The 115,343-nt window shown below is 67.5% G+C and carries 103 protein-coding genes and 1 pseudogene (1 of these 104 only partly in view); 45 read left to right on the top strand and 59 right to left on the bottom strand.

Translation table 11 applies throughout. From position 1 onward, the window contains the following. Positions 1-51: 51 nt before the first annotated feature. The 5 genes from ACL03I_RS20810 to ACL03I_RS20790 all read right to left on the bottom strand — a co-directional run bounded on the left by ACL03I_RS20810 (position 52) and on the right by ACL03I_RS20790 (position 5,493). Positions 52-1,278: an MFS transporter gene (locus tag ACL03I_RS20810; protein ID WP_412806759.1), complete on the bottom strand. Its 1,227-nt coding sequence runs from the start codon at positions 1,276-1,278 to the stop codon at positions 52-54. Positions 1,279-1,417: 139 nt separating this feature from the next. Next, on the bottom strand, positions 1,418-2,779 hold the full coding sequence (locus ACL03I_RS20805; RefSeq protein ID WP_412806758.1) for a SidA/IucD/PvdA family monooxygenase: 1,362 nt from the start codon (positions 2,777-2,779) through the stop codon (positions 1,418-1,420). Continuing rightward, complete coding sequence (locus tag ACL03I_RS20800) at positions 2,725-3,564, bottom strand: hypothetical protein (RefSeq protein ID WP_412806757.1); 840 nt, start codon at positions 3,562-3,564, stop codon at positions 2,725-2,727. Before ACL03I_RS20800 ends, ACL03I_RS20805 begins: the two co-directional genes overlap by 55 nt. Next, the gene (locus tag ACL03I_RS20795; RefSeq protein ID WP_412806756.1) at positions 3,561-5,009 is read right to left on the bottom strand and encodes an aspartate aminotransferase family protein; all 1,449 of its coding nucleotides are present in this window, start codon (positions 5,007-5,009) and stop codon (positions 3,561-3,563) included. Before ACL03I_RS20795 ends, ACL03I_RS20800 begins: the two co-directional genes overlap by 4 nt. A gap of 10 nt (positions 5,010-5,019) precedes the next feature. Further along, positions 5,020-5,493, bottom strand: a complete 474-nt coding sequence (locus ACL03I_RS20790) for a 2OG-Fe(II) oxygenase (RefSeq protein ID WP_412806755.1) — start codon at positions 5,491-5,493, stop codon at positions 5,020-5,022. Between the two features lie 467 nt (positions 5,494-5,960). Here ACL03I_RS20790 and ACL03I_RS20785 point away from each other — a divergent pair, with 467 nt between their 5' ends. From ACL03I_RS20785 to ACL03I_RS20725, 13 genes are read left to right on the top strand one after another with little or no spacing between them, the layout of a single operon-like run. After that, positions 5,961-6,587 carry a 2OG-Fe(II) oxygenase gene (locus ACL03I_RS20785; RefSeq protein WP_412806754.1) on the top strand — a complete coding sequence of 209 codons (627 nt, stop codon included), beginning with the start codon at positions 5,961-5,963 and terminating at the stop codon, positions 6,585-6,587. An 11-nt stretch (positions 6,588-6,598) separates the two neighbouring features. Continuing rightward, a complete protein-coding gene (locus tag ACL03I_RS20780; RefSeq protein ID WP_412806753.1) occupies positions 6,599-7,897 on the top strand; it encodes an ATP-grasp domain-containing protein in 1,299 nt (432 codons plus the stop codon). Beyond that, positions 7,888-8,475 (top strand): P-loop NTPase family protein, encoded by a 588-nt coding sequence (locus ACL03I_RS20775; protein WP_412806752.1) that lies wholly within the window; start codon positions 7,888-7,890, stop codon positions 8,473-8,475. Before ACL03I_RS20780 ends, ACL03I_RS20775 begins: the two co-directional genes overlap by 10 nt. Continuing rightward, complete coding sequence (locus ACL03I_RS20770; RefSeq protein WP_412806751.1) at positions 8,472-9,404, top strand: Gfo/Idh/MocA family protein; 933 nt, start codon at positions 8,472-8,474, stop codon at positions 9,402-9,404. The genes ACL03I_RS20775 and ACL03I_RS20770 overlap by 4 nt, the downstream gene beginning before the upstream one ends. Next, entirely contained in the window at positions 9,401-9,802 is a 402-nt protein-coding gene (locus tag ACL03I_RS20765) for a DUF6917 domain-containing protein (protein WP_412806750.1), read from the top strand. The genes ACL03I_RS20770 and ACL03I_RS20765 overlap by 4 nt, the downstream gene beginning before the upstream one ends. Beyond that, complete coding sequence (locus tag ACL03I_RS20760) at positions 9,799-10,830, top strand: Gfo/Idh/MocA family protein (RefSeq protein WP_412806749.1); 1,032 nt, start codon at positions 9,799-9,801, stop codon at positions 10,828-10,830. The genes ACL03I_RS20765 and ACL03I_RS20760 overlap by 4 nt, the downstream gene beginning before the upstream one ends. Before the next feature lie 17 nt (positions 10,831-10,847). Beyond that, a complete protein-coding gene (locus tag ACL03I_RS20755) occupies positions 10,848-11,993 on the top strand; it encodes a DegT/DnrJ/EryC1/StrS family aminotransferase (RefSeq protein ID WP_412806748.1) in 1,146 nt (381 codons plus the stop codon). Continuing rightward, positions 11,990-13,102 carry a DegT/DnrJ/EryC1/StrS family aminotransferase gene (locus ACL03I_RS20750; protein WP_412806747.1) on the top strand — a complete coding sequence of 371 codons (1,113 nt, stop codon included), beginning with the start codon at positions 11,990-11,992 and terminating at the stop codon, positions 13,100-13,102. Before ACL03I_RS20755 ends, ACL03I_RS20750 begins: the two co-directional genes overlap by 4 nt. After that, a complete protein-coding gene (locus tag ACL03I_RS20745; protein WP_412806746.1) occupies positions 13,099-13,956 on the top strand; it encodes a sugar phosphate isomerase/epimerase family protein in 858 nt (285 codons plus the stop codon). The genes ACL03I_RS20750 and ACL03I_RS20745 overlap by 4 nt, the downstream gene beginning before the upstream one ends. Then, positions 13,956-15,224 carry a M20/M25/M40 family metallo-hydrolase gene (locus tag ACL03I_RS20740; RefSeq protein WP_412806745.1) on the top strand — a complete coding sequence of 423 codons (1,269 nt, stop codon included), beginning with the start codon at positions 13,956-13,958 and terminating at the stop codon, positions 15,222-15,224. The genes ACL03I_RS20745 and ACL03I_RS20740 overlap by 1 nt, the downstream gene beginning before the upstream one ends. Before the next feature lie 12 nt (positions 15,225-15,236). Beyond that, positions 15,237-16,316, top strand: coding sequence for an Ldh family oxidoreductase (locus tag ACL03I_RS20735; protein WP_412806744.1), 1,080 nt, complete (start codon positions 15,237-15,239; stop codon positions 16,314-16,316). Further along, a complete protein-coding gene (locus ACL03I_RS20730) occupies positions 16,313-17,605 on the top strand; it encodes a nucleotide sugar dehydrogenase (RefSeq protein WP_412806743.1) in 1,293 nt (430 codons plus the stop codon). Before ACL03I_RS20735 ends, ACL03I_RS20730 begins: the two co-directional genes overlap by 4 nt. Further along, on the top strand, positions 17,602-18,276 hold the full coding sequence (locus ACL03I_RS20725; RefSeq protein WP_412806742.1) for a tyrosine-protein phosphatase: 675 nt from the start codon (positions 17,602-17,604) through the stop codon (positions 18,274-18,276). The genes ACL03I_RS20730 and ACL03I_RS20725 overlap by 4 nt, the downstream gene beginning before the upstream one ends. On the opposite strand, the gene ACL03I_RS20720 is transcribed toward ACL03I_RS20725, so the two are convergent. Further along, complete coding sequence (locus ACL03I_RS20720) at positions 18,266-19,591, bottom strand: hypothetical protein (protein WP_412806741.1); 1,326 nt, start codon at positions 19,589-19,591, stop codon at positions 18,266-18,268. The two genes, ACL03I_RS20725 and ACL03I_RS20720, sit on opposite strands and share 11 nt — an antisense overlap. A 101-nt stretch (positions 19,592-19,692) precedes the next feature. On the opposite strand from ACL03I_RS20720, the gene ACL03I_RS20715 reads away from it, so the two are divergent. The 3 genes from ACL03I_RS20715 to ACL03I_RS20705 are packed head-to-tail and all read left to right on the top strand — an operon-like array spanning position 19,693 to position 22,270. Then, a complete protein-coding gene (locus tag ACL03I_RS20715) occupies positions 19,693-20,670 on the top strand; it encodes a phosphoribosylaminoimidazolesuccinocarboxamide synthase (RefSeq protein WP_412806740.1) in 978 nt (325 codons plus the stop codon). A 23-nt stretch (positions 20,671-20,693) separates the two neighbouring features. Next, positions 20,694-21,695: a beta-ribofuranosylaminobenzene 5'-phosphate synthase family protein gene (locus ACL03I_RS20710; RefSeq protein WP_412806739.1), complete on the top strand. Its 1,002-nt coding sequence runs from the start codon at positions 20,694-20,696 to the stop codon at positions 21,693-21,695. Next, the gene (locus ACL03I_RS20705; RefSeq protein ID WP_412806738.1) at positions 21,695-22,270 is read left to right on the top strand and encodes a hypothetical protein; all 576 of its coding nucleotides are present in this window, start codon (positions 21,695-21,697) and stop codon (positions 22,268-22,270) included. The genes ACL03I_RS20710 and ACL03I_RS20705 overlap by 1 nt, the downstream gene beginning before the upstream one ends. On the opposite strand, the gene ACL03I_RS20700 is transcribed toward ACL03I_RS20705, so the two are convergent. The 6 genes from ACL03I_RS20700 to ACL03I_RS20675 form a co-directional block, all read right to left on the bottom strand. Then, on the bottom strand, positions 22,248-24,221 hold the full coding sequence (locus ACL03I_RS20700; RefSeq protein WP_412806737.1) for a carbamoyltransferase C-terminal domain-containing protein: 1,974 nt from the start codon (positions 24,219-24,221) through the stop codon (positions 22,248-22,250). The two genes, ACL03I_RS20705 and ACL03I_RS20700, sit on opposite strands and share 23 nt — an antisense overlap. Before the next feature lie 10 nt (positions 24,222-24,231). Further along, positions 24,232-24,870 carry a 2OG-Fe(II) oxygenase gene (locus tag ACL03I_RS20695; RefSeq protein ID WP_412806736.1) on the bottom strand — a complete coding sequence of 213 codons (639 nt, stop codon included), beginning with the start codon at positions 24,868-24,870 and terminating at the stop codon, positions 24,232-24,234. 6 nt (positions 24,871-24,876) lie between these two features. Further along, a complete protein-coding gene (locus tag ACL03I_RS20690) occupies positions 24,877-25,959 on the bottom strand; it encodes an aminotransferase class I/II-fold pyridoxal phosphate-dependent enzyme (protein WP_412806735.1) in 1,083 nt (360 codons plus the stop codon). Positions 25,960-25,964: 5 nt separating this feature from the next. Then, on the bottom strand, positions 25,965-27,284 hold the full coding sequence (locus tag ACL03I_RS20685; protein WP_412806734.1) for a B12-binding domain-containing radical SAM protein: 1,320 nt from the start codon (positions 27,282-27,284) through the stop codon (positions 25,965-25,967). An 87-nt stretch (positions 27,285-27,371) separates the two neighbouring features. Continuing rightward, a complete protein-coding gene (locus tag ACL03I_RS20680) occupies positions 27,372-28,034 on the bottom strand; it encodes a helix-turn-helix domain-containing protein (protein WP_412806733.1) in 663 nt (220 codons plus the stop codon). Next, positions 28,031-29,386 (bottom strand): hypothetical protein, encoded by a 1,356-nt coding sequence (locus ACL03I_RS20675; RefSeq protein ID WP_412806732.1) that lies wholly within the window; start codon positions 29,384-29,386, stop codon positions 28,031-28,033. Before ACL03I_RS20675 ends, ACL03I_RS20680 begins: the two co-directional genes overlap by 4 nt. A 766-nt stretch (positions 29,387-30,152) precedes the next feature. Here ACL03I_RS20675 and yczE point away from each other — a divergent pair. The 3 genes from yczE (at position 30,153) to ACL03I_RS20660 (ending at position 34,094) form a co-directional block, all read left to right on the top strand. Continuing rightward, a complete protein-coding gene (gene yczE, locus ACL03I_RS20670; protein ID WP_412806731.1) occupies positions 30,153-30,794 on the top strand; it encodes a membrane protein YczE in 642 nt (213 codons plus the stop codon). A gap of 127 nt (positions 30,795-30,921) precedes the next feature. Further along, positions 30,922-33,135 carry a molybdopterin oxidoreductase family protein gene (locus ACL03I_RS20665; protein ID WP_412806730.1) on the top strand — a complete coding sequence of 738 codons (2,214 nt, stop codon included), beginning with the start codon at positions 30,922-30,924 and terminating at the stop codon, positions 33,133-33,135. Between the two features lie 374 nt (positions 33,136-33,509). Next, entirely contained in the window at positions 33,510-34,094 is a 585-nt protein-coding gene (locus tag ACL03I_RS20660; protein WP_364435028.1) for an SMI1/KNR4 family protein, read from the top strand. 92 nt (positions 34,095-34,186) lie between these two features. Here ACL03I_RS20660 and ACL03I_RS20655 read toward each other — a convergent pair whose 3' ends face one another. Next, positions 34,187-35,158 (bottom strand): enoyl-CoA hydratase/isomerase family protein, encoded by a 972-nt coding sequence (locus tag ACL03I_RS20655; RefSeq protein ID WP_355078016.1) that lies wholly within the window; start codon positions 35,156-35,158, stop codon positions 34,187-34,189. A gap of 137 nt (positions 35,159-35,295) precedes the next feature. Then, the gene (locus ACL03I_RS20650; RefSeq protein ID WP_412806729.1) at positions 35,296-36,198 is read right to left on the bottom strand and encodes an alpha/beta fold hydrolase; all 903 of its coding nucleotides are present in this window, start codon (positions 36,196-36,198) and stop codon (positions 35,296-35,298) included. 127 nt (positions 36,199-36,325) lie between these two features. Here ACL03I_RS20650 and ACL03I_RS20645 point away from each other — a divergent pair, with 127 nt between their 5' ends. Further along, a complete protein-coding gene (locus tag ACL03I_RS20645) occupies positions 36,326-38,182 on the top strand; it encodes a Na+/H+ antiporter (RefSeq protein WP_412806728.1) in 1,857 nt (618 codons plus the stop codon). Between the two features lie 10 nt (positions 38,183-38,192). Here ACL03I_RS20645 and ACL03I_RS20640 read toward each other — a convergent pair whose 3' ends face one another. Then, complete coding sequence (locus tag ACL03I_RS20640; RefSeq protein ID WP_355078013.1) at positions 38,193-38,741, bottom strand: TetR/AcrR family transcriptional regulator; 549 nt, start codon at positions 38,739-38,741, stop codon at positions 38,193-38,195. 145 nt (positions 38,742-38,886) lie between these two features. Between ACL03I_RS20640 and ACL03I_RS20635 the strand changes: the two genes are divergently transcribed. Next, positions 38,887-39,378, top strand: coding sequence for a hypothetical protein (locus ACL03I_RS20635; protein ID WP_412806727.1), 492 nt, complete (start codon positions 38,887-38,889; stop codon positions 39,376-39,378). Between the two features lie 638 nt (positions 39,379-40,016). Then, a complete protein-coding gene (fadD11, locus tag ACL03I_RS20630) occupies positions 40,017-41,858 on the top strand; it encodes a fatty acid--CoA ligase FadD11 (protein WP_412806726.1) in 1,842 nt (613 codons plus the stop codon). On the opposite strand, the gene ACL03I_RS20625 is transcribed toward fadD11, so the two are convergent. The 7 genes from ACL03I_RS20625 to ACL03I_RS20595 form a co-directional block, all read right to left on the bottom strand. Next, positions 41,842-42,921, bottom strand: a complete 1,080-nt coding sequence (locus ACL03I_RS20625) for an MBL fold metallo-hydrolase (RefSeq protein WP_412806725.1) — start codon at positions 42,919-42,921, stop codon at positions 41,842-41,844. The genes fadD11 and ACL03I_RS20625 overlap by 17 nt on opposite strands. A 43-nt stretch (positions 42,922-42,964) precedes the next feature. Then, a complete protein-coding gene (mshC, locus tag ACL03I_RS20620; RefSeq protein WP_355078010.1) occupies positions 42,965-44,203 on the bottom strand; it encodes a cysteine--1-D-myo-inosityl 2-amino-2-deoxy-alpha-D-glucopyranoside ligase in 1,239 nt (412 codons plus the stop codon). A gap of 137 nt (positions 44,204-44,340) precedes the next feature. Further along, a complete protein-coding gene (locus ACL03I_RS20615) occupies positions 44,341-44,763 on the bottom strand; it encodes a hypothetical protein (RefSeq protein ID WP_412806724.1) in 423 nt (140 codons plus the stop codon). 78 nt (positions 44,764-44,841) lie between these two features. Then, a complete protein-coding gene (locus tag ACL03I_RS20610; RefSeq protein ID WP_356966099.1) occupies positions 44,842-45,651 on the bottom strand; it encodes an SCO1664 family protein in 810 nt (269 codons plus the stop codon). 4 nt (positions 45,652-45,655) lie between these two features. Next, the gene (locus ACL03I_RS20605) at positions 45,656-46,240 is read right to left on the bottom strand and encodes a DUF3090 domain-containing protein (RefSeq protein ID WP_355078007.1); all 585 of its coding nucleotides are present in this window, start codon (positions 46,238-46,240) and stop codon (positions 45,656-45,658) included. 71 nt (positions 46,241-46,311) lie between these two features. After that, positions 46,312-47,070 (bottom strand): histidine phosphatase family protein, encoded by a 759-nt coding sequence (locus ACL03I_RS20600; RefSeq protein ID WP_355078006.1) that lies wholly within the window; start codon positions 47,068-47,070, stop codon positions 46,312-46,314. A 16-nt stretch (positions 47,071-47,086) separates the two neighbouring features. Next, positions 47,087-48,016 carry an undecaprenyl-diphosphate phosphatase gene (locus ACL03I_RS20595; protein ID WP_355078058.1) on the bottom strand — a complete coding sequence of 310 codons (930 nt, stop codon included), beginning with the start codon at positions 48,014-48,016 and terminating at the stop codon, positions 47,087-47,089. Positions 48,017-48,297: 281 nt separating this feature from the next. Between ACL03I_RS20595 and ACL03I_RS20590 the strand changes: the two genes are divergently transcribed. The 4 genes from ACL03I_RS20590 to ACL03I_RS20575 all read left to right on the top strand — a co-directional run bounded on the left by ACL03I_RS20590 (position 48,298) and on the right by ACL03I_RS20575 (position 52,334). Further along, on the top strand, positions 48,298-49,257 hold the full coding sequence (locus ACL03I_RS20590) for an aldo/keto reductase (RefSeq protein ID WP_355078005.1): 960 nt from the start codon (positions 48,298-48,300) through the stop codon (positions 49,255-49,257). 83 nt (positions 49,258-49,340) lie between these two features. Beyond that, positions 49,341-50,330 carry a heme/hemin ABC transporter substrate-binding protein gene (locus ACL03I_RS20585; RefSeq protein WP_355078057.1) on the top strand — a complete coding sequence of 330 codons (990 nt, stop codon included), beginning with the start codon at positions 49,341-49,343 and terminating at the stop codon, positions 50,328-50,330. Further along, positions 50,327-51,421, top strand: coding sequence for a FecCD family ABC transporter permease (locus ACL03I_RS20580; protein ID WP_355078004.1), 1,095 nt, complete (start codon positions 50,327-50,329; stop codon positions 51,419-51,421). Before ACL03I_RS20585 ends, ACL03I_RS20580 begins: the two co-directional genes overlap by 4 nt. A gap of 82 nt (positions 51,422-51,503) precedes the next feature. Further along, on the top strand, positions 51,504-52,334 hold the full coding sequence (locus ACL03I_RS20575) for a heme ABC transporter ATP-binding protein (RefSeq protein WP_412806723.1): 831 nt from the start codon (positions 51,504-51,506) through the stop codon (positions 52,332-52,334). Positions 52,335-52,422: 88 nt separating this feature from the next. Here ACL03I_RS20575 and ACL03I_RS20570 read toward each other — a convergent pair whose 3' ends face one another. The 6 genes from ACL03I_RS20570 to ACL03I_RS20545 all read right to left on the bottom strand — a co-directional run bounded on the left by ACL03I_RS20570 (position 52,423) and on the right by ACL03I_RS20545 (position 56,727). Continuing rightward, positions 52,423-52,659: a hypothetical protein gene (locus ACL03I_RS20570; protein ID WP_412806722.1), complete on the bottom strand. Its 237-nt coding sequence runs from the start codon at positions 52,657-52,659 to the stop codon at positions 52,423-52,425. A 20-nt stretch (positions 52,660-52,679) separates the two neighbouring features. Beyond that, positions 52,680-53,210 (bottom strand): hypothetical protein, encoded by a 531-nt coding sequence (locus ACL03I_RS20565; protein ID WP_412806721.1) that lies wholly within the window; start codon positions 53,208-53,210, stop codon positions 52,680-52,682. A 186-nt stretch (positions 53,211-53,396) separates the two neighbouring features. Then, positions 53,397-53,696 (bottom strand): recombinase family protein, encoded by a 300-nt coding sequence (locus ACL03I_RS20560; protein WP_412806720.1) that lies wholly within the window; start codon positions 53,694-53,696, stop codon positions 53,397-53,399. A 29-nt stretch (positions 53,697-53,725) separates the two neighbouring features. Next, entirely contained in the window at positions 53,726-55,819 is a 2,094-nt protein-coding gene (locus ACL03I_RS20555; RefSeq protein ID WP_355078056.1) for an MMPL family transporter, read from the bottom strand. Positions 55,820-55,830: 11 nt separating this feature from the next. Beyond that, positions 55,831-56,364, bottom strand: coding sequence for a WKL family lipoprotein (locus ACL03I_RS20550; protein ID WP_356966108.1), 534 nt, complete (start codon positions 56,362-56,364; stop codon positions 55,831-55,833). Positions 56,365-56,370: 6 nt separating this feature from the next. Beyond that, on the bottom strand, positions 56,371-56,727 hold the full coding sequence (locus ACL03I_RS20545) for a hypothetical protein (protein ID WP_355077999.1): 357 nt from the start codon (positions 56,725-56,727) through the stop codon (positions 56,371-56,373). Between the two features lie 153 nt (positions 56,728-56,880). Here ACL03I_RS20545 and ACL03I_RS20540 point away from each other — a divergent pair, with 153 nt between their 5' ends. Genes ACL03I_RS20540 through ACL03I_RS20530 form a run of 3 tightly spaced genes read left to right on the top strand, consistent with a single transcriptional unit; the run spans position 56,881 to position 59,274 of the window. Next, the gene (locus ACL03I_RS20540) at positions 56,881-57,894 is read left to right on the top strand and encodes a YncE family protein (protein ID WP_355077998.1); all 1,014 of its coding nucleotides are present in this window, start codon (positions 56,881-56,883) and stop codon (positions 57,892-57,894) included. Further along, the gene (locus ACL03I_RS20535; RefSeq protein ID WP_355077997.1) at positions 57,894-58,193 is read left to right on the top strand and encodes a DUF5703 family protein; all 300 of its coding nucleotides are present in this window, start codon (positions 57,894-57,896) and stop codon (positions 58,191-58,193) included. The genes ACL03I_RS20540 and ACL03I_RS20535 overlap by 1 nt, the downstream gene beginning before the upstream one ends. Before the next feature lie 4 nt (positions 58,194-58,197). Further along, positions 58,198-59,274 (top strand): quinone-dependent dihydroorotate dehydrogenase, encoded by a 1,077-nt coding sequence (locus ACL03I_RS20530; RefSeq protein ID WP_355077996.1) that lies wholly within the window; start codon positions 58,198-58,200, stop codon positions 59,272-59,274. 10 nt (positions 59,275-59,284) lie between these two features. On the opposite strand, the gene ACL03I_RS20525 is transcribed toward ACL03I_RS20530, so the two are convergent. Continuing rightward, positions 59,285-59,674, bottom strand: coding sequence for a hypothetical protein (locus ACL03I_RS20525; RefSeq protein ID WP_412806719.1), 390 nt, complete (start codon positions 59,672-59,674; stop codon positions 59,285-59,287). A gap of 760 nt (positions 59,675-60,434) precedes the next feature. On the opposite strand from ACL03I_RS20525, the gene ACL03I_RS20520 reads away from it, so the two are divergent. The 3 genes from ACL03I_RS20520 (at position 60,435) to ACL03I_RS20510 (ending at position 64,675) form a co-directional block, all read left to right on the top strand. Then, positions 60,435-61,916 (top strand): PfkB family carbohydrate kinase, encoded by a 1,482-nt coding sequence (locus ACL03I_RS20520; protein ID WP_364435072.1) that lies wholly within the window; start codon positions 60,435-60,437, stop codon positions 61,914-61,916. Continuing rightward, a complete protein-coding gene (gene ribA, locus ACL03I_RS20515; protein WP_412806718.1) occupies positions 61,913-62,653 on the top strand; it encodes a GTP cyclohydrolase II RibA in 741 nt (246 codons plus the stop codon). Before ACL03I_RS20520 ends, ribA begins: the two co-directional genes overlap by 4 nt. A 189-nt stretch (positions 62,654-62,842) precedes the next feature. Then, positions 62,843-64,675: an AMP-dependent synthetase/ligase gene (locus ACL03I_RS20510; protein WP_355077992.1), complete on the top strand. Its 1,833-nt coding sequence runs from the start codon at positions 62,843-62,845 to the stop codon at positions 64,673-64,675. 446 nt (positions 64,676-65,121) lie between these two features. Here ACL03I_RS20510 and ACL03I_RS20505 read toward each other — a convergent pair whose 3' ends face one another. The 4 genes from ACL03I_RS20505 to ACL03I_RS20490 form a co-directional block, all read right to left on the bottom strand. Beyond that, on the bottom strand, positions 65,122-65,391 hold the full coding sequence (locus tag ACL03I_RS20505; protein WP_412806717.1) for a hypothetical protein: 270 nt from the start codon (positions 65,389-65,391) through the stop codon (positions 65,122-65,124). Between the two features lie 159 nt (positions 65,392-65,550). Continuing rightward, positions 65,551-65,829 (bottom strand): hypothetical protein, encoded by a 279-nt coding sequence (locus tag ACL03I_RS20500; protein ID WP_412806716.1) that lies wholly within the window; start codon positions 65,827-65,829, stop codon positions 65,551-65,553. 1,933 nt (positions 65,830-67,762) lie between these two features. Continuing rightward, positions 67,763-68,293 (bottom strand): class IV adenylate cyclase, encoded by a 531-nt coding sequence (locus tag ACL03I_RS20495; protein ID WP_412806715.1) that lies wholly within the window; start codon positions 68,291-68,293, stop codon positions 67,763-67,765. A gap of 73 nt (positions 68,294-68,366) precedes the next feature. After that, positions 68,367-68,819 (bottom strand): winged helix-turn-helix transcriptional regulator, encoded by a 453-nt coding sequence (locus tag ACL03I_RS20490; protein ID WP_355077990.1) that lies wholly within the window; start codon positions 68,817-68,819, stop codon positions 68,367-68,369. Positions 68,820-68,903: 84 nt separating this feature from the next. Between ACL03I_RS20490 and ACL03I_RS20485 the strand changes: the two genes are divergently transcribed. Next, on the top strand, positions 68,904-70,214 hold the full coding sequence (locus ACL03I_RS20485; RefSeq protein WP_412806714.1) for an MFS transporter: 1,311 nt from the start codon (positions 68,904-68,906) through the stop codon (positions 70,212-70,214). A gap of 235 nt (positions 70,215-70,449) precedes the next feature. After that, positions 70,450-71,580 carry an FAD-dependent oxidoreductase gene (locus tag ACL03I_RS20480; protein ID WP_412806713.1) on the top strand — a complete coding sequence of 377 codons (1,131 nt, stop codon included), beginning with the start codon at positions 70,450-70,452 and terminating at the stop codon, positions 71,578-71,580. Positions 71,581-71,803: 223 nt separating this feature from the next. Here the strand turns inward: ACL03I_RS20480 and ACL03I_RS20475 are convergent, their stop codons facing one another. Continuing rightward, positions 71,804-72,031 carry a hypothetical protein gene (locus ACL03I_RS20475; protein WP_355077987.1) on the bottom strand — a complete coding sequence of 76 codons (228 nt, stop codon included), beginning with the start codon at positions 72,029-72,031 and terminating at the stop codon, positions 71,804-71,806. Between the two features lie 96 nt (positions 72,032-72,127). After that, positions 72,128-72,616, bottom strand: a complete 489-nt coding sequence (locus tag ACL03I_RS20470; RefSeq protein WP_412806712.1) for a DNA-directed RNA polymerase subunit beta — start codon at positions 72,614-72,616, stop codon at positions 72,128-72,130. 251 nt (positions 72,617-72,867) lie between these two features. On the opposite strand from ACL03I_RS20470, the gene ACL03I_RS20465 reads away from it, so the two are divergent. Together ACL03I_RS20465 and ACL03I_RS20460 are read left to right on the top strand one after the other, a co-directional pair. Continuing rightward, a complete protein-coding gene (locus ACL03I_RS20465) occupies positions 72,868-73,746 on the top strand; it encodes a helix-turn-helix domain-containing protein (RefSeq protein WP_397077906.1) in 879 nt (292 codons plus the stop codon). After that, complete coding sequence (locus ACL03I_RS20460; RefSeq protein WP_412806711.1) at positions 73,743-73,949, top strand: DUF397 domain-containing protein; 207 nt, start codon at positions 73,743-73,745, stop codon at positions 73,947-73,949. Before ACL03I_RS20465 ends, ACL03I_RS20460 begins: the two co-directional genes overlap by 4 nt. A 177-nt stretch (positions 73,950-74,126) precedes the next feature. On the opposite strand, the gene ACL03I_RS20455 is transcribed toward ACL03I_RS20460, so the two are convergent. The 5 genes from ACL03I_RS20455 to ACL03I_RS20435 form a co-directional block, all read right to left on the bottom strand. Further along, entirely contained in the window at positions 74,127-74,546 is a 420-nt protein-coding gene (locus tag ACL03I_RS20455; RefSeq protein WP_412806775.1) for a hypothetical protein, read from the bottom strand. A 142-nt stretch (positions 74,547-74,688) separates the two neighbouring features. Beyond that, entirely contained in the window at positions 74,689-74,928 is a 240-nt protein-coding gene (locus ACL03I_RS20450) for a hypothetical protein (protein WP_355077983.1), read from the bottom strand. 128 nt (positions 74,929-75,056) lie between these two features. Next, complete coding sequence (locus ACL03I_RS20445) at positions 75,057-75,590, bottom strand: YbhB/YbcL family Raf kinase inhibitor-like protein (RefSeq protein WP_364425695.1); 534 nt, start codon at positions 75,588-75,590, stop codon at positions 75,057-75,059. A gap of 22 nt (positions 75,591-75,612) precedes the next feature. Continuing rightward, positions 75,613-76,974, bottom strand: a complete 1,362-nt coding sequence (locus ACL03I_RS20440) for a M20/M25/M40 family metallo-hydrolase (protein ID WP_356966143.1) — start codon at positions 76,972-76,974, stop codon at positions 75,613-75,615. Positions 76,975-77,094: 120 nt separating this feature from the next. Next, complete coding sequence (locus ACL03I_RS20435; RefSeq protein WP_355077980.1) at positions 77,095-77,598, bottom strand: GtrA family protein; 504 nt, start codon at positions 77,596-77,598, stop codon at positions 77,095-77,097. A 107-nt stretch (positions 77,599-77,705) separates the two neighbouring features. On the opposite strand from ACL03I_RS20435, the gene ACL03I_RS20430 reads away from it, so the two are divergent. Continuing rightward, positions 77,706-80,072: a beta-ketoacyl synthase N-terminal-like domain-containing protein gene (locus ACL03I_RS20430; RefSeq protein WP_412806710.1), complete on the top strand. Its 2,367-nt coding sequence runs from the start codon at positions 77,706-77,708 to the stop codon at positions 80,070-80,072. A gap of 298 nt (positions 80,073-80,370) precedes the next feature. On the opposite strand, the gene sigJ is transcribed toward ACL03I_RS20430, so the two are convergent. Then, on the bottom strand, positions 80,371-81,291 hold the full coding sequence (gene sigJ, locus ACL03I_RS20425; RefSeq protein WP_412806709.1) for an RNA polymerase sigma factor SigJ: 921 nt from the start codon (positions 81,289-81,291) through the stop codon (positions 80,371-80,373). Further along, positions 81,288-82,481, bottom strand: coding sequence for an NAD(P)/FAD-dependent oxidoreductase (locus ACL03I_RS20420; protein WP_412806708.1), 1,194 nt, complete (start codon positions 82,479-82,481; stop codon positions 81,288-81,290). Before ACL03I_RS20420 ends, sigJ begins: the two co-directional genes overlap by 4 nt. 721 nt (positions 82,482-83,202) lie before the next feature. Here ACL03I_RS20420 and ACL03I_RS20415 point away from each other — a divergent pair. After that, positions 83,203-84,657 carry a serine/threonine-protein kinase gene (locus ACL03I_RS20415; protein ID WP_412806707.1) on the top strand — a complete coding sequence of 485 codons (1,455 nt, stop codon included), beginning with the start codon at positions 83,203-83,205 and terminating at the stop codon, positions 84,655-84,657. Positions 84,658-84,670: 13 nt separating this feature from the next. Here the strand turns inward: ACL03I_RS20415 and ACL03I_RS20410 are convergent, their stop codons facing one another. Further along, positions 84,671-85,648 carry a zinc-binding dehydrogenase gene (locus tag ACL03I_RS20410; RefSeq protein WP_412806706.1) on the bottom strand — a complete coding sequence of 326 codons (978 nt, stop codon included), beginning with the start codon at positions 85,646-85,648 and terminating at the stop codon, positions 84,671-84,673. A gap of 48 nt (positions 85,649-85,696) precedes the next feature. Here ACL03I_RS20410 and ACL03I_RS20405 point away from each other — a divergent pair. After that, positions 85,697-86,011 (top strand): annotated as a pseudogene (locus ACL03I_RS20405) (cupin domain-containing protein); the annotation flags it as partial. Positions 86,012-86,032: 21 nt separating this feature from the next. Here ACL03I_RS20405 and ACL03I_RS20400 read toward each other — a convergent pair. Further along, positions 86,033-86,206: a hypothetical protein gene (locus ACL03I_RS20400; RefSeq protein ID WP_412806776.1), complete on the bottom strand. Its 174-nt coding sequence runs from the start codon at positions 86,204-86,206 to the stop codon at positions 86,033-86,035. Positions 86,207-86,208: 2 nt separating this feature from the next. Here ACL03I_RS20400 and ACL03I_RS20395 point away from each other — a divergent pair, with 2 nt between their 5' ends. Beyond that, the gene (locus ACL03I_RS20395) at positions 86,209-86,538 is read left to right on the top strand and encodes a helix-turn-helix transcriptional regulator (protein WP_412806705.1); all 330 of its coding nucleotides are present in this window, start codon (positions 86,209-86,211) and stop codon (positions 86,536-86,538) included. Positions 86,539-86,551: 13 nt separating this feature from the next. On the opposite strand, the gene ACL03I_RS20390 is transcribed toward ACL03I_RS20395, so the two are convergent. Next, positions 86,552-87,553 (bottom strand): helix-turn-helix transcriptional regulator, encoded by a 1,002-nt coding sequence (locus ACL03I_RS20390; RefSeq protein WP_412806704.1) that lies wholly within the window; start codon positions 87,551-87,553, stop codon positions 86,552-86,554. A gap of 104 nt (positions 87,554-87,657) precedes the next feature. Here ACL03I_RS20390 and ACL03I_RS20385 point away from each other — a divergent pair, with 104 nt between their 5' ends. After that, the gene (locus tag ACL03I_RS20385; protein WP_412806703.1) at positions 87,658-88,779 is read left to right on the top strand and encodes an epoxide hydrolase family protein; all 1,122 of its coding nucleotides are present in this window, start codon (positions 87,658-87,660) and stop codon (positions 88,777-88,779) included. Positions 88,780-88,815: 36 nt separating this feature from the next. Here ACL03I_RS20385 and ACL03I_RS20380 read toward each other — a convergent pair whose 3' ends face one another. After that, complete coding sequence (locus ACL03I_RS20380; RefSeq protein ID WP_412806702.1) at positions 88,816-89,655, bottom strand: LysR family transcriptional regulator; 840 nt, start codon at positions 89,653-89,655, stop codon at positions 88,816-88,818. Positions 89,656-89,760: 105 nt separating this feature from the next. On the opposite strand from ACL03I_RS20380, the gene ACL03I_RS20375 reads away from it, so the two are divergent. After that, a complete protein-coding gene (locus ACL03I_RS20375) occupies positions 89,761-90,486 on the top strand; it encodes an SDR family oxidoreductase (RefSeq protein WP_379252447.1) in 726 nt (241 codons plus the stop codon). Between the two features lie 73 nt (positions 90,487-90,559). Then, positions 90,560-91,483, top strand: coding sequence for an NADP-dependent oxidoreductase (locus ACL03I_RS20370; RefSeq protein ID WP_412806701.1), 924 nt, complete (start codon positions 90,560-90,562; stop codon positions 91,481-91,483). Between the two features lie 241 nt (positions 91,484-91,724). Here ACL03I_RS20370 and ACL03I_RS20365 read toward each other — a convergent pair whose 3' ends face one another. Continuing rightward, positions 91,725-92,237 (bottom strand): winged helix-turn-helix transcriptional regulator, encoded by a 513-nt coding sequence (locus ACL03I_RS20365; protein WP_355077966.1) that lies wholly within the window; start codon positions 92,235-92,237, stop codon positions 91,725-91,727. A gap of 134 nt (positions 92,238-92,371) precedes the next feature. On the opposite strand from ACL03I_RS20365, the gene ACL03I_RS20360 reads away from it, so the two are divergent. Continuing rightward, positions 92,372-93,325, top strand: coding sequence for an NmrA family NAD(P)-binding protein (locus tag ACL03I_RS20360; RefSeq protein ID WP_412806700.1), 954 nt, complete (start codon positions 92,372-92,374; stop codon positions 93,323-93,325). 125 nt (positions 93,326-93,450) lie between these two features. Here the strand turns inward: ACL03I_RS20360 and ACL03I_RS20355 are convergent, their stop codons facing one another. Genes ACL03I_RS20355 through gmd form a run of 8 tightly spaced genes read right to left on the bottom strand, consistent with a single transcriptional unit; the run spans position 93,451 to position 103,300 of the window. Next, on the bottom strand, positions 93,451-94,800 hold the full coding sequence (locus tag ACL03I_RS20355; protein ID WP_356966192.1) for a cytochrome P450: 1,350 nt from the start codon (positions 94,798-94,800) through the stop codon (positions 93,451-93,453). Positions 94,801-94,811: 11 nt separating this feature from the next. Then, complete coding sequence (locus ACL03I_RS20350) at positions 94,812-96,089, bottom strand: flavin-containing monooxygenase (protein WP_412806699.1); 1,278 nt, start codon at positions 96,087-96,089, stop codon at positions 94,812-94,814. Then, the gene (locus tag ACL03I_RS20345) at positions 96,086-97,654 is read right to left on the bottom strand and encodes a glycosyltransferase family 87 protein (protein ID WP_355077962.1); all 1,569 of its coding nucleotides are present in this window, start codon (positions 97,652-97,654) and stop codon (positions 96,086-96,088) included. The genes ACL03I_RS20350 and ACL03I_RS20345 overlap by 4 nt, the downstream gene beginning before the upstream one ends. A 55-nt stretch (positions 97,655-97,709) precedes the next feature. Beyond that, a complete protein-coding gene (locus ACL03I_RS20340; protein ID WP_356966198.1) occupies positions 97,710-98,888 on the bottom strand; it encodes a nucleotide disphospho-sugar-binding domain-containing protein in 1,179 nt (392 codons plus the stop codon). Positions 98,889-98,892: 4 nt separating this feature from the next. Next, on the bottom strand, positions 98,893-100,077 hold the full coding sequence (locus ACL03I_RS20335; RefSeq protein WP_355077960.1) for a class I SAM-dependent methyltransferase: 1,185 nt from the start codon (positions 100,075-100,077) through the stop codon (positions 98,893-98,895). Between the two features lies 1 nt (position 100,078). After that, complete coding sequence (locus tag ACL03I_RS20330; protein ID WP_412806698.1) at positions 100,079-101,026, bottom strand: GDP-mannose 4,6-dehydratase; 948 nt, start codon at positions 101,024-101,026, stop codon at positions 100,079-100,081. 1 nt (position 101,027) lies between these two features. Then, positions 101,028-102,281 (bottom strand): class I SAM-dependent methyltransferase, encoded by a 1,254-nt coding sequence (locus ACL03I_RS20325; protein ID WP_412806697.1) that lies wholly within the window; start codon positions 102,279-102,281, stop codon positions 101,028-101,030. Further along, on the bottom strand, positions 102,278-103,300 hold the full coding sequence (gene gmd, locus ACL03I_RS20320; RefSeq protein WP_355077957.1) for a GDP-mannose 4,6-dehydratase: 1,023 nt from the start codon (positions 103,298-103,300) through the stop codon (positions 102,278-102,280). The genes ACL03I_RS20325 and gmd overlap by 4 nt, the downstream gene beginning before the upstream one ends. A 116-nt stretch (positions 103,301-103,416) precedes the next feature. Between gmd and ACL03I_RS20315 the strand changes: the two genes are divergently transcribed. Then, positions 103,417-104,145 (top strand): polyprenol monophosphomannose synthase, encoded by a 729-nt coding sequence (locus ACL03I_RS20315; protein WP_412806696.1) that lies wholly within the window; start codon positions 103,417-103,419, stop codon positions 104,143-104,145. On the opposite strand, the gene ACL03I_RS20310 is transcribed toward ACL03I_RS20315, so the two are convergent. The 4 genes in view from ACL03I_RS20310 to ACL03I_RS20295 are tightly spaced (at most 58 nt apart) and all read right to left on the bottom strand, a layout consistent with a single transcriptional unit that may run on beyond the window. Continuing rightward, the gene (locus ACL03I_RS20310; RefSeq protein WP_356966207.1) at positions 104,123-104,848 is read right to left on the bottom strand and encodes an NAD-dependent epimerase/dehydratase family protein; all 726 of its coding nucleotides are present in this window, start codon (positions 104,846-104,848) and stop codon (positions 104,123-104,125) included. The two genes, ACL03I_RS20315 and ACL03I_RS20310, sit on opposite strands and share 23 nt — an antisense overlap. A gap of 58 nt (positions 104,849-104,906) precedes the next feature. Continuing rightward, complete coding sequence (locus ACL03I_RS20305) at positions 104,907-105,320, bottom strand: cupin domain-containing protein (protein ID WP_355077954.1); 414 nt, start codon at positions 105,318-105,320, stop codon at positions 104,907-104,909. A 15-nt stretch (positions 105,321-105,335) separates the two neighbouring features. Then, positions 105,336-107,159, bottom strand: a complete 1,824-nt coding sequence (locus ACL03I_RS20300; RefSeq protein WP_412806695.1) for a thioesterase domain-containing protein — start codon at positions 107,157-107,159, stop codon at positions 105,336-105,338. After that, positions 107,156-115,343, bottom strand: the 3' portion of a protein-coding gene (locus ACL03I_RS20295) for a thioester reductase domain-containing protein (RefSeq protein WP_412806694.1). The gene runs 3,725 nt beyond the window's last position; the window shows 8,188 of its 11,913 coding nt (coding positions 3,726-11,913); its start codon lies off the right edge, out of view — the gene reads right to left on this strand; the stop codon is at positions 107,156-107,158. The genes ACL03I_RS20300 and ACL03I_RS20295 overlap by 4 nt, the downstream gene beginning before the upstream one ends.

Genomic DNA, 115,343 nt, shown 5'->3' with positions numbered 1-115,343 from the left:
GACACGACCACCATAAATGTCTCCAAGCCTCGGATTTCAGGTCGACGGGCCTTACGGCTCCGGGACGTCGGTGCGGTAGGCGCGGGATGAGATGACTACGGCAGCCAGGCCGACGGTCAGCAGCGCGGCGGCGACGAAGACGATGCCGAGTCCGGCACCCGCCGCGATGACTCCCGCCAGTGTCGAACCGACGGGCCGCAGAGCCATCGAGGCGAACTGCGAGAGACCTTGCACGCGTCCCTGCAGTTCCAGGGAAATGTCGGTTTGCAGACGGCTGTCACAGAGGATCGAGCTGGTCATTATTCCCACGCCGGCGAGAAACCCGCTTGCGAGCAGCGTGGGTACGGATCGTGCCAGTGCGCCCATCGATTGGCCGGCGGCTAAGCAGATCAGTGCCAGGACGATGACGCCGGTCGACGCGCTGACGCGGCTGCCGACCCTGCTCGAGGTGACGATTCCGACTGCCACCATGCCTGCCTGGAAGGCCGATTGCGCCCCGGCATAAGCCCACACGCCACCGCTCGCGCGCCCGATGTGTTCGGCTGTGATCGGAACCGCGAGGGTGTACATGGACAGCGCTGCGTTGGCGATCGCGACCACTGCGACGCTGGTTCGTGCCGATGGTGAGTTCATCAGCACTGCGAGTCCTGCCCGCAGTGTCGTCGGTTGATCGGGGGTTCTCTTCGCCGATGCGGGCATTGTTCTGCGCAGGGCGACGACGATTGCCCCGGAGACGACGAACGACAGGATCTCGGCGATCAGCACGCCTTCCAGGCCGAAGGCCGCGACAATGAGGCCGCCGATCGACGGTCCGCCGAGCAACGCCACCTTTCTGACAGTGCCGAATGCGCCGTTGGCCCGCACCAAGTCGCCTCGATCGACCAATCTGGGAATCAGTGACAGGCCGGCCGGCCTTGCCAGGCCCGAGCCGAGTGCTGCCAGGAAACTCGCAAGTGCCAGCATCAGGATGTCCACCGAGCCGACGATCCACATGGTCGCCAGCGGCACACACAGGACGACGGCACGCCAGATGTCCGCGCCGGCGAGCAATTTCAGTACATCGCCGCGGTCGATGAGCACGCCTGCCCATGGCAGTGTGAGGAGCGTGCCGAGCGGCGCGGCCATCAGCACGAGCCCCAGGGCTGTCGGCGAATGGCTTCGCTCGACCACCCACCACGTCACCCCGACGAACAGGACGCCGTCGCCGACGGACGACAAGCCGTATCCGACGAGGAAGGGGACGAACCCTCCCGCCCACACGCCGGCGCGACGACTCATCACGGCCCATCCTTTCCGCGCTCGCGGACGCTGCCGCGATGGTCGGTCCCCTGTTCGCGGCGCACTCGACACCGGTAGGTTCTGCCACACCGAACGCCGTGCTGGTCATGGGCTGCACCCGTGGGTCGATGCGGCCCTCTCATCCTTGGTCAGGGCATGGGATGTCGACGGCGCTCTTCAGCAGGCCGTCTCGGATCCGTTTTGCGCGCAATGACAGCAGGCTGAACGATCCGGCGTCGCCGATGCCGTGTGTCGACTCACACAAACCGTTGAGGAAGATCGGCGGCGTTTCGGGGCGGATCGCGCGCAGGCTGTAGTCGTCGTCGACCTCGAGGTAGCCGTCCGAGTCGAAGCGGAAGTTCTCGATGACGTGGGCCAGCAACGGCGGGTACGGTTCCTGATGTTCTCCGGGGCCCAGGTCACGGAATCCGGTGGCGAGCACGACGAGATCGACCTCGTCGTGGCGTGTCGTTCCACGGTGACGATCGCGGATACTCAGCCGCACCCCCTCCCCTGTGGCCTTGACCGCGTAGATCTCGCTGTCCCCTTCGACGAACACACGCTGAGTTCCATCGAGACGCTGCTCGTAGATCAGGTTGTAGAGGTCGTGCAGAATGTCCGCGTCACTGGATGAGTAGTTGGTTGGACGCATGTACGCGTCGAGGATCCGCTTGCCGTCGCGGCTTGCCCGATAGTAGTAGTCGGTGAACTCGGGGAAGTACCCCTCCTCGCTGAAGGGGCTGGTGTCTTTGAGTCTCAGCGAATGCGCGCGGGCATATTGCGAGACGCGGGCGGCGGGGAACCTGCGTGCGAGGTCCAACACGATTTCCACGCCGCTCTGGCTTCCACCCACCACGGCGATGCGGGTCGGCGGCGAGTCCAATTCCGCGATTCGGTAGAGGTACTCGGTCAGGTGAAGGATGGTTTTCGTGGTCGGGCCGTCGAAGACGGATGGCACGTAGGGGGTTCTGCCAGTGGCCAGGACCAGTGTTCGTGCGGCGTATTCTGTGCCATCGGATGTGGCTGTGACATAGACGGGCGCGCCGCGGTGTCGGTCCAGTTCGATAGCGGTGGCGTCGGCGCCGAAGGTCACGCAGTCGCTGAATTGTCTTGTCGCCCAGCCGATGTAGTGGGAGTACTCCTTACGCAGCGGGTATTCTGCGGGAAGGTTGAGATGCTCGACCAGTCGGTTGCTCTCGAACAGGTAGTTGAGGAAGCTGTATCTGCTTCTCGGGTTGCGGAGAGTGACGAGGTCTCTGGAGGGGTGATTCTGAATGTTGGATCCATCCAGCAGCATTCCGCCCTGCCACGTCGGATCGTTGCGTGCTTCGATGAAGTGAGCGCGAAGGGGTGAGGAGTCCTCCCTTATCGCGATCGCCAGCGACAGGTTCGCTGGTCCGAAGCCGACACCGAGTACGTCGTAGCCGCTCGCGTCCATCTTTCTCCTCACTTCTCGGGTTGCAGGCGTTGGCTCTGGAGCAAGCCGTACACGTCGTTCCATCGCGTGACGTGCTCGATCAAACCGGCATCGGTGACCAGCTGTTGCTGGGCCTCCCAGTCGGGCGTATCCGGTGGCTGCACCCCGACACTGGCCAGTACCCGCCGATAGAACGGGTCGTCGGAGGTTCTCTTTTCGCTCATGAGTGCGCCGACCTCCGGTGTGCACAGTTGCAGGCCCGGCTGCGCCCGCCAGCGGTGCAATCCCGGTACTTGCGGCAGGTCGAGGGCACTGAGCAGAGTCGATGCGACCATGACGGGATCAGTTCGCAGGTCGTCGGAATCGAGAACGACGTAGGGTATGCCCTCGCATCCGCAGATTTCGACCTGCCGGGCGAGCGCATCCCACCCGCTTTCCCATGGCTCGAACGTGTTGCGCCCGTATAGTTCGTGCACGATGCGCAGTCGTGACGTCGTCGTGAGGAGGGGGTTGCGGATGACGAACAACACTGGCGAGGTGGCGAGCCGGGCGAGGAAAAGGAACTGATCCTCGTCGAGCTGGAAACTCATCTCCTTCGCCAGCAGTCCACCTCCGCCGTCGGGCAGCGCGGCGCGTTCACCGGTGGCCACGATCATGGGTGATCGGAAATTTCGCTCGACGCTGTCGACGTCGGCCGTTCCCCAATAGAAGGCCTCGAACGGCTCGTGGCTATGGTGCGTGACGGCCGGATGCTCCCATAGCAGCCGCGCCACCGGTGTCGAGCCGACCCGCGGCGGGGACACCAGCGTGATGCGGCGGTCATACGCCTTCGCCAGTGCGTCGTGCAGATCGGTGAGTGGCGTGTTCATGGGCGCCACGCTGTGGGCTGGCGCGGATCGGCTGTCGTGTGTATCGCCGCGTCGAGGGCGGCATCGAAGATCGCCAGCGCGGTAGCCATGGTGTCGGAGGAGATGTTGAGCGGTGGCAGCATGCGCACCACGCTGCTGCGGCGGCCACCGATCTCGAGGATCAGACCGCGGCGCAGTGCCTCGGCCTGAACCGCGGCGGTGATCTCCGGCCAGGGTGTGCGGTTGGCGCGCCGAGCGAACTCGATCCCGATCATGAGGCCGGCTGCCCGCACGTCGGCGACGAATTCCGCACGGCCGGAGCAGACGCGTTCCAGGTGCTCGCGGGCTTGACGCCCGCGTGCGCGCACGTTGTCGAGCACATTGTCGCGTTGCATGACTTCGATGAAGGTGGTCGCGGCCGCGAAGGCGAGTTGGTTGCCGCGAAAGGTCCCGGTGTGCCCGCCCGGCTCCAGCTGATCAAGGCGTTCGTCGTAGAGCACCACCGATATCGGGATTCCGATGCCGGACAACATCTTCGACAGGACGACCACGTCGGGACGGATGTCGTAGTGCTCGAAACCGAACCACTGTCCGGTCCTGCCGCACCCGGTCTGTATCTCGTCGACGATCAGTGGGATGTCGAGGTCGCTCGTCACCTTGCGAACGCGACGCACGAAGTCGACGGTGGCGGGTATCGTGCCGCCCTCCCCCTGGATCAGCTCGAGCAGCACGGCAGCGGGCTTGGTCGTCCCGCGGTGGGTGTCCGACAGTGTCTGTTCGAGGTAGCGGACGCAGTTCGTCTCGCACGTGTCGGGGCTCAGCCCGAGCGGACAGCGGTAGCAATACGAGAAGGGGAAGAAGTGGACACCGGGCATCGTGTTGGCGATCTCGGCGCGTGGACTCGGATCGGCGGAGACCGCCATTCCCGCGTGTGACATGCCGTGGAAACCGCCGTGGAAGGCCAGTATCTCGCCGCGTCCGGTTGCCTTCTTGCAGAGCTTGATCGCCGCTTCCACCGCGTTGACCCCGGTCGGTCCGCAGCACAGGATTCGGGTGGTCTCGGCCAGTCCAGCGGGCAGGATGCCGAACAGTGCGGAGATGAACTCGTCTTTGGCGCGCGTCGGGAAGTCCAGCGCGTGTGTCAGCTGGGTAGCCTGATGCCACACCGTCTCGACGAGCTCGGGGTGAGCGTGCCCGAGCGCTATCGCGCCCGCGCCGGTGAGGAAATCGATGAAGACGTTGCCGTCCTCGTCCTCCACGAGACTGCCCTCGCCACGTCGGATGGCGATCGGCAGGCGGCGCGGATAGGACCGGGCGCGGGATTCCCGGGTCGCTTGCCGGCTCAGCAGCGCCCTGCTGCCCGGACCTGGAGGTGGGATCCGGACGAGGGGTCCCTGCAGACTTGTGTGGCCGATTGCGCTGTCGGCGGCCACCGTTTCCGCGCCATCGTGGAAGTACTGCTGCATCGCCGAACCCTCAGTGCCTGCGATCGACGTTGGTCAGCCAGAACTCCAGCTGCACCGTCAGTCGGGTGATCTTCCCGCCGGTGGAGACCGGCGAGACCGAGTGCCAGGACTTGTCCGTGGGCGGGAAGGCGAGCAGACAACCACCTTTCGGTGCGATACGGCGGACCGGATCGATCCGGGGATCGGGTGACACCCTGACCTCGTAGTGACCGCCCGCCTGGGACGGCCAGCTCGAGTTCAGATAAAGGATGGCGGTCAGCGCCTTGTTCGGCTTGTCCTTGTGGACGGAGATGTAGTCGTTGTCGTCATGGGTGTAGATGCCGATGTCCGTCGACAGGTCGCGAAGCTGCAGTGCGGTGCCGTGTTCCAGCCAGCGGATGAACTCCTCGCTGCGCAGGTCGTCGAGGAGTTCACGCCATGCCGGCGCCAGGTCGTCGACGGTCCCGTACGGGTTGTCGTCGCGGAAGAGGTACCGGAGGTTCATCGTGTACTGCTTCTCGTGGTTTCGATCGTGCACCTCGATTCGCTTGAACCCGTCTCTCGGGGCCGTCGACTCTAACAAATGCACATCATGTCGCGACAGCGCATTTTCCACCAGATGAAACTCGAATGGCTCGTTGGTCGTGGAAAAATCCTGGCTGGTATCGATGAGCATGGCAACCTCTCGCATTCGTTCGACAACGCCGACCCTGGCCCGGGGCTCGGGGGTAGAGCTGAATTCATCGAAGATGCGATCACCGTATGCCCCCCAGGCGGATCAAGGTCCGTGCCAACATGCTAATCGAGCGGATTTCACAGTCAATGGCTTGACTCGCGGTGCACGGGTAGGGCTATAGTTGCTCTCGGAGTCGGGATCTCGAACTCCCGGGGGCTGCCGAGTGGTTCGCATTGGGTGTGTCTGGGTTGGCTCGGCTCGGCGGACGCATAGGTTTGAAGGAGGGGAACCCTAGCGTGATTCGGACAGACATTGAACTGTCTCGCTACGACTCGCCTTTCGTTCACTATTCGGGGGACGGGCTGCTGTCGCGGGAGGACTTGGCCGTGCTCAACGCGGAACTGCCGGACAGATCCGTGTTCAGCAGGGAGATCAAGAGCGGCGAGCAGTGGCGTAAAGAATATCGAATGTGGCGATGCGAGCCCGCGAACGAGGGTGCGCGCACCGCAGTCGCCGACCGATTGCCGCGGCCGTGGTCCGACCTCGTGAACAGCGTATTGTCGCGACCGTTTCGAGAATGGTTGTCCGAGCAGACGCAGGTCGCCCTGCAGTCTTGTCCGCTGAGTGTCGGGCTGTACATTTTCGAGGACGGCGATTTCACGACAATCGATACCGGAAAGCTCGAAAAGGCGCTTACCTTCGGGCTCTATTTGAACGAAACCTGGCTGCCCGAGTTCGGAGGCGAATTCCAGGCTTTCGACCGCAAATCGCCCGACGTCGCACCGGTTCGCGAGACGGTGCCGGTGGGCGGTCGGTGTATAACCTTCACACCAACCGAATCCAGTTGGCACCGTATCGCAGGCGTCGATACCGGCGGGCGTTTCGAGCGATTGCTCATGATGTTGGAATTCTGGCGGAAGTAAGGACATCGGCGGTGGAGCACATCCTCTTCGTCGACATGACTCAGGCGGGCATCCATGTGCTGCGCCGTGCCGTCGAGCGCGGACACGCAGTGACCTTCATTCGGGGTGCGGCAGCGAACTACTACCACCCTGACGCGGCGTTCTTCGAGTTGCTGTCACGGTTGGACGAGGTCGTCGACATCCCTGATACGGCCGACGTGGACATGCTCACCGCGGCGATGGAGCGGGTGCACTCGAGGCGGTATGTGGACGCGGTTATCGGCCACTACGATCCCACTTTCGAGGCGCTCGCTGTCGCATGCTCGCGTCTCGGTCTGCCGTTCGCCTCGCCCCAAGGGATCATCAACGTCCGCGACAAGTCGCGCACCCGTGCGCTCATCGCGCAGGCGGGCTTGGCGTCGGCGAGATACGCCATTGTCGATGACCGGTCCAGGGTGCGCGAGCTCGCCGCCGGTGTCGGCTACCCTGCGGTGGTCAAACCCGTGGGCGGTATCGACAGCGTGTTCGCCCGGCGAGTCGCCGGCCCGGCTGAAGCCCAAGACGCCGTCGACGAAATCCTGCGCGCTGCCGCAGCGCCGGAGACGCCGGAGAAGATCCGGCGTTTGATCGCTCGGAAGATCCTGATCGAGGAATACATCGCCGGCGAGCTCGTTTCCGCTGAGATCGCCCTCGCCGGGGACCGATCTTGGGCTTTCCTCATCTGTGGCCGATCGCGCGGCAAGATCGATGATTGTGTCGAGGTGGGCGCAGTGCTTCCCGCCCCGATGTCGGCCGAGCGGGCCCGGGCGTGTTTCGACTATGCCGAAGCGGTATGCCGGGCAGTCGATCTCACTTTCGGCGTCTTCCATGTGGAAATGCTGGTCACTCCACTAGGTCCGGTACTGGTCGAGATCAATCCGCGGGCAATGGGTGGGGTGATGACCCCCATGTACAAGCTCCTCACCGGAACGGACTTCTGCGACTATGTTCTCGATCTGCACTTGGGACGCCCGTTGCAGCCCGCGCCTCTCGGCGGCACCCGCACCATCACCTCCCGTCGGCTCATGTCGGCGGGCCCCGCCGTCATTCCGCCGGAGGTAGATGTGGCGTGGGCCGCCGGCGGCGCCAGCGGAGTGGCCCACTTCGAAAGTTTCTTGCTCGAGCCGGGAACGGTGGTGGGTGAACGGGACTTACTGGGCCGATTCGTCGTCGAAGGCGAGACCTGGAGGGATGCCATGCATACGGCCAACGACCTGATGAAACGCCTGGAGAAGGACATCGGAGTGCCATTGATCGAGCCACAGCCGGTCGAGGGGGCGTCGTGCAGGTGATGGGTCCCACCGATCGACTGCGGTCGCAACCGTCGCGGATCACTGTCGCGGGATCATCGGGCTCGGGGAAGACCCAGCTGGCGCGCGCTCTCGGAAAGCTACTGGACCTACCGTACGTCGAACTGGACTCGCTGTACCACGGGCCCGGTTGGACGGTGCGCGACTCCTGGGTGCGCGACGTCATCGAGTTCACCTCCGGGCCGAAATGGGTGATCGAGTGGCAGGGCGATCCGGTACGGGAGCATCTGGCCCGTAACGCAGACGTGCTGATCTGGCTGGATCACTCGCGCGCTCTGTGCACCTACCGCGTCGTCAAACGGACGGTGCTCGGACGGATCTCCGGCCGGGAACTGTGGAACGGCAACACCGAGCGTCCGCTTCGCGAGGTGTTCACCGATCCTGAGCACATCATCCGGTTCGCGTGGCGTATCCACCCGGCCGTCCGACGCAAGGTAACAGCTTTGATCGCCGAACTGTCCTACCCGGACCTGCAGATCGTGCGTCTGCGTGGTCAGCGCCAGGTGGACGTGTGGCTGGACGGGCCGTTGCGACGGGCCATGGACAGGGGAGGACAGTGAACTCGGCAAGTGAGGAGTCCGGCGGGGAGCCGGCAGTCGGCGTCGGCGTGATCGGGCTCGGCGTGATCTCTCGATTCTATTCGACCGCGCTGGCGGACAGGCCGGACGTGCGGTTGGTCGGTGTGTGCGACCGTGACGCCACGCGCGCGGCAGCGAACGTGACATGGTACGCCGACTATCGGAAGCTGCTGGCGGTCCCCGATCTCGACGCCGTCGTCATCACCCTGCCAAACCAGCTGCATGCCCCTGTGGCCGAGGCTGCGCTGCGTGCGGGCAAGCATGTGTGCTGCGAGAAACCCCTGGCGACCGGCCCGGACGAGGCCGCCGCGCTGGAACGGTTGAGTGCCGAGGTCGACCGTGTGCTGTTCACGGCATTCCATCGCCACTACAACCGGAACATACTCGAGCTTCGTGACCGGCTGCGTGATCGACCGGCTCCGCGCAGGCTGACGCTGAACTACCGCGAGCGAATCGAAGAGCACTGTGGCCGGGACTCGTGGTACCTGGACCCTGGGCAGTGCGCTGGGTGCCTGGCCGACAACGGACCGAACGCGTTCGACACGGCTGTGCAACTGGTGGGCCCGATGCGGGTCGAGGAGACCGAACTACGCTGCGACGGCCGCGGTGTCGACCGGTGGGCGCGAGTACAGCTGCGTGCAGCTGCGGGAACCCGGGTGGAGGTGGCCTTGGACTGGAATTATCCGCACGGCGAAGACAAATCTGTCGAGGTGGAGTGGGACCCGGGCGTTGTCGAACGGGCCGACATGCTCGCGGGTTTTCCGGAGTTCAAATCTTCGCTGTTTCATGAATATCGGGGCGTCCTCGACGAGTTCCTGCGCACGGTGCGTGGTCGGTACACCAGGACCGACATGGGACATCCGGTCGCGATGTTGGTCGCCGCAGCCTACCGTGCGGGTTCGAGCCGATGACCTGGGTCAAGCTCGACGTGCAGGGCACCCTGGTCAAGTTGCTGTTCCACCGCCGCGAAGACCGCGGCATGGAGTTGATCCCGGAGACGAGTCGGTGTGTCCGGGAAGGAGAAGTGCACGAGCTGGTCACCACGGACCACGAGGACCTCTCCGGCGGCGCCCGGGTGGATCGGGTGGGCTTTCTCGGGTTCGTGCGGATCGACAACGCGGGCGTTATCGATGTCGGTGACCTGGCGCTGATCGGCGAGCGCTCGATAGGCGCCGTGGCAGGCTTCGACGCCTGCCACTTCCCGAATCACTACAACATCATCATCGAATCCGACCGAGTGCACACCGCGACAGATCTCGAGCTGATGGTGGGGCAGCAGATTCGATTCGTCGCCCGGGACCGCGGATGAGCCCGTTGGACACCGTAGTCGTCGGGTGCGGGCACGCGGCCACGTCGTTTCACCTTCCTGTGATAGCCGACCTGGTCGGGACCGGAATGGCTTCCGGCAGCATCACTGTCGTCGACCCCGCTGATATAGACGTGGCCGGTCTGCGCGGCAACCCGGTGCTTCGCCGCGAACTCGCCGCGGCCTCCGATCCCGATCGGACCGTCGTTCACGTGTGCACCCCGCCCTCCGCCCACGTCGAGACCGTGCTGGCTGCGCACAGGATGGGCTATCGGAAATTCGTGGTGGAGAAGCCGATGGCCACCACCGTCCCCGACGCTGAATGCCTGATTCGGCTGTGCCGCGACAGCGACTGCGAACTTCTCGTGGTGGCCAACTGGACGGCCAGCCTCCTGACCGACCGCATCCGTCAGGAGCTCGGTCGACGTGGCGACATGGGCCTGCGCGCGATCGCTGTCACACAGTTCAAGCCACGACTGGAACGAACTTTCGTCAACCGCGCGCACTCCTCGGCGCTGGATGTCGAAATGCCCCACATGGTCGCACTGGCTCTGTCGCTGATCGACGGCCCGTTGGTCACGGTCGGAGCCGCGACATCGGACTTGGTCGTCGGCCAGGCCCGTCATCGCGGCATGGGCTCGGCGACGATTGCTTTGCGCAGCGAGGACGGCGTGCCGGTGTGGCTGCATTCCGACCTCACCGCGCCCTGGCGGGAGCGCTCGATTCGGATCGACTGGGCCGATGGTCACCGTCTGATCGGTTTCTATCCCTGTGGCAGCGACGACCGTTACGCGCAGTTGCTGCTCGGGTCCGTCGACGGCCCGATGGCGGCGCCTCTGCTGTTCTACGACGACACCGTTCGACGTTTTCTTCACAACGCCTACTCGTACTTCGCCGGTGTCGGTCCGAAGGTGGGGTGCGACGTTCACTTCGGCGCCGCCGTCGTCGACATCATCGACACGGCACGGCGGCTCGAGCGGCCGATGGCCGTGCCGGTCGATTACACGCGGGGAAACCGGAGGCTGCAGTGACCGACCACGCTGAAACGATGACGGTTCCCTTCTTCGATGGGCGCCGATCCTTCACCGACGAATGGCCCGATATCGAAAGCCATCTGGTCGAGATGTTCGAGTACGGCAAGTTCTCCCACGGCCGCAAGACCGAGCAGCTCGAGCGTGCCGTGCGACTGTTCACCGGCGCGCGTTACGCCATCGGGATGAACAGCGGGTCCGACGCGTTGCTTCTATTGCTGCGCGCAGCGGGCATCGGACCGGGCGACGAAGTGATCGTTCCCTGCTACACATTCTTCGCCTCGGCATCGGCGATCTGCCACGCGGGCGCGACCCCGGTCTTCGTCGACATCGACCCGGAGACCTACGCCGTGGACCCGGCGGCTGTCGCGGCGGCGATCACCGAGCGAACCAAGGCCGTCATGCCGGTGCACCTGTTCAATCGTATGGCCGACATGAGCGCGGTCAGCGCGGTGGCTGCACGGCACGGCCTCTCGGTGATCGAAGACAGCGCGGAGGCCATCGGCATGTTCTACGACGGCGTCCACGCCGGCTTGTGCGGGGCGGGCGGTGTGCTGTCGTTCTTTCCGACCAAGACACTGGGTGCGCTGGGTGACGCGGGGATGGTGATCACCGACGATCCCCTGATCGCGGATCGCTGCGCGGTGCTGCGCCACCACGGGCGGATGGGGCAAACCATCGGGCGCATCTCCGGGATATCCAACGCCGCCTCGGTGTCCGGGACCAACAGCAAGATGGACGAGGTGCAAGCGTCGGTGCTGCTGGCCAGGATTCCTCGGCTCGATCGCGCGATCGCGCGACGGGCATTGTGGGCACGATTCTACGATCGACGGCTCGCCGACCTTCCCGGAGTCCGAATACCGGCCCGGCATACTCAGCGGCAGAGCAACCAGGTCTGGTACGTGTATCTCATCGAGGCCGAGGATCGCGACGGCCTCGCGGAACATCTCCGCCGACGCGGAATCGACACGGAAATCTACTATCCGCAACCCCTGCATCTGCAGCCCTGTTTCGCAGATTTGGGCTATCGGGAAGGCGACTTCCCGATAGCCGAACGAGCCGCACGGCGCGCGCTGGCGCTGCCGCTCTATCCGGACCTCACCGAGGAGGCAGCGGACTGGGTATGCCGAGCCGTCGCCGAGTTTGCTTGGAGTGTGCGATGACAACCTCGGTGCCGTTCTTCCCGCCGGACCTGTTCGGTGACGACAAAGCGGTCGCGATCGACATCATCCGTGCGGCGGGCACGGGTTCGAAACAGCGATTCATCCTCGGCGACGCCGTGCTGCGGCTGGAGCAGCGAATCGCGCAGGACACCGGGGCGCAGCACGCGATCGCCGTCGGCAGTGGCACCGGCGCGCTCATCGTCGCGGTGCATGCGCTGGGAATAGGCCCGGGAGACGAGGTCGTCGTCCCCGCCTTCTCATGTCAGCCGGTGGCGAGTGTTGTGGCCAATCGAGGGGGAATCCCGGTCTTCGCCGATATCGATCCGAGAACGCTGGTCTTGGACCCCGAACGTACCGAGCAGGCCGTGACCGAACGCACCGTTGCCGCCATGCCGGCGCACGTGTTCTCGATGATGGCCGATATGCCGGCCTTCCGTGAGATCGCCGCGCGCAACGACATTCGACTGATCGAGGATGCGGCCGTCGCGCAGGGCGCGCGTCTCGGCGGGCGGGCCGCGGGCCGGTGGGGTGACCTCGGCGCGTTCTCGTTCTTCCAGGTGAAGGCGTTGGGTGCCATCGGTGAAGGCGGCATCATCCTCACCGATGACGAGGAACTCGCCGATCGGTGCCGTGCGCTGCGCAATCACGGTCAGCGTCGACGCTTCGTGCACGAGGAGATCGGCTACAACAACCGGATGGACGAGGTGCTCGCGGATTTTCTCGTGCACCGGATATCCCAGCTGCAGCGGCGTCTGGACCGGCGCGCCGACATCGCGGCGTTCTATACGGAGCGGTTCGAGCCGTTGAGCGAACGCGGCCTGATTCCGCCACCGTCGGGGCGCGACGGCCGCTGCTACTACGTCTATGCGGTCCTGACCGACCAGCGCGACGATCTGCGACGTCACCTGTCCGACCACGGGATCGAGACTCATGTCTACTATCCGCTTCCACTGCCCAGCCAACCTGCGTTCGCCCGTTTCGGGCGGGGCCGGCGCTTCCCGAACGCCGAGGCGGCCGGCAGACGCAATCTCGCCTTGCCGATCTGGCCGGAGTTGACCGACGGCGACGTGGAGCACGTCGTCGATGCTGTGCTGGAGTTCTTCCGTTGACGGCGAGCTCGCGCCTCGGCGGAATCGGCGACGAGGCAGCTGTTCGTGTGGAAGACCAGGTGAAGGTGCACCGCGAGCTGGGCTGGCGCTGGCTGGAGTTGCGCACCGTCGATGGCGTCGCGGTCGGGGATCTGGACCTGGCCCGCGTCGAGCGGATAGCCGAACTCATCTCCGCCGCCGGGCTGTCGGTGCCCTGTGTCGACTCACGCATCGGCAACTGGTCGAGGCCGATTGATACGCCGTTGGCCCTCGAGCTGGTCGAACTCGACGCGGTGGCCGCACGCGCTCACCTGCTGGGCAGCCGCTACGTACGGATCATGTCCTTTCCCAACGCATCCATGTCCGACTCGGAGTGGGCCGCCGCTGTGTTGGACCGGATGCGGGCACTGGTGCGCCGAGCGGAGGACCTCGACGTCGTACTCCTGCACGAGAATTGTTCGGGTTGGGCGGCGTCGTCACCGGAACGTGCGCTTCGGTTGTTGGCAGAGGCTGACAGCTCCCACCTGCGGCTGCTGTTCGATGTCGGCAACCCGGTGGCGCACGGCTACAACGGGTCCAGCTACCTGGCGCGCACCATCGACTGGGTTCACCATGTCCACCTCAAGGACGCGCTGCCTCCGTCGGGCGATGGAGAGCCAGTGTTCACCATGCCCGGTGAGGGCGCTGCGGGCGTTGCCGACCGTGTGGCACAGTTGCTTCGCGCGGGATACGACGGTGTCTTCTGCATCGAGCCGCACCTGGCGGTGCTCCCCCACCTCCGCGGCGGTAGCGTCGATCCCGGATTGATGCGCGAGTCCTATCTCGAGTACGGCCGCCGCCTGCAGGCGCTGCTGTCCAGCCCAGGCGCCGCCTGATGATCTGGACAACCGAGGACCGGGCGTTGCTGCTGGATCTGCTCCGTTTCGACACGACCACCCCGATGGAATCCGGAACGGCCGGGGAACTGGCTGCGGCGCAGCGGCGTTACGCCGACGCGGCTCGCCTGCTCGGGTTCGGCGTCCTACACCACGCGTCCGCGTCGCCCCGGGCATTGTCCGATGTGGCCGTGCCGAAGGCGGTGTCCGACGTGGCTTCCGCGATGGGCGCTCAGTTCCTGGCCGCGCAGCCGAATCTCGTTCTGTCACTGGGCGACGCGTCGCGCGAGCGCACGATCGTCTTCAACTTCCACATGGACACGGTCAGTCCCTACCTGCCGGTGCAGGAGGAATCGGACATCGTGTTCGGCCGCGGAGCGGTCGACGACAAAGGACCGGGGGTCGCGTTGTTGGCGGGGATCCGGGCTGCGCTGCGGCGCGACGACAGCCTCGCCGGCCGTGTCCGGATCATCATCCACGTCGTCGGCGGCGAGGAGGGCGGCGCGATGGGCGTATACGGCACCCGCGCACTGGCCGCGATGGGATCGGTAGGCAGACTCAACGTCGTTGTCGAGCCGACGAGGGATCGGTATTTCGACCGTGCGACCGCGACCATGACGCTGCGGTTGACCGCTGCCGGGCGTGGCGGTACCGACGACGAGCCGAACACGGCCCAGAACGCTACGCTACTTCTCGGCTACCTTGCCGCTTGGTTCGGCAAGCGGGTGCTGCCCGTGGTCGATGACGCAGGCGGGCGTGGCTGTCTGGCGGGCTTGCACACCGGAACCACCCACAATCGTGTCTACGGGCATGGATCGCTGCTGCTCAACTTCGCGTACCCGGACGAGGAGACGGCGTCGATCGTCGAGCGGACCGTCGACCGGGAGCTCCCAGCTGCGCTGGAGGCGTTCACTACCGCATATGGTGGCCATCCGACCACCGCGGCGACGGCGCGCGCGGCCACCACCATGGTGCGGGGCGAGTGGCTCAAGCGAGGGCTGCCGACGCTGGACAACCGTGACTCGGCGATGGAACGACTGCTGCGCGAGGCGGGTTTCGCCCGCCACGACGACGCCACCCGACCGATCACCTGCGACGCCATCTGGTTGACGGTCCCGGACGGCTACACGATCGTGTGCGGGCCCGGGGATCTGGCGGCCAACAACGCTCATGGTGACGGCGAACATGTCGCGGTGGCCGATCTGGATGCTTTCGCCGGACGTGTCGCCGCCCTGGTGACGCAGTTCGCCGGAAAAGTCGATGAATGAAAGCAGGGTTATGTGAATGACGTTGTGGTTGTAGCGGAGTCGCTGCACGCCTGCTACCGGGCGGCCTTCGAGGCGATGGGAGTCCCGTCGCAGCACAGTTTCGTGTGCGCGGACGGACTGCACTATGCGGATCTGCACGGGATCAAGACCCATGGAGCGCAGGCGCTCAACCGGCTGTATCTGCGGATGCTGAGAGATCGCGAGGTGGATCCCGCGGCGGTGCCGACAGTGGTGAGCGAGCACGGGGGGACGTGCGTTGTCGACGGCGGTAACGGCGTCGGCTTCGTCGCCGCCGAGTTCGCGCTGCGACAGGCGATGTTTCGCGCCGGCGAATACGGTGTCGCCGCCGTCGCGGTGCGCAACAGTTCCCATTGCGGATGTATGGGGTGGTACACTGCGACGGCGGCGGAGCAGGGCATGATTGCCCTCGCGTCGACGAATTGCGGTACCCAGGGACTGATCCCACCACCCGGTGGCCGTGACCGATTGCTGGGGACGAACGTGGTGGCAGCGGGCGCCCCGGCGGCGTCCATGGCAGCGTTCAACCTGGACATGAGTGCCGCCGTCGTCGCCGCAGGCCGGGTACGGATGGCGCGCGACGAGGGAAGAGCGGTGCCCGCGGGCTGGCTTGCCGACGACGACGGAGACGCCGTGACCGACCCTTCCGCGTACTTCGATGGTCGAGCCCGACTGCAGTTTCTCGGCGGATCGCCCGTCACCGGCGGCTACAAGGGATACGGGCTGGCGATCCTCGCCGATACGCTCAGCGGCGTGCTCGGCGGGGCGGGTGTGGGGCCGGTGCCCCACCACGATCCGACTGCCCGCGCCGACGCGGACATCGGCCACTTCTTCTTGGCCATCGACGTTACGCGCTTCCGCGCGGACTTTCACGACGGCATGGACACCATGCTGCGTGCACTCGTCGACAGCACGCCGGTCGAGCGGGACCGGCCCGTGACCTATCCGGGACTGCCGGAAAGCCGGTACCGGGCCGGGTTGTCCGGCACGATATCCCTTCCCTCCGCGGTCGCGGTCGAGCTGTCGAAAGTGGCCGAGGAACTGGGAGTGCCGGGGCCGGAGGTGGTCCCATGACCGGGGGTGTCGCGGCGAGGCGCAGCACTGAGAAGGTCGCGGTGCTCGGCCTCGGCTATGTCGGTCTTCCCGTCGCGTTGGCGGCGGCCGACGCGGGACACGACGTGCTCGGGTACGACATCGACAGCGGTCATCTGGCCGACATTCGGTCGGGACGAACCGATTTGGTCGATCTCGATCATGCCCGAGTCGCCGTTCATCTCGAGTCGGGCTCATTGACGCTGTCGGCGAATCCGATGGACCTCGCCGCCGCACATGTGTACCTGATCTGTGTGCCGACGCCACTTACGGCCGGTAGCCCCGACCTGAGCATGGTGCTGGCGGCGGTCGACACGGTCGCGGACGCGGTTGGACCGGGCGACCTCGTGATACTCGAGTCCACGACGTGGCCGGGCACCACCGTCGACGTGCTTGCGCCCCGGCTGGCCGAGCGGAGCGGGCTCGCGCCCGGGGCCGATATCCACTTGGTGTTCTCGCCGGAGCGAATCGACCCGGGCAACGGCGATTACCCGTTGGCGCGTATTCCGAAGTTGGTCGGAGGCGTCACCCGCCGCGACGGGGAGCGCGCTGCGGCCTTTTACGAAACGTTCGTGGATAGTGTGCACATTGTGTCAGGTCCGTCCGAGGCGGAGATGGCCAAGATACTGGAGAACACTTTCCGGCATGTGAATTTGGCGCTGGTCAACGAACTCGCGATGCTGTGCAGTGCGGGCTCGATCAATCTCCGCGAGGCCATTTCCGCCGCCGCGACGAAACCGTTCGGGTTCATGCCCTTCTACCCCGGTCCAGGAGTCGGCGGACACTGCATTCCAGTCGATCCGATCTACCTCAATTGGAACGCCAAACGCACCGGATTCAGCCTACGGTTGATCGATGCGGCCGAACAGGTGAACCGCGCCATGCCCACCCATGTGGTCAACCGGGTAACCATGCTGCTCAACGACGTCGCGAAACCGGTGCACGGAAGTGAGGTACTGCTGCTGGGGATCAGCTATAAGCCCGGCGTCGCCGACGTCCGCGAATCACCGGCGTTCCCCATCGCCGAAAAGCTCGTCCGACTCGGCGCCCGGGTCCGATGGCATGACCCGCTTGTGCGCGACTCGCAGGATCTGCACGGCCTGCCCCGGATCGCGGAGCTGTCCGCTGCCGAAGTAGGCAAGCACGATCTCGCGGTGCTGCACACACCGCACCCCTTCTATACGGGTGCACTGCTGGAGGCCGCGCCGCTGCTTCTCGACCCGCACGGCGTGCTGGCGGCGGCCGCTCTGCCCAACGTCTTCGATCTATGACACATTTCGCTGGGCACTTCCAGGACGTCGCGGACGGTGGTGTCTGCTCGGGTGTGCTCTACCGGACCGGCTGGACCTTGGTGGCCTTGTGCCCGTCTGGCAGGTCACCTACCGAACTCTTCGGCAACCACATCGATCTGCGTAGCGACGCCGAGGCGGCGTCGCTACGACTGGGTCATCCCGCTACCAGGATTCCGATCGACCTGCCCGGCGCGGCACTGCGCATCCGCGCCGCAGCCACCGGCGAGCGTGAGTTGGCCGAGGTGTACCGGGATACGTTACGCCACTGCGGGTCTGCCTTCGCCGATGTCGCCGCTATGGTGGCAGAACGGGTGCCGGAGCCCACCGTCATCGGTTGTTCACTCGGCAAGGACCGCACCGGGTTGGCGGTGGCGCTGATCCTGACCTCCGTCGGTTTCCCGCTCGACAGCGTCGTCGAGCGCGACATGCGTGCGCGAGCCGCGATTCCGGCGTGTCGGCACGGTCTCAGCGCATACGCCCGGGCGCACAACACCACCCGCGTGGAGCTGACCCAGCGGTGCCGTACAGGCGGTCGAGCCCTACACCACGCCCTCACCGACATCGGTGCCCCGGACACTTTTCTGCTCGACCACGGTCTCACGCGTGGCCACCTCACGACCCTGCGCACGGCACTGGCCCCTAGATGGTGACCTGCTCGACCTCAGCTCCCAGCGAGCGCAGGCGCGCGACCAGGTTCCCATAACCGCGGTCGAGATGGTTCACGCCGCCGACGAGCGTACATCCCGGCAGGCTCATGGCTGCCGCGACGCAGACCGCCGTGCTTCTGGTGTCCTCCGGCATCAACCTCTGCGCGGTCGGCCGCAGCGGCACAGGATCGACGTGGAGCCGGCCATCGTGCACGGTCATCCGGGCGCCGAGCCGATTCAACTGCTCGGCGTAGTCGAAGCGGTGGCCCCAGATCAAGTCGCGAACCGTCGAGCGGCTGGTGGCGCCGTTCAGCAGGAGCGCGAGCAGCGGAGTGATGTCGGTGGAGATACCCGTCGACGCGGCGACCAGGGACCTGCCCGCGTAGGGGCCGCTCGGGGGTGCCAGCGTGACGCTGGTCTCCGACACCGACGGCCGGATACCCAGACCATCCAGAAACTCCAGTTCGCGATGCACGGCCGAGAACAGCCTCGCCGTCTCCGCGCATCGGGCAACGATCGTGCTGTTCGTGACCGCGGCGATGACCTGCCAGGTCGCGAATTCGACGGGGCAGGTCATCAACCGATGGGTCGCCGTACTCCGTGCCGTCGCGCCGGTCACCACCCAGCAGGCGTCCCGCTGTTCGATCTCGATCCCCAGCTTGCGAAGGATGCTGATGAGTTCGTGCTGAGCCTCCCGGCTGTGCGGATGCAGGATGATGCTGGTGCCGCGGGCCGCCGCGGCCATCAACAGGGCGGTTTTCGACGCGCCGGAGACATGCGGCCCCTCGGGTACTGCCGGATCGGTCGACCAGCGCCGCAGATCCACGGTGGCGGGTACGAGTCGGGGGGCCCGGACACGCACAACGCCGTCGTTCGTCCACTCCGCCTGCGCGCCGAATGCCTCCATCACTTCGAGCATGTGCCGCATCGGCCGGGCGAGACCGCGCTCGAATCGGCCGAACCTGTCGCCACCCGCCCCGGGGAAGGTCACCGATCCTCGGTTGGCTACCACCGCTGGCAACATATAGAGCGACCCGTGGATGCGGCGGGCGTACTCGGCCGGTACTCGATCGGTCGTGATCGCGCCGTCGACGACGATGCCCGCGTCGCTGGTTGTCACGGACCCGCCGAGGGCGCCGACGATCTCGGCCAGGGCGAAACGATCGGTGATCGCCGGAGCGTCGAGCAAACTGAGCGTTGCCCCGGTGGCGATGGCGGCGGCGAAGCCGAGGACCGTGCCGTGTTTGGTGCCGGGCAGATCAACGGTTCCCCGCAATCGATTCCCACCAACGATTCGCAGAGCCTGATCGTTCGTCACACCGCCAGAGGTTATGACCACCACGGCCGCCACGGCCATGTCGGTTCCACCTGACAAAACCGTGCGCGCGGAACCAGCCTGAACGGGCGCACACTGATCAGGTGCCCAAGCGCTTTTCCACGAAGACGTTGACCATTGTCGAGGAGCCCAGCCGGACACGCTCCGGTGTAGGGATTTTCGAGTACACCGACGACTACTCCGTTTTCCACTACGGCAAGATGCCCGACCGAATTCCCGGCAAGGGCGAAGCCATCGCGCGGATGGTCGCGTTCAACGCGGAGCTTTTGAAAGAGGCTGGGGTACCGACACATTTCCGTCGGTTCCACCCACCCAACCACATCGAGGTGGAACTGGTTCGGGTGCTCGACCCCGCCGTCGCGCCGATAGCGGCCGCCGAGCGCAACTATCTTGTGCCACTACAGGTGATCTTCCGAAATGAACTGCCCGCGGGGAATTCGCTGCGGCGACGTCTTGCCGCGGGCACCGTGAGCCTGTCGGACCTGGGTCTGGATTCGGTGCCCGCCGAGGACGCGCGATTCGATCCACCTCTCATCGAATTCACCACCAAGCTGGAGGAGATCGACCGCTTCGTCACCACCGATGAGGCGTGCCGTATCGCCGCGTTGGATGAGCGGCGGCTGGCGCGCGTGCAGGAGCTGACCCAGTCGGTGGACCGGGTGATCACCGCACACGCTCGGGCGGTCGGCTTGGAACATGCCGACGGCAAAGTGGAGTACGGCATCGACGGCGATGGCGACGTCATGCTGGTGGATCAGGCTGGAACTCCGGACGAGAACCGGTTGACGTTGCGCGGATTGCCCATCGGCAAGCAGGTCATGCGCGATTTCTATCTGGCCCGCGGGTTGGAGGCGCAGGTACAGCAGTGGGCCGCCGAGGGCGTACCGCGCAGTAGGTGGGCAGTTCCCGAGCCGCTCTCGGTCGGGTTCGTCGCCCCTGTCGCAGATATGTACCGGTCGCTGTGCGAGGCGTGGACCGGTACGCGTATCTGGGGTGCGCCTCCGCTCGACGACGTCATGGCGACTGTCGGGCTGCTCAACACCGGATCGGTGAACTGGTGATCATCGGTGGCGGCGGATGGGGCATGCGCGTGCGATCGGCGGCACGGCTGAGTTTCACTCTCATCGATCTCAACGGACAGACCGGGCGCCGCAACGGGATGGCATCGCTGTCCCTGCGCGAACCGGCGTTCGTGGCGACCCTGCGACCCGCGGCACGCATCGAGGTGGCCGGCGAGGATACCGGGCACACAGCGGAGATCATCAGACTCCTCGACGGCCTGCGGGAGCGCTGCGACGGGCCGCCGGTGCGGTGCGAGATCGACGCCGCGCTTCCGGCCCACCACGGATTCGGCTCGAAGACGACCACGTTGCTGTCGATCGGCAAGGCGTACGCGGCACTGTGTGACGCAACTATGCCGACCGAGGAACTGGCGCGGTTGTGTGGGCGCGGTGGCACATCGGGTGCGAGCGTCAATCTCATCGATCGGGGCGGATTCCTCGTCGACGGCGGCCACGCCAATCCACCGGACTTCGCAGAAGACCCCCACCGGTATCTGCTTCCGAGCCGGTTTGCCGGTGCGGCGGTTCTCAAGCCGCCGCCGCTGGTAAGCCTCCCGTTTCCACCATGGCCGATTCTGGTGATCCTCGCAGAGGGCACCGAACTGCACGGCAAGCCCGAATTGGACTGGTTCCGACGCACCCTGCCGATACCGTTCGAGGAGGCGGCGATTACGGCGCACCTGGTCTTGATGAACCTGGCCCCCGCGATCGCCGAGGGCGACTACCCGGCATTCTGTCGCGCGCTGAACCGGCTGACCTTCGAAACCCACTACAAGCAGCAGCAAGTGCGAATCCAGTCGGATGGCATCAAACGACTGCTGCAGGAGGCTCGGCAGTCCCGAAGCGTCGACGCGATCGGGATGAGCGTGACCGGGCCGATGTGCTTCGCGTTCACCCGCACGCCGGCGTCTGCTGTCGAGTGGGTCTCCGGTCTTCGCGATGCCGGCGTCGTCAAAGACTTCTACTTCACCACTGCGCAGAATCACGCGGCGGTGTTGGCAGCGACACCGATTCTGGAGAACTGATGCGTGCCTTGTTGAGCGTGACGGACAAACGCGGCATCGTTTCCCTGGCCGCCGACCTGACCGCGATGGGATGGGAAGTGGTGGCGACCGATGGCACTGCGGCGGCACTCGCGGAGGCCGGCATCGCTACGACTCGGGTCGAGGATTGGACCGGGACCGGGCCGCTGTTCGACGGGCGGGTGAAGACGCTACATCATCAAGTGTTCGCGGCGCTGCTGTGCAAGCGCGACTCCACCTCGCATGCGACTCAGGCCGCCGCACACGGTGTCGTTCCCGTCGATCTGATCGCCGGAAACTTCTATGCCTTCCATACCGAGTCCGCCGACCTGGCCGACTCCATAGATATCGGCGGCCCGGCGATGATGCGCGCAGCGGCAAAGAACCATCGGTGGGTTATTCCGCTGATAGACGCTGCCGACTATCCGCGCGTAGTCGAGCTGCTCCGTGCCGGATGCGGATCCCCCGCCGCTGTGGGGCAACCGGTGCGGCGCGATTTGGCAGCCAAAGCGTTCCGCGCGCTCGCCGAGCTGGATGCCCGAATCTCCGACGCGCTCAGTTGCTGCGGTGCGGAATGAGCGGATGCCATCCGTAAGCGGAAAAATGCACGGCGTTACGCTCCATCGTCCGTTCCGCCGACTTCCGGAGCGTGGGGTTGGCCGCGAGACGGGCATCCAGTTCACGCCGTACGGCTTCGGCGCCCTCTGCCGTGCGGATGTCGATCCGATCACTCAAATCGAGGTCGTATTGGTAGAGGAACAAATGCAAGTCCGTGAGCCCGTGGGGATTGGCCTGCCAGCGAATCTCCGCGGCCACGGAGTCGGGCACGTGGGCGAAAGGCCGGGAGTTGCGCGGCCACGGATCACCTTCGGGGAAGGTCTCGAAGTTTCGCAGGGCGACCCGTTTGCCGTTGAGATAGGCCACAGGCACTCGCCTGCGCAGACAGAAGGCTAGTGTCTCCGCCATAGTGTCGATGATGGGCTCACCTTTGTCGTTGAGCGAAGTGTTGCAGAGCATCGGTACGCCGGTTTGCCGGTGAAAGGCGGCGATGAGCCGGTGCAGCGCAGGGTTCTGTGATGCGCTGACCGACTGGATACGCGCGGAGTAGTCCAGATGTGCGACAGCAGGAATGCGTGCCCGGACCTGCGGGCGGATCAGGAAGGTCTCCAGCATGTAGGGGGACGGACGGGCATCGATGAACCACTCAGCGAGCTGTTCTTCCAGGACCGTCGGTGCCACCGGTCGCCACCACTCGCGTCGTTTGATCTCGTTGAGTCGGTCTTTTGTTTCCTCCGATGTCGGGTCGGCCAGCAGACTACGGTTGCCGAGCGCCCGCGGGCCTACCTCCGACGCACCGTGGAACCAGGCGATCGGCCCCGACCGCAGATCCTGTACCGCGAGTTCGTCGTCGTAATCATCGACGGCGTCGATATGGCCGTCGAACTGCGCCAGGGCGGCGTCGAGATCGTTGTCGACGCGACCGAGATAGGGTCCTGGGTAACGGAAGTGGAAGCGTTCACCGAGCTTCTTGTGGAACGCGGCCAGGCCGATGCCGACTGCCTGACCATCGTCGCCGACGCTGGGTGGGGCGAGCAGACTGCGGAAACCATACTCGGCCATCAGCAGACTGTTGGTAGGGCAATTGAGTGCGTATCCGCCGGCGAGCGCCAGGTGGGCCCGAGTCGGGTCTATCTCGTGTCGGCGCAGGATAGTGTCGATGTTGCGACGCATCACCATGACCGAGATCGCCTGCACCTCCTTCATCACGGCGCTGGCCAAGGCTTCGGCATCGGTGAAATTCGGATCTGTGGTGAGAGTCTGCCGCACCTGATCACAAACTTTGTCGAACGCACGCCGTGACTGGTCGATCACGTCCCTTCCGTCGAACCGGAACTCCGCCATGATGGCGTCTCGGTCGCATTCACCGGATGCCTTGGAGGCGGTGGCCAACGCCATGAGACTGCCCTCGCGCATGCCGAAGTAGTCGCGTCCTTCGCAGTAGAGCGACCCCGGCGACTCCACAGGGAAGAATTCGACGCCGCCTTCGCGCACAACGCATCCAGCGAACCAGAGGTCCCGCATCCGCCGGTCGAGCAAGATATCCGGCCCCCGGTCGACGGCGAGGCCGACGATCGTACCGTCGAAGAACACCTCGCTGTCCAGCAGGACCGCGCTGTAGAGATGCGCAACGCTGTGGAACGCGATGTCCGGTACCTCGCGCACGAGGTGATAGTCGTCGGTCGTGTCGATATCTGGGGTGCCCCATATCTCGACAAGATCGGACATGCCGATACCCACCGGGGCGAGCAGGTCGTCGATGAGGGTCCGCTCGTCATCGAGCGTGGTGAACGGTGTGCGGTGCATCTTCTGCCCGCTCAGCCGCTCCAACTCCCAGTGCCGCACCAGCTCGACCTGTGTGCCGGACTTGCGCCACAGCGCGATGTTGTGGTCATGGCGCATGCGGACATTGAGTACGCGGTGGATCCCCGCGGGATTGAGATACGTGGAGAGGTAGAAGCCGTCACGCATTTCGGGCCTTTCACATTGTCGATCGGTAGCCGTGGAGCAGCAGAGCGCGTCGAGGCGCCGCTGCGGTGTCCGAAACCGCGGCCACCTCGTGCCAGGAGCGGTCGCTGCGCATGAACGCGACCGAGGTGCCCGCGCCAGGTCGATAAGTGGCTTGGGGATGTGCCGCGGTCTCGTGGTGGTAGAGCCGCAGTTCGCCACCCCACGTCGGCTGCCACTCGGGACACAGGTAGATGTTCTGCGAGAACACCTTGTCCGGCCGGTCGGTGTGCCGCGACATCCAGCCGCCGCGCGGATACTCGCTGAGTCGAACCTCCAGTTCCACCCGGTCATGGGTGCCGCAGAGTCTGCTCACGAGCCAGTCACGGTAGGAGGACTCGACCAAACCTGACAGTAGGTTGCTCCAGCAGTCCGGCAACTGCTCGAGCCGCACCAGCCACCGGCCCCGGTCGTGCAGCAGTAGAGTGTTCATCGAGTAGGATTTGTCGCTGCCCTGCGTTCGCGTCGAGCTCGTCAACGCCGACCAGTGTGGGAACGTCGCGGTGAGCTGGTCGGCCTCGGCTCGCGTCAGCAGCGTGTCCTCGGCGAACACAAGATGCGGGAACGGCTTGTCGACAGTTGTACCTGTCGCGGTGATGTCGAGTTCGGACATGGTTGCTCAGATTCGGTCCCGCATCACGTCGGCGACCCGGATCATGTCGTGTCGGTCTGCCATCGAGATACGCAAGCATCCGGCCATACCCGGGACGCCATCCAAGCCGCGCACGCGAATGCCGTGTTCCCACAGAATTTTTTCGGCACGCAGACCCTCCCCTGGTCCGCCGATCCACAGAGTTGCGAAGTTCGCGACCGAGCCGACATCGATCCATCGGGGATGATCGGTAAGAACACGTTCAGTGAACTCGTTCCGTATCGCCGCGACGTCGGTCCAAATCATCCGCAATCTTTCCAATCGAGTCGACAGCCCGTGCGCCAGTGCGACTGCTGTCGCCGACACTGCGCTGTCGGTCCGAAACCGCCTCAGATAGTCGATTGTGGCGGGCGCGCCGAACACTGCGGCCAGTCGAGCACCAGCGAGGGCCCATGCTTTGGACAGTGATTGCAGCACAATGATGTTCGGGTAACTCGCGATCAGTGACGTATGGCTGAGACCGCTGAACGCCGCATAGCACTCGTCGATAACCAATATGTGTCCGTGCTGCCGGGCGAGGTCGGCGAGATCGGCGATCTCGCCGAGTGGAATGACGAGACCGCTGGGATTCCCTGGATTCGTCAAGGCCACCACGGCGGGCGGTGACGCGGACATCGCGACCCGCAGCGCACGGGTATCCAGGGTGGGAGGGCAGCCGACGAGCCCCGCAGTGCGCGACACGGGAACTCCGCGCAAGGCCGCATAGTAGGTCCAGCTGTCGAAAACAGGTTCTTGGGCGATGAGTAATCCTGCGGGCTCGGCGAGTCCATCCACCGTCATCGCGATCGCGCTACACGAGCCAGCCGTGAGCACCACGGAATCAGTGTCGACCCCATTGAGTTCGGCAAGCAACCGCATCAGGTCGACGTGGTACGGATACGAGCGGATGTCACGTACTTGCACTTCGGCTAGTACATCGTCCAGCAGCTCATCGGCCCACGGATGTTGCATTTCGCAGCTTTTCAAGTTCAGCACAGCGCGGTAGTCGCCGCGGGCTTGCCACCGCGCGTCGAGCACGCTGCGACGAAAAGCGAATCGTTGCGCGGCCATGTTCGTCAGGCCCGCTGCGGGATCTGGTCGTAGACGGTGGTCAGCCGATCGTCCGCGCCGAAGATGAACCCGTATAATTCCGCGACGTCGACGCCGTGTCCCGTCGATTCGGGATGGATCATCTGCCGGTTGAAACGCGAAACCTCCTCGATCGACATCGTCGGCGACATCAGGTGAAAAGGTGTGTACATCGTCGGCCGGAACCGGGCACCGGCTGCCCGGACGATCTCGTGGGTGTGCCGGACTCCGGCTGCCGTTGTACCCGGCAGGCCGACGATGACGAAAGCGTTGAGTTCGACGCCGGCGTTCACGCACCATTCGCCGAGGCGTAGAAACTGCTCCTCGTGAATGCGTTTGGCGCGCGGAAGTCCACCATGTGCCGCGGGTTCGAGCGTCTCCAAGCCCACCGAGATGCGGACGCACCCGGAGCGCCCCATCAGCCTCACCAGGTCCTCATCGAGGTGGTGGACGGTGGTGGAGCATTTCCAGGGCAATGGATCCTCGGCATCCAGTAGCGCGGACGCGAGCTCCCGCACCCACGGCTTGTGCAGGGTGAACGTAGGTGCATAGAAGGCGACGTAGTCGAAGGACATGACGCTTCGAGCCCACTCGATGTACTCGAGCACTGCGGGAACCGTCAGGCGCCGCTCCGTCAAACCCGCCAATTGGTGCACGTCGCAGTAGTCGCAGCCGATGGGGCAACCGCGGGCCACGGGAACGACCAACTCTCGCCGCAGGGGAATGCCGCAGAACTTGTTCGCGTCTTGTAGATACAGTTCGTGGTACCGGTCGTAGGGGATTTCACGGACGTCGGGAAGCACCCAATCGGCAGCGGGGAGGAATCGACCGGGTTCCGACTCCGGTTGCCAACTGTCGCCGACCCGGACCGCCACTCCGGGCAATGCACCGACCGGACCGCCGGCGGCGAGTGCGTTCACATACGCCGCCACGCCCGCTTCGCTGTCGCCGCTGGTGACCACGGCGTCGAAACCGAGGTCGGCGAACATACCGGGAAGCATGCTGCTGAGTCTGCCGAAGCTGACAAGCTTGCTCGTCGGGCTCAACTGCCTCGCATAGTGGAGAAATCGGGTCAGGCAATCGACAGTGTCGAAGTCGTTCACGACTGCGATGACGTCGTATTTTTCCTGGAAAAGCAGATCGCCCAGGGCTTTCCAGTTGATGTTCAGCAGGCCTGCTTCGCGCGTGTCGACGCGGTCTACCGCGGACAGCGTCCGCAAGTACCCTGCTGTCTGGAAAAGAACGGTATGGTGCCCGGCGTTGAAGTAGCTGGGCACGTGTGGCGGCCAGAGGACCAGTATCCGCATCAGACTCCCCATTGCAGCTCGACTGAAAATCCATCATGGGCGGTTGTCGCGCGCTCTGGAAGCGCAGGTTTCTCCTGCCGGAACCGGTCAGCTCGCGATCGTGTTCTTGCCGAACACATCGGTCAACGAGAGCCTGCGGGAAATGCCGCCTGCCGCGGTCCGCAGCGGCGCGTCGTAGGCCGGGGCATTGAACAGATCCGCGTAGCCGACTATCGAGAGGGCCGCGACTGTGAAACCATGTACCCGTACCGGCACGGCAGCGCTGGCCAAGTGGGGTCCGTCCACCTTCACCACCGTGGGATCACCCTCGGCGCCGGGAACGCGCAGAACGTTCACCGCGGCGAGGCTGACCGCCTGCGTTCTCACATCGGCGGCGACGTGTCGCCAGACCGGCGGTCCCGCCCACGCCGCGTCAACGGTCCGCTCGCCGCACAGCACCGCCAAACTCGCGTACTGCCTGGTCAATCCATGGAGTCGGTCCAGGTGCGGCTGGCCGACCGCGCGCAGCAATCTGATGTTCGGTACGTGCTGACCTAGTCGATACAGCCACGGTCCCAGTCGAACTCCGTTGCCCGTCCTTTCCAGCGCCCCCCAACTCACCAGCTCGGCCACCAGTCGGTGAACCGTCGGTTTGGGCAGTCCGGTGCGACGGCACAGCTCGACCTGCGACAGATCGCGATCTTCGGGCTCGAACGCCGACAGCAACGCCAGACCACGGGACAGCATGGATCCTCCGGACTTGGCGCTCATCGGGCTGCTCCGATCGAGAAGACGCCCGCCATACGAACATCGGGATTGATGGAGTAGCCGATGACGGGCGACGACGACGCCGGCGCCACCCGCGCAAAAGCTCCGGCATCCCCTTCGGGGGTGAGGAACACACTCCACGCCGCCACCCAGTCCTGCACCGTTGCCGTGAACGGATCCACCACGGTTTCGACGCGGGGGACGATCCGCCGTTGCACGACCCACCGATCCGCTACATCGAGCTCGTTCGGGACAGATGCGGCCGAGGCGTCCCTCAGCGCTGCCGTCCACCTGCGCTCGTCGCAAGCCCAGCCCGCCGTGACGCCGACACCGGCGGCACCGTGCAACGGCTTGAGAACCAATTCCTCCCGATGTCGGCGGCAGTAGTCGATGAGGTCGTCGTCAAGGATCCTCGTCCACGGAACCAGCCGGTCGATGACCGCCCGCTCATCGGTCGACAGCAGCGCGGAATCCGCCGCCGCCGAAACCAGCGCGAGTGTGCCCTTATTGGACACCAGTGCGTAGTTCATCGGCGTCCACAGGACCGCCACGCCGTCGTGATGGGCTCGGAACAACAGTTCCGCCTGCTTCATCGCCTCCGGGTGCATCAGTACATCGCCCATGCTGAAGAAGCGGAATGCCACATCTATCGGAGCATCGTTGAGGCGGAGTGTCCCATGCGATGACGACAGCCGGCCGAGCTCCCCGATCGTGATCTCTACTCCGACTCGCCGCATCGTCCCAGCGAAGGAGGCCACCATCCGCTCATGGACCGCCATTTCGCCGGGTGCACATACGACTCCCACCCTCGGCGTCCTGCCGTCGGTAATCGACGCGGACGCGACCCGGAGAGCGTGTGCGATTCGTTCGCCCGTATGCGTATATCGCAGTTCGTATCGGGAGGCGAAAGTGGCGAAGTCCGGGTTTCGCAACAGCGAACTCTGGAACTCGCACATGTCCATTCCGCCGAGCTTGCTCGACAGGTTGAACTCCAGGATCTTGAATCCCGTCTCATCGTTGTACAAGTCGGCTCGACCGAAAAGGAGCGGCGGACCCGAGCTGAATTTCTCTATCATCGCGAGCCGTTTTTCGCCGATGCCGATTGCCGCGCAATAGGCCGCTGTATCGCCATTGAACAGCCGCTCGGGAAGCGCAGCCAGCAGCCCGAACAAGTCGCCGAGATCGCTCGATGTCTGTTGCAGCTCGGAAGTTCGCGTAAATAGCGGTCGATTGAGCATTCTCGGCCCCCAACACCGTTCCAGCTCGGCTGGGAACCGGGTTAGCTCGACGGCCTGGGCGAGCTTCTCGTTCCGGATGTAGGCGTCGGTGACGCAGGCAGCGGTGATTGTCATCAAGCATTCCCCCGAATGAAACTATTTGCCCAGAAACTCTGACTATCAGTGCTTTCCGGGTCGCTGAAGCCTAGGCCAGGACCGGACGTACGTCAATGAAATGCTGTGAAGCTGAATTCGTCTTTCGACGGGTCGAATAGTGTCGTGCGCATCGTTGTTCGATGGGCGGGAGCGGAAGCATGATCGGTTCCCTTGCCCGACCGCGCAGTCGGTTCACAGATTTCACTCGGAAGCCCCCTTCTGTTACCAGCTCTCTGGTTTTGATGTGAGGGGCGCCTGCCCCCTCTCCCCTTGGGCAAGCTAACACAGCGGTCCAGCCGAGAGCTGCGGTGGAGCGCTGTGTGAATAGGGCAGCCAGCCTGGGGTTTCAGGAGTGGACCAGCGAATAATAGACACTTGAATAGTGACTGAGATCACATTCTCGGCAGCCGGCGATGGGCGCTGAGTGTCCACGCGGTCGCATGTGCCGCTGATGTGCCGGCCCGGCGTTTGCCTCGGAGGCGCATCTGCCACGAAGGGGTGCAGTTGCCGGTGAATGGCGGTCTGCGCGCAGCGCGCGCTCGGCCTCGGGGAATGGTCGATGATCTTCGCGATGCTCGTGGAGTATTGCGATTTCGCTAGATTTCCACATCCCCGTCCCGGCTACAGGAAAGCGTCATAGTGACGAATTGGGGGGCGTTAGCCGAGGCGTAAATTGGCCCGTTACTTGCAGGCCAGTTTGTGGTAGGCGGCTCTGGCTGACATGGCCAGATAACGGCACGCTGAGGCGATGCTGGTTCGTCGGTTGGTCGCGTTGTATGTCGGATTGTGGTTGTACGGGTTCTCGATGGCGGTGATGGTGCGGGCGGAGCTGGGGCTGGATCCGTGGGATGTGTTCCATCAGGGTGTGGCGAAGCATGTGCCGCTCAGTTACGGTACTGTGACGGCGATCACCGGCGTCGTGGCGTTGGCGGCGTGGGTTCCGTTGCGGCAGAGGCCCGGTCTGGGCACGGTGAGCAATGTCGTGGTGATCGCGTTGTCGGTCGATGCCGGGCTGGCGTGGTTGCCGTCGTGGGATTCGCCGGCGGTGCGGATCGGCGCGATGGTTGCCGCTGTCGTGTCGAACGCGGTGGCGAGTGTGCTGTACATCGGTGCGGGTATGGGTCCGGGTCCGCGGGATGGACTGATGACTGGACTGGTTCGGCGCACCGGCAAGTCGGTGTGGGTGGTGCGTACGGCGATCGAGGTGTCGGTGTTGACGACCGGGTTCGTCCTCGGTGGCAGCATCGGTATCGGCACGCTGGTGTATGCCTTCGGTATCGGTCCGCTGATCCACTTGATGATTCCCGCGGTGAACCGCGTGCTGCCCTGGTTCGCGCCGCCGAAGCAGCAGCCTGTGGCCGGTGACGTCACCGGGGTTCCGGCCGGGTGACCGCCGGAGCGCTCCCCTGCTCCGACCGGCATGTGCGCACCAGAATCTTGCCTAACATACAGACCTGTACGGAAGGTGGGCGTCCCGGTTAGCCTGAGGGGAACGATCCGGCAGAAGGTGAAATTTCATGAGTGCTACCACCATTGCCCGGCAGTGCACCCTGTGCGAGGCGCACTGCGGAATTCTCGTCACGGTGGACGACGACCGGGTGACGCGGATCGAGGGCAATCCGCAGGACGTGCTGTCGAAGGGGTACATCTGCCCGAAGGCGACGGCGATGGGCGGGTTGCACCATGACCCGGATCGGTTGCGGACGCCGGTGCGGCGGGTGGGTTCGTCGTTCGAGCCGATCGGCTGGGACGAGGCATTCGACGAGATCGGTCGGCGGTTGCGCGAGGTGCGTCGCGAGCACGGCAACAGCGCGATCGGCATGTATCTGGGGAATCCGGCCGCGCACAGCTCGTCGGTTCTGTACGCGGTGTTGCTGCGGTCGGTGCTGCTGACGCGGAACTTCTTCTCGGCGTCGTCGATCGATCAGTTCCCGCAGGAGTTCGTCGCGTGGCGGATGTTCGGCTCGAATGTGCTGATGCCGGTGACCGATATCGATCGGACCGACCGCCTGGTGATCCTGGGGGCGAATCCGGCGGTGTCGAACGGGTCGGTGACGACCATGCCGAATGCGAAGCAGCGGATCCGGGACGTGCGGCGGCGTGGTGGGAAGGTCGTGGTGATCGACCCTCGGCGGACCGAGACGGCGCGGCTGGCCGATCAGCATGTCGCGGTGGCTGCGGGCGGTGATGTGTATCTGCTGCTGGCGATGTTGCATGTGCTGGTCGCCGAGGATCTGTGCGACGAGAAGGCGATTCGCGCGTCGAGCACCGGTTGGGAGCGGTTGCGTGCGCTGGTGGCCGAGGCGTCGCCGGAGCAGATGGCGCAGTACGCGGGAGTGGACGCGCAGACGATTCGCGGGCTGGCTCGGGAGCACGCGGCGGCGCGCTCGGCGGTGCTGTACGCGCGGATCGGGGTGTGCCAGCAGGTGACCGGCACGTTGACGCATTGGCTGGTGAACACGATCAACGCGGTGACGGGCAACTTGGATCGGGCGGGTGGGCAGATGTTCGCGACGCCGCCGATCGATGCGCCGCGGTATGCGAAGTACCTGCCGATGGGGTATGGGGCGTGGACCGACAGCTCCGGGACCTACAAGTCGTTCCGCTCGGAGTTGCCGGTGGCGGCGCTGGCGCAGGAGATGTCGGCCGAGGGGCCGGGCCGGATCCGCGCGATGATCACGTATGCGGGCAATCCGGTGTTGTCCACGCCGCAGCGCGGCCGGTTGGGGGCGGCGCTGGACGGGCTGGATTTCTATGTGGCCGTGGACATGTACGTCACGGAGACGACGCGGCACGCGGACATCATCCTGCCGCCGATCTCGCCGTTGGAGCGCGAGGATGTCAACATCCTGTTCCCGGTGTTCAGTGTGCGCAACAATCTGCGTTTCGACGCGCGTGTGTTCGAGCCGCCCGCCGATGGGCTGGAGGATTGGCAGATCATGGCGCGGTTGGTCACCGAGATGGTGCCGTTGCCTGCGCGGCGGTTCACCGCGCGGGTGCTCAACGCGGTGTTCGATCGGGTCAGCCCCGTGCGGATCGCCACGCTGGGGGTGGCGGCGGGGCCGTATGGGGTGTTGCGGCGGGGTCGCAAGGGTTTGACGGTGGGTAAGGCGCGTGCGGCGGCGGGCGGTATCGATCTGGGTCCGTTGCGGCCGAGGTTGCGGTCGCTGCTGGGGACGAAGGATCGGAAGGTGCATGTGGCGCCGGAGGATTTCGTGGCGGCCGCGCGTGAAGTTCTCGCGGCCGCGCGGCGGGGTGAGGCGGCGACCGCGCCTGCCGGCGGCTACGACTTGAAGTTGATCGGTCGCCGTCATCTGCGCAGCAACAATTCGTGGTTGCACAATGTGCCGTCGATGGTGAAGGGGCGCGATCGTTGCACGGCGCTGATGCATCCGCAGGATGCGGCGGCGCGCGGGTTGCGCGACGGTGAGCCGGTGACGGTGCGTTCGCACACCGGGGCGATCGTGGTGCCGTTGGAGGTCAGCGACGATATCCGGGCCGGGACGGTGGCGATCCCGCACGGGTGGGGACATCAGGAGCCGGGTGTCGGGTGGACGGTGGCGGCGTCGCTGCCGGGCGCGAATGTGAACCTGCTGCACGATCCGGCGGTGACCGACACGTTCTCGGGGACGGCGGCGGTGAACAACACGTGGGTGACGGTGACGCGGGCGTCGGTCGATTCCGGGGAGCGTGTGGACCTCAGCGAGCGCGAACCCGCGACGACCGCTTGACGAGTGTGGACCGTCTGCTCGGCAGCGTGATCGCCGTTGGCTGGCGCCAAACGGCTTGACCAGCGGTTATGGCGGTGGCGGTTCGGCTGTCCGGAATGTCCCTCCGCCGGATGGGGTCGCTAGTTCAGGTCTCCCGCGGTTGCCGCATGCAAGGCGTGTTGCGGGCTACAGCCGTGACTGGGAACGGCTCGGGCCGACACGCGCGAATGTTGGCATGATGGGTGCGCCTCCGCCCGCCGGCACTGAACACCGATGTCTCGCAACGGGCTGTTGAACCGTGAAGCCAGGGCGGGTCACGAGACACGGCTGACCCGGACAATCGCATGAATCCGGCGAGTCCCGTTCCGACGGGTCCGACGGATTAGGGAGAACCGATGACAAGCGATGCGCTCGAACGTTTGCGGCGGATTCTGCCGCCGTCGCCGGCCAGCGCGGAGTGGGCGGCGCTGGACCTGCAGGGGGTGGCGGAGGCCGAGGCGGCGTTGGGGGTCCAACTGCCGCCGGACTACCTCGACTTCCTCGCGGTCTACGGCGCCGGGTTGCTTGACGACTCCCTGCTGATCGCGGCACCGGCGACGGCGCCCGGCCACCGGTACAGCACGAGTGTGGTGGAGATCACCGGGACGTTTCGGCGGGCTGCTGCCAAGCCGTACAGGGCCGAGATTCTGGGTGACGGTGACATGTATATCCACTGGGGTGTTGATGGCGGTGGCGACTTCTACTACCTGTGGCGCGTCGAGGGTGAGTCGAGCGCCGAGTGGCCGGTGTGCGTATACGACGACGAATTGACGGTGCTGCCGTACGGGATGGTGGAATTCCTGGCCAGAGCCTGTACCGGAGGCCTTCCCGGCGAGCTGCAGTGCAAGTTCCGCGGCAACGGCCACGAATTCCTGCACTGGCAGGACCAGTACCGCCGCGACGTCGAGCAGTACGGGTCCGGGTCATACATCCCCGGCTGAGCGACTCGCTTCCGCTCCGCCGACTTCACCGCACCTGACTATGAGCGTGGAACGCTGACGGCCCCCGTGGGTGTCGTCCCCCGCGAGGTGGGTCATTTGCTCACCTGGTCGACGCGGGTGCCGTCCAGCCAGGGTTGGGGGTCGGCCAGGAACGGGGTGTCGGCGAGGCGGTCGAGGTCTTCGAAGAAGGCTTTGGTGGTGCGGGCGGCCGCGGTGGTGGTGCCGACGGAGACGAATCCGGCTTGTTCGGCGTCGAGGCCGCGGGAGAGGGATTTGTCGGAGCCGAAGTAGACGGCGCGTTTGAGTTCGGCGACGACGACCGGGTTGCGGGCGGCCAGCCGGGCCGCGGTGGCCTGGGTTTCGGTGAGCAGGTCCTCGGCCGGCAGTACGCGGTTCACCAGGCCGAGACGCAGCGCTTCCTGGGCGGTGAACGGCGTGCCTTCGAGGGTGACCTCGATGGCTTTGGCGGCGCCGAGCAGGCGGGTGAGGCGTTGGGTCGCGCCGCCGCCGGGAATGAGGTTGGCCAGCGTCTCGATCTGGCCCAAGCGCACGTGGTCGGCGTCGGCGGCGTAGCGCAGATCGCAGGCCAGCGCGATCTCGTGCCCGCCGCCGAGTGCGGGTCCGTTGATGGCGGCGAGGTAGGCGACGCCGGAGCGGTTCATCCGCAAGGTGGTGCGTTTCCAGCGGTAACCCCAGACCAGGCCCGCACCGAGACCGCCGCCGTGGCGTTCGACCAGGTCGGTGGCGCCGGGAACGTGCAGGACGGCAGCGGCGGCGCGCAGGAACGGTGCGGCGGCGCGAGCGGGGACGAAGGGGCGTGGTTTCTCGATCATGCCGCCGAGGGCGGCGGGGTCGGCATGGGTGAGGAAGCGGCCGGGCAGTCCTCCGGTGAGCACGACCGCGCCCACGGTGTCGTCGATATCGACCGCGGCGGTGAGAAGGTCGAGGTCGCGGACGACCGCGGTGGTGACGAAGTTCCACGGGGGCGCGACCACACGCGCGGTGAGTACCCGCCCGGACTGGTCGAGTTCGATGGTTTCCAGGGGCAGGTCGGCGGCGGACATCGGCGGCTCCTTCGGTGCGCATGTCGGCGGTCGGGACGCGAGAACGGTTCCACGCGAACGCGTTTCGGAAGCGGTCCAGCGCGGTCGTGGACTACACCCTAATGCTGCGGACCGGCCGGGCCGGTCCGAAACATCGGTCAGGCCGTGGGCTTGTGGACGCGGGTGTCGTGGAATTCCAAGAATGCCGCGAGGGTCTGCTCGGGTGCCTCCAGTTGCGGGTAGTGGCCGATTCGCGACAGTTCCACGACATCGGGGTCGGGGATCAGTTCGCGGTAGCGGTGCACCATGTGGCCGCCGGAGACGGGATCGGACAGGCCGTCGACGAGCCGGACCGGGACCTGGGCCTGCTGCAGTGCGCCCACCCAGCGCTTGCGCTGCTTGCGGCGTTCGGCCATGTAGCGGATGAGTTTGTGGCCGTTGCTCTTGCCGTGCCTGCTGCACCACAGCAGCCAGAACTGGTGCAGTTCGATGTCGGTGGGTTTGGTGTCGGGCCCGAATACCGCGGCCAAGCTGTGGTGGAAGGTGCGTTCGCTGCCCAGGACGCCGACCAGCGGGCCGAGCGGGCTCGCCAGCAGCCGCTGCACCGGGCGGGGGCGGTGTGTTTCGGGGAACAAGCCGCCGTTGAGCAGGCACACCGACTCGATCACCAGGGATTCGTCGCCGGCGGCGCGGCGTTCGGCGTCGCGGGCCACAAGCTCCTGGGCGACGGTGTCGCCGTAGTCGTGGGCGAGGATGTGGTACCGGCTGATGCCCTGTTCCCGCAGCAGGTTCTCGTGGATGTCGGCTTGGTCGGTGATGCGGTAGTCGTAGTGGCGGGGTTTGGCCGACCAGCCGAAGCCGATCATGTCGGGGGCGATGACCCTGGCGAATCGTTCGCACAGGCCCGGCCAGATCCGATGCCAGTCCCAGGACGCGGTGGGAAATCCGTGGATGCACACCAGCGTCCCGTGGGTGCCTGCGCCTCCGTCGCGCCAGAAGATCTGGTGGCCGCGATGAGTGTGGCGTCGTCCGTTCGCCCGCCAGGACGCGAACTCCTCCATGTCTACCTCCTTGTCGTCGACAAGCATGGCGCGTGTGTGCGCCCGGGCACAGTAGTTCGGTCGGCCGTGCACGTGTCATCTACCGCGCCGGCCGATAGCCGATCGTGCGCTCTGCGAGAATTTCACCGTGCATGTCGCGATCGGCCTGGTTGTTCTCGTCGCGTCGGCGGCCGCGTTGGCGGCGCTGGCGCGACGGTTCGGGATCTCCGAACCGCTGGTACTGACGGTGGGCGGGGTGGCGGCGTCATATCTGCCGTTCGTGCCGGAGATCCATTTGGAGCCGGAGATCATTCTGCTCGGTTTCCTGCCTCCTTTGCTGTATACCGCCGCGATCCGCACGTCGCTGGTGGATTTCCGGGCGAATGCGCGCACGATCGGGTTGTTGTCGGTGGGGTTGGTGTTGTTCACGACCTTCGCCGTGGCGGTGGTGGTGTGGTGGCTGCTGCCGGTGCCGTTCGCGGTCGCTGTCGCGCTGGGTGCGGTGGTGGCTCCGCCGGATGCGGTGGCCGCCACGGCGGTGGCGCGGCGGATCGGGATGCCGCGGCGGATCGTGACGATCCTGGAGGACGAGTCGCTGTTCAACGACGCGACCGCGCTGGTGGCGTTGCGGACGGCGCTGGCGGCGATGGTGGGCACGGTGTCGGTGTGGGCGGCCGGCGCCGATTTCGCGCTGGCGGCCGGTGGCGGCGCGGCGGTGGGAGTGGTGGTGGCCTATCTGCTGGCGATGTTGCGGCGGCGGATCACCGACCCGGTGATGGACACGACGTTGTCGTTCCTGGCGCCGTTCGCGGCGTATCTGCCCGCCGAGGGCATCCACGCCTCGGGGGTGATCGCGGTGGTCGTGTGCGGGATGATCCTCGGACACAACGCGCCGGTGTGGCAGAGCGCCGCGTCGCGGATCGCCGAGCGCATCAATTGGCGCACGATCCAGTTCATCCTGGAGAGCGCGGTGTTCGTGCTGATCGGGTTGCAGGTGCGCGGCATCGTGGAGGGTGCTTGGCACAGCGAGCTCGACCACGCCACCCTGCTGTGGTCGGCGGTGGCGGTGCTGGCCGCGACGATGCTGGCGCGTCCGGTCTGGGTGTTCGGGTCGTCGTTGTTGTCGCGCAGTCTCGGTGGTGGCGAGGCGGTGCCGGTGAGTCATCTGGTGGTGGTGTCGTGGGCGGGGATGCGGGGGGTGGTGACGTTGGCGGCGGTGCTGCTGCTGCCGCAGGACACTCCGTTGCTGGCCGTGCTGCGGCTGCTGGCGCTGGTGGTGGTGGCGGGAACGCTGCTGGTGCAAGGCACGTCGTTGCCGTGGCTGGTGCGGTGGCTGCGGTTGCGCGCGCCCAGTCGCGCCGAGGACGCGTTGCAGAAGGCCAACGTGTTGCAGCAGGCGACCGCGGCCGGTTTGGCCGCTCTCGAGCGGGAAGTCACGCCGGACACGCCGCCGGGGGTGGTGCAGACGTTGCGTGATCGCGTCCTGTGGAAGGCCAACGCCGCCTGGGAGCGGTTGGGGCGGGCGGAGTCGGAGCTGGTGACACCCACCGCGGAGTACCGGCGGCTGCGGTTGGCGATGTTGCAGGCCGAACGCGAAACCGTCTTGCGCGTACGGGATTCGGGCGCCGTCGACTACGAGATCCTGCAGCATGTGCTGGCGCAGTTGGATCTCGAGGAGTCGATCATCGATCGCTACGACGAGACCGAGGAAGAACGGGTCGAACCGCTGGCGGCGGCGGGGGCCGACGACGCTTGCGCGCATCTGCGGGACGCGCCGCTGGTGCGTGCGCACGGCGGGCCGGACGAATGCGGCGAATGTGTCGCGGAGGGACTGGCGTGGGTGCATCTGCGGATGTGCTTGTCGTGCGGGCACATCGCCTGCTGCGACTCTTCTCCGGGCAATCACGCGACCAAGCACTACGGCGCCAGCGGGCATCCGGTGATGCGCAGTGTGGAGCCGGGAGAGGCGTGGCGCTGGTGCTATGTCGACGAGCTGCTCGGTTAGCCGGAGTGGGTCAGCGCTGCGCGTGGGAGTAGATCAGGCGCGCGTATTCGGCCAGCAGCTGGTCCAGTGACAGGTTCTCCCCGCCCGCGGCGATCTGCTGGTAGCCGACGAGCATCGCCATGCCCAGTGAGGTGACCACGGCGGCGGTGTCGTCGTCGCCGACGACCCCCTTGATCGCCTTGTGCACGGTGCGCCTGCGGGATTCGTCGACGCGCTTGAGTGCGAGGTTGACCGATTCGTCGTTGGCCGCCCAGGCGCGGATGGCGGCTTCGGCGGAATGGTGCAGTCCGGCGGCGAGGTCGGACATGGCGCGGATGTCGTCATCGGGGTTGCCCTGGTTGAACGGCATGGTGCCCAGGATGCGCACTTGGCGGTTCTCCCAGTGTTCGAGCAGGGCGTCGACGAATCCTTGCCAACTGCCGAAGTGGTGGTAGAACGATCCGCTGGTGACGCCGAGCTGCCGGCACAGGACACCGATGTTGAGACCTTTGAAGCCGAGTTCGGCGAGCACTTCCAAGCCGGTGTCGAAGTACTGCTCCTTGGTGACCACTCGTGACATACGCGCGCCGTTCTCTTCGTTCGGTCAGGGGGAGGGACCGAACAGTACCCCATCGTAGCGTCGGCTGGACCGACCTCGGGAAGTACCGATGCGTACGCCGAGAAGACGCTTCGGTACCTGTTACCTGCTGAAATATTTAGCGCGCGTGGGTGGATCGCGCGCGGATCTGCTCAGCGAGGTGCCCGACGCCGCCGAGCTGGCCGCCACCGACGCGGTGCTTGTCGAGTTGCTGGTGCGGCTGTCGCGGCAGTTGTGGCAGCGCGGCGATCGCCAGGCCGTCGACGTCTTGACGCTGTGCCTGGTCGATCTGCCGGTCGCGGTGCTGCTGCGTCGCGACCGGCCGGCCGGTTCGCGCACGGGCATACCTGCGCAGCGGCGTGCGGGCCGTACTCGCCGTCGGTCCCCCCACCCCTTTGACCCCTGTTTTCACCATTCCCTTCACCTCGCGATGGCCGCGCTGATCCAGGTCGAGCTCACCCCGAAAAGCGCCGTCGCCTCGATGACCACCGGCCGCCGCTTCGGCGGCGTCGACGCCGCGGTAGCGCTGCCGGCCCCGCTGGGCGGCAAGGACCCCGGCACTCTCGGTGCGATCGAGAACACCATGTACGCCGCCGCCGTCACGGCACTGACCACCTAGCGCTCCGGCCACCGTGCGGGGCGCACTCGAAATTGCTGCGTCGCAAGAATTCTCCCTCATTCCGTGGGTTGGTAATTCCTGATGGATTGCTGTGTCACGCCTTTTCCTCGGCTTCACGGTGAAGTCGTCGACGGAATGCGGCACGGTGGGAGCGGGAATCTTGTCATCGGACCGGGTGATGGCCGAAGCCGGAGAGATGGCGATGAATCCCAGCTCAGCGCGTATCAGAGGTGGAACACCGGCGGTCACCCCGTCCGGTGCAGGCCGGTTTCTGTTTATTCATTCCTCGTTCACGAGAAAGACGATCGCGTCATACACGCTGCTGACTTCGTGTTTTCTACCGAAAGGGAGCGATCGTGGAATTGCTGACAGTTCTCGCCGACCTCATGACCGCCGTGTTCCAAGCCGGTAGCGGCAGCGCGGCCTGACCCGCCCCGCCGCGGCGGTCGGTCCGCGACCCCATCGCCCGGCGCGGCGGAATCCGCACGGCCGGAACCGCCGATCCCGTTGCCGGAGAAGTGGTTCGGTCGTGCGCGGACGAACCGGTCGTGGATCCGGAAACGGGCGAAAACGCCCCGCCGAGCACGGTCGGACACCTACGGTCTGGGAAAGCCGGGTGTACCGAACGGGGTTGTGCGATGACCGAACCGAACACGTCCTGCGCCGCATTCCAGCACAGCGCCGCGATCGATGCGGACGCGGTGGCCGTCCGGTCCATCGGCGGCGGACAAACGCTCACCTGGCGCGTGTACGCCGAAGAAGTGCGCGCGGTCGCGGCGGGCCTGGCCGCGCTGGGTGTCGGCCGCGGCGACACGGTGGCGTTGATGATGGGCAACCGGGTGGAGTTCTATCCCCTGGAAGTCGGCGCGCAGCACACCGGCGCGACCTCGTTCTCGGTGTACAACACCCTCTCGCCCGAACAACTGACCTACGTGTTCGCCAACGCGGGCAATCGGGTGGTGATCTGCGAGCAGCAGTACCTCGAGCGGATCCGTGCCTGCGGCACGCCGATCGAGACCATCGTCTGCATCGACGCCACGCCCGAGGGCGCCGTGGGGCTCGATGAACTGAAAGCCATGGGCCGCCCCGATTTCGACTTCGAGGCGACCTGGCGGGCCGTGCGGCCCGACGACGTGCTCACCCTCGTCTACACCTCCGGCACCACCGGCGACCCCAAGGGCGTGGAGATCACCCACGCCAATCTGCTGGCCGAAGCGCGAGCGTTCCACGCGGTGCTGCCGGTGGAGTTCGGCGACCGGCAGACCTCCTACCTGCCCTCGGCGCACATGGCCGACCGGTTCTGCTCGCTGTATCTGCAGCAGGTGTACGGCACGCAGATCACCGTGGTGCCCGACCGGTCGCTGCTGCCGGCCGCGTTGGCCGACGTGCACCCCACCATCTGGGGCGCGGTGCCGCGGGTGTGGGAGAAACTGAAGGCCGCCATCGAGTTCTCCGTCGCCGCCGAACCCGACGACGCTCGGCGCGGTGCGCTGCGGTGGGCGCTGGACGTGGCGGCGCGCAAGGCCGACGCCCAGCTGCGTGGCGAACCGATCGATGACCAGCTGGCGGCCGAATGGGCGCGGGCCGACGAGCAGGTGCTGTCGGCGTTGCGCGCCGGAATCGGCCTGGACCGACTGAAGTGGGCGATGTCGGGCGCCGCGCCGATTCCACCGCAGACGCTCGGGTTCTTCTTCGGCATCGGCATCCCGATCTCGGAGATCTGGGGCATGTCCGAACTGACCTGCGTGGCCAGCGCCTGCTCGCCGGAGCAGGCGCGGCTGGGTTCGGTGGGCCGGATGCTGCCGGGAATGCAGTGGCGGATCGCCGAGGACGGGGAATTCCTGGTGCGCGGGCCACTGGTGATGAAGGGCTACCGCAAACAGCCGCGGCAGACCGCCGAAGCGCTCGACCCGGACGGGTGGCTGCACACCGGCGACATCATGTCCGTCGACGCCGAGGGGTATCTGCGGGTGGTCGACCGCAAGAAAGAGCTGATCATCAACTCGGCGGGCAAGAACATGTCCCCGGCCAACATCGAGAACGCGATCAAGGCCGCGACGCCGCTGGTGGGCGCCATCGCCACCATCGGGGACGCGCGCCCGTACAACACGGCGCTGATCGTGATCGACGCCGAGACCGCGGCACTGTATGCCGCCGAGCACGCGCTGCCGGATGCCTCGGCGGCGGCGTTGGCGGCCGAGGACGGGGTGATCGCCGCGATCGCGCGCGGCGTGGCGGCGGGCAACGCCACGTTGTCGCGGGTCGAGCAGATCAAACGGTTCACCGTGCTGCCGGTGTTCTGGGAGCCCGGCGGCGACGAGGTCACCTTGACGATGAAGTTGCGGCGCAAGCCGATCGCCGACAAGTACGCCGAGCAGATCGCACAGCTCTACGCCGAAGACCTCGCCGCGACCGTGCACGAACCCGACGGGCAGCGATCCCGCGCCGGCGGCGCGGACACGCTCACAGCTGGAAGGTGAGCCGCTGCGGGCGCACGTAGTCGGCCGGATCATGCAGGGTGCGCAGTTCCGGTCGCCGTGGCGCGGAGATCCGTTCCAGTTCCGCGCGCAACGGTGCGTCGTAGGTCGCCGCGCTCGCGGTGAGTCCGGGCAGCCAGTTGTCGTGATGGCTCGGCACGAACAGCGCGGGGGTGAGGGCTTCGATGTAGGTGCGGGGATCGCGCAGCCCGTTGCTGATCTGGTTGTAGCCCTGCACCGCGCCGATCTGCACGTCGGTGGCCGGGAGCGCGGCGAGGGTGTCGAAGACCTGCGGGGCGCGTTCGGTGAGCGGTCCGGTCGAGTCGTGCCACACCAGGCACAAGCCCGGCACCCGGAACTGGTACAGCAGCACCCCTCCTTCGGGGTCGCGCAGCCGCGGCACACCTTGCAGCAGACCGCTCAGCGTCGGCGGGTGGGTCAGCACGATGCCCGGTTGCGGGCGGGGAAAGAAGCGCGGTGATCCGCCGACGGGATCGGACGGGGTGCGTGCGGAGTGCAGGTGCCGCACGACGGTCACCTCGACCGCGCCCACAGCGAAATCCTCCCGGGTGCCGATCGCGGTGCCCGCGTCACCGTGCACGGCGGTGGGGAACGCTGGATCGGTGACCTGTGCGGCGATGCTCGCGCAGTGCTCGGCGGTGCCGTGTACGACCGCGCCGCTGGCCTGGGCGATGCGTCCGGCGTCGGCGGCGTGGTCGAAGTGGCCGTGGCCGATGAAGATCGCCGCGGGTGCCAGGTCCACCAGGCCCTGCGGGGTGGCGGGGACGTAACCGGTGCTGGTCAGCCGGGGCACCCACGCGTCGAGCAGGAACACCGAACCGCCGATGGCCAGGGCGAAGGTGGTGCAGCCGACCCACGACAGCACGACCCGGTCGGTGCGCAGGGCGCCGGTCTGCGGGTCGACGGTGTCGGCGCCGAAGAAGCGGGCGCGCGCGGCGATCGTGCGCGGGTCGGCGGGATCGGCCGCCGGCCGCAAGACGCCTGCGCTGAGGGAGGTCAGTTTGCCGCCGGGGCCGAACAGGCCGAGGCCGGGAAGCTTGCACACCCCCGTACCCCATCACGTGCGGGGGATGCGGGCAAGAGACCGGCTACAGGCGTACGCCCAGCAGGGCGTCGACGGCGGTGGTGATCAGCGTGGGGGCGGCGGTGTCCTGGCCGCCGTAGTCCAGTGCCTGGCGGGCCCAGTTGTCGAGGGCGTCGAGCGCCTTGGGGGTGTCCAGATCGTCGGCCAGGTGCTGGCGCAGGCGGGCGACGGTGTCGGTGGCCGACGGGCCGGCGGGCAGCGCGGTGGCTTCGCGCCACAGCTCCAAGCGCTGCTGCGCCCGCTCGAGCAGGGCGTCGGTCCACATCCGGTCTTGCCGGTAGTGGCCGGCCAGCAGGCCGAGGCGGATGGCGGCCGGGTCGACGCCGCCGCGGCGCAGCGTGGACACCAGCACGAGGTTGCCGCGGGACTTCGACATCTTCTCCCCGTCCAGCCCGATCAGGCCGGCGTGCACGTAGTGGCGGGCGAAGCGGCGGCCGGCGATGAGCGACTCGGCGTGCGCGGCGGAGTATTCGTGGTGGGGGTAGATCAGGTCACTGCCGCCGCCCTGGATGTCGAATTCCGGGCCGATGCGGTTCAACGCGATCGCCGAACACTCGATGTGCCAGCCGGGTCGGCCCGGGCCGAACGGGGCGGGCCAGGACGGCTCGCCGGGCCGCGCCGAGCGCCACAGCAGCGCGTCGATGGTGTCGCGTTTACCGGGACGGTCCGGGTCGCCGCCGCGTTCGGCGAACAGCCGCTGCATGGTGGCGCGGTCGTAGCCGGATTCGTAACCGAACTGGTCGGTGGCGTCGGCACGGAAGTAGATGTCGGGGTACTCGGCGTCGTCGACGACGTAGGCGGCGCCGGAAGCCAGCAGTTTCTGCACGAATTCGACGACCTCGTCGACGGATTCGACGGCGCCGACGTAGTCGCGGGGCGGCACGATCCGCAGCGCGGCCATGTCCTCACGGAACAGGTCGGTCTCCGCCGCGCCGAGGTCGCGCCAGTCCACGCCGTCGCGGGCGGCGCGTTCGAACAGCGGGTCGTCGACGTCGGTGACGTTCTGCACGTAGTGCACGTCGTGGCCCGCGTCGCGCCACAGCCGGTTGACCAGGTCGAAGGTCAGGTAGGTGGCGGCGTGCCCGAGGTGGGTGGCGTCGTAGGGGGTGATGCCGCAGACGTACATGGTGGCGGTGGGCCCGGGGGTGACCGGGCGCACCAGACGGTCGGCGGTGTCGTACAACCGCAACGGCGGTCCTGCTCCAGGGACGGTGGGGAGGGCGGTATCGGACCAGGACTGCATGCTTACGAGGGTAAAGGTGTGGTGGAGATCATCGGGCCCCGGCCCGGTCGCCGCGCCCATGCGGCCGGTAGGGTCGCCTGCCGCGACCTGCGTCTTCCAGCAAATCGTGGGATGTCAATAATTACGGTTTCGCTGAATCAGCTGTCGGTGCCGCGGGTGGGATCGCTGACGGTGTTGGGGCCGATCGCGAACGTCCCGTCCAGTTCGGGGATGTCGGGATCGGTGTCGGCGAGCGCGAGCTGAGTGAATTCGCCGCGCGCGACGTCGAACTCGAGTTCGTGATAAGCGACCGTATCGCCCCAGTCCGCGGAAGGCAACGAGATGAACCGCATGGTGAACCGCCCGGAGTCCACCGAACCCTCGGTCATGACGTAGACGCCGAAGTGGTTCTCCCCCGCCGAGCTCAGCCAGTAGACGCCGTTGTCGTAGAGGTGCAGGTCGGTGTCGGGGTAGGGCTTCTTGTCGTAGAGGTGCACGTAGTGCAATGCGATGCGGTAGGTCGGCGCGCCGACGGCGACCCGCACCACCGGCGCCGCGCGATCGGGAGTGGAGTGGGGCATCGCGTCCTCCTCGTCGTCGCGCCGAGCGCTCGAAGCTTCAACTGTGCCAGGAAACCCCGCGCTCGGCAGCGGTCGCGATCAGAACGCCGGCCACGGAATGGGCCGGGAGGTGCGCGGCAGCGGCATCACCGGGTCGTCGAGCACCTGCTGGGTGCGTTCGATCAACGCGTCGATCTCGGCGTCGGTGATGTGCTCGCCGAGCGTGTCGGCGAACGCGCCCGGCAACTGCTTGGCGAAGGCGGTGATGTCGGCGATCAGCCCGTCGTCGATGGGCTGCCCGGCCCAGCCCCACAGCACCGTGCGCAGTTTGTGGTCGGTGTGCAAGCAGATGCCGTGGTCGACGCCGTAGACCTGCCCGTCCACCCCTTCCAGCGCGTGCCCGCCCTTGCGGTCGGCGTTGTTGAGCAGGACGTCCAGCACCGCCATGCGCTGCAACCGCGGATCGTCGGCGTGGATCAGCGACACTTCGTTGCCGACGTCGTCCACCGCGCGCAGCACCTCGCGGAAGCCGTCGGGCACCGCGCCCGCGGGGCACAGGTCGATCAGGTCGAGGCGGTCGCCGCGGTCGGTGTGGTTGTCGACGCCCACGACCCAGCGTTGCACCATGCCGAAGCCGAAAGGGCCGTCGCGCAAGATGGTTTCGGGGATCACGCCCCAGCCGATCGCCTCGGAGATCAGATACGAGGCCACCTCGCGTCCGGCCAGGGTGCCGTCGGGGAAATCCCACAGCGGTCGTTCGCCGCGGATCGGTTTGTAGACCACCCGCAGGGGTGTCTCGCCGGTGGCGGTGTCGTTCACGTCGCAGACCAGGGTGACGTTGCTGGCGGTGCTGACCCGCCCGATCACGGTCAGTTCACCGTTGTGGAATCCGTCCCCGGCCTCGGCCACCGAATCACTCCTCCATTTCGGCCGCGCCGAAGATCTCACCGCGTTTGTAGCCGTTGGTGCGCACGCACATGTGCCCGCGCGCCGACAGCGGCTCACCGCACAGCGGGCACGGCGGGCGGCCCGCCGCGATCACCCGGGTGGAGCGCAGCGCGAATTCGCGGGCTTGGATCGGGGTGAGGAACACCCGCACCGCGTCGGGCCCCTCTTCGGTGTCGTCGAGGACCACCGACTCGTCGACCTCGGTCTCGGTGATCGCCAGCAGTTCCACCACCACCGCGCCCGCGTCGGCGTCCCAGCCCAGGCCCATGGTGCCGACACGGAACTCGGCGTCGATGGGGGTGACCAGCGGTGCGTTGTCGGCGACGTCCTCGGCCTGCGGGGGCACTTCGGCGCCGAAGCGGCGCGCGACCTCGTCCAGCAGCAGACCCATCCGGTCGGCGAGCACCTTGACCTGCTGCTTTTCCAGCAGCACGCTGACCACGCGCGGTTCCTGCACGGCCTGCAGATAGAACGCGCGATCGCCCGGCTCACCGACGGTCCCGGCGACGAAACGATCGGGGGTGCGGAATACATGGATTGCGCGTGACACATGCACCTCCTGATATGACCCTGATCGACTACCCGCGGCGCGGGGATTCCATACAACGACCGCTCGGTTGTTTACAAGGAATCTCGACGCTCCGCATTCCCATTATCCGCACTTGCGCTATTGCCGAGCTCGCCACCGGGGACTGGTCCGGAGACCTCGGGTCCCGGCGTCGACGACGACGCCGCTTGCTGTTGAGCGCCGGAGGCGGCGAGGGCCGACAGGTCGGCGCCGGTGTCGTTGAGCCGCCACACGTACGGTGCGGTCGGGGTGTAGCGCACGACGCTGAGCGAGGCCGGTTCGACGAGGATCCGCTGGAAGCCGTCGAGGTGGATGCCCAGGGCGTCGGCGAGTACCGACTTGATCACGTCGCCGTGGGTGCACGCCACCCACAGCGCGTCGCGGCCGTGCTGGGTGGCCAGGGCGCGGTCGTGTTCGCGGATCGCGGCGACCGCGCGGGCTTGTACTTGCGCCAGCCCTTCTCCGCCGGGGAACACCGCGCCGGAGGCGTGCCGTTGCACGACCTTCCACAGCGGTTCCTCCAGGAGTTCGGCGATGGGCCGCCCGGTCCACTCGCCGTAGTCCACCTCGACCAGCCGGTCGTCGAATACCGGTTCCAGCCCGAACTTTTCCGCCAGCGGCGCGACCGTGCGCTGGCAGCGCAGCAGCGGGGAGTGCACGATTCGTTCGATCGGCAGCCCGGCCAGTCGTTCGGCCACGGCCCTCGCCTGCTCCTCGCCGCGCTCGGTGAGCTCGACGCCGGTGCTGCGACCGGCCAGGGTGCGGGCGGTGTTCGAGGTCGACACACCGTGCCGCAACAGGATCACCGTCATGCGGTCAGCCTAGCGATCATGTCGCCGAGACCACCCCGCCCGCCAGCAGACCCATGAGGATCGCGCCCAGCACGATGCGGTAGCCGACGAACCAGTACAGCGAGTGCCGTGCCACGAAACGCAGCAGCCACGCCACCGACGCGTAGCCGACCGCGAACGCCAGCACGGTGGCCACCAGCAGCTGCGGTCCGCTGGCGTTGAGGCCCTCACCAGCGGGTTCGAACGCGTCCGGCAGGCTGAACAGGCCCGAGGCGGTCACGGCCGGGATGGCCAGCAGGAACGAAAACCGTACGGCCGCTTCGCGCTCCAAGCCCAAAAACAGGCCCGCGGTGGAGGTGGCGCCCGAGCGCGAGACACCGGGGATCAGCGCCAGGCACTGCGCGAAACCCATGGCCAGCCCGTCACGGGTGGTCAGTTGCTCGATCGGGCGATCCTTGCGGCCGAAGTGTTCACCGGCGGCGATGACCAGGGCGAAGAAGATCAGCATGAACGACACCAACCATAGATTGCGGGCGCCGGTGCGGATCTCGTCTTTGAGCAAGAATCCCAGCACACCGATCGGGATGGTGGCGATGATCACATACCAGCCGATGCGGTAGTCGAGTTCGCGCTGGGCCTGTTCGTCGAAGACGCGCTTGTGGTCGGCGGTGATGACCGGAAGTCTCGTCGTGGGCTGATCGTGCAGCGGGATCTGCTGGCGGCCGCGCGTGGTCAGTTGCTCGCGCAGACCCGCGAACCAGGCCAACAGGATCCGCCAGATGTCCTTGGCGAAGTACACCAGCACCGCGGCCTCGGTGCCCAGCTGGGTGACCGCGGTGAACGAGGCGCCCGCGTCGTCGCCGAAGAAGACCGACGAGACGATGCGCAGATGCGCCGAGGAGGAGATCGGCAGGAACTCCGTCAGTCCCTGCACCAGACCGAGCACCAAGGCCTGCACCCAGGTCATCGACTCGCCGACCACGAACCATCCTCCACTTCCGCGCGGAATACGCGTTGCTACCTGGGCATTGGTGCGGCGATCGGTCGATTCTTCCTGACCACCGCGCCAATCACGCAGCGACAGTACAGTGTCGAGGCCGCGGCGGCGTGCCCGGCCGTGGCGCTGCCGCCGCCGCGCGGGTCGCGGGTGTGCTCGCCGCACCCGAGCGCGACCCACTGTGCTGGTGGCCGCCGAGTCGCGTATCCACACTCTAGGCTTGGCGCCGTGACGAATGCGCGGACACGGTGATGGAACAGCGGACGGTGGGCCGCAGCGGCCTGCGGGTGTCGCGGATGGGCCTGGCGACCCATACCTGGGGTGCGCACACCGACGCCGAGGACGCGGCGGGGCAACTGGTGGCGTTCGTCGAGGCGGGCGGCACACTGGTGGACACCTCCCCCGCCTACGCGGGCGGGGCCGCGCAGCGGATCCTGGCCGAATTGCTCGGTGACCTGGTCTCCCGCGACGAGCTGGTGCTCAGCGGTTGCGCCGGGATCGCGCCGTGGGGATTCGCCGCGGCGGGGATGCCGGAGGCGGCGCAGGTCACCGTGGACACCTCGCGGCGGGCGCTGCTGCGGCAGCTGGACCGCACGCTGCTGGAGTTCGGCACCGACCATCTCGACATCTGGAATGTCGCGGTGTGGGATCCGCGGACGCCGTTGGAGGAGGTCGCCTCGACGTTGGAGCAGGTGGTGCGCTCGGGCCGGGTGCGTTACGCGGGGGTGCGCGGGTTCGGGGCCTGGCAGCTGGCCAGTCTGGCCGCGGTGGCGCCGGTGACCGCGGCGCAGACGCCGTATTCACTGCTGGCGCGGGGGGCGGAGACCGATGTCGTGCCCGCCGCGCGGTTCCACGGTGTCGGGGTGATCGCCTCGGCGCCGTTGGCGGGCGGCATCCTCACCGGCAAGTATCGCGACGGTGTTCCCGCTGATTCGCGCGGCGCCGACGAGGCGACCGCGGCGGAGATCCGCAGTGGTCTCGACGACCGCGCCACCCGGGTGGTGGATGCGCTGGTGACCGCCGCGGACGGGTTGGGCACCTCGCCGCTGGCGGTGGCGCTGGCCTGGATCCGGGACCGGCCGGGTGTGGCGAGCATGATCGTCGGCGCCCGCGATATCGGGCAGCTCACCGGCGTGCTGGCCGCCGAGACCCTGGAGTTGCCGCGGGCGATCGCCGCGGCCCTGGACGACGTCAGTGCACGCGCGGAGTGACACAGATTAGCCTTGCCTGCATGAGCACTGCAGCGGCCAGGGGTGGGAGTCGGATCCGAACCGGATGGCGGCGCGCCCTGCCGATGTTGTTCGCGGTGAGCTTGCTGGCGGTGGTGGTCGCGTGTGGCACCGACGCCGGGTCCTCGCACGGCGGGCACGGGCCGACGACGGCGACGCTGACCGATCTGGATCCGGTGCCCATCGGGCCGGAGCCCACGCCCACGCTGCCGGTGACGGTGCGTTCGTTCGACGGCGCCGAGGTGACCGTCACCGACGCCTCCCGCATCATCGCCGTGGATCGCTACGGCACCCTCGCCCAGATCGTGTACGCGCTCGGGCTGGGGCCCAAGCTGGTGGGCCGCAGCACCTCGGCGGCGTTTCCCGCGGTGCGGGATGTGCCGAACGTGGCCGGGGGCAACGGGTCGCTGAATGTGGAGTCGGTGTTGGCGATGCGGCCGTCGGTGTTCTTGACCGACACCACCAGCGCGGCGCCCGCGGTGCGTGAGCAGTTGCGTGCGGCGGGGGTCACGGTCGTGTACTTCGATCCGGAGCGCACGATGGACGGGGTGGTGCCGCAGATCGAGGCGGTCGCGGGCGCGTTGGGGGTGGCGCAGCGGGGGCAGGCGCTGGCGCAGCGAACCCGCGACGAGATCGCCGCCGCGAGCGCCGCGGTGCCCGCGCAGGACCCGCAGCTGACCATCGCGTTCCTGTATCTGCGTTCCACCGCGATCACGATGCTCGCCGGCCCGGGGTCGGGTGCGGACGCGTTGATCGCGGCGTTGCGGGCGCGGGACGCGGGCGCGGTGGCCGGGGTGAAGGAGCCGTTCACGGCGATCACCAGTGAGGCCATGATCGGCGCGGCGCCGGATGTGCTGCTGGTGATGTCGGACGGGTTGAAGTCCGTCGGCGGTGTGGAGGGGCTGGAAAAGGTGCCGGGGATCGCGCAGACCCCGGCGGGCCGCGACCGGCGTGTGGTGGACATGTCGGATGCGGTGCTGCTGAGTTTCGGGCCGAACACCGGCCGGGTGATCGCGGCGTTGAGCGCGGCGGTGTACGGCACCGGGCACGCATGAGCGTCTCGGAGACGGACACCGCGCGGCCGCCGGTGCCGCCGCTGCCGAAGTCGCGGGGCCGTTCGCGGGTGCTGCTGGTGTTCGCGGTGGCGGTGGCCGGGCTGGTCGCGCTGGCGGTGGCGTCGGCGGCGATCGGTCAGGTGCCGACGACGCCCGCCGAGGTCGCGGGCAGCGTGTTGCACCGGATCGGGCTGGATGTGGGGCCGGTGCCCGCGCATCCTGCCGGTGAGGTGACGTTGTGGCAGGTGCGGTTCCCGCGGGTGGTGCTGGCGATGCTGGTCGGTGCGGCGCTGGCGACAGCGGGTGCGTTGTTGCAGGGTGTGTTCGCCAATCCGCTGGCCGAGCCGGGCGTGATCGGGGTGTCGGCGGGGGCCGCGGTCGGTGCGGGCACGGTCATCGTGGTGGGTGGGGCGTTCGTGGCGGCGTGGTCGGTGGCCGCGGCGGCGTTCGTGGCGGGGCTGGCGACCACGTTGCTGGTGTATCTGCTGGCGCGCTCGGGTGGCCGCACCGAGGTCGTCACGCTGGTGTTGACCGGTGTCGCGATCAACGCGTTCGCGGGCGGATTGATCGCGCTGCTGCTGTTCGTGGCCTCCCCCGCCGCGCGCGATCAGATCGTGTTCTGGCAACTGGGGTCGCTCAACGGGGCCACCTGGGAGTCGGTGGGTGTGGTCGCGCCGCTGGCCGCGGTCGGGGTGGCGGCGGCGGTGCTGCTGGCGCCGCGGCTGGATCTGCTGGCGCTCGGAGAGTCGGCGGCCCGCCATCTGGGTGTCGACGTGGAGCGGTTGCGGCGCAACGTGATCGTGGTGGTGGCGATCCTGGCCACCGCCGGTGTCGCGTTCACCGGCATCATCTTGTTCGTCGGTCTGATCGTGCCGCATCTGGTGCGGATGCTGGTCGGCCCTGCCCACCGGATCCTGATCCCGCTCAGCGCCGTGGTCGGCGCGGTGGTGTTGCTGGCCGCCGACGTCGCCGCCCGCTCCCTCGTCGACAACGCCGACCTGCCGCTGGGCATGCTCACCTCCCTCATCGGCGGCCCGGTCTTCTTCTACCTGCTGCGCCGCACCCGCGCCCGGGCCGGAGGCTGGGCATGAGCGGGCCGCGCCGAGTGGCGCATGGCTGCGGTGAACGCCGAGAAGACCTCTCGATGGTGTGCCACTCGACGGGAGATGTGGGGTGAAGGTGCGGGTTGTGCACGAGGTGCCGGGGTGGCCGCGGCGGGGAGATGTGACGGTGCGGGCGTCGGGGGTGAGTGTGGAGCGGCGCGGGGGCGGGCAGGTGCGGCGGGTGCTCGACGGTGTGGATTTCGAGGCGGTGGCGGGGCAGGTCGTCGCTCTCGTCGGGCCCAACGGGGCCGGTAAGTCGACGTTGCTGGCCGCGTTGGCCGGTGAGTTGGCGCCGAGTGCGGGGACGGTGGAGCTCGACGGGCAGCCGTTGGCGCACTGGACGACGTTGGACATGGCCCGGCGGCGGGCGGTGTTGCCGCAGACCCACACCGTCGGGTTTCCCTTCACCGCGCGGGAAGTGGTGGCGATGGGCCGCGCGCCGTGGGTGCGCACCGAACGCCGCGAACACGACGAGAAACAGATCGCCGCCGCGATGGCCGCCACCGATGTCGCTCATCTGGCCACGCGATCGTTCCCGACCCTGTCCGGTGGTGAACGCGCCCGGGTGGCGTTGGCGCGTGTGCTGGCGCAGGACACCGCCACCCTGCTGCTGGACGAGCCGACCGCCGCGCTGGACCTCGGCCATCAAGAGGCCGTGCTGCGTCTGGCCGCCGAGCGCGCCGACGACGGCGCCGCGGTGGTGGTCGTCTTGCACGATCTGGGTGTCGCGGCCGCCTACGCCGACCGCGTCGCGGTCCTGGACTCAGGTCGCATCGCCGCCGACGGTCCACCCCGTGACGTGCTCACCACCGAACTGCTCACGCGGGTCTACCAGCACCCGGTCGAAGTGCTCGACCACCCGGTCACCGGGGCACAACTGGTGCTGCCGGTGCGCCGCTGAGCGCAGCGGCGACACCGCCTGCCGGGGGTGCGGTCAGGGATCGTGTCCTCAGGTACATGACGAACCGTGACCACAGCTGTAGCAGTGCTCATGTCGCCAGGAAGGTTCTGATGGCTTCGTCGCTGGAGAGGTGGTTGGCACTGATGGTGACGTCGATCGTCGGGTAGTTTCTGCGTACGGCCTCGGCGATGCCGGTGAGTCGATCGGCGACTACCGCGGGGTCGCGCAACGAATCCTGCCCAAGGCCGTCGAAGCCGGGGAACCCGTCGGCGACCAGGGTTACCTCGGGGTTGTCGATGATGTGGTCGTAGGTTTGGAATTCCACGCTGACGATTTTGGATGTGTCTACGCGGCCTGGCGTGGTGAATACGCGGTCGCTGACGCCTTCGACGTAATCGGCCGCCGAATGCCTTCCGCGGCCATCGGATTCACCCGGATGCGGGTGGCGTCGATACCCAGTACCATCCCCGCGGGATGGAACCGCATCGTGCCGTCGCGGACATCGGTCCAGCTCGTGATCGTTCCGTACACACCGGCGATATCGGGGCCGTCGGTCAGGTAGACAACGTCTCCGGCGGTGCTGTGCGACGCTGTGCGGATATAGCCTTCCTCGGCTGTGGTTTTTGGTCCACGGAAAGCTCGGGGAAAAACTTGGTCGACCTGCCACAGGCGTGCTCCGTTGTAGAAACGATCCGGCGGCGCGGAACCGGGTTCCAGCAGCGGACGCGGGAACGACGGGTCGCCGGTATCGAAAGCATGGCGAAAACCTCTGTCGGCGTCGGAAAATATTCGGGCTGCCTCCGCGGCTCCACCAGCGACGGGCCTGAGGCCGTGTTCGGCATCAGCCCTGGCCAATCTCCTGATCTCGTTGCTCAAGTGCTGGGCGAATCGGGCATACGCCCGTGCGATCACCTCGGATCTGGTCAGCAAGTCAACGCCCTCGGCTCGATCACCGCAGCTTCCTCGTCTTCTCCCGGCACCGTCGGCGACGTCCGTGTGGGTCCTGTGTTCGCGACCGTCAGCCGTGCCGGGGATACAGCCGGGTCGAGCCCAAAGCTGCCGTCAGGGAGATCTGGTCGTCGCGTCTGGCAGGCCGCGGGCGGCGGGGTCGTCACCGACCGCTCGCGCGGTCGGGACCGAGCGGGCGAGCCGGTCGAGTCCCGGGACCACGAAAGCGTCCCCGGCGCGGGCCGCCGCGCGCGTCTGGTCGGGTCCGGGACGCTGACGGTTGGTGCCTGTCGATCCGTGGACGGGACAGCTGCGTTGCCCGCTGCTGCCGAGCTCACACAACCGGTCGCGCTGAGCGATGAGATCCTTTGTGCCCGTGCAACAGCGGGCATAGCCGATCAACGTGCCGGACATGCCCGAAAGCGTAAACGATTGCCGGTGTCCTACCGCCAGATCAGTTTCAGCACCGCGGGTGTCAGCAGCATGCGGATGACGGTGGCGTCCAGGATCAGGGCGGCGATCATGCCGTAGGCGATGTATTTCATCAGCACCAGATCCGAGAACCCGAACGCACCGGTGACCACGATGAGGATCGCGGCGGCGGAGGTGATCACGCCGCCGGTGTGGGCGATGCCGTAGCGGATGGCCTCGGGGGCGTCCGCGCCGGCGGCACGCGCTTCCGACACCCGCGACAGCAGGAATACCTCGTAGTCGGTGGACAGCCCGAACACCACCGTCACGATCAACGCCAGCACCGCGAACATCAGCGGTCCTGGCGTGAACTGGAAGATCCCCGCGCCGTGCCCCTCGACGAACATCCAGGTCAGCATGCCGAGGGTGGACACGAGGCTGAGCGCGCTCATGGCCACCGCTTTCAGCGCGAGCACCAGCGAGCGGAACGCCGCGTACATCAGCGCCAGTGCCGCGGCGACCAGGATGGCCAGCAGTACCGGCAGGCCGTCGAGCAGGCCGTTGATGCTGTCGCGTTCCAGGGCCGGCACGCCCGCGACCATCACCTGCGTGCCGGGCGGCTCGGGAATGGCGCGCAGTGCGGCGATCACCCGGTCGGCGTCGCGTTTGTCGGTCAGCCCGGCGGCGAGCACGTTGATGCCGTCCTTGGTGGGTGCGGCGGGTTCGAAGCGTCCGGTCAGGCCGGGGATCTGGTTGGCGGCGTAGCGGATGTCGCTCAACTGCTGTGGGTCGGCGCCGAGCACCACCAGTTTCAGTGGCTCGGTGCGGAAGCTGGGAAACAGGGCGTCGAAACGTTCCTGCGCCACTCGCGCCGGGTTGTCGTCGGACAGATAGCGTTCGCTCAGGCCGCCGAATTCGATGTGACGTATCGGGATGCTCAACGCCAGCAGGGCCAGCACGATCGGCACGGCCACCGCCAGGGGGCGGCGCATCGCCCACAGCGCCAGGCGGGAGAAGAAGCCGGCGTCGATCTGGGCCTCGGTCTTGCTGCGGGAGAAGCGTTTCCAGCCCAGGAAGTCGATGCGGCGCCCGACGATGCTCAACGCCGCGGGCAGCGCGGTCACCGACAGCAGCGCCGCCAGCAGCACCGAGCTGATACCGCCCAGCGGCACCGAGCGCAGCACCCCGTTGGGGAAGATGAACAGCGCCCCGAGGCTGAGGGCGATGATCGCCGCGGAGAACAGCACGGTGCGCCCGGCGGTGGCGACGGTGCGGGCGGTGGCCTCTTCGACGGTGTGGCCCGCGGCGAGTTCCTCGCGGAAGCGGGTGACGGTGAACAGGCCGTAGTCGATCGCCAAGCCCAGGCTGACCAGGGTCATCACGGCGCTGGCGAAGACGTTGACGTCGAGGTGGTCGGTCAGCGCCCGCAGCGCGCCCTGGGTGCCCAGGATGGTCATGCCGCCGATGAGCACCGGCAGCAGCGCGCCGATCACGCCGCCGAACACAAAATACAGCAGGATCGCCACCAACGGCAGGGCGATCATCTCCGCGCGTTTGATGTCGCGTTGCATGCCGGTGTTGATGCCTTCGACGATCGGCTGCAATCCGGCCAGTTGCACGGTCGTGCCGCCCGGGCCGCCGCCTGCGCGTCCGGCGCCGAGATGGTCTTCGATCGCGGCGTAGTTCTGCACCGTCGCGGTGCCCGAACCGCGCAGGCCGACGCTGGCGAAGGCGTGGGTGTGCGTGGCGTCGGTGGCCTGGGCGGAGAACGGGCTGTCCCAGTAGCTGTCGATCTTCTGGATGCGGTCGGGGTAGGCGGCCAGCAATCCGGCCAGGTGCTGGGTGACCGGGCCGCGGACGGCCGGGTCGTCGACGGTGGCGCCGTCGGGTGCGGTGTAGAGCAGGATCAGGTCGCTGTCGGTGTCGCGGCCGAAGGTGCGGTCGGCCAGTTGGGCCGCGGCCACCGATTCGCTGCTCTCGTCGAACCAGCCCTCCTGGGTCAGCCGCCCGGCCAGGTCGCGGCCGTACCAGCCGGAGCCCAGCACGAACAGTACGAACAGGGCGAGAACGAGGTAGCGGTTGCGGTGGACCCACCGCCCCCACCGCAGTGATCCGGAACGGCGCATCGCGTCGCGGGTCAGCCGCAGGCCGGGGTGCGGTAGTCGGCCGAGCGCAGGATGCCGCACAGGTCGGTGCGCGAGATCTTCCACTTGCCGTCGACGAGCACGAAGTGCACGACGGTGGTGCGGACCGCGGCGCCGGTGCCGTCCTTGTCCAGCCGCATGGTGGCGGTCAGGGTGCCGTCGTGGTTGTCGAACACCGGGTCGGTGACGCCGTAGACGGCGCGCGGGTTGTCCTGCAGCGCCTTGTACATGTCGGGGATGGCCTGGCGGAAGGATTCCCCGTCCTCGATGAGGGCGGTGCGTTCGCTGTCGGGCAGCGCCGGGTCCAGTGCCCGCTTGATCTGGGCGTCCAGGTCGGCGGCGGTGGGCAGCGGCGGGTGGGCGGCACGGGAGGACACGGCGATCGAGGACGACAGCGACGCGTTCGCCGAGGACCGGGCGGCGTCGACGGCGGCCTCGTCGGTTCCGGTGTCGCACGCGGCGACGACCGCCGTCAGCAGCAGACCGGCGGCGGTGAGCGCGGCGCGGGCGAGTGGTGTGTGGGTCATCACTTCCTACATACCTTCGATGACGGAGCTGATCCGTCCCAGCAGGGTACGCACGGTCGTGACGTCCCGTCCCGCGGCGGCCTCGATCGTCGCGGTGTCGGGGATCATATCCCGCACCAGGGCGGCGACACTGCGCTCGTCGTCGAGGTCGATGTCGGTGACCGTGGCGTCGGCGGTGGCGAGCACGTCCTCCGGGCCGGGGACGGCATCGCCCAGATCGCGGCGGTAGATCTCCAGTGTCAGGGTGGCGCGGACCGTGCGGAACGCGAAGGGGTGGCCCTCGGCGGTGGTCCCGAAGCCGTGCGCGTGGGGGCCTACGGTGATGTCGTCGATGACAAATCCCGACGTATGGTCGGCTTTCAACCCGGATCTCCCTGTATCGGACAGTGTGGTCTCCACCGTAGCCGCCGCCGCCGACATTCCGCTCGAGCCGCCACCCCGGTCGGTCGGTTGGTTGCCGCATCATGGTCAGATGGTGAGGTTGCGGAAAATTCGTCGGTAGAAGGAGTTCGGTGGATGCGTCCTCGCGGCTCGCTCGTCTCGGTGTTCGCGGGTGCGGCGGTGCTGGTGTTGCTGGCCGGCTGCTCCTCCGGCTCGGGCGGCCCTGATCTGCCGACCAGGGAACCGGCCACCCCCGCGGTCGCGCCTGCGGTGACGACGCCGCCGGTCGGGCGGGTGCTGCCCGCCGGTCCGCTGGCCGAGTTGCAAGCCGATTCCGGCGGCGGGTTGCTGGCCGGTCTGGACGGTTCGGTCCTCACCGTGCTCGATCCCGCCGCCGCCGCGCCGGTGGTGCGCACGGTGACGTTGCCCGATCGCGCGGGCGGTCTCACGCCGGGCAAGCCGGGTGAGATGCTGGCGGCCGCACCGGGGCGGGTGCTGCGGGTGGACCTCGCCTCCGGGGCGGTGTCCGCGGTGGCCGTCGACGGCGATGTGCGGTCGGTACGCGCACGCCCCGACGGCGGGTTGCTGGTCGGCACCGCCGACGGCCGGGTGCTGGACCTGGCACCCGACGGTGCGGTGACCCGCACGGTGTCCGGGCTCGTCTCCGCCGATGTGCTGGCCGAAGCCGACGGGAACCTGACCGTGCTCGACCGGCATCAGACCGCCATTTTCGAACTCGACCCGGGCGAACAGCGCCCCGGATTGGCGTTGCGCGCCGGTGACGGGGCCACGCAGCTGATCGGCGACACGCGCGGACGGTTCGTGGTCACCGACACCGCGGGCGGCGAACTGCTGGTCTACACCGCGGGACCACTCGTGTTGCGGCAGCGTTTCCCGGTAGGATCTTCGCCTTACGCACTTGCCTACGACCAGCGGTCGGACACCGTGTGGGTGACGTGCACGCAGCGCAACGAGGTCGTCGGATTCGACCTGTCGACTGGTATACCGAAGGAAGTGGGCCGCTACGCCACCGTCAGGCAACCGAACTCGGTGGCTGTCGAGCAACGCACCGGTGATCTGTTCGTGGGGTCCGCGACCGGCGACGGTCTGCAACGGATCGGTGCGGACGATCGGAAGAGAGGGCACTGATGGCTCGGACACCACACGCGGACGAGGATTCCGCGGCATCTACCGAACCGGCAGCACATCGGGGGCGCGGGCGCGCACTGCCCGCGGGCTGGGAAACCACCAGCGACGACTACGAGTACGTGCCGTTGCGGCTGCCGCCGGATGTCACGCGGGTGACCGCGTCCATGCGGCTGGCGATCCAGGCGGAGTTCGGCGGCTGGGAACTCTCGCGGGTGCGCGCCTACACCGACGGCAGCAGGCGGGTGCTGCTGCGGCGGCGAAAATCCGCACTACTACCCCAGCCCGAACCCGGAATGTGAGCCGATGTACGCCCTGCTACTCCGACTGATGTTCCTGGTCGCGCCGGAACGCATCCACCACCTGGTCTTCGCGGTCATGCGGCTGGCCGCCTGGCTCGCGCCGCTGCGCTGGGCGATGAGCAAGGTCCTCGTCAGCCGCGATCCGATCCTGCGCGCCGAGGCGTTCGGGGTCGAGTTCCCCGCGCCGCTGGGACTGGCCGCCGGTTTCGACAAGAACGCCGACGGTGTGGATGCCTGGGCGCCGCTGGGGTTCGGTTTCGCCGAGATCGGCACCGTGACCGCGCAGCCGCAGCCGGGCAATCCGGCGCCGCGGCTGTTTCGGCTGCCCGCCGACCGCGCTCTGATCAATCGGATGGGGTTCAACAATCACGGCGCCGCCGCGGCCGCCGAACGGCTGCGTGACCGGCGTGGTGGGGTGCCGATCGGCGCGAACATCGGCAAGACGAAGATCGTGGCGCCCGAGGCCGCGGCCGCGGACTACGCCACCAGCGCCGCGCTGCTGGGGCCGCTGGCCGATTTCGTCGTGGTCAACGTCAGCTCCCCCAACACGCCGGGCCTGCGGGATCTGCAGGCGGTGGAATCGCTGCGGCCGCTGCTGCGGGCGGTGCTGGACAGTGTGCGGGTGCCGGTGCTGGTGAAGATCGCGCCGGATCTGTCCGACGAGGACATCGACGCCGTCGCCGATCTGGCCGTGGAACTCGGCTTGGCGGGGATCGTGGCCACCAACACCACCATCCGCCGGGACGGTCTGCGCACCGACGCGGCGCAGGTGGCCGCCATGGGGGCGGGTGGCTTGTCCGGTCCGCCGGTCGCCGACCGTTCGCTCGAGGTGCTGCGGCGGCTGTACCGGCGGGTGGGTGACCGGCTGGTGCTGATCTCGGTCGGAGGTATCGAAACCGTCGACCAGGCGTGGGAACGCATCCTGGCCGGGGCGACGTTGTTGCAGGGCTACACCGGTTTCATCTACGGCGGCCCGTTCTGGATGCGCAGGATCCATCGTGGGCTGGCGCAGCGGTTGCGTGCCGGGGGCTATCGCAGCATCGGTGAGGCCGTCGGCGCGGAGCACAAAGCCCACGCCTGAATCAGGTGAGCTAGCCGAGCACGAACGGTGGTTCGGCAGTGCGGGTGCGCACTCGCCGGGATCGTGGTCGATGCCCCGGCGGTGTCGGATCTCCCTTCGGCCGCAATTGCTGGCCCAGCCGAGCGGCCATTCGCTTGGCGAGCAGGATCACCGCGTGGTCGCGCAAGATGCCCAGTTGGTCGGCATAGGCCTCGACGCGGGCCTGGGTCATGCGGTCGTGCACGACGAGCGGGTCGCTGAGCAGTTCGTCCAAAGACATCCCGGCCAGTGCCTGGCCCCGGGTCAGCCGCCGGTCCGGTAGCCAGCTCAGCCGCCAGCTGTCGGTCGCGTCGGTGTCGCGGTAGGCCGATTCCGGGGTTATGTCACTGGTCATCGTCCATTCGGTGGTGTGTATGGTCATCGCGGTCTCCGGTGCAACAGGTGGAGTGAGGCCGGCTCCAGGGTGCTGAGTTCGATGATCACGAATGCCTCCTGTCGTGCATCCGCTGGTGCGGCGCGGTGCAGGCGCCGCATCGTGTGTTCCGCCGGTCCGGCGGGCGCGGTGGGTGTGCCCGGGCCGGAGAAGTCCGCTGCCGGGCCGGGTGGTCCAGGGGGTGGCTCGCTGCTGTGCGGCGGCCGGGGGCACCGCGGTATCGGGCGAGTCGGTGGGCGTCGCGCGCCGAGGGTGGCGTGCGAGGCTGGATCGGCGCGGTGGCAGGCGCCACGGCTGTGGGGTTCGGGAAACGGAGTGGGTAGCTGCCGTCGGGCCGAGAGGCCGGGGGCGCTACGGCGTGTGGTCGGCGTACCGGTGTGCCGCCGCGAGGCGGGTGATGACCGGTGCGTTGCCGCGGGGAGCGTCCGGCGGCTGGTTCAGTCCCTCACCTGCTTGGGCACCAGCTCGGTATCGGATCCGCCGGAGCGGTGTTGCCGTCGCCGTCGCGGCTGCCGTATCTGAAGAATCATTCTCATCACCAGCCCTCCCGATGTGCCTGGTGGTGCGATGGGGATCGCCACATACAGTGTGGCATTTGCCGTTCCCCGCGCGCAATTGCCGTTGTAATTTGGTAATTGACAATTTGCCCGCTGGCTAAACCCGATTTGCGTGGCCAACATGCGCGCGACGGCCCGGTGTCGCGCCGATAGAGGAGGGTGGCATCGCCATGGTCCCGCAGGATTCGGGAATGGTTGCCGTTCGCAATATCCTCACCCGCTTGTGCAAACGCTCCGGCCTGAGCTCGGATCGGTTGCGCAGCACCGAGATCGACGTACTACCCCTGCTGGATCTGCTGGCCGTGCGGCAGTACGCTCGGCGTGCGGGCGTCGACCGGGAAGAGGCGGTGCTGCCGCTGGTGCGCGAACTGGCGCTGCGCTTGGGCCCCACCCACCGGCTCGTCGTCGACGCGGAACTGTCACTGGGGCTGTTGCGCGAAAACCCGCCTGCCGGAGTGGATCCCGGTCGGCTCTACGCGCCGGACCTGGGTGAGCGGCGCGAATATCTCGCCGAGCGATGGGCGGTGTTGCACGAAGCCCTTGGGGCGCAACCGATTCCCGGCACACTGACGGTGCGCTCACTGCGTGGCGCTCCCGAGCGCCGGGCGTTCACCGAACTGGCCGCGCAACTGGCCACGGCATCGGTGTTCGACGGCGCGCACGTCGTCGACTTCGGTGCCGCGACGGAAACCGCTGCGGCCGAAACCGTTCCGGTGGACGACCGCAGTGTGGTCACGGTGATCGGCGACGCGGTCATCGACCACATGTACGTGGTCGACCGTATCCCCGGCTCCGGCGCGACCGCGCGCGGCAGCTACCGGGAGCATCCCGGCGGCAAGGGCCTCACCCGCGCCGTGGCCGCGGCCCGGCTGGGGCTGCGGGTGCGGTTGATCTCGGCGGTCGGCGACGACGACGCGGGCGATCGCATCCTGGAATACCTGCGCAGCGAACGCGTCGAGACCGAACTCGTCAAAGTGGTGCCTTTCGCGCCGACGCCCGTGACCGCGGTGATCGTGGCCCGCACCGGCGCGGCGAGCACGATCGGCTGCAAGGACGAGCGAATCCGGTTGAGCGCGCAGGAATTGCGCACCGACGCGATCCGTTCGGCGATCGCCACCGCGGACGCGGTGCTGCTGACGTTCGAGCAACCCACCGGCGTCATCGAGCAGATCATGGGGCAGCTGCGCGAACTGCCGCGGCGGCCGCTGGTGGTGGTGCATCCGGCGCCGCGATTGGAACGCCCGCAGTACCTGTATCAGCATCTCGGGGCGGTGGACTACCTCGTCGGCGGCGACAAGGACCTGCAAGCGCTGGCGATGGCCGGCGATGACGCGACCCGGTGTGGCGAGCCGACCGCCACACGGCTGCGCGCGCTCGGCGTCGGCGCGGTCTGCGCGATCCAGGATTTCCGGTGCGAGGTGTGGTCGGACCAGGTCAGCGACCGATTCCAGCCGTTCCCGACGGCGCTGGAGGACTCGGTGGGCGCTCACGCTGCCTTCTCCGCCGCCCTGGTATATCGTCTCGTTTCGACGCGCCGCCCCGCCGAACGCAACGACTACGTCTGGGCGACCGCCGCAATGGTGGCGACGCAATCGATCGGGGATGTCCCCGGGGCAATGCCACTGGTGAGTGAGGTCGAGCGAATTTACAAACTCGCTACGGAGGAGCATTGACCAAAGTTGTGGATCCTGCCGACACCGAGCATCGGTTCCGTCGCAACGGGCAAGATCTGCGAGTTCGGGTGGTGGAGTTGACCGGGGAGGGCGAGAAGGGGCACCTGCTGCTGTTCGGCGCGGTCGCCGACGGCTGCCTGGTGCGGGTGCACTCGCGCTGCCTCTACGGAGAGGCGCTGCGGTCGCAGGACTGCGACTGCGGGCCGGAACTGGACAAGGCGCTGGATCTCATCCAGGCCGCGGGCTCGGGCGTGCTGGTCTACCTGGAACAGGAGGGCCGCGGCGCGGGCCTGATCGCCAAAGCGCTGGGCTACCGGGAAAGCGAGCGCTCGGGCGCGGATACCTTCTCCAGCTACGAAGCCCTCGGCTACCCCGCCGACGGGCGCACCTACGTGGCCACCGCTCGCGCACTGGCCGAACTCGGACTGCGTTCGGTGCAACTGTTGACCAACAATCCCGCCAAGGTCGAGGCCCTGCGGCAGGAAGGGTTGCGAGTCACCCCCGTGCCGTTGCGTACCCGGGCGCTGAGCGAACGCGCCCGCGAGTACCTCGAGGCCAAGCGCACCCGGCGCAAGCACTGGATCCCGACCGACTCCGCGCCGTGGGCGTTCGACGAGCACGACAGCGATCCCACCGGCGAACTTCGGGGGGCTGTGGACGCGGTCGTGCTCGCACCCGGTGAGAACGTCCGTCCGCGTCCAGGGCCCGGCGCCGCGCCGGATCTGATCGGTGCCTGAAGGATTGTTGAAGTTTGCCCCACCCGGCTTCCCGCCTGTGGCTACCATGAGTGAGCCGCGCCACATGTGGCGCGCCGACTCGTAGGACTGACAGCGCCTTCGTCGCGCTGTGTCACGGCTTCGAGTCCTGGATCGGGCGTCGGCGCGGACCGGCGCCCGGTTCACGCCAGCGCTATCGGGAACAGGGATATGACGACAACAGAAATCGGATACGCGCATCAGTCGGGCAAAACGGTGTACACCGTTCCCGCCGCATTCCAAGAGACCGCGCGGCTGCGCCCCGACCAGATCGCCTTGCGCAAGGTGGGCGGCACCCAGCAGTACACCTGGCGCGAGTACGCCGAACGGGTGCGTTCGATCGCCGCGGGCCTGGCCGGGCTCGGCGTCGGCCACGGCGACACCGTCGGCATCATGCTCACCAACCGCCCCGAGTTCAATCTCGTCGACACCGCCGCCCTGCATCTGGGCGCCACCCCGTTCTCCGTCTACAACACCAGCTCCCCCGAGCAGATCACCCACCTGTTCACCAACGCGGGCAACAAAATCGTTGTGACAGAACAGGTCTTCCTCGACCGGATCACCGCCTCCGGCGTGCCGGTCGACCACATCATCCTGGTCGACGGCCCCGCCGAGGGCACCGTCACCCTGGAAGAGGTGGAGGCCGCGCCCGCCGCCGACTTCGATTTCGACGCCGCCTGGCAGGCCGTCGGCGCCGACGATTTGGCCACCCTGATCTACACCTCCGGCACCACCGGACCGTCCAAGGGCGTGGAGATCACCCACCGCAACGTGCTCGCCCAGATCATCGTCCTGGTCAGTGGCCCGCTGCAGGTCGGCCTGGACGACCGGGTGGTGTCCTACCTGCCCGCCGCGCACGTCGCCGACCGGATCTCCGCCCACGCGCTCAACCTGCTCACCGGCATCCAGATCACCACTGTCCCCGACCCGCGCGAAGTCGCCGCCGCACTGCCCGACGCGCGCCCGACCACCTTCTTCGGCGTCCCGCGCGTCTGGCAGAAGATCAAGGCCGGTGTCGAGGGCAAACTCGCCGAAGAACCGAGCCCGGTGAAGAAAGCGCTGGCCAACTGGGCGATCAGCACCGGAATCGCCGCCGCACGCGCCGATCTGGCGGGCAAAGGACGCAGTCCCCTGCTGAGCGCGCAGCATCGGATCGCCGAGACGCTGGTGCTGTCCAAGCTGCGCCACGCCTTGGGCCTGGATCACCTGAAAGTCGCCTCCTCCGGCGCCGCGCCCATCCCGCCGGAGACCCTGGAGTACTTCCTGGGCCTCGGCTTCACCGTCAGCGAGGTGTGGGGCATGTCGGAAACCACCGGCGTGGGCACCTACACCGAACTGGACAAGCCTCGGCCGGGTTCGGTCGGGCGCGCGGCCGACGGCGTGGAGGTGCGACTGGACGCCGACGGCGAGGTGCTGGTGCGCGGCGCGATCGTCACTCGCGGCTACCGCAACATGCCGGACAAGACCTCCGAGGCCATCGACTCCGACGGCTGGCTGCACACCGGCGACATCGGCACCTTCGACGCCGACGGTTACCTGCGGATCGTGGACCGCAAGAAGGAACTGATCATCAACGAAGGGGGCAAGAACATCGCCCCCAGCAACATCGAGAACTCGGTGAAGGCCGCCTCCTCGCTGATCGGTCAAGTCGTGGCCATCGGTGACGCCAAGCCCTACATCGCCGCCCTGATCGTGCTCGACCCCGACGTCGCCGCCCTGCGCGCCAAGGAACTCGACGCCACCGGCGAGGACATCGCCGCCCTGGCCGCCCGGCCGCAGATCGTCGAGGAAGTACTCGCCGCGGTCCAGGCGGGCAACGCCAAACTGTCCCGCGTGGAACAGATCAAACGCTTCACCGTCCTGGGCGCGGTCTGGGAACCCGGCGGCGACGAACTGACGCCGAAGATGTCGCTCAAACGCGCGCCCATCGCGGCCAAGTACAGCGCGGAGATCGAGGCGCTGTACGCCAAGGAACCCTCCGGCCAGGTGGTCAGCGTCAAGTAAGTCCGTCGAAGAGCGCTGTGGCCCAGAGCATCACGCCTGGGTCCACAGCGCTTTGTGGTCCCGGGCCCCAGAGACGAAGATCGTGGCCGTCATGCGACTGTCGCCACGCGCGACGAGATCAACAGCGGTTCCGGTAGTAACCGCGCGAAAAGCAACGGATACGGCGAAGGCGCAGTTCAGCGGCGGCGGTTGGCTCCCGGACCGAGCAACGCGGTGAGATCGCGCATCGCCTGCGGCGACGGTTTGAAGTAGCGGCGCAGGTTCTCGGCTTTTCGGTGCCGGGACTTGGCCATCAGTTCCAGCAGGCTGGCCCGGACTCCCCGAGGTGCGTCAGGCCGGAGTGCCGGAGTTCGTGCAGATCCCAGCCGGTTGCGGGTCCCTCGATCGCGGTGGCAGGGTCGAGCAGGTCCCGCGCCTGGTCATAGGACAGCTGCGCCGGGCCGGTGTCAGGCAGAGGTCGCGCTCGGCGAGGTACTTGCCGGGCCCGGGCCGGCGGTGAGTGACGAACACCGGTCCCGGGTGCGTCCTCGGAGCAGTCGCGGCAACAGCCGGGCGGTGCCCGCGTCCCAGTACACCTTTTCCAAGACGTGCTCATGGTGGGCGGCACCGCGGCGGTGGGTGCGGTGTTCGGCGCCTTTGGACTTCACCCGGGCGCACCGTCCCGCCTGGTCCAGTTCTTCGATGTTGAGTTGGAGCAGTCCTCTGCGCGAGCGCATGTTTCGTAGAGCATCCGCCACAGTGTCTTCTCCTGGACATGGACCTCGCGGCGCGCGAGCGCGCCGGGGTGTCGAAGTCCGGCGAGGTCGACCGCGCAGCCGAGGCGGGCAGTTCCGGTCCGTCCCAGCCTTGTTCGGCGCACCAGCTCAGCCATTTGCCTACCGCGCGGCGCGGCGCGCGTTCCGAGTGTTGACCGCCGCTGCGCCCCACAGCGATTCCAGCGCTGCGCCGATCTCTGCGTCGGACACCGAGTCCAAGGCGCGCGAGCGCGCGATCAGTCCCTCGGGGCCGTGTCTGTCGAGGGCGTCGACGGTTTTGACGATCGCGATGCCGGAGGCGCGGCGGGTGTTCGCCGATCCGATCGTGTCCAGGAACGCCTCGGCGCTGCGCAGGGTCCGAGCCGGCGGGGTGCGCAGCCGGGTCACGGTCGCGGCCATCGGCCCACTCCCCTGGCTTGCCCCGGATAAGGGGACCGGGCATGTTGCGTCGCAGTCCGATCGCCGCAGTACGGCACTGACACTTCCCCGGATAGCAGACTGTCATCCGGGGAAGGAGATGCGCAGGCACAGCCCACCGAACATGTAGGCAGTATGCGGAGCATGATCGTGCGTTCCGCCGACTGGCTGGCCGCTTCAGGCAGCGCGGCGGCATGCGCGTGCGTTCTCGGCACGCCCGGTGGAGCGTCGAATCCAGGATTCGACAGGTGAACACCGTGCTCGAATCCGCGACCTACACGACCGAATGCATCGGAATGCGGGTCGCTGATAGTGGTCACGGTCACGATCCTGGCCGCCGACGGCCCGACCGATCTGCAGCTTGCCGCAGGTAGCGCCACGCCCGTGGCGGTGATGCAGTCTCTTCGAAAGGTCGGAGCGCTCTCCCTCGCCGAAGCCCCTGCGATGGCCGAGGAGCTCTGTCACCGGGGGCTCAACGGAACCGGGTCGAATTGGAAGTTCTAGCGATTGCGCTTCGCGCAACGGGTGCGCTTGTCACTACCCGGTCCTACGACACAATTTGACGGCATAATGGTGCGTCGCCGAGCGTTGAAATGGCGGTGGACAGGGGGACTTGTGACGTCCGATGAGTTGCGCGGCGAATGCCGCGATCTGGTGGCGGTGCGTTCGCCCGACGGACACATCCAGCGCTGGTCGGTGACAGCGCGAGCGCTTGACACAGGTCGGTGGCGAGTCACGTTGACCGATGGGGCTGGCGGGGAATGGGTCGCTGAGAGCGACGATGTGTTCGATGGGTTCGCGGCGGTGCGAAAACTTCCGGAGGGCAGTGGTTTTCGATTTCTGGTTGTCGGCGCACGGCCGGAGTATTGGCCGACCCCGATGAGCAGTGGGATGGGTGGTGGGTTCGAGTTGTGGGCCCGCTACCGGTGCGGCCTTCGTAACGTTTTTCGTACTGCAATCGCAGGTGTGTCGCGAGATCGCGGCTACCGGTACATATTTTCGCCCGCGCCCGCGTCGAAGGTTTCGACTGTCGAGCAACAGCACGCCTACCGCGAGCAGTGGCTGGCCTGGAGTCGGTTGAACTGATGTGACATTGGTACGAGCGCGCCTGCCTCCGAGGCACCGGCCAAGCTGTCCTGGCGCGCGATATGCGGCATGACAGTGCGTTAGCCGGTCAGAGCGGAGCCTCAGTCTGCCCGCCGCGGCCACTGAACCGTCATGACCGGGCGCGCTTCCAGCCTCGCGCTCGCTGTGCCGGTGCCGCCACTCGGTCCGGACACCACGGCGGCCGGCCCAGTATGAGCGGTTTCCGTGCTCGTGCGCTGCCGGTAGCTTCCCGAGCAAGGTCAGGGTTGGAAGGTGATTGCGGTGAGTCGTTCACTGTCGGCCCATAAGCGCGCGTCTCGCCTACCTGAAGTGGCCCCTGCCGCCGCTCACCGGGCGAGCCCCAGCCTGGCATCGGAGCTTGTGGTCGGGCCGGTGGCGGTAACAGGCATGAGGTCGCTCGCCGACGGGTCGAGGTGTGCGCAGCAGAACCCAGGCCCTCCTCGAAAGTTCCCGCCGCAGCGGATCCCTATGGATCTCCCTGGCAGGCACCTTGATTGCTGCCCTCGTGGCGAGGTCTGGACCTCACGCAGTTGGCTTGCACCCACCGCAATAGGCAACACTTGTAGTAATCGCGCGGAAAACACCACATATGGCTGGACCAGCGGCGATGGCGTTGTGATCGGTTCGGGCTGCGGGCGGCCGCGAACACCTGCGTCGCCACGAAACCCGACCTCCACCACGCCGACCAACCTCATCGGCACCCGAGCCGAGCGCCAAACACGCTGCGCCGCAGTCCGAACCAGCCGATCACCGCTGGTGAAGACAACTTCGTTGTTTTTCGCGCGATTACTACCAGAACCCCCAACACTCAGAACCGTAGTTCGCCGACAGTGTTGAGATCGATGCCGTGCCGCGCGTAGATCTTGATCGTGTTCTCGCCGGTCAGATCGGCTTCGGTGTAGCCGAGCAGTCCGGCGATCCGAATGACGTCGTCCTTGGTCGCGGCTTCGATCTCCAGATACGGCGGGATCCGCGGCCAGGTATCGATCTCGAGCTGCGCGCCGTCGAGGACGAAACTGATCCGCTTGGTCTCCTGATAGGACTTCGCGGTGAAACCCAGCATCTCGAGCAGGGCATTGGCGGCGGCGAAGTCGTCGACGCTCACCTCGACTTCGTGGGTGCCGTCGATGGCGTCACTGGTGATGTGCTTGACGGCGAGCGTGGTCCCATTGCCGTTGTCGCGCAGCCTGATCCACTTCGAGGCATCGCCCGGCGCGATGTCGTAGACGTAGCGGCGCATGAATCGCTCGCCGAGTTTCCGGCCGCCCTTGTCGATGATGTGCTGTTCGATGGCGCCGGGGTCGATGTCGAGAATCTTGGCTTCGTGCTCGATGGGCACTGCTGACTCCTGTTTCGGATGGGCGGTCGATCGAACTTACCCGCCGCGCGCCGCTGGTACCGCCAACTCCTGCTCAGCCGACCTTGTCGACTCGGGTCGTTGCCGCGGTGAGGTTCTTGCCTGCCGGGGTTTGCGGGCGCAGTTCGGCGACCGGGCTGCCGTCGAGGTCCAGGAGTGTGGAGCGCGGCTCGTTGCCGATGAAGGCGTGGCGTTCTCCCCACTGCCGCAACGCGACAATCGTGGTGAAGAGGTCCTGCCCGGCTTCGGTGAGCTCGTAGATGTGCCGCTTGCCGCCGGGGTTCGGGCTGCTGGTGAGGATGCCGTAATCCACCAGCCGACGGAGGCGGTCGGCGAGGATGTTCCGCGCGATCCCCAGGCGCTGCTGGAACTCGGTGAACGCGGCCGCGCCGTCCATGGCCTCGCGCACGATCAGCAAGCTCCACCGATCGCCCACCAGGTCGATCGTTCGGGCTACGGGGCAGGTGGGGTCGGTCCACTCGCGTGCGGAACCGAGCGGCGTCGTCATCGCACTCCTCCCTATCGGTTGCAATACGAAACCATTATGCCTACGCTTCAATGGTTTCATTTTGCTACCAATGATGGAGGTGTGGTGTCGACCGGAGTCACACGATCGCAGCGATGGATCCTGGCGCTGATCTGCGCCGTGGCGGTGTCGACCATCTACGCGATCCAGCCCGTAACGGCAGCGGCGGGACGGGATCTGGGGCTGTCGCCGCAGTCGCTGGGCGGGCTGGTCGCCGCCGGGCAGATCGGCTACTTCGCCGGTCTGGTCGTCTTGGTGCCGCTCGGAGACGTGGTGAACCGCCGCCGCCTCATCACCGCGCATCTGGCACTCACCGCGGTGGGCACCGCTATCGCGGCAGCCGCATCGAACGGTGTTTTCGTGATGGCTGGCCTGGCGATCGCGGGGTTTTTCGCAGTCGTGGTGCAGGTGACGGTCGCGTATGTCGCTGCTGTCTCCGAACCGGGTGAGCGGGGCCGCAATATCGGGGCCGTCACCTCGGGCGTGGTGATCGGCATTCTCGGTGTCCGTGTCCTCGCGGGCGCGTTGGGCGATACGGTCGGCTGGCGAGCGGTCTACGCGCTGCTCGCCACACTCTGCGCGGTGCTCGCCATCACCGCCCGAGCGAGGCTGCACCCGGACCGCAGGACGAGCGGGGCGCGATACACGCAGGTGCTGGCATCGATGGGACGGCTCGTGCGCACAGATCGACTGTTGCTGAGCCGGGGCCTGATCGCCCTGTTCCTGTTCGCGTCCTTCGGGACCCTGTGGAGCGGGCTCGCGCTGCCACTCGGCGCCGAGCCGTGGAAGCTGGGCACCACCGAGATCGGGCTGTTCGGATCGGCCGGGCTGGCCGGAGCGCTCGGGGCCGCCCGTGCGGGACGATGGGCCGATGCCGGTCGCGCGCAAACGATCACCGGCTGGTCACTTGCTCTGCTCACCGGCTCCTGGTTGCTCATCGCCCAAGCCCGATCGAGCCTCTGGCCGCTCATCGCCGGTATCATCCTGCTCGACTTCGCCGTCCAAGCCGTGCACGTGAGCAGCCAGCACCTGCTGACCACCGCGCATCCGAACCGCGCCAGCAGCGTCATCGGCGTCTACATGGCCTTCTACTCCCTCGGATCCGCCCTCGGCGCCATCACGACCACCTGGGCATACAGCTCGTGGGGATGGCGGGCCTCCTGCTGGGTCGGCGCGATCTACGCCCTGTCGGCACTGATGCTGTGGGGGCTGGGCCGACTCGGCGGCATCGCGCGCCCCGCCGACTCGAGTGCCGAAGGCGCGAAAGCGCGGACGAACGCCGACCCTCGGCTCTGGATCCTACAGCCCACAGCTCGTTCCGCGAGCGCCCCGCACTCGGAGCTGGAGTGTCGAGCCGGATCGTCGGAGCATCCTTGACGGATGGCAGGCATCCGGCCTGCCACTCACGCCTGCGCGCTCGGCGCGACGATCAGCGTCGAATACCACCGGCGCGAAAATCGCTGTGCCAGGGTGTTTCCCGGGCTCCAGGATGGCTGGATGCCTGACGAGTTTCACGCTGCGCGTGGCCGTATGCGGCATACGGGGGATGGACGCATGCGGGTGCAAGCCGGGCGCAAGGACGGTGCAATCCCTGCCCAGCACTCTCGTCACCATGACCAAGTCAGTAACGATCATCGGCGCCGGACTCGGCGGACTCGCTCTGGCCCGCGTCCTGCACGTCCACGGCATCCCGGCCACGGTGTACGAGGCCGAACCGACCCCGACGGCACGCACGCAGGGCGGCATGCTCGACATCCACGACTACAACGGCCAACTCGCCATCGCGGCGGCCGGACTGATGGACGAATTCCGCGGCCTCATCCTGGAGGGCCGCCAGGCGATGCGGGTCCTCGACCCGAACGGGACCGTCCTGCTGGACAAACCCGACGACGGCACCGGTGGACGCCCCGAGGTGCAGCGTGGCGAACTGCGACAACTGCTGCTCGACTCGCTGCCGGCAGGCACAGTCCGATGGGGTCACAAATTCAGCGGCGCTCGCGCTCTCGGCGCAGGCCGCCACGAGGTCACCTTCGCCGATGGCGGCACGGTCGTCACGAGCCTGCTGGTCGGCGCCGACGGCGCGTGGTCACGGGTCCGGCCGCTGCTGTCCACCGCCGTACCCGACTACACCGGCGAGTCGTTCGTCGAGACCTACCTGTTCGACGCCGACACCCGCCATCCCGCCGCCGCGGAAGCGGTCGGCGGCGGGTCGATGATGGCGCCCTCGCCGGGCCGAGAGATCCACGCGCACCGGGAAAGGGGCGACACCTTGCACGCCTACGTGGTGCTCGCCAGGCCGTACGACTGGTTCGCCGCCATCGATTTCACCGATGCCGCCGCGGCCACCGCACGGATCGCGCAGGAGTTCGACGGCTGGGCACCGGAACTCACCGCACTGATCACCGACGCCGACCTACCGCCGGTCTGGCGCCCGCATTACACCCTGCCGATCGGGCACCGGTGGGATCGGATACCAGGGGTGACCCTGCTCGGCGACGCCGCCCACCTCATGCCCACGAACGGCGAAGGCGCCAACCTCGCCCTGCTCGACGGCGCCGAACTCGGCAACGCCCTCGCCGCGCACCCCGACGACATCGAGACCGCCCTGAGCGAATACGAGCAGAACATGTTCGCCCGCAGCACCGAGGTCGCCACCCAAACCGCTGAGCTCTTCGGGGACCGGAACGACGGAACGGCCCAGGGCCTGGTCGCCGCGTTCACCGCACGCGAGCACACCCCCTGACCTCGAGCCACTCCGTCGGGCATTCGTACCTGACGCGGGCGCGCGTTGATCGGCCACCCAGCTTCGCTCCGGATCGGTTGAGAAACCGGGCTTGTCAACGCGCGCTCGCGCCGATGGCGAGATCGCGCCGAACACCCACATCGACCAGCAGCTACCCGAATTTCGATGGTGGCGCGACTACGACCGGAACCGTGCCCGGGCCGCAGCGCGTTCGGGCCGACTTTCACGGCTCCAGATACAACCGCTCGCACGGCAGGCGCGGATACCCGTCGGTGTCGTCCATCGACACCTCGACTGCGTCGTGCCAGTGCCGGGCACGCCACTCCTGGACGAACAAGCACGCGGCGGTGACGCAGGCGACGAAATCCATCCGGACGCCGTGCCAGAACACCGACAAATGGACATCCGGCTCGGACGGCAGCGGAGACACGCCGCGCTGATCGCCGTTCACCGTTGCGGCTCCGTCGGCGCGTGTCGAACATGAAGATCGCAGCGTTCGCATCCGCCGATCCCGCAGTGCCTCAACGTGTTCCACACCGCAGGCGCCTCATGCATACGCGATGCCCCGCTTCCGGCGAGCAATGCTTTCGGCCACGCATCCACGGATAGCGGCCACAACGACGCTTCCGGCGGGGCGAAAAGCGCTGGCGGGTCGAACTACCCAGGAACGGAACGTGGTCCCTTGATCGGCTGGACTCGGCAACGCCACGGTTCCACCGGCGCACACCAGCGAGACATTGAGCCGGAACATCTCCGCGAACAGCGTGATGTCATCGGGAAGGTCGGGCTGCGTCAGATACGTCCACCGCTTCGACCGAGGATGCGACATGATCGGCCCGATAGCGTGGTGGTGCCGCTGCATCCAGACCTTCACGTCCTGCCCCAATGTGGCGGGCATGATCACCGCCCACGCCACCCCCATGCGTAGCACTATGCGCCCCACCTGAGGCGGATCGACCTCCGCAGGCAGATCGCACACCTGCCGGTAGTAGGCGCACCGGGACAGCGGCGTGTTCCCGAAAAGTACCTGGACCATTGAACCCCCTACTCGATCGCAAACACAGTGAGTTGCGCACCCGCTAAGCCCCTGGCTGGGCTGATCCGATGCGAATCGGATTGCTCACTGCGCCTTGGTGTTCCGTTTGTGCGGCGGGGTGCATGCCAAGTAGACCTCCTCGGTGCCACATTTTGGAATATTCCGTGGCGCGAGTAGCCTAGTTTTCTCCCCGTCTTCCAGGCTTGCCCCGAAAACCCTTCCAAATTCACAGATCACCGTGAGGTTGGCTAATGACCGAGAGTCCGGGCTCCACAGTTCCTCGTCGCATGCTGGGTCGCCGACTGCGTCAGCTACGCGAGGCATCCGGCGCGACTGTTGCGCAGGCGTGCAAGGTCATCGAGGTATCACCGCAGACCATGTGGCGGCTGGAGGGCGGCCAAGGCGTGAAGCTCAAAGACATCTACATCAAAGCCCTCTGTGAGCTGTACGGCGCCGACGACGAGGACACCGCAGCATTGATGGGCTTGGTCCGTGAGACCAAAAGGACCGGGTGGTGGCACGCCTACGGCGATGCGGTGCCGACCTACTTCGACCTTTATCTCGGGCTGGAAGAAGCCGCTCGGAAGCTGACCACCTTTCATCTCACTTTGCTCCCCGGCCTGCTCCAGACGCCTGCCTATCGACGTGCGGTGATCTGGGGCGCGTATCCGGGAATGCCTACCGCCGATGTCGAGCGTCGAATCGAGATTGCGGCCACGCGTCAGAAGCGCTTACAGGAGTCGCCCGACCGCTTCACCATGAACGTGTTCCTCGGAGAGGCGGGATTGCGGTACCCGGTTGGCGGACCATCGGTTATGTCGGAACAACTCGATCATCTCGTAGCCGTTTCGCGGTTGCCCACCGTCACGCTTCGAGTGGTGCCGTTGCACACTGAGCGCGTATTTCCCCTGATAACAGGGTCTTTTACCCTGCTGGAATTCCCAGCTCTGCAGTCGTTCACCGAACCGCCGGTGGTGTACGTTGAGGGCTATACGGGTGCCCTCTACCTGGACAAGCCCAGTGAGATCGAGCAATACAGGGCAGCGTGCAAGGCGGTTCGCGCCGCCGCGCTTGACGAGCAAGAAACCAGGCAACTGGTGTTGAAGATCGCTAAGGAGTATGCCGAGTGAGTACCACCCTGGCCAGGGCGGCGTGGTTCAAGAGCAGTCACAGTGGGCCCAACCAGGATTGCGTCGAGGTGGCATACCTGGAAGGCGGGATAGTCGGCATGAGGGACTCCAAGAACCCGACAGGTCCAGCCCTCGTGTTCACCCTCAGCGCCTGGGATGCATTCACTTCCGGAGTAGCTGAAGGCGAGTTCGAGCGTTCGTAGATCGACCGCAAGTCCGGCGCGATGGTTCTATCGCCTACGTCGGGCTTCGTGGCGTCTGGAGTTTCGTTCCAGTCGCATCTGTTGCGCCGTTGACGGGAAGCCGCCGGTCACCAAGATCACCGCCACGAACGGATCGTAGGAGACGCCGCTGCTCGGCTCGCCCTCGGATCAGCCCGGCTAGCCCAATTGCTCGACGGCGAAGCCGGCCAGTAGCACGGCGAATCCGCCGATCTCCCCCATGATCAAGGCGGCGAGGACGAAACGCATCGACGGCGGCGGGTTGCGCATCTGGTTGTCGGTCTCGCGCTGCAGTCCGAGCCGGACGTAGTTCGCGATCGTCACCACGAACAACAGGATGATCGCACCCGCCGCGGTGGCGTTCACCGCGGTCGGCCAGCCGGACAGCTCGACGAACCACGCGATCAATCCGGTCGCGAACGAGTACAGCAACGCGGCCCGGTGGGCGATGTCGACGTACGGGTGGGCCAGGCCGTCCGGCGAAGTGGTCATCCCCTGCCACTTCCACACACCGAGCACCAGCGCCCACAGGAAGATGAGCCCGGCGAAGAAGAGCACCCAGGCGGTTTCCGTGCGAATGATCACGTTCGTACCCTCATCAATCCAATCGCGCCCCCACTCGGGCGCAGTCGAGCGGCAGCGTATCGGCTCCGGGCAACCGGAGCGCAACAGAAACGAACCGCCACTGGGAAGACCGACCGGTCCGACCGGGCAGGTGTGTTCACGCAGGTCCGAGTTCGCCATACGGTACGAGATAGGCATGATTCGTCATGCTCTGCCAGCCTCGCTCGGTCGCCCGCAACGCGTGGGCGCTGGCGGCGGGATCGCTCGGCCACGGCAGCTCGTGGAAGCGATGCCACTGTTCTTCATATTCGGTGCCGACCTCGACCGAAAAGCCGAGAGACCTCTCGATATCGGCAGCGAGCAGACGCGCGCCTCGAACTGCTTCAGAGATGTCCATGGGGTGATTCTCGCCTCCGCACGGCGATTCGCGCGTGGGAGCTCCCGCTCCACAAGCTGCGCCGAGCTGGCGACAAAAGCACCGTGGCCCCGAGCGTTTCGCTCAGGGCCACGATCGTGCTGCGGTTCCTACTTCTGCTCGTAGGTGGCGACCAGGGTCGCACGAGCCAGCGTGTGGGAGAACAGGTTGAAGCCCAGGTAGGCGGGGCTGGCGGTCTCATCGATGCCCAGGCTGTCGACGTCGACGGCGTGCACGACGATGAAGTAGCGGTGCGGGCCGTGCCCGGGCGGAGGGGCCGCGCCGACGAAGCCGTGGAAGCCGCCGTCGTTGCGCAGAGTGATCGAACCGGTCGGCATCGCGCCGCCCTCTTCGCCGCTGCCCGCGCCCGCGGGCAGGGAGGTCGCGCTCACGGGGATATCGGCGACGACCCAATGCCAGAAGCCGGAGGCGGTGGGCGCGTCGGGGTCGTACACCGTCACCGCGAAACTCTTGGTCTCCGCAGGGAAACCCGACCAGGACAGCTGCGGGGAGATGTCCTGGCCACCCGCCCCGAAGATGCCGCTGACCTGCTCATTTTTGAACGGCTGCCCGTCGGTGACGTCGTCGGAGGTGAGCGTGAACGACGGCACCTGCGGAAGCGCGTCGTAGGGGTTGTAGGTCATGAAACCTCTCTTCCGGATCGGATCAGCTGTGCAGTAGGAAGTGTTCCAGCACGCGGGTGCCGAATTCGAGGGCCTCCACCGGCACCCGCTCGTCGACGCCGTGGAACAGGGCGGTGAAGTCCAGCTCCGGCGGCAACTGCAACGGCGCGAAACCGAAGCAGCGAATACCCAAGCGGGCGAACGCCTTCGCATCCGTCCCGCCGGAGAGCATGTAGGGCACGGTGCGGCCGCGCGGGTCGTGGGCCAGCACGGCGTTGTTCATCGCCTCGACCAGATCGCCGTCGAAGGTCGTCTCGTAGGAGTCGAGCTTGGTGATCCACTCGCGTTCGACGTCGGGGCCGATCAGCTCGTCCACCTCCCGCTCGAACTCAGCCTGCCGTCCGGGAACCACACGGCAGTCCACCACCGCCTCGGCGGTCTGCGGGATCACGTTGGCCTTGTAACCGGCCTGCAGCATGGTGGGGTTCGCCGTGTCGCGCAGGGTCGCGCCGATGATGCGGGAGATGGTGCCCAGCTTCGCCAGCTGGCCCTCGATGTCGGGACTCGCCGGATCGAACTCCAGACCCGTCTCCTCGGCGACGGCGGCGAGGAACGCGGCCACCGAATCCGACAGCACCAACGGGAAGGTGTGTTTGCCCAGACGGGCCACCGCGTCGGCGAGGATGGTGACCGCGTTGTCCTCGTGCAGGAATGAGCCGTGGCCCGCGCGGGCCTTGGCGCGCAACCGCATCCAGCCAAGGCCCTTCTCGGCGGTCTCCACCAGATACAGCCTGCGTTCGGTGCCGTCGGGCCGCGGCACGGTCAACGAGAACCCGCCGACCTCCCCCACCGCCTCGGTGATGCCGTCGAACAGATCGGGGCGGTTGTCCACCAGCCACTGCGAACCCCACTTGCCGCCGTTCTCCTCGTCGGCGAGGAAGGCGAAGACCAGATCGCGCGGCGGCACCGTGCCCTCGAGCTTGAACTGGCGGGCCACCGCCAGCGCCATCCCGACCATGTCCTTCATGTCGATCGCGCCGCGACCCCACACGTAGCCGTCGCGCACCGCACCGGAGAACGGGTGCACGCTCCAGTCCGAGGCCTCGGCCGGCACCACGTCCAGATGCCCGTGGATCATCAGCGCCCCGCGACTCGGGTCGGCTCCCTCCAGTCGCGCGAAGACGTTGCCGCGCCCCTCCGCGCCGGACTCGACGTACTCGGTGACATACCCCGCTTGATGCAGTTGGTCGGCCACCCACTGCGCACACTCGCGCTCCCCCTTGGTGGTGGCCAGGTCGCCGGTGTTGGAGGTGTCGAAGCGGATCAGCGTGCTGACCAGCTCCACCACTTCCGACACCGCGCGGGAGTTTCTGTTCGGGTCGAATCCTTCGCCAGTTGCGGACACGCTCCCTTTCCTACCACCCGCGCGGCAGGGCGAACGCGCGGACGGGTGTCACGGCGAGGCGACGCGGCCCGCACGGTGCGCGATCACCTTCGACAGGGTTGTCATCAGAGTGATCGGAACTCACACCGGATCGGGCGGCTGGACCTTGTCGGGGAACACCACCCGCACGAAGGCCCAGAACCGGAACACCATCCCCAGCGCGGTGCCGATCAACTGGGCGGCCACGAAGTCGGCCACGTTCTGGGTGAAGCGGGAGACCTCGGGCACCTCGAGATGCAGCACGTACCGCGACACCCACAGCGGCGCGGTGTTGATCGCGACAGCAAGGAAGCTGACCAGGTAGAACAGCGCGGCCTCGTGATGACCGCGCCGCCCACCGCGTTCATCGAAGGACCACTGCTTGTTGAGCACATATGACAGCGTGATCGCCGCCAGCACAGCGACCACTTTCGCCGTCACCGGATGCGGCTCGAGCACAGTGCTCTTCAAGGTCAGGAACACCGCGGTGTCCAGCGTGAACGCTGCGACACCGACGGAAGCGAATCGGAATAGTTCTCGACGCCGTGCCTCGCCCCCCAGCGCGGACGTCACCCGGGCGAAAACGGGGCGTTCGGAAAACAGCACAGGTAAAGTCTCCGACACATGTCCCGACCCCACAACAAGATCGGCAGATTCACCGCACCGCCTGTTGCGCGAGTGCACGGTCGGTGGATCGCGGGCAGGTGAGTAGCGTGAAAAAGACCAAGCGGCACAACGGTTCTCGGCCGGACCGCGTCGGCGCGGAGCCGATCGCCGTGATCGGCATGAGCTGTCGCTTCGCCGGCGGCGCCGACTCTCCGGAAGCGTTCTGGCGGTTGCTGATCGAGGAGACCGACGCGATCGCCGACGAGCCGCCGCCCGGCCGCTGGTCCGGCGACCACCGCGGGCGCGATCGTGCCGCCGCGGGCAAGACGGTGTCGGTCGCGGGCGGGTATGTGGCGGATGTCGCCGGTTTCGACGCCGAATTCTTCGGGATCACCCCACGTGAGGCGGCCGATATGGATCCGCAGCAGCGCTTGGCGCTCGAATTGGCCTGGGAAGCCTTCGAAGACGCGGCGATCCGGCCCGACCGGGTGCCGGACACCGGGGTGTATTTCGCCAACAAATTCAACGATTATCGCGCCGTCAAACTCGCCAGGGGCGCCACCGCCATCACCCCGTTCACCAGCACCGGAGATGTCGAGGGTGTGATCGCCAACCGGGTGTCGTACTTCCTGGGTTTCGACGGTCCCAGCATGACCGTGAACGCCTCCTGCGCCGGATCGCTGGTGGCGGTGCACCTGGCCTGCCAGGCGTTGCGGACGGGTGAGAGCGCCCTGGCCGTCGCCGGTGGCGTGCAACTGAATCTGATACCGGAGACCGCGATCGGGTTGTCCGCGCTGGGTGTGCTGTCCGCACGCGGCCGGTCACACACCTTCGACGCCTCCGCCGACGGCTACGTGCGCGGCGAAGGCGGTGCGGTCGTCGTGCTCAAGCCGCTGCGACAAGCGTTGCGCGACGGCGACCGCGTCTACTGCACCCTGCTGGGCAGTGCCACCAACAACAACGGCAGGCACCGCTCCATGCCCGCCAGCAGCGCCGACGGCCAACGGCAGCTGTTGCGGCGGGCCTGCGCGCGAGCGGGTGTGGACGCCGCGACGATCGACTACGTCGAGGCGCACGGCACCGGCACCGCCGTCGGTGACCGCGCCGAATTGACCGCACTGGCAGAGGTTTACGGCACCGGCAGGCCGCCCGGCGCACCGCTGATCGTCGGCTCGGTCAAAACCAATATCGGACACACCGAAGCGGCCGCGGGCATGGCCGGACTCGTGAAAGTCGCGCTCGCCCTGTCGCATCGCCGGATCCCGCGCAGCCTCCACTTCGACCACGCACCCGCGGAATTCGATCCCGCCGCGACGGGAGTGCGCGTGGCCGACACCGCGATGGCGTGGCCGCGGCACGACGCCCCCGCGCGCGCCGCGGTGAGCGCGTTCGGTTTCGGCGGCTCGAACGCCCACGTCATCGCCGAAGCGGCACCCGCGCACGATCCGGTCGATGACGCTGGCGTCTCGCAGCGGCTGGTGGTGCTGTCCGCCCGCACCGAAGCCGCGCTGCGGGAACACGCTCATCGGCTGCGTGAGCGTCTCGTGCGCGACCCGGACATCCGCCTGAGCGACCTCGCGCACACGCTTGCCACGAGAACCGCCTTCCAGCATCGAATTTCGACGGTCGCCGACAACGTGGGCCAGGTTGTCGAATTCCTCGACGCCTACCTCGCCCGCGCTGGGAAGGACACCGACGGAGACGACCATGAGGCGCTGAATCTGCTGCTGGCGGCGGCTCTGCGTCCCGGCACAGTGGACCACCGCGACCTACTGCACGCGGTGGGAAGGCTGTTCGAGCGTGGCATCGAGCCCGACTGGACTGCCGTGAACCCGGCGGGCCGCCCGGTCTCGCTGCCCACCTATCCGTTCCAGCGCGAACGGCATTGGGCCGACCCGCAGGCCCGCGGCGAGGCACCCGGGTCGCCCTCGTGGGACGCGGTGCCCATCGAAATCGCTGCCACTACTGGCATTTCGAGTGCAAGATCTCAGTCCGCGGCGGTCGCGGCGTCGGGCACAACTGCCGAATCGGTCGATTCCATCGCGATGATCGACGACTCGGCGGCGCGCCCCGTGGCGATCGCGTCGAGTGACCCCACACGTTCCTCCGCGCCCGGCGTCGCTGCGCTCGCCGCCCTGGTCACCACCGAACTGGCCGAAGTCGTCGGCATAGAGCCCGACCGGGTGGCCGCCCGGCAGAACTTCGAACAGCTCGGAATCGGCTCGGTGCACGCCGTGGAACTGTCGGCCCGACTCGGAGCCCGCCTCGGCATCGAGGTCCCCGCCGCCGTCATCTGGGGCTGCCCCACCGTGGAGCTGTTGGCCGCCGAACTCCACGCCCGCCTCGAACCCACGAACCCGGCGACGGCGCCCCCGGAACCCACTGCGTCGGTGGCGGACCCGCGACCGCCGGCGCAGGAGGAAGCTCTGTCGACCGCTGAACTGCTCGCATTGAGCCGGGAATTGCTCGGCTGAACCGAAATCGCAAGCGAGAGCATCTGCGGTGCAGTCGATTCGCGCTTTCGCTGCGGTCGATCGCACGCTCGTCCGGCCTGCGGGAGATCAGCCGGAGAGGTGGGACAGCGCGACGTCCTCCCAGTGGTCCGATCAGTGGGTTCGGGTGGTGCGCGTGGGTGCCGACAGGTGCCCTCGCGGGAAGATCCCACCACCTGGTCCACCTGGCGCGCCCTGCGTCCACACATCGACGCACTCCTCAGCTACACCACTACCGACACCGTCCCCGGCATTATGGGATGCACCAGGTGGGGCGGGACTACGCCGTGGGCGTTTCAGTGCGGCTGATGGCGCGCGGGATTTCGAGAGCGGCCAGTTTGTCGGGGTTGCGGATGCCGTAGCCGCTGACGATCTGGTCGTCGGCGATGTCGAACACGAGGACGGCTTCCAGTTTGTCGCCGATATAGCACGTGAGTGCCGGTTGACTGTTGCAGTTCACTGTCTCGATGCGTACTTCCGGTCGCCGCTGAGCGTATTTGAAGACCGCCATGAGAATCGCGCCCACTCGTTCGGCGCCGACCATGACCAGCTCCGGCAGTGCGGTCACCTTGCCGCCGCTGTCAGTGGTCCAGGTGATGTCCGGCGCGAGCAGCGACAGCAAGCCTTCCATGTCCCCGGTGGTCGCGGCCGTGATGAAGCGTTCGGTGACCGCGGCGGTTCGGACGGTGTCGACGGGGCCGTAGCGCTTGCGCCGGGAATGGACATGGTTGCGGGCGCGGCGGGCGGTCTGATGCACGGCGTCGACGGACTTACCTGTTGCGGAGGCAATTTCGTCGTAGTCGAAGCCGAAGACCTCACGCAGCACGAAGACCGCCCGCTCGGTGGGGGTGAGCGTTTCCAGCACGATCAGCATCCCCATCGAGACCGATTCGGTGAGTACCACATCGCTCGAGGCGTCACCGTCGGTGAGCAGCAGCGGCTCGGGCAGCCACGGTCCGACGTACTCCTCGCGACGACTGGCGCCGGCCCGCAACGCATTCAATGCCTGCCGCGTGACGAGCTGGGCCAGATAAGATTTCGTATCCCGGACCGTGGCCAGGTCCACCCCCCGCCACCGTAGATAGCTGTCCTGCAGCACGTCGTCGGCTTCGGTTGCCGAGCCCAGGATTTCGTAGACGATGGTGAACAGCAGCGGTCGCAGGTGAACGAAACGCTCGGTGTGCTCGTCGGTGGAGGTCACGGCTTCGGAACTCCCTGCGGCTCGGCTGCGCTCAGATCCTTACGCCTGCCCAAGCCCAAGAAGGTCGGGATCGCGCCGGGTTTGCGGGCTTCTTTGCGGATGGTCCCGATCGGGCCCGCGAGACCCACCCGTTCCTTGATCCACCCGGCAGTTCGCCCGCCGAGATACATCGGCACGGGTGTGTCGTCACGACGGCTGAATTGCATGGCACCCGCGCGGCTACCCAAACCCACGGTGCAGGCGGTGAAGGCCACGTCCAGCACAGCAGGTTCGTCCCCGGCGATGCGGGCCAGTACATTGTCGGCGGCCTGCGCGCCCAAGGGTTGGGCGGCATAGCAGCTCATCCGCAGTGGGCGGCCCGATGGCGCGACCGCGTCCCCTGCGGCGACGATGCGTTCGTCATCGAGACTGGTCAACGTCTCGTCGGTCAGCAGCCGGCCCAGGTCATCGGTGCGCAGCCCACTGCGTGCCGCCAGTTCGGGCACCCCGAATCCGGCGGTCCAGATCGTGATCGCACCGGGCAGCACATCGCCGTCGGTCAGGACGACCCCGTCGCGTCGCACCTCGCCCACCCGCGCTTGCTCACGCACCTCGACTCCATTCTCTGATAACCACTTCGCCACCGATCGCCGGGCCGGATTCGAGAAGTTCGCCGCCAACTTACCGCCACCCACCAGTGTCACGGTACGGCCCTGCTCCACGAGTTCGGCGGCGGTCTCGATGCCGGTGAGCCCGCCGCCGACGACGACAATCGGCGCCTGGACCGGCACGTCCGCCAGCGCCGCGCGCAGCCGCTGGGCGTGTTCGAATTCGGCTATCGGGAAGGCGAATTCGGTGGCACCGGGCACCGACGCCGGCACGGCGGCGGTGCTGCCGACCGCGTAGACCACGTAGTCGTAGTCGAGTGCGCGCCCCGAACCCAGTTCCACCCGGCGGGCGGCGGTATCGATGCGGATGGCACGATCGACGATCATCCGCACCCCGGCGCCGAGCAGTGTGTCGTAGTCGATGGCAGCCTCATGGGTACCGGCCACGAACTGGTGCAACCGCATGCGCTCGACGAACCGCGGACGCGGATTGACCAGTGTGATCTCGACATCGCGCCGCAGCCGCAGCCGATTGGCCGCCACGGTACCGGCGTAACCGCCGCCGATCACAACCACTTTGGTGATGGCATTGAAATCAGTCATGCCCTCCAGACACGCCACACCGTCCAGATCTGACACGAAGTGACAGCCGTCACATTCGCAGCCCGTCGCCAGCCCGCCGAGATCGTCGGCTCGCGTCCAGGCGGAGTGCACGAATCGGCAGTACAGGGCGGCCTGCGGGTCCTCCCAACGCAGGTATCGCGTCGCCGATCTGGAACATGTTCACTCAGAGGATGACGGCTTCCGGCAGCCCCCAGCCTCGCCGCAGGGCGGTCCGATGACGGATGTAGAACAACAGACCTCGACGCCGCGGTTCGGCACTGGTCGCCCGGCAGCGTCTTGGGCACGGTGATCGTGTCGACCTTGTCCATCGGGTTGGCCGCGAGCAGGTCGTGGCGCACGGCCCACCGGCAGATCGGCGGCGTCGGGGCCGATCTGTTGATCCGGGTATCTGAAGAGTGCGAGGACTGTGCAAGGGTGAGCGAGCATCGTTCTAATGTTTTCGCAGGTCAGCTTGTTTGAATAGTTCATCTGTTCGCCACGCCCCGGGAGTTCCGATCGCCGAAGCGGTGCAGTGGGGGCTCGCTACTGGTATGCGCCGCGCGGCCACTCCTCGGCATACTTGGCCGCGATCGGTTCGAACCGGTCGACCTTCGGCGACGGCCACGGACCGTGCGGCAGGTCCCCGTCGCGAAGCCGGGCCCGGAAACCAGGAGTTATGCTGCCTGCGGTCCGGGTGGCCGGGTCTAGAAGGGGGCCATAGGTGTTGAGGCAGCACGAGTCGTTCGCCGGCTACGTGATCGAGGGCGTGCTCGGGCAAGGCGGTATGGGCACCGTCTATCTGGCGCGGCACCCGCGCCTGCCGCGGCTGGTGGCGCTCAAACTGCTCAATCGCGCGGTGTCCGAGGACGAGGAGCTGCGCAGGCGGTTCGAACAGGAAGCCAATGTGGTTGCGCGCCTGGAGCATCCGGGCATCGTCGGCGTCTACGACCGCGGTACCGAGGACGGGCACCTGTGGATTTCCATGCAGTACGTCCGTGGCACCGACGCTGCGCGGCTCGATCCCCGGAGCACCCGCCCCGAACAGGTCCTGCGGATCGTCGGCGATACGGCGAAGGCGCTGGACTACGCCCACAGCCGAGGTGTGCTGCATCGCGACATCAAACCGGCCAACATCCTGATCGCCGAACCGGAAGCCGGTCGCGAAACACATGCTCTGCTCACCGATTTCGGGATCGCGCGAATACTCGACGCCGATACCAAACTGACCGCCACCGGAACGTTCACCGCCACACTCGCCTACGCCTCGCCGGAGCAACTGTCCGGTGAGCCGGTCGATCACCGCGCCGATCAATACTCCCTCGGGTGCACCCTCTACACGATGCTGGCGGGGCAACCACCGTTCCCCTCGACCAACCCCGGTCAGATCGTCGCCGGACACATCGCCAAGCCGGTGCCGCGCCTCAGCGATACCCGACCCGAGTTGTCACGACGACTCGACGAGGTGATCGCCCGCGCCCTGGCCAAGCACCGCGACGAACGATTCGCCAGTTGCGGCGACTTCGCCGTGGCCGCGGCGGCGGCCCTGCGCGGCGACACTCCCGCCGTGGCGCCCGCGCCGACTTTCGTCGACCAACGCTCGGCCCACCCCGCCACGGCGGTCGACCCGTGGCCGCGTTCGGCCCCGACCCTGCTCAACCAGCCTTCGGAGCCCCGGTGGCGCGCCGAACAGCTACCGCCGCTGCAACCGCTCACGCCCATCCACGATCCGGCCCGGCCATCCGGCGTCGTTCCCAGGATCGGCGCTGTCGTCGCGTTCGGCTTCGGGCTGGTCTTCTGTCTCATCATCGCCAACGGGGTGATGGAGCTGACGACCCCGCACATCGAATACGGTCACCGCCAGACGCTGCGTGAGGTCGCCCTCGAACTTCTGGCCCCCATGGCGATCTCCACCACGATGGCGCTGGTGCTGCTCGGCGGCTCGATCGCACTGTTCCGGCGCAAGCGCGCGGGCCGCATCGCCGTGGCGTTGGGTACCGGGATCCTCACGCTGGTCGGATTGGTCGGAGCCGGAGCCAGTCTGGGTGGCGACAGCCGTACCAGCGACCTGGTTTTCGTCGGCACGCTCCTGTTTTTCTCCTGTGCGGGGCTGCTGTGCACCCTGTCCCCCGCGACCAGGCGCTGGCTCGCTGACAAGCATCCCAGGAACCGGCCATGAGCGCGCAGAGCGCTCAGGGCACCACCACGATCTTTCCGGTGGCCCGGTTGTCCTCCATGTACCGATGGGCTGCGACGATGTCGTCCAGACCGAAGACACGGTCGAGGTTGGGTCGATAGACACCGGCCTCGACTTCGTCGACGACGCGCTGCAGCACGGCCGCGCCCGCGCTGCCCTTCAGGTTGTCGCTGTGGAAAGCCGTCAGTTTGGTTCCGGACGGGATCATCGCTATCGGTTCGAAGTCCGAGATCAGCCACCCACTCAGCGAACCCGCCACACATACCGTGCCGCCCCGGCGGACCAGGCGCAGCGAGTCCACCGCCGTGCGCGCTCCGACGAGATCCAGCACGTAGTCGGGCCCTTCGGGCCAGACCGCCTGCACGCCGGCCGCCAGCGACCCGCCGTCGTCGACGAGTACGTGGTCGACGCCGATCGCGGTCAGCGCGTCGATCTTGTCGTGCCGTCGGGTCGTGGCAGCGATCTCGATGCCGCGGCCGGACGCGATCGACGCTGCCGCCATACCCACCGACGATGTCCCACCGCGAATCAGCAACCGCCCCTGGCTATCCGCCACGATGCCCAATGCGTCGAGTGAGCCCTGCGCGGTCAAGTATGTCTCGGGCAGTGCGGCCAAGACCTCCCACGGCAACCTGGTGGTGACCGGCATCAGCAGCGAATTCGGCAACAACGCGTACTGCGCGTAGCCGCCGTCGAACTCCCGGCCCATCTCACCCATCACCGCCGCGACGGTCGCGCCGACCGGCAACATGGGATCGGTCGAGGCTGCCACGATTCCCACACATTCGATCCCGAGCACACGGGGGAACCGGACGTTCGGGGAATGTCCCTGACGGGTTCGCAGCTCCGATCGGTTCAAGCCCGCGCCCTTCACCCGCACCAGGCTCCAGCCCTCCCGAATCGCTGGTACCGGTAGCTCACGGATCTCCAGTACCTCCGGGTCACCCGCCCGTACACAGACGGCCGCTCGCATCGTCGTACTCGTCGTCTCACACCGCATCGGGGCGGCGGTGCTGGCTGAATGGAGGTCATTGCGCATGCGTCCACTGTCGCCAGCCGATCGTGTGGCCGTCTACCGATAGAATGCCAACCCATGCCCGTTGGCCGCCAACTTCCCCGGCTCGGCCCGACATCCCAGCTGTGGCCGTCCGGAGGGGTGCACCTGTGGCCGTCGGGGGGAACGAGCTCGGTGCACTCCCATCCGCGTGGACACCTGGTCTACGCGGCTCGCGGCGTCCTGTCCGTGCACACCGAACAGGGCACATCGATCGTCCCGGCCAATCGAATCGCGTGGACCCCTGCCGAGTTCACGCACTACCATCGGGCGCACGGCGACACCGACATGCGGATCGTCTTCCTACCCCCATCCCAGGCGCGGCTCGTGCCGGACCGTCCCGCCGTGTTCCTGGCTTCCGGCCTCGCCCGCGAAATCTTGCTCACCCTCACGAGCCCACGCGACCACGACCGCGCCGCGCGCGCTCGCCTTCGCCGCGTCCTCGTCGATGAACTCCAGAAGCACACGAACAGCCACTCGTGCTGCCGAAACCCCATGACGACCGGTTGCAAGCGATTGCGCGGATCCTCTCCGAGAACCCCGCGGACAACACGCCACTGGCCGAACTCGGGCGCACGATCGGAGCCAGTGCCCGCAGCCTCAGCCGCCTGTTCCACAACGAACTCGGCATGACCTTCTACGAGTGGCGCACCCAGCTCCGCGTCTACCACGCACTCGTCCTGCTCGCCGACGGCCACGACACCACCCGCGTCGCCCACGCCTGCGGCTGGGCGAACCCCAGCAGCTTCATCGCCGCTTTCACCAACCTCGTCGGCACCACCCCGGGCCGCTACCGCACCACTCCATGACCTCGGCGCCACATCACAAGGCCCCGCCCGTCGGTGGCGACCAACGACGTCGACCCGACGACGGGGCGAGCGCGCGCTGGTAGCGCTCGCTGATCGTCCGCAGGGTCCGCACCAGTTCGGGTGAGTCCACGATCTCGAAGTCGGCGCCAAGCAGCCCGAGGTAGAGCGCCAGCATTTCCGGATGGTCGGAGCCGGGTTCGAACGCGCACCGGTCCTCGCTCAACGGCTCGACGTCGACGGGAATCGGGAGTCGGCTGCGCACGTGATCCGCGGGCGCGTGCACGATCACCCTGGCGCGGAAGCGCCACGTCGACTCGCCGATTCCGCGGGCGACTCGTGCGGTGATCTCATGGTCTGGCGGCAGCGGCCGCGGCGTAAAGCGGGGGCCGGTCGGTGTGCGGGGCCGCATCCTGTCGACGCGAAAGGTCCGCCAGTCGACGCGGTCGAGGTCCCAGGCCATCAAATACCAGCGTTGTCGATCGTTGATCAGGCGATAGGGCTCCACCGAACGCCGACTGGCGGCCCCCGAATGCGTCTGGTAGTCGAACCGCAGTCGTTCATGGTCGCGGCAGGCGTCGGCGATCACGGTCAGCACATCCGGGTCGACGAGCGGGCCGCGCGGGGGAAGCGCGAGGGTGTGCGACCCGAAGGCGTCGACGCGACGGCGTAGCCGCGACGGCAATATCTGTTGCAGTTTCGTCAGTGCACGCAACGAGGTCTCCTCGATGCCCGCGATGGAACCGGCTGCGGCGCTGCGCATCCCGATCGCGATCGCGACCGCTTCGTCGTCGTCGAGCAGCAGCGGCGGCAGCGCACCTCCGACACCCAGCCGGTATCCACCGTCGACACCCGGCCGAGCCTCGACTGGATAGCCGAGCCGTCGCAGGCGGTCGACGTCGTTGCGGACGGTGCGCACGGTGACCTCCAGTCGAGCGGCCAACTCGGGTCCGGTCCAGTCGCGGCGCGCTTGCAGCAGCGAAAGCAGACGAAGCAGTCGTGCCGAGGTTTCGAACATTGATCGATCTTCTCCCGAATCGAGGAACCAACCTTTCCGCAATGGCAACTACCTTATGTTTCACCAGCGCGAAACGCTCGCCCGAGCCGACAGAGAGAACCCCAATGAGTGATGCAGTCCAGCCCTTTCGCATCCACATCGCGCAGTCCGATCTCGACTACCTGCACCATCGGCTCGCCGATGGCCGCTGGCCGGCCGAGTTGCCCGATGCCGGCTGGAACCGCGGCATACCGCAGCTCTACCTGAAGGAGCTGGCCGAATATTGGCGCACCGGCTACGACTGGCGTGCGCAGGAAGCCGCGCTCAATTCCTATCCGCAGTTCACGACCGAGATCGACGGCCAGCGCATTCATTTCCTGCACGTCCGCTCCGGCCGAGCGGACGCGACGCCACTGCTGATCACCCATGGCTATCCCAGCTCGGTCGCCGAATTCCTCCACCTCATCGAGCCTTTGGTCGACCCGGCCGAGGGGCCTGCGTTCCATGTGGTCGCGCCGTCGTTGCCCGGTTATGCCTTCTCCACTCCGCTCAGCGCGACCGGCTGGGCGATGGGCCGCACCGCGGACGCGTGGATCGAGCTGATGCGCAGGCTGGGCTACCAGCGCTACGGGGTTCACGGCGGCGACGTCGGCGCAGGCATATCCGGCCTGGTCGGCGCCCGCGACAGCGAGCATGTCATCGGCGTCCACGTCGTGACCGATCCGCTGACCGCCGCCAATGTGGCGACGTTCCTTCCCGGAATGGCCGAGCGCCTCGATGCCGACGACCCGGTCGACAAGCTGATCCTCGAGCGCATGGACGTGTTCCGCAAGGAGGGTTCCGGATACTTGTCGATCCAGCAGAGCCGACCGCAGACCATCGGTTACGGTCTCGTCGATTCGCCGCTACTGCAGCTGGCGTGGATCGCCGAGAAGTTCGAGGAATGGACCGACTTGCCGATCGATCGCGACCAATTGCTCACGACCGTCAGCCTTTACTGGTTCACCGGAGCGGGCATCACCGCGGCGCACACCCTCTATGACCAAGCGCACTCCTCGGATTGGGGCGCGCCCGCGGTACCGCAGGGCTTCGCGGTGTTCAGTGCGGACGAGACCGTGCGCAAGGTAGTCCCGGCGCCGCCGGACGCGCACTGGACCGAATTCGAGCACGGCCTGCACTTCCCGGCCATGGAGGCGCCGGCTCAACTGGCAGCTGATCTGCGAACATTCTTCGAACATCTGCGATAGCCCGAACCCGATGCGGTCGGCGAACAGTGGTGCCGATCAGAGGCGTGTCGCGGTGCGGACGAGGTCGGCAACGGCTTTGGATCTGCTGTGTGGCGGCCAGGCGATGACGGTCGTGACCACCGGTGCGTCCGGCACCGCAACCACGGCATGATCGTCGCGTAGCTGAGTTCGCAGCGACTCGGGCACGACCGCGCAGGCCAGTCCGAGCGCGATCAGTTGGAGCAGTTGGGTATGGTCGCGCACCCGCGGGCCGGGGCCGTCCGGATAACTTCCATCCCGTCGCGGCCAGCGCGGCAGAGGCAGATCCGTCTGGGCGTTGAGCTCGGCGAACGACAGATGCGCCCGGTCGGCGAGGGGATGACCCGCGGGCAGGACCACCACCTGCTGTTCAGTATGCAGATCCTCGGTGTCGAATCCGGCTGTCGAGTCGTAGGGCCGGTGTAGCAGCGCAACGTCGGCACGCCCGTTGCGCAGCAGACTTTCCGGTTCGCCGGGCCCGCACAGCATCACCTCGACGGCCACGGCGCCCGGTTCGGCGGCGTAGGCGTCCAGCAGCTTCGACAACAGTTCCCTGGACGCACCGGCCTTGGTGACCAGCACCACACGCGGCTGGTCGGCCGCGGCGCGGCGGGTGCGGCGCTCGGCGGCTTCGACCGCGTCGAGCGCGGTCCGGGCCTCGCGCAGCAGCACCGTCCCGGCCTCGGTCAAGGCGATGGCGCGAGCGGTGCGGTGCAGCAGAACGACTCCGAGCCGCCGCTCGAGCTGCTGGATGGCTCGCGAGAGTGGTGGTTGCGCCATGGAGAGCCGTTGTGCCGCCCGACCGAAGTGCAACTCCTCGGCGACGGCGACGAAATATCGCATCTCCCGCGTCTCCACCAGGCCATGGTAACCGGCGATGACCTCGACCGATACCCGTGCGGTATCGACGCAAACCCGACCGGTCTTGGACGCCGCACCCGCAACCGCAGCAGGATCGACGGTGTGAGTGAACAGACGATCGCGCTGGTGACCGGCGCGAACAAGGGAATCGGATACGAGATCGCCGCCGGCCTGGGCGCGCTCGGCTGGCGAATCGGTGTGGGCGCGCGGGATCGGCAACGCCGCGACACCGCGGTGGAGAAGCTGCGCGCGGCCGGGACCGATGCGTTCGGTGTGCCGCTCGACGTGACCGACGACGCGAGCGTGGCCGCGGCGGCCGAATTGATCGCCGACCAGGCCGGCGGGCTCGACGTCCTGGTCAACAACGCCGCGATCACCGGCGACCTGCCGCAGACACCGACCACCGTCGATCCCGCGACCGTGCGAATCGTCGTGGAAACCAACGTGATCGGGGTCATTCGGGTCACCAACGCGATGCTGCCGATGCTGCGCGCCTCGGCCTCACCGCGAATCGTCAACATGTCCAGCAGCGTCGGCTCGCTCGCCCTGCAAACCACACCAGGCATCGACATGGGCCCGGTTCCCGCCGCCTACTTGGCGTCGAAGACCTTCCTCAACGCCCTCACTATCCAATACGTCAAGGAACTCAGCGACACCAAAATCCTGATCAACTCCGGCTGCCCCGGCTTCACCGCCACCGACCTCAACGGCTTTCGCGGCGTCCGCACACCGCAACAGGGGGCGGCCATCGCGATTCACCTCGCGACCCTGCCCGACGACGGACCGACCGGCGGATTCTTCGACGACGCCGGAACAGTGCCCTGGTGACAAGAACACCGTTGCCGCCCGTTCCCGTTCTCGACGTCAGCTGCGCGCCGCGCGCCGAGGGAGAAGCAAGACCATGACAAAGGCAGTCAGATACGACGAGTTCGGCGGAATCGAGGTCTTGCGGGTCGACGACGTCGACCGGCCCGTACCCGAGGACGGGCAGGTTCTGGTTCGGGTAAGGGCGGCAGGCATCAATCCCGGTGAGGCGGCCATCCGTACCGGCGCGATGGCCGACATCTTTCCCTCGACATTTCCGTCCGGGCAGGGCAGCGACCTCGCTGGAGTTGTCGCCGAGGTCGGCGCCGGAGTCGACCGATTCTCGGTCGGCGACGAGGTGATCGGGTTCTCCGAGAAGCGGGCCGCCCAGGCCGAGCTGGTCCTGGTCGACGTCGACAACCTCACACCCAAACCGCGCAACGTCTCATGGGAGGTGGCGGGCGGCCTCTACGTCGCAGGCGTGACCGCCTGGCGGGCAGTGCATTCCGTACAGCTCGAGCAGGGTGAGGCCGTTGTGGTATCCGCGGCGGCCGGCGGAGTCGGCTCGCTCGCCGTACAGCTCGCTCGCCGTGCCGGAGCCACCGTCATCGGCCTGGCGAGCGAGCGCAACCACGAATGGCTGCAAAGCCACGGCGTGATTCCGGTAGCCTACGGAGCCGGCGTCGCCGAACGGATCGAGACCGCCGCACCGGGCGGCGTCGATGCCTTCATCGACACCCACGGCGGCGGCTACGTCGAACTGGCCCTGGCTCTCGGCGTCTCGGTCGAACGGATCGACACCATCGCCGATTTCGCGGCAGCCGCGAAGTACGGAGTCAAAACCGAACCCGGAACCGACGCCAGGCCCGGCGCCGAGGTGCTCGCCGAATTGGCCGCCCTGATCGCCGACGGACACCTCGAAGTCCCGATCGCGAACGTCTACCCGTTGGCGCAGGTCCGCCAGGCCTACACCGAACTCGAACGCCGCCACACCCACGGCAAGATCGTGCTCGAGCCCTGACCTGCACCAACACAATGCAGCCTGCTCCGAACGGCCTCGCTCATTGCCGCGGCGCGTGCCTCCGTGGTGATGGGCAACGCGGACGGACCAGGCGAATCCCGATCTGTCCTGGCTTCGAACGCGTCCGAAGGGCCGAACTGCATCGAGTTGCGGTAGCCGCGGCTGTCGCGGCTCGGCACATCAGGCCGTTGCTCCGCGCGGTTTTTCCGTCCGGCATCAGTCCGTCAAAGGAGACGTGCACTTAGTTGGCGCCGCGTCGGCGCCGCGCCTCCCGCAACTCGGGGTCGAGACGTTCACGCATGAAACCGTCGGCCCCTGGGCCGGCGAGGAAGGCGAGGTCGACGGCCGAGAGGGGGCGTCCGCTGTGCTGGTCCACGAGGCCGGGCATGACCTCCTCCCCGGTGTCCCGATCGGTGAGGACCACGCTCGGCGCATCCGATCCCGTGTGTTTGCGGCCCCAGGCGTACAGGGCGACGAGGACCGGAGAGAGGTCTCGCCCCTTGTCGGTGATGACGTACTCGTAGCGGGGCGGGGACTGGCTGTAGCGCCTGCGTTCGAGCAGCCCGGATTCGACCAAAGTGCGCAATCTCCTGGTCAGCATATTCGGGGCGATGCCGAGGTTGCGTTCGAACTCGTCGAATCTGGTGAACCCGTCCAGCGCGTCGCGCACGATCAGCAGCGTCCACCAGTCGCCGACATACTCCAGAGCGCCCGCAATCGGGCACCCCATCGCCTGGAAACTCGTTCGCCGCACCTGCTGATCCTTTCGCCATCCACAGTAACCCTACAGTAACTTGCATAATAGTAGTTACCGGTTCTAGCGTGGGCGTCGCAGCCGGACCACGAGCTGCCACATCTCACCCTGGTGAACGATCGGAAGGCGCACTTGTGACTTTCTCCCCCGACAGCCCCCGAACCACCACGCTCGTCATTGGTGCGGGCGGACGACACGGCGGCACCGGCTCACATGTCGTGCGGCGTCTTCGTGAACACGACCACGGGGTCCGCGTGCTGGTCCGCGCGGATGACGAACGCGCACAACGCCTTCGCGCTCTCGGCGCGCAAATCGTCGTGGGCGATCTGCTGGATCGCCGGACGCTGGATGCGGCCGTGCGGGACGTGGACACCGTGTATTTCACCTATCCGGTCGCTCCCGGCATCGTGCAGGCCGCCGCCAATCTCGCCTCCGCGATCCGGCATGCCGAGACCACGCCGCGGCTGGTCGTGATGTCCATGGCGGTCTCGGCCCCCGACAACCCCAGTGGGCTGGGACGCGCGCAATGGGCCGCCGAGCAGGTGCTGTCCTGGGCGGGACTGGAACCGACGATCTTACGGATCAAGGCCCTGTTCTACGAGAACATCGTGCTGTTGCACGCCGGATCCATCCGCCAGACCCGCAGCTTCGCCAACAGTTTCGGCGATGCGGCGGTGCCGTGGATCAGCGGTCTCGACGCCGCCGATCTCGCCGTGGCGGCGCTGACCGACCCGGCGAGATACCCTCGCGGCACCACGCTCTACCCGCAGGGGGCGACCGTGCACAGCCACGCCGAGATCGCCGCTCTCATCGGAGCCGAAACGGGAACACCGGTCCGATACACCTCCATCCCTGCCGGTCAATGGCAGCGCGAACTGGAAGCCCTCGCACACAACGGCACCGAACCATCCATCAATCTAGCCATGGCGCAGCACATTTCGGCCATCGGCGCGGTGTTCTCCCAGCTGCCCTCGGCCCCGCCGGTCGATACCACCGCACTCACCGAGGCCATCGGCCGTTCGCCGCAGACGTTCGCCGAGTTCCTCCGCGAACACAGTCACCAGTTCGTTGCGGCCCCCGGACGTTGATCCATCGGATCCGGGCGTGTGCGCACTAGTGGGCAGCAACGCTTCAGGTACCAGGTGACACGATTCTTACTGGCACCCCGTCAGGCATGCTCGAAGCTCCTGAAGTGTGCGGCCACGGCGGGAGGTCAGGTCGTCACGGGTTCGGTGACGCGGCGGACCGGGCGGATGCGGATGCCGAACTCCGGGCGCAGGTTCACCGAAGCCAGCGGCACCACCGGGTGGGTGTCGTCGAGTTCGAGGCGGAAACGCTGCACCGTCATGGCCAGGATCAGCACCATCTCCGTCATCGACATGTCCTTGCCCAGGCAGATGCGGGGGCCGCCGGAGAACGGGAAGAACGCGAACTTGTGCCGTTCGGCCACGGCGGCGTCGGCGAAACGCTCCGGACGGAACTGCTCCGGGTCGTCCCACAGACGTTTGTCGCGGTGGACGTAGTACATGCACAACGTGACCCGCGCGCCCGCGGGCACGTGGTAGCCACCGATCTCGTCATCGGCGATCGGCGTGCGTTCGACGATCCAGGCGGGCGGATACAGCCGCATCGTCTCCTCGATCACCATGCGGCAGTAGCTGAGCTGTCCCAGATCGGCGAAGGTGGGCGTGCGGTCGCCGATCACGGAGCGGACCTCCTCGGCCAGTCGCTCTTGGATCTCGGGATGGGTGGCCAGCAGGTAACACGCCCACGACAGCGCGTTGGCCGGTGACTCGTGACCGGCCACCAGCAAGGTCTTGATCTCGTTGAGCAAGTCCTCCTCTCGCATGCCCTGCCCACCCTCGTCGCGAGCGCGCACCAGCGCGGTGAGCACGTCGCTGGTGTCGCCGCCGCGGCGGCGTTCGTCGATGAGATGGCGCACCACGTCGTCGAGTTCGCCGACCTTGCGCGCGACCCGGCGGGCCTCCGGCGTCGGGAACGACTGCGGTAGCTTCACCGGCGCGTTCACCCGCTTCATGATGAGCGCGAACGCCGCGCGCATCGCGTCGGTCACCTGTGTGGTGTCGGTGGACAGGTCGATGCCGAACAGGATCCGGCCGGTCACCGCGAGCAGCAGCTTGACGTAGTCGTCGTAGATGTCGCGGAATTCTCCGGCCGCGGCGTCCCAGCTGTCGAGCATCGCCGCGGCGCTGTCGGTGATGTCGTCGGCGAAACCCTTGACGTGCGAGTGGGAGAACGCCGGGGAGATGAGTTTGCGCTGTCTACGCCAGTACTCCAGGTTGTTGGTGGTCAGCTGCCCGTCGCCGAGCAGGATGCTGAACTCGTCGTAGATCGGGCTCTTGCGATAGTTGGTGTAGTTGTCCTTGAGGACGTACTCGGTCATCGCCGGATCCGCGACGAGGTAGACCAGCATCGGGCCCGCCTTGACCCGCACGACGTCGCCGTAGCCGTCCAGCAACGCGCCCACCGTCGTCAGCGGGTTCTTCGCCAGTTTCGGTAGCATGCGTCCGGTTTCCACCAGACCGGGCCCGGGTGCTTTCATGGTCCGACCTTTCACTTCAAGAGCTTGGCGTGCTTGCGCAGCTGGTTCACGTAGTCCTGTTTCTCCACCACCAGCGGGTACTGGTCGGCGTGATAGAGCCGCAGCCCGGCGTACAGGTCGGGCTGGCGGCCCTGGGTGGCGCGGTCGAAACGCTCGACCCGCACCGGGTCGTTCGCCTTGGCGCGCAGATATTCGGCGACCAACTCGGCCTGCTTCTCGTAGACGTCCCAGTGCGAGCCGATCGGGCGCACCATCCCGATCACGAACAAGTCGCGGGTGTGCGGCGGAAAGATGTTGAGATACAAACCCGGTCGCAGGCTGCCGTCGGCCCAGTTCAACAGAGTTCGGTCGACGACGGGGTAGTTCGGCACGAACCCGGTGGCCAGCACCACCAGGTCGACCTTCTCCTCGGTGCCGTCGGCGAACGTCACCCGGTCATCGTCGATCGATGTGACGTCGGGTTTGGGTGTGATGTCGCCGTGCGTGTAGTAGTGGTGCAACTGGTCGCCGAGCATCGGGATGACGATGCCCTCGGCGAAATCGGGCACCGGCAGCCCGAACGAGCGGGAGCGGCCGCGCAGATAGGAGAACAGCCGCTCGAAGGCCCGCTTGCGCAGCGGCCGCCACATCCGGCCCTGCAGCATGCTGTCGGTCGGGCGGCCCAGCATGTACTTGGGCATGCAGTAGAACCCGCGCCTGCTGCTGTGCAGGGTCAGCGCGGCGTTGACCGCGCAGTCGGACAGGATGTCGGCCGCCGACTGCCCGGCCCCGATCACCAGCACCCGCTTGCCGAGCACCTGTTCGGGATCGCGGTACTCGCTCGAATGCAGCACGGGCACCGTGCCCGAGCCGGGGATGTCGATGCGGCGCGGGGTGCGGTCGTGGCCGGTGGCGATGACGACTCCCGCGTAGCGTCGCTCGGATCCGTCGGCCAGCGTCACCGACCAGCCGTCATCGCCGGGCTCGACGTGCTGCACCGCGGTGTTGAACCGGATGCGCGGCCACAGCTCGAAAGCGTCGGCGTAGGCGTTGAGGTAGCGCAGCACGAGTTCGTGCCCGGGATAGTCGGGATAGTCATTGGGCATCGGAAAACCTGAAAACGCCTGCACCCCTTTGGAGGCGATCACGTGCGTGTTGCGGCTGACCGGCGAGTCCGGGCGCCGGGCGTCCCAGATCCCGCCGATACCGTCGGCCGCTTCGAGCACCTCGAAATCCAAGCCGTGCGCGGCGAATTCGCGTGCGGTCGCCAGACCGGCCGCGCCGGCGCCGATCACGCAATAGGTGCTCATGCCGCGGAGACCCGTTCCGTTCGCGGGGAGTCCTCTTGCGGCGGCGTTGCTTCCGGCTCGGTGCCTGCGCTCGCCCGCCAGGCCACGAAGAAGCAGGCCACGTAGATGATCGTCTGCGCCACCAGCGTGAAGTAGACGTTCTCGTTGTAGACCGCGATGATCAGCCAGGCCACCGTCAGCAGGGCGACGGTGCGTTTGCCGCCGCGCATCAGCCCCGCGTACACCGCCAGCATCCACACCGCGCCCACCGCGATGTACACCCACGGCCCGAAGGGCGCGCGGAACGACGCCAGCGTCAGCACCGCCAGCCAGATGGCCAGCTGCTCGGCGCGCACCCGCGGCCCTTCGGCCCCCGCCGACAGCCGCCGGTGGATGCGCACCGCGGTGACCGCCACCAGGATCAGCAGCAGCAAGGTGTAGACGTTGGTGATCAGGCGAGCGGGACCGACAGGATCGCCGATGTCCCAGCCCATGATGTTCGCCTTGTAGGGCAGCCCGAACGGCGAATAGTTGACCAGCTGATTGGCGCGTTCGACCAGCACGAACTGGTGGAACTCCCCGCTGGCCAGCCGCTTCCAGGTGCCGTCGGACAAGAACTGCCGCCACGGCTCCCAACCGAAGATCGCCAACGTCGCCAGTGAATACAGGCCGCCGAACACGGCCGTCCAGGCCGCGGGCCGCCAGCGCCGCTGGACCAGCAGATAGACCAGCAGAATCGCCGGGGACACCTTGGCGACGATCGCGAACGCCAGCGCCGCGCCGCCGAAGATGTTGCGCCGCAGATGGAAAAGCGCCATCGCGCCCGCACCGCCGACATACAGCACCAGCACGTGGACGTTGCCGATCTGCATGGTCGCCAGCGTCGGCAGGCTGATCCACACCACCGGGGTCAGCGCCGCCAGCACCCCGCCCTGCCTGCCGCCGATCCAGCGGGCGATGGCGAACATGGCCACCAGCACGATCGCCACGTACAGCGAGTAGTACAGCGCCCGCAGCGTGGCGAAGTCGTGGCTGAACAGCAGCAGCAATCGCGGCAGCAGCAGGAACGGCGGCGGGTAGAGGTAGGCGTCGCGATCCTGTGGTGTCACCGCGGGCAGGATCGAATCCGCCTGGGGCGACTCGTAGCGGTGACGGTCGTAGAGACCGGCCGGGTCATGTTCGGCCATGAGCGCGCCGCTGATGTAGCCGGACAGGTGGGTCTTCTTGACCAGGAAGTCGTCGTCGGCCGACAGCGAGGCGTCCACGTTGTCGGCGTCGAGGATGAACTGCGTCAACCGGGCCAGGACCGCGACGACGAGCACGATCACCAGGCTCCACAGCACCCGCACCACGATCGGTTTGCTGCGCACCACCTCCCGCCACTCGTCGGGCACCCTCGGCACGAACAGCACGAACAGCACCGCCGCGCACACGATGCCGAGCACGGCGGTCACGGGGCCCGGTAGGCCGGTGAGCGCGAGCACGATCATCACGACGGGGACGAGAATGCCGACCACGAACACCGCGTACATCGCGGCGTAGTAGTCGAGCGAACCACGGAACCTGGTCCATGTCCTGGATATCATCTGCAACCTACGGCTTTCGGTTCCCGCGCCGCCCGGTTCGGGCCGCGCGGACGGTCTATCTGGTCGCTGCTCCGGCGTGCTCGGCCAGCAGCGGAACAACCTGGGACACCACATCGCCCGGTGCGGGCGCGGCGCGCAGGTCGGCGCCGATCTGTTCGGCGGCGGCGCGGAAACGCGGCTCCCGCAGCAGCGTGCGGATCGCGGTGGTGAGCGCCTCGACGTCGCCTTGCCCGGCAGCGGTCTCTGCGGTCAGCCCGGCCCCGCTGCGCACCAGGCCCCTGGCGTAATCGAACTGGTCGAACATCTGTGGCAGCACCAACTGCGGCAGGCCGAACCAGCCTGCGGTGAGGCCGGTGGTCGAGCCGCCGTGATGCACGAGCAGATCGCAGCCCGGCAGGAAGAGGTTCAGCGGAACCTCTTCCACGACACGGACATGGCCGGGCAGTTCGCCGACCGTGGCCCGGTCCGGTGCCGAGAGCGCGACGACGACCTCGGCGTCGTCGACGGCGGCCAGCGCGGCGAGCACGGACTCCAGCGGCCGGGGACCGGTCAGGCCGAGCGTGCTGCCGCCCATGCAGACCGCGATCCGTTTGCGGCCGTGCTCGTTGCGGTGCCACGGCGGCAGCACGCCGGTGCCGTTGAACGGGACGTAGCCCAGCCGGATGCTCGGCGCGGCGTCGGGCGCTTGCAGCCGCGGCGGGCAGATGTCGAGCACGGCGACCGGATCGGCCAGCCGCGTGCCCGCCTCCTCGGCGAGTGCGGCGGTGCGGTCGGTGAAGGGACCGCCGGTGGGGTCGATGCCCCAGCGGTGCACCAGCACCGGCAGATCCAGTTGCGCGCCGAGCGCGCGGCCGATGGTGGCCAGCGGGTCGGTGAGGATCACCTCCGCGCCCCAGTCGGTGGCCACCGCGGCGAACGTCTCGAGGTACTGGCGGGCGTGGTTGTGCCAATTCTGCGCGGCGATCTGCCACAGGCCCTGTCCGCTGGACTGGTCGCGGTCGGCGAACAGCGGCAGCGGGAACATGCCTGGGTTCACCTGGGTACGCAACTGGTCCATCGGCACGTTCAGCGCGGTCACCTCGACGGCGTTGAGCCCCGAGCGCAGCGCGGTCGCCGTCACGTCGTCGCGCGAGGCGACCAGCACTTCGTGGCCCGCCTGGCGCAGCGCCCAGCAGAACGGCACCATCGCCAGCAGATGGCCCGACGAGGGCACCGGCACGACTAGAAACTTCATCCGATCACTCCTTCGGCTTCATCCACTCCATCGGATTGGTGTGCCGAGGCACCCATGATGGAGCCGATTGCTCGGCATTGCGGCGTTTTTCGATCACCACGATGTTGTGGTAGAAGTGCAGCGCGCCGATCCAGTCGTCGAAAGCGCCTGCCGCTCGGCCGGATTCCTTCTCGAATTCCTGGTGGTGCAGGGCGTCCACCAGGGTCTTCAGATAACCGATGGTGGTGGCCGGATCGTCGGTCGCGGTGCTGCTTCCGCCCCAGCCCGACCAGTAGGAGGTCTGCGTGTCCTCCACCACGTACAGTCCGCCCGGCCGCAGGTGGGCGAACAGCGCACCGAACGAGGCGATCACGTCGCCGCTGATGTGGCTGCCGTCGTCGATGATGATGTCGAACGGGCCGAGCGAGTCGCCGAGCCCGTCGAGGAACGCCGGATCGCCCTGATCGCCGCGCAGGGGTTGCAGGCGCGGCTCGGCGATGCCGGACTTGTCGAAGTAGTCCAGCCCGAACACCAGGCCGCGGCGGAAGTACTGCTTCCACATCCGCAGCGACGCGCCGCCGACGTCGGGGGCGGTGTATCCGCCGATGCCCAGTTCGAGGATGCGGATCCGGCTGTCGCGCAGCGGCGCGAAATGCCGCTCGTAGTGCTGGGTGTACCAGTGCCCGCCCCACTTGTCCGAACCGAAGTGCAGCGACAGCGCGTCGAGGTCGTAGTGGTGAGGACGGCAGGCGGTGACGATGCGGTCGGCGGCGACGGCGGCGGCGTCGCGGGCCAATCGCCACGGGTCGTCCGGCGCGAAACTGCCCGGCCCCGGCTCGTCCTTGATCGTGATGGCGCGGGTGCCCAGGGCGGCGTCGGGCGGTCCGTAGACCGCGCGCAGCAACTCCACCAGATCCTGGCGCACCACCAGCCACGGATCCTCCAGGGTGCCCGGCGCGATCGCGGGGTCGTCGGCGCCGAAGGTGACCAGGTAGTCCAGCTGTTTGCCCTCGTGGGTCAGCTCGAACACCGCGGTCACCGGTTGTCCAGGGCGCGCGCCGTAGCCCGCGCGCCAGGCGATCTCCTTCAGCACCGCGTCGGCGACGGTCTCGGTGCCGATCTCGCCGATCCGGGCGGCGGTCTCCTCGGGGACGCCGTCGGCGACGGAGATCAAGTGGGCGGCGAGAACGTTCTCGTCGTTCAGGGTCACGTCATCCATCCGTTCCGCCGGTGCGTACCGGCCTCGATTGCTCAGCAAGGCGCACGCCCTCGGCGACGAGCATGGCCCGCACCATGCCGTGGAAATCCACCGAAGGGCGCCACCCGGTCCGCGCGCGCAACTTCCTCGACTCACCCACTCGCGGTCGCCCGCCGCGGGTGAGCACCGAGGACCGTTCGCGGACATGGTCGTGCCAGTCCAGTCCGGCCATGCCGAACGCCGCCGCGCAGAACTGCGCGACCGTGTGGTGTTCGCCGGTGGCGACGACGAACTCCTCCGGCTCGTCGAGCGCCAGGATCCGCGTCATCGCCTCGACGTAGTCCGGCGCGTATCCCCAGTCGGCGCCCGCGTCCAGCCTGCCCACCTCCACCGCGCCGGTCTCACCGCGCTGGATCCGGGCGACGGCGCGCACGATCTTGCGGGTGACGAATTTCTCTGCACGCAGCGGAGATTCGTGGTTGAACAGGATGCCGGCCGCCGCGAAGACGCCGCGGGCACGGTAGGCGCGGCAGGCCAGCAGGCCGGCCGCTTTGGTCACCCCGTAGATGGAGTCCGGTCGCAGCCCGCTGTTCTCGTCGCACACCGCGTCGCCGTCGGAGCCGAAGACGTGCGACGAGGCCGCGTAGAAGAGGCGGGTGCCGGTGCGGTGGCGATCGATCGCCTCCGCGAAATGCTGCACCGGCAGCGTGTTCACGCGATGCGAGGCGCGGGCCAGCTCGTGCGGGTCGCCGTGGTCGTCCTGCGAGGAATGTTGCACCGCCGCCAGCAGGTAGACCTGCCGGGGGCGTTCGGCGGCGACGAGTTCCTCGACCGCGGCGGCGTCGGTGATGTCGACCGGGCCGTCGCGGCCGATGCGCAGCACGCGCTCGCCGCGCCCGGCGAGCAGGTCCGACAGCAGCGTGCCGTCCTGCCCGGCCGCGCCCGTGACGACGATGGTCATCTCACACCACGTCCAGTTCCGGCAGCGGGAACACCAACCGCCCGCCCGCCGCGCGGAAAGCGCTCTCCCGCTCCAGCATCATGGTGCGGAAATGCCAAGGCAGCACGAAGAACTGGTCGGGCGCCATGGCACGCGCCTGCTCCTCGGACACGATCGGGATCGCGCTGCCGGGGGTGAACTTGCCGAACTTGTCGTCGTTGACCTCCGCGATGCACGCCAGATCCTCCGGCCCGATCCCGCAGTGCTGCAGCACCACGTTGCCTTTCGTGGAGGCTCCGTACCCCAGCGTGCGCAGACCGGCCTTGCGGGAGCGGTCGAAGAACTCCCGGACCTGTTCGCGGTGCTGGTCGACCCGTTTGGCGAATTCCGCGTACGGCTGCGAGGTGTGCAACCCGAGCGCGGACTCCTCGTGGCGCATCCGATCCAGCGCGGCGGCGTCGGCAGGCGAGGCCACCCCTTGCTTGCCGAGTGTGAGTGCGAAGCTGCCGCCGTTGACGGTATTGCGTTCCACCTCGAGCACCACGAATCCGCACCGCCGCGCCATCCACTCGATCTGGTCGAGGGTGTAGTACTCGAGGTGCTCGTGACAGATGGTGTCGTAGGAGGTGGTGGCCAGCATCGCGGGCAGATAGCTCTGTTCGAGCACCCAGATGCCGTCGTCGGCGAGGCTGTCGTACACCGCGCGCATGAACTCCAGCGGGCGCGGGACGTCATAGAACATGGCGATCGAGGTGATCACCTTGGCCCGCCGCCCCTCGAGCACCGATTCGGCCAGCTCGTGGTCGAAGTAGCCGGTCACCAACCGCGCGTGCGGCGGATAGAACCGGCGGAACTTCTCCCCCAGCGGGTCGATGCCCAGAATCGTCGCCGACCCTTCCGGATAGGCGCGCAGCAACGTCGCGTCGTTGCTGCCGATGTCGATCACCACGTCGTCCGGTGACAGCGGCACCCGCTGCCGGATCCTGTCCACCCGGTGGGCGAGGTGCTCGATCATCGATCGATTCAGCCCGGAGCGGTATCCGTAGCCGGGGGAATACATTTCGCCGAAGTCCGCGGTGTGGCGCAACTGCACCAGCCCGCACTCCTCGCTGCCTTCGGGCACGCAGCGCACCAACTCCAAGGGGTAGCGCGGCACCTCGGTGGGATCGGTGGCCGGGAACACTCCCGTCAGCGCCATCGTGCCGAGGTCGACGACCGTTTCGAGCCGGGTGTTCCCGCACACCCGGCAGCCCTGCACCGCCACTGCTTGCGTCACGCGTTCTCCATATCGTGGGCGACCATCAACTCGACGAGTTCGGTGAAACTCGTCCGGGGCTGCCACCCGAGCTTCTCGCGCGCCTTGCTCGGGTCACCGGTGAGATGATGCACCTCTGCGGGGCGGAAATAGGTCGGATCGACCTCGACGAGCACTCGCGAGGTTCGCCGGTCGATCCCCTTCTCGGTCAATCCGGTTCCTTCCCAGATCAATTCGACACCGGTGGCGGCGAACGCGGTCTCGCACAGCTCGCGCACGCTGTGCGTCTCGCCGGTGGCGATCACGTAGTCGTCGGGTTCGGACTGTTGCAGCATGAGCCACATCGCCTCGACGTACTCCTTGGCGTATCCCCAGTCCCGGCGGGCGTCCAGGTTGCCGATGAACAACTTCTCCTGTTTGCCCTGCGCGATGCGCACTGCGCCCCTTGTCACCTTGCGGGTGACGAAAACCTCGCCGCGCCTAGGTGATTCGTGGTTGAACAAGGTGCCGTTGACCGTGTACATCCCGTAGGCCTCGCGGTGGTTGACCGTGATCCAGTACGCGTACAGCTTCGCCACCGCGTACGGCGAGCGCGGATGGAACGGTGTGCGCTCGCTGAGCGCCACGTCGTGCAGGCCGCCGTAGAGCTCCGAGGACGAAGCCTGGTAGAAGCGGGTCGCGATGCCGGTCTTGCGGATGGCGTCCAGGATGCGCAGTGTGCCGATCGCGTTGGTCTCCGCGGTGAACTCCGGGATCTGGAACGAGATGTGCACGTGCGACTGCGCGCCCAGGTTGTAGATCTCCGCCGGTCGTACGTCCTCCAGGATCCGGTTGAGACTGCTGGAATCCATCAGATCCCCGTAGTGCAGGAACAGCCGGCGTTGGGAATGGGTATCGGAATACAGGTGGTCTATGCGGTCGGTATTGAAATTCGACGCACGCCTGACAATCCCGTGCACCTCATATCCTTGCTGCAACAGGAATTCTGTCAGATAAGACCCGTCCTGGCCGGTGATGCCGGTTATCAGTGCCTTTCTCATCAAACCTCCAGCCCCGAGACTAACCGGTCGTCAAATGGCGGGCAATACCTATCTTTCGGTCGCCGCCGGTATTAGAATTCGATTGCATGAGCGCGGCCTCCGAAAAAACTCTGGTAATGATTCCGACGTACAACGAGCGTCGCAACGTGGGCCCGTTGCTCGCTCAGATCCTGGAACAGGGCTCCGATTTCGACGTCCTGTTCGTGGACGACAATTCCCCGGACGGCACCGGAGATCTGCTCGATGAGCTGGCCCGACAGCACGCGCCCCGCATCCATGTGCTGCACAGGGCGGGACGGCAGGGCGTGGGCTCCGCGCACCAGGCCGGTATCCGCTGGGCATACGCGCAGGGATATGCGCACATCATCACGATGGATTCCGATTTCGCGCATCCGCCGTCGTATCTTCCGGCATTGCGCGCCGCTTCCGACGGTTTCGACATCGTGGTCGGATCGCGCTATCTGAAAGAGGACAGCCTCGCCGACTGGACTCCCTTCCGCAAGGTCCTCACCCGGGTCGGGCATTTTCTCACCGTGACACTGCTGCGGATGCCCTACGATGCCACCGGCGCGTTCCGATACTACCGGTTGGACACGGTTCCGGTGGCGGCTTTCGATCGCGTTCGCTCGAACGGCTACTCCTTCTTCTTCGAAAGTCTCTACATCCTCGCCGCCAATGGTTTCCGGATCGAACAGGTGCCGATCCACGTCCTCAACCGCACCGCGGGCGCCTCCAAGATGCGCACCCGCGATGTCGCGACCAGCGTGCGTTTCCTGCTGGTGCTGTGCGCGGAGAAGTACCTGCGCCCCGGCAGGCATCGCGTCACCTCGCCCGCGCATCGCTGACCCTCCGCCCGGCCAGCCAGTCGATCACCGCCGCCGCCTCCGGCCAGTCCGGGCCGGTGGCGGTGGTCGGGAACTGGTCGTCGACAACATCTTTGGCGAACTGCGAGGACGAGCCCACCGCGTCGCGTACCTCCGCCAGCGTCACGGTGGTGCGTGCGCCGACCTCGCGCAGGCCGGTGTCCTCCAGGTGGGCGGCGATCCAGTCGGCGCACCAGTCCACCGGGGCGAAACTCTGCCGGGAGCGGCCGCTGGCGAACACCGGACGGTCGGCGGCCATGTCGGCCAGCACACCCTTGCGGTAGTCGCCGCCGTACATCGGGCCGAGCCGGACGACGAAAGTGTCGCGGCCGGAACACATTCGCTCAGCCTCCGCGCGATGGCGGCCGTAGACCGTGTCCAGCTGGGTCCGTGCGGAGATGCTGCTGATCTGCACGAACCGGTCCCAGCGCCACTGCTCGCGCAGCAGGCGCGTCTTGTCCACCGTCTCCCGGCGATCGTCACCGGGATGCTGCTCGGCCCAGAACCGCTTCGACGGGCAGGCGGCGTTGATCAGCACGTCGTAACGACCTGCTGTGCAGTGGGATTCGTGGTCGTCGCGCACCACGGGCACGACCTCCCATCGCCGCGTCCTGCCGAGCGCCTCCACCAGTGCGGCGCCCACGTATCCCGCTGCGCCGAGCACCGCCACCCGCATCCCGCTCATGCGAGGTCCTGCCCGGCACGGGCGGCCGCGCTGGTCGGCCGCACCGATATTCGGCCGCTCACGACTTGCCTTCCAAGGTGTGCGGCAGCGGCGCCACCTGCACGATCGGCGGATCGCACTCGTCCCACGGCTTGGTCAGCATCGCGACGAAGGTCAGCGGGGTGATCGAGTACACGGTGTGCATCACCCCGATCGGCGTGCGCGTGCAGATGCCCTTGCCCACATGGATGAACTCCTCCGGGCAGTCCGGATCCGCGTAGTCGTCCTTGGTCACCAGCACGCCGTTGCCCTCGACGAACAGCAGGTACTCGACGAAATGCGGGTGGTAGTGCAGGCCGCGCACCTTGCCGGGGTGCATGTAGATCAGGTTGAACTCGAGCAGGGGTTCCGGCGGGACCCAGGTGAAAATGCCACCGCGCCCGTCGCGGACGGTGTCGAGGTTGCACGACGGGGTGAGGACTTCGACCTTCATTACTGCATCCCTTCATCAGGCGGATACCGCGTCGGGGCGGACAGCGGCGAGCTTGTCCGCGAGCGAGTCGAGCAGCGCTGCCCGCTGCTCGACGAGAAAGAAGTGGCCGCCGGGCAGCAGCTCGGTGGAGCGCAGTCCAGGCAGGACGTCGCGCCAGGCCTCCAGCTGGGAGGCCGCGACCTGGCGGTCGTCGCGACCACCGAACAGGTGGGCCGGGCACGACGGCGCGGCGGCGGGTGTGAATCGGTAGTCGTCGAAGATCTCGAAGTCGCTGCGCAACGCGGGCAGGAACAGCGCCATCACCTCCGGGGTCTCGCGCACTTCCGGCGGTATGCCGCCGTAATGGCCTACCGCCGCGACGAACTCGTGGTCCGGTAGCTCCGACAACCGACCCGGCCTGGGGAGATGCGGGGCCACCGCGCCACCGAGGAACAACGCGCGTGGCGCGATCCCCTCGGGCAGGCGGCGGGCGACCTCGTAGGCGGCCAGCGCGCCGAGGCTGTGGCCGAAGAACGCGAACGGAAGATCGGTCAGCGGCAGCACCGCGGTCAACGCCGTCTCGACCAGATCGGTGAATCGCCGGATCGGCGTCTGCGCCAGATGCCGTTGGCGGGCAGGCAGTTCCAGAACGCACAGCTCGATCCAGTCGGGCAGCTGGCGCCGCCACGGCGTGTAGGCCGCCGCCTTGCCGCCGGCGAAGGGCCAGCAGAACAACCGCAGGCTCGGCGTCGCGGCGCTCTTGCGATGGATGGTCAGCCCTTGCGCCTCGCGAATCGGTTGCGCCGCAACCGCCGTCGGAGAGGTCATCGCAGCCGGAGCGGGTTCCGGTGCGACCGGCATAGCCGTTCTCGGTGTGACCGGCGCAGCCGCTGTCAGTGCGGCTGCCGAGGAAATCGCCGAGACCGTCTCAGCCGGAGCGGCTTGCGATAGGGGCAGCGCACGTACGTCAGCTACCGTCGCGATCCGGGTCACCGGGGCATCCAGCGTCGCGAAGAACTTCGACAGCGGTGCCGACGGGCCCACCTCGTAGCGGGGTGTGCCCGAGCGCAGCAACGCTCGCATGTTGGCCGTCCAGCGCACCGGGGCGGAGATCTGGCGGACCAGATGCTCGGCGAGGGTTTCGGGCCGATGGAACTCTCCGGTGTAGTTCGAGGTCACCGCGACCGCGCGCTCGGCCCGCGTGCGCGGTGCGCATTCGGCCAGATGTCCGGCGAACTCGTCCTCGATGCCGCGCATCCAGCGGGAGTGGAACGGCGCGCTGACCCGCAGCGGGACGAACCGCAGTTCCGGGAAGCGCTCGCCGAGCACGACACGGGCGGCCGCGACAGCGTCGCGTTCACCGCTGATGACCAGCTGATCGGTGGAATTGTCGTTGGCCACCTCGACGCCCGCCTCGGCCACCAGATCGGCCACCCCCGAGTCGGCGATGCCCGGCAGGATCAGCGCGGCCATCGCGCCCGCGCCCTCCGGCACCGCCCGCTGCATCAGCGCGCCGCGCGTGCGCACCAGCCGTACCCCGTCGGCGAGTTCGAAGACGCCCGCCGCGACCAGCGCGGCGTACTCGCCGAGACTGTGCCCGCCGAAAGCGACGGGCTGCCAGCCGGATTCGCTCACCAGCACCCGGTAGGCGGCGATCTCCATCGTCAGCACGCACGGCTGGGTGTACTCCGTGCGATGCAGTCGCGGATCCCGCTCGACGCAGATCCGCAGCAGGTCCTCGCCCACCGCGGCGCTCGCTTCGGCGAAAGTGTCTTGCGCGAGCGGGAATTCGGCGCAGAAATCCGCTCCCATCCCGGTGCGCTGCGCACCCTGCCCCGGGAAGACGATCGTGCAGCTCACCGCAGCACCTCCGCGGTCGGCTCGGCCCCGCGGGGTGCGGGGATGTAGCCCACCTCCGCGCAGTGCGCCAGGTACACCCGCACCAGATCCTCGGTCGGCGGGCAGTCGATGCCCGCCGCGCCGAGCACGCGGCGGGTGTAGGTGCAGTCGGCGTAGGAACTCTCCTCGTAGTGGATGGTGCCGAACAGTTCGATGCCGTACTTGAACATCTCCAGGGTCTGGCTGTCGTACACCTCGTCGGTGCCCAGCCGGTAGATCTGCCGGTCGGTGGCCCTGCGGTGGAATTCCTCCAGCGGCACCAACGCCACCTCGTACCCGGCACGCTGGACGTAGCGGACCACGTCGTAGTAGCGCCGGATGTCCGGATTGGTCAGGTGGTAAGTCTCGCGGTAGGTGGCGCGGCGCGTGGCGATGTGCACGATCGCGGCGCTGACGTAGTCGACCGGACTGATGTCCCAGTGCACCGGCGTCAGCATCGTCTCGCCGGTCTCGATCATCGTCTTGAGGATGTCGTAGTACGCTCCTTTGACGCTGACCTCGGAGAACGGGTACCGGCCGGTCCGGCTGTCGCCCATGATGTTGCCGGGGCGAACGATGTCCCACAGCAGTCCGCGTTCGCTCGCCTCCCGGATCAGCTTCTCCGACTCGTATTTGGTCTGCTGGTAGGGCAGATGGTCGTAGCCCTGACCCAGTTCGAGATCCCGCTCGGTGAACGGCGGGTTGTTGAAATTGAGCCGATCGCCCAGCGCGCTGAAACTCGACACGTACACCAGGTACTTGCCGCGCGAGCGCAACGCGAATTCCACCGCGCGACGGGTTCCTTCGACGTTGATCGGGGCCAGGGCGTCGTAGAAGGTGACCAAGGTGGTGCGGCCCGCGGCGTGGATGGTCAAGTCCACGTCGTCGGCCAGCCGCCGCCAGGTGACCTCGTCCAGGCCGAGCCGTTCGCTGGAGACGTCGCCGAGCACCGCGGTGACGCGCTGCGCGAACGCCTCGTCGAGGGTCGACTCCGGGTCGTAGGTGCTCAGGAAGTGCTTGATCCGACGCTCGGCCGCGGCCACGGTCTTGCCGCGCACCAGGCAGGTCACCCGGACGTCGGTGCGGGTGAGTAGATCGTGCAGCAGCTTGCCGCCCAGCACGCCGGTCACGCCGGTGATGAAGACCGACCGCACCGGGATCGGGACCTCTGTCGTCACCACGGGGATGTCCTGCTGGGCCGCTGTGGCCGCGGCGGCCACGGTCGGGCGCGGAGCGTCGTCGTGTGCCGTGCCGGAGATGATGCCTTCGGCCACCAGGTAGTGCGACAGCGACGCGATCGTCGGATGCAGCTCGGTCGATTCCGCCGGGATCTTGACGTCGTAGTGCTTCATCAGCCGGTTGAGCATCCGGACGGTGGCCACCGAGTCGAATCCGAAGTCGGCGAATTCCGCGTCGAGGTCGAGCTCGGCCGGGTCGGACTTGGTCAGATCGGCGAAGATCTCCCGGATGTGCTCGGCGAGACGGTCGCACAACTCGCTGTCGAATTCGTCACCGGAGGGCTCGGTGACGGCCGGTGCGGCGACTTCGGCGGTGGGCGTTTCGACCGGTTCCGGCGGTGCCGCAACGTCCTGAAGCGCTGTGCCGTTCGGTGAGTGCCCGTTGCGCTGCTCCGACTGCGGTGGCTCGATCTCCTGCGTGACCACCGTCTTCGCGACCACGTGCGGTGTTCGTCTGCGGTAGTCCTCGGGCACGATCCAGTACCTGCGCCGGGCGAACGGATAACCGGGCAGACCCACGATCCGGCCGAAGGGCTGCTCGTAGCCCTGTTCCCAGTCCACGGTCCATCCTCCTGCCCACAGTTCGGCGACTCGCGGCAGGTTGCCCGACCGCAGCAGGGCGCGCACTTCGGCGCGGTCGGCATCCGATTCGCCGGGCAGCTCGTCGAGGTCGCGGTGGGTGCGGGCCACGCCGCGGAAGACCAGCAGCCCCTCCGCCGGTGCGGGTGCGCCGGCATCGGCTGTGCTGTCGAGTAGTTCGACGAGTTCGGCCGTCGAGGTGGCGACCACCGCGAGGCGATGTTCGAACGGTGTCCGGCCGACGGCCAGCGTCCACGCCACATCGGGCAGCGCGAGCGGGTGATCGCGCAGCCGATCGGCGGTGCGGGCGGCCAGCTCCGCCAGTCGGTCGGCGTCGCGGGCGGACAACACCACGATCCTCGGCCGCCCATCTTCCGGCGTTGCCGCGACAGGCTCGGCGTCGGTGAGGATCATGTGGGCGTTGGAGCCTCCCGCGCCGAACGAGCTGACGGCGGTGACGCGTGGTGTGCCGTCGCCGGGGCGCGGCCAGGGTGTGGGCCGATCGATGACGTGGAACGGTGTCGCCGCGAAGTCGATTCCCGGGTTCGGTGGATCGCTGTGCAGGTTCGGCGCGATGGTGTCGTGGCGCAGTTGTAGCAGCGCTTTGACCACGCCCGCCGCGCCCGCCGCCGCCTCCAGATGTCCGACACTGGATTTCGCCGAGCCGATGCCGCAGTAGCCCTGCTCCGCTGTCGAGCGCCGATAGGCCTTGGTGAGGGCCGCGATCTCGATCGGGTCGCCCAGCGCGGTACCGGTGCCGTGGGCTTCCACGTAGCCGATGTCGGCCGCGTCGACGCGTGCCGCGGTCAGGGCTCGGCCGATGAGGTCGGCCTGGGCGACTGGGTTGGGGACGGTGAACCCGTTGGTGCGCCCGCCGTGGTTGACGGCGCTGCCCCGGATCACGCCGTAAACGCGGTCACCGTCGGCGCGTGCGTGCCGCAGCGGTTTGAGGACCAACGTGACCACACCCTCGCCCGGCACGTAGCCGTCGCCGCCCGCGCCGAACGTCCGGCAGCGGCCGTCGGTGGATGCCCAGCGGCCGTAGCCGAGCAGCAAGTACTTGCCGGGATGGATCGACACGTTGACCCCACCGGCCAGCGCGTAGGCCGCTTCGCCGCGGCGCAGACTCTCGCAGGCAAGATGCAGCGCGGTCAGCGACGCCGAGCACGCCGTGTCGACCGCGAGAGACGGGCCGGTGAAGCCGAAGTGGTAGGACACCCGATTCGCCACCGCGAAATACCCCGAGATCGGCACGCCGACGAACGCCTGGTACTCGGCGTAGCCGACCCCGGCGAAGACGCCGGCATCCGGCAGGCCGCGTGCGGCGGCGCTGCGGCGTACCCGATCGGGCGAGTAACCCGCGTCTTCCAGAGCCGCCCAGGAGGTTTCGAGGAACAGCCGTTGCTGCGGGTCCATCTCCTCGGCGTCTTTGGGGGTGATGCCGAAGAAGCGAGCGTCGAACTTGTCGACGTCGTCGATGAATCCGCCCCAGCGCGCGTAGGTGGTGCCCGGTTCGTCGGGATCGTCGGACAGGTATTCGCGGTGATCCCAGCGTTGCGGCGGCACCTCGACGATGCAGTCGCGACCGGCGACCAGGTTGGCCCAGAACTCCTCGATGTCCCCCGCCATCGGGAACTTGCCCGCCATGCCGATGACGGCGATGTCCTCGGCGTCGTCCGCGTCGTCGGCGGAATGCTCGGCGGGAGCGGTGGGCTCGGAGGCGACCGAGCCCACCGACGCGGGTGCGCCGCCGGATGCCGCGGTTGCGGTCGTCGTGTCGTCGGTGATGGCGGCCAGACGCGGCCCGTGCTCGTCGGCGAGGTAGCCCGCGAGGTCGCGGACGGTCTGGTATTCGAACATCAGCGTGCTCGGCATCGGTCCGAAGTCGGTTTCCAGCCGGTCGTTCATCTTGCTGATCAGCACCGAGTCGATGCCATAGTCCTGCAGCGGGATTCGGGTGCGGATCCGCTGCGGGTCGAGTCGGCAGTACTCGGCGAGCAGGCCTTTGAGGTAGGTCTCGGCGGACTGCCGTCGCTGCGTGGGGTCCGGCGGTGTGGGCTGGGCATGATCAGGCGCCGCAAGTCCACGAGCCCGATCGTCGGCAGCGTTCTGGAGCGCGCTGTTGTCCTGGAGCGCAGCGGCCGTCTGTGTCGCGGGCACCGACGAGCCTCCGACAGCTTGCGAGGATGTCGCGGGTCCATCGAGTGCCGTCTCGACCGTTGTCGTGCCGGATGCCACCGCTGCGGCGGTGCTGAGCTCGCGGGGCGCCGCGCCGGTCGATGGGGCTGCGGTGCGCTGCGTCGCGGCGAGGTCCTGGGCTTCGCCGACAACGGAGCTGTGCGACGGGCGCGCCGTGTGCTCGGACGAAGGGGCGCTCATGTCCGGTGCCCAGCACCGTTCCCGGTCGAACTCGTAGCCGGGCAGATGGATACGGCGCGCGGCCGGGTCGGCCCAGCCCGCATGTGAGACGTGCCCGCCCTCGACCCATTGCCGTGCCACCGCCTCCGGGTCGTCCAGCACGGTGGCAGTGTCGCGGTCCGCGGCGGGGGTGTCGGTCGTTCCGGTGTAGACCCCGGCAGGCCGGTCGCCGTCGGCGAAGGCGGCAAGCCGGGCCACGACCGCATCCACCGAATCCCCGACCACCGCGAGCCGATGCTCGAATTCGCTGCGCCCGGCCGCGAGCGTGCGCGCGACGTCGGCGAGCGACAGGTCCGGATGCGCCGTGAGCTGCCTGCGCAGCGTCCGCGCCATCCGCGACAGGCTCGTAGCGCTGCGCGCGGAGAGCACCACCACCTGCGGTATCCCGGGCCCCGCACGCCGTGCGGTCGCTACGGCCGGTGCGCCGTCGACCACCAGGTGCGCGTTGGTGCCGCTGAAACCGAAGGAACTGATCGCGGCTCGGCGTGGCGCGCCGTCCCAGGCCCGCAGTTCGGTGTTGACGAAGAACGGCGACTGCTCCAATCCGAGCAGCGGATTCACCGAAGCGACGTGCAGCGACGGCGGCACCTGTCCGGCGCGCATGGCCAGCAGCACCTTGAACAGGCTCGCCATGCCCGCGGCGTGCGAGGCGTGCCCGATGTTCGATTTCACCGATCCCACCGGGATGACGCCGACCGCGTCGGTGTAGCGGCGGAACGCCGCGGTGAGTGCCTCGAGTTCGATCGGGTCGCCCAACCGCGTTCCGGTGCCGTGCGTTTCGACGTAACCGATGGTGGACGGATCGATCCCGCCGTCGCGATACACCGCCAGTTCCAGTTCGGTCTGCGAACGAACGCTGGGTGCGGTGATGCCGTTGGTGCGGCCGTCGTGGTTGACGCCGATCCCGCGGATCACCCCGTGGATCGGGTCGCCGTCGCGTTCGGCGGCGGCCAACGGCTTGAGCACCACCACGCCGACACCCTCCGCGATCACGAAACCGTCGGCGTCGGCATCGAAACTCGCGCATCGCCCGCGTGGTGAGAGCATGCCCATCGATGAGGCGAGCAGGTGGTATTCGGGTGTCACGAACACCGCGACACCCCCGGCGAGCGCCAGCTCCGACTCCCCTGCGGTGAGACTGCGGCAGGCCTGGTGCAACGCGACCAGCGCCGAGGAACAAGCGGTGTCCAGACCGAGACACGGGCCGGTGAGATCCAGGTGATAGGCCACGCGGGCAGGCAGGATGGCCGGGCTGTTGCCGGTGAACACGTGATGGGAGCCGACCGTTCCGCGGTTGCGCAGCAGGGTGGCGTAGTCCGATCCGGGTGACCCGGCGAAAACGCCGCAGCGGGTGCGCCGCAACGACTTCGGGTCGATGGCGGCGTCTTCCAGGGCCAGCCAGCTGTGTTCCAGGAACAGCCGCTGCTGCGGGTCCATGTAATCGGCTTCGGCAGGCACTATGTCGAAGAACGCCGGATCGAACTCCTCGACGCCGTCGAGGAAGCCGCCCCACTTGGAGTAGGTCTTGCCCGGCGTCGCCAGGCCGGGACGGAAATGCTCGGCGATCGGCCAGCGTCCGGCGGGGATCTCGGTCACCGCGTCCCGCCCTGTGGCGAGATCGCGCCAGAACTCCTCGAGGTTCTCCGCGCCCGGGAACTGCCCGGACATGCCGATGATGGCGATGTCCATCGATGTTGACCTTTCGCTGGGCCGTGCGGGCGGCGCGGTGGCGGTTCGAGGAGCGGAAGCGCCTTGTTCGGCCATGTGCCTGCTGAGCAGCCGCACCGACGGATGGTCGAACACCACCGTGGGTCGCAGCGCCAAGTCGTAGCGGGCGTTGACTCGATCGATGATCTTCACCGCGAGAATGGAATCGACGCCGTAGTCCGACAGCGGCAGCTCCGCGCGCACCTCGCCGCGCCCGACACCGAGGCCCTCGGCGACGAGGGCGACGAGTTCGGCTTCCAGGGCGGCCGCACCACTCACGGTGGCCGGTTCCGCGTCCGGCCGCGCACCGGCGGGCGGGTTCTCGGTATCGGCGAGGCCGACTCGCGCGGTGGCGGGCTGCGCATCGGCCGGGGGTAAGGCGACAGCGGGCAGCGTGGTGGCGCTGACCGCGGCCAGCAACCGGAAACTCGGCTCCGGGTCCTCCGACAGGCCGGGACCCCAGGCGCGGATTTCAGAGAAACCCGCCGCGCTCATGGCGTCCCGCCACTGCGATTCGGACAGCAACGGCGAATACGGGAGACGCGCCTCGGGATCGCGATACGCGTGCCAGCCCTCCAGCAGGCCGAACGTCAGCGCGAGAACCTCGAGGTCGGCGGTCGCTTCGGTACAGGCGAGCACGCCACCGGGCGCGAGCAGCCGCCGGACGTTGCGCAACGTCGCGTCGATCGACCGCGTCGCGTGCAGGACGTTGGCGCAGATCACCAGATCGGCCTGGTGTGCGGGGAAGCCTTGCGCGATCGGATCCGTCTCGATGTCCAGCACGCCGAACCGCACGTTCGACCGCGTACCGAAGGTGCGTCGGCCGTGCGCGACGAAACTGTGCGATACGTCGGTGTAGTGATAGTCGAACGCGATCCCGCGTTCGGTGAGCGCGTCGAGCACCGCGTGCGTGGAACCGCCGGTGCCCGCGCCGACTTCCACGATCCGCACCGGCCGGGTCTCGCCATGCCGCTGCGCCACGTCCGACGCCAATCCGGCGAGCAATCCGTTGGTGAAGTCGTAGGCGGCGTTGCCGCGGTAGATCGCGCCGACCAGTTCGAGGTCCCCGCCGGGGAACAGCACCTCGGTCGCGGACATCTCGCCGCGCAGTACGCGCGGATAGGCGGCCAGGCAGGCATCGAGCAAGGCCACGTACGGTTCGGTCTCCGGGAAGCGCGCGAGCAGGTCGGCGCGCATCCCGCCGGTACCGGGTGGCGGACCAGGCACTTCGATCCGGTCGTCGTGCCATCGCACCAGCCCATGTCGCCGCAGGATATCCAGGCAGCTGGTGCGTAGCCGGTCGAATTCGGGCCGCACACCAAGGCGCGCGTCCAGCGACCGCGTGGTCCACTCCCCCGGCGTGAGCCCCATTCCGGCGAAGGTGGCGAACAGCAGCATCGCCGCGTAGCGGCCGAGTTCGGCCTTACCGGGCTCCACTGTGCCCGCGGGCTGGATGGACGCGTCGAACCGCTCCACCGCGGCATCGAACCCCGCACGCGGCGGTGCGATGATCCAGTAGTCGGTGCGCTCGAACGGATAGCCGGGAAGCGGAATTCGGCGCTGTGGCCCGCCGCGTCCACGCCAGTCGACATCGGCGCCCGCGACCCACTGCCTGGCCAGCTCTCGGTCGTCCGCCGCGGGCGCGTACAGCGGTGGCCGGGTGTGTGCGTCGACGCTGCCGGTGACCACGGGGCCGAGCTGGTCGGCGCCGAACTGATCGAGCGCGTCGGCCACCTCGAGCGGCGAGGACGCGACCACCGCGAGCCGGTGGGCCAGTGCGGGCCTGCCCACTTGCAAGGTGCGCACCGCGTCGAGGAAATCCGCGGGGTCGAGGGTGCGGAAGTGCCGTGCCATGATTTCGGCATAGCGGCGCAGCCGCTCCGGAGTGCGCGCGGACAGCACGAAGATCTCGGGTTCACCGGTGGCACCCGGACGCACTCGGTCGTCGATGAACTCCGCGAGCACCACGTGAGCGTTGGCGCCGCCCGCCCCGAAGGCGCTGATACCCGCGTGCCGCGCGACCGCGACGCCGTCGACGGTGCGGCGCGGCCAATCCTCCAGTTCACGCGGTAAGCGGAACGGCACCGAGTTGAACGCGATGGCCGGATTGACCTGTGCGGCATGCAATGTCGGCGCGATCCGGCCGTGACGCAGCTGCAACAGCACCCGGGTGAGACCCGCGACGCCCGCAGCCGCTTCCAGGTGGCCGATGTTCGACTTCGTC

Origin of the sequence: Nocardia sichangensis (genome assembly GCF_047200615.1) — a bacterium.
Taxonomy (GTDB): domain Bacteria; phylum Actinomycetota; class Actinomycetes; order Mycobacteriales; family Mycobacteriaceae; genus Nocardia; species Nocardia sichangensis.
Note: the sequence above shows the minus strand (reverse complement) of the source record. Positions and strands in the feature narration are given on the sequence as shown.

What these genes read in the sequence shown, in the direction of transcription:
- ACL03I_RS20490 (WP_355077990.1), bottom strand. Translation starts at nt 68,819, where the DNA reads ATGACGACGCCGCTCGGTTCCGCACGCGAGTGGACCGACCCCACCTGC.
- ACL03I_RS20355 (WP_356966192.1), bottom strand. Translation starts at nt 94,800, where the DNA reads ATGAAAGCACCCGGGCCCGGTCTGGTGGAAACCGGACGCATGCTACCG.
- ACL03I_RS20755 (WP_412806748.1), top strand. Translation starts at nt 10,848, where the DNA reads ATGACGGTTCCCTTCTTCGATGGGCGCCGATCCTTCACCGACGAATGG.
- ACL03I_RS20450 (WP_355077983.1), bottom strand. Translation starts at nt 74,928, where the DNA reads ATGGACATCTCTGAAGCAGTTCGAGGCGCGCGTCTGCTCGCTGCCGAT.
- ACL03I_RS20615 (WP_412806724.1), bottom strand. Translation starts at nt 44,763, where the DNA reads ATGCCCCACTCCACTCCCGATCGCGCGGCGCCGGTGGTGCGGGTCGCC.
- ACL03I_RS20600 (WP_355078006.1), bottom strand. Translation starts at nt 47,070, where the DNA reads ATGACGGTGATCCTGTTGCGGCACGGTGTGTCGACCTCGAACACCGCC.
- ACL03I_RS20480 (WP_412806713.1), top strand. Translation starts at nt 70,450, where the DNA reads ATGACCAAGTCAGTAACGATCATCGGCGCCGGACTCGGCGGACTCGCT.
- ACL03I_RS20800 (WP_412806757.1), bottom strand. Translation starts at nt 3,564, where the DNA reads ATGAACACGCCACTCACCGATCTGCACGACGCACTGGCGAAGGCGTAT.
- ACL03I_RS20750 (WP_412806747.1), top strand. Translation starts at nt 11,990, where the DNA reads ATGACAACCTCGGTGCCGTTCTTCCCGCCGGACCTGTTCGGTGACGAC.
- ACL03I_RS20740 (WP_412806745.1), top strand. Translation starts at nt 13,956, where the DNA reads ATGATCTGGACAACCGAGGACCGGGCGTTGCTGCTGGATCTGCTCCGT.
- ACL03I_RS20345 (WP_355077962.1), bottom strand. Translation starts at nt 97,654, where the DNA reads ATGATATCCAGGACATGGACCAGGTTCCGTGGTTCGCTCGACTACTAC.
- ACL03I_RS20525 (WP_412806719.1), bottom strand. Translation starts at nt 59,674, where the DNA reads ATGACCATACACACCACCGAATGGACGATGACCAGTGACATAACCCCG.
- fadD11 (WP_412806726.1), top strand. Translation starts at nt 40,017, where the DNA reads ATGACCGAACCGAACACGTCCTGCGCCGCATTCCAGCACAGCGCCGCG.
- ACL03I_RS20500 (WP_412806716.1), bottom strand. Translation starts at nt 65,829, where the DNA reads ATGGCCGCGACCGTGACCCGGCTGCGCACCCCGCCGGCTCGGACCCTG.
- ACL03I_RS20340 (WP_356966198.1), bottom strand. Translation starts at nt 98,888, where the DNA reads ATGAAGTTTCTAGTCGTGCCGGTGCCCTCGTCGGGCCATCTGCTGGCG.
- ACL03I_RS20665 (WP_412806730.1), top strand. Translation starts at nt 30,922, where the DNA reads ATGAGTGCTACCACCATTGCCCGGCAGTGCACCCTGTGCGAGGCGCAC.
- ACL03I_RS20445 (WP_364425695.1), bottom strand. Translation starts at nt 75,590, where the DNA reads ATGACCTACAACCCCTACGACGCGCTTCCGCAGGTGCCGTCGTTCACG.
- ACL03I_RS20795 (WP_412806756.1), bottom strand. Translation starts at nt 5,009, where the DNA reads ATGCAGCAGTACTTCCACGATGGCGCGGAAACGGTGGCCGCCGACAGC.
- ACL03I_RS20370 (WP_412806701.1), top strand. Translation starts at nt 90,560, where the DNA reads ATGACAAAGGCAGTCAGATACGACGAGTTCGGCGGAATCGAGGTCTTG.
- ACL03I_RS20555 (WP_355078056.1), bottom strand. Translation starts at nt 55,819, where the DNA reads ATGCGCCGTTCCGGATCACTGCGGTGGGGGCGGTGGGTCCACCGCAAC.
- ACL03I_RS20760 (WP_412806749.1), top strand. Translation starts at nt 9,799, where the DNA reads ATGAGCCCGTTGGACACCGTAGTCGTCGGGTGCGGGCACGCGGCCACG.
- ACL03I_RS20725 (WP_412806742.1), top strand. Translation starts at nt 17,602, where the DNA reads ATGACACATTTCGCTGGGCACTTCCAGGACGTCGCGGACGGTGGTGTC.
- gmd (WP_355077957.1), bottom strand. Translation starts at nt 103,300, where the DNA reads ATGAGAAAGGCACTGATAACCGGCATCACCGGCCAGGACGGGTCTTAT.
- ACL03I_RS20640 (WP_355078013.1), bottom strand. Translation starts at nt 38,741, where the DNA reads ATGTCACGAGTGGTCACCAAGGAGCAGTACTTCGACACCGGCTTGGAA.
- ACL03I_RS20465 (WP_397077906.1), top strand. Translation starts at nt 72,868, where the DNA reads ATGACCGAGAGTCCGGGCTCCACAGTTCCTCGTCGCATGCTGGGTCGC.
- ACL03I_RS20330 (WP_412806698.1), bottom strand. Translation starts at nt 101,026, where the DNA reads ATGACCATCGTCGTCACGGGCGCGGCCGGGCAGGACGGCACGCTGCTG.
- ACL03I_RS20385 (WP_412806703.1), top strand. Translation starts at nt 87,658, where the DNA reads ATGAGTGATGCAGTCCAGCCCTTTCGCATCCACATCGCGCAGTCCGAT.
- ACL03I_RS20350 (WP_412806699.1), bottom strand. Translation starts at nt 96,089, where the DNA reads ATGAGCACCTATTGCGTGATCGGCGCCGGCGCGGCCGGTCTGGCGACC.
- mshC (WP_355078010.1), bottom strand. Translation starts at nt 44,203, where the DNA reads ATGCAGTCCTGGTCCGATACCGCCCTCCCCACCGTCCCTGGAGCAGGA.
- ACL03I_RS20690 (WP_412806735.1), bottom strand. Translation starts at nt 25,959, where the DNA reads ATGGCCGCGCAACGATTCGCTTTTCGTCGCAGCGTGCTCGACGCGCGG.
- ACL03I_RS20510 (WP_355077992.1), top strand. Translation starts at nt 62,843, where the DNA reads ATGACGACAACAGAAATCGGATACGCGCATCAGTCGGGCAAAACGGTG.
- ACL03I_RS20540 (WP_355077998.1), top strand. Translation starts at nt 56,881, where the DNA reads ATGCGTCCTCGCGGCTCGCTCGTCTCGGTGTTCGCGGGTGCGGCGGTG.
- ACL03I_RS20560 (WP_412806720.1), bottom strand. Translation starts at nt 53,696, where the DNA reads ATGTCCGGCACGTTGATCGGCTATGCCCGCTGTTGCACGGGCACAAAG.
- ACL03I_RS20390 (WP_412806704.1), bottom strand. Translation starts at nt 87,553, where the DNA reads ATGTTCGAAACCTCGGCACGACTGCTTCGTCTGCTTTCGCTGCTGCAA.
- ACL03I_RS20595 (WP_355078058.1), bottom strand. Translation starts at nt 48,016, where the DNA reads ATGACCTGGGTGCAGGCCTTGGTGCTCGGTCTGGTGCAGGGACTGACG.
- ACL03I_RS20700 (WP_412806737.1), bottom strand. Translation starts at nt 24,221, where the DNA reads ATGCGTGACGGCTTCTACCTCTCCACGTATCTCAATCCCGCGGGGATC.
- ACL03I_RS20310 (WP_356966207.1), bottom strand. Translation starts at nt 104,848, where the DNA reads ATGAGCGGGATGCGGGTGGCGGTGCTCGGCGCAGCGGGATACGTGGGC.
- ACL03I_RS20520 (WP_364435072.1), top strand. Translation starts at nt 60,435, where the DNA reads ATGGTTGCCGTTCGCAATATCCTCACCCGCTTGTGCAAACGCTCCGGC.
- ACL03I_RS20655 (WP_355078016.1), bottom strand. Translation starts at nt 35,158, where the DNA reads ATGTCCGCCGCCGACCTGCCCCTGGAAACCATCGAACTCGACCAGTCC.
- ACL03I_RS20790 (WP_412806755.1), bottom strand. Translation starts at nt 5,493, where the DNA reads ATGAACCTCCGGTACCTCTTCCGCGACGACAACCCGTACGGGACCGTC.
- ACL03I_RS20585 (WP_355078057.1), top strand. Translation starts at nt 49,341, where the DNA reads ATGTTGTTCGCGGTGAGCTTGCTGGCGGTGGTGGTCGCGTGTGGCACC.
- ACL03I_RS20550 (WP_356966108.1), bottom strand. Translation starts at nt 56,364, where the DNA reads ATGACCCACACACCACTCGCCCGCGCCGCGCTCACCGCCGCCGGTCTG.
- ACL03I_RS20590 (WP_355078005.1), top strand. Translation starts at nt 48,298, where the DNA reads ATGGAACAGCGGACGGTGGGCCGCAGCGGCCTGCGGGTGTCGCGGATG.
- ACL03I_RS20810 (WP_412806759.1), bottom strand. Translation starts at nt 1,278, where the DNA reads ATGAGTCGTCGCGCCGGCGTGTGGGCGGGAGGGTTCGTCCCCTTCCTC.
- ACL03I_RS20695 (WP_412806736.1), bottom strand. Translation starts at nt 24,870, where the DNA reads ATGTCCGAACTCGACATCACCGCGACAGGTACAACTGTCGACAAGCCG.
- ACL03I_RS20305 (WP_355077954.1), bottom strand. Translation starts at nt 105,320, where the DNA reads ATGAAGGTCGAAGTCCTCACCCCGTCGTGCAACCTCGACACCGTCCGC.
- ACL03I_RS20420 (WP_412806708.1), bottom strand. Translation starts at nt 82,481, where the DNA reads ATGACTGATTTCAATGCCATCACCAAAGTGGTTGTGATCGGCGGCGGT.
- ACL03I_RS20315 (WP_412806696.1), top strand. Translation starts at nt 103,417, where the DNA reads ATGATTCCGACGTACAACGAGCGTCGCAACGTGGGCCCGTTGCTCGCT.
- ACL03I_RS20530 (WP_355077996.1), top strand. Translation starts at nt 58,198, where the DNA reads ATGTACGCCCTGCTACTCCGACTGATGTTCCTGGTCGCGCCGGAACGC.
- ACL03I_RS20535 (WP_355077997.1), top strand. Translation starts at nt 57,894, where the DNA reads ATGGCTCGGACACCACACGCGGACGAGGATTCCGCGGCATCTACCGAA.
- ACL03I_RS20580 (WP_355078004.1), top strand. Translation starts at nt 50,327, where the DNA reads ATGAGCGTCTCGGAGACGGACACCGCGCGGCCGCCGGTGCCGCCGCTG.
- ACL03I_RS20705 (WP_412806738.1), top strand. Translation starts at nt 21,695, where the DNA reads ATGCGTGCCTTGTTGAGCGTGACGGACAAACGCGGCATCGTTTCCCTG.
- ACL03I_RS20410 (WP_412806706.1), bottom strand. Translation starts at nt 85,648, where the DNA reads ATGCGAGCGGCCGTCTGTGTACGGGCGGGTGACCCGGAGGTACTGGAG.
- ACL03I_RS20805 (WP_412806758.1), bottom strand. Translation starts at nt 2,779, where the DNA reads ATGGAACGACGTGTACGGCTTGCTCCAGAGCCAACGCCTGCAACCCGA.
- ACL03I_RS20710 (WP_412806739.1), top strand. Translation starts at nt 20,694, where the DNA reads ATGCGCGTGCGATCGGCGGCACGGCTGAGTTTCACTCTCATCGATCTC.
- ACL03I_RS20730 (WP_412806743.1), top strand. Translation starts at nt 16,313, where the DNA reads ATGACCGGGGGTGTCGCGGCGAGGCGCAGCACTGAGAAGGTCGCGGTG.
- ACL03I_RS20650 (WP_412806729.1), bottom strand. Translation starts at nt 36,198, where the DNA reads ATGGAGGAGTTCGCGTCCTGGCGGGCGAACGGACGACGCCACACTCAT.
- ACL03I_RS20765 (WP_412806750.1), top strand. Translation starts at nt 9,401, where the DNA reads ATGACCTGGGTCAAGCTCGACGTGCAGGGCACCCTGGTCAAGTTGCTG.
- ACL03I_RS20685 (WP_412806734.1), bottom strand. Translation starts at nt 27,284, where the DNA reads ATGCGGATACTGGTCCTCTGGCCGCCACACGTGCCCAGCTACTTCAAC.
- ACL03I_RS20660 (WP_364435028.1), top strand. Translation starts at nt 33,510, where the DNA reads ATGACAAGCGATGCGCTCGAACGTTTGCGGCGGATTCTGCCGCCGTCG.
- yczE (WP_412806731.1), top strand. Translation starts at nt 30,153, where the DNA reads ATGCTGGTTCGTCGGTTGGTCGCGTTGTATGTCGGATTGTGGTTGTAC.
- ACL03I_RS20680 (WP_412806733.1), bottom strand. Translation starts at nt 28,034, where the DNA reads ATGAGCGCCAAGTCCGGAGGATCCATGCTGTCCCGTGGTCTGGCGTTG.
- ACL03I_RS20505 (WP_412806717.1), bottom strand. Translation starts at nt 65,391, where the DNA reads ATGCGCTCGCGCAGAGGACTGCTCCAACTCAACATCGAAGAACTGGAC.
- ACL03I_RS20470 (WP_412806712.1), bottom strand. Translation starts at nt 72,616, where the DNA reads ATGGTCCAGGTACTTTTCGGGAACACGCCGCTGTCCCGGTGCGCCTAC.